The following is a 113,793-nucleotide window of genomic DNA, read 5'->3' on the forward strand; positions in this document are numbered from 1 at the left end:
TCCTGGGACTCAGGTGGCCCGACGAATGCGGCGAACCTGGCCACGTTGTGTCCGCACCATAATGGTGCCAACGAGGACGGGCCGGGCCCGGCGCAGACTCGGGGCCGGATGGCTAGGGTTGGTGGCCGGGTGGTGTGGATACCACCCGAACGCGTGCCGGCTTAAAACGCCGGCGGCCCCCTGCGGCAAGCGCAGCAAGAACACGCGAAGAGGCGTCCACGGAACAGACCGTGAACGCCCATTCAGCGTGCCTACTCGGCGTATCTAGCTTGCGCGCCTGGGTGCCGTGCCTTAAAGGCTGGTGAGGCCGCGGATTACGGCGCTGGCGGCGCCGACCGAGGCGATAAAGAGTGAGAACTTGTGCGCCGCCCCGCGGGGTACTCGGCGCGCCAGCGCGGTGCCGGTGCTAATGCCCAGCAACATCGCGAGCAGGCCCACCGGCCACAGCCAGCCGCTCACCCCGTCGAAGCCACCGGCGCCCACCAGCAGCTTGGCCGTGACGGAGATAAACCCGCCCACCATAAAGATGGGCTGCAACGTGGCGGTATACATCTGCTGCGGCCAGCGTGCAGCCTGGGCGTAGACGGTGATGACCGGACCCGCGATGCCGGCCAGCGTGTTGGTAAACCCGCCCAGGATGCCGGCGGAGACAGCCGGACCGGTGCCTTGCATCTGCGGCACGAAGCGCTTGCCGAAGGTCACCACGCCCAGCGCAACCAGCAGTGCGCCGCCGACGATCACCAGCAGCGGCGCCGTATCCGTGCGCGCGACCAGCAGCCCGGCCGGGATGGATCCGAGCACCATCACCGCCCCAATCTGCGCGAAGACCTTCCAGTCCACGTCGTGGCGCACGGATATCGTCGTCAGCGCGGCGTTGATACAGGCCAGCACGTTGATGACCAGAATGCCTTCGACCGGCCCCATCAGCAGCATGAGGACGGGCCCGCCGATAAGACCCAGCCCCATGCCGGAGACCCGCTGCATGCAGGAGCCGAAAAGGACGACAGCGAAAACGGCCAGCAGCATCATGCGCGGTACTTGTCCATCACGGCGCAGGCGACGGCCTCGGGGAACATGCCCTGCACGTCCCCGCCGAACTTAGCGACCTGCTTGCACAGGGAAGACGAAATATAGCCGTACTTCTCATCGGTGAGCAAGAACATGGTGTCGATGCCGGTCAGCCGCCGGTTCATCTGCGCCATCGGCAGCTCGTATTCGTAGTCCAGCGAGGAACGCAGGCCCTTGACCAGGCAATCGATGCCGTGCTCGCTGGTGTAGTCAACCAGCAAGCCGCCCCAGCTGTCGACCTTGATGTCGGCGGGCACGCTCTGGCGGATGAGCTCCATGCGCTCGTCGATGCTAAACAACCCCGAGGGCTTGTCCGGGTTGCCGGTCACGAGCACGGTGACCTCGTCGAACAGCTGGTTAGCCCGGGTAAAGATATCGAGGTGTCCCAAGGTCATCGGGTCAAAAGAGCCCGGGCACACGGCCTTCGTCATGGCAGTAGGGGTCCTTCCTGTAGCGGTTCTATCCGGCGCGGTGGTACAGCGCCATGTCCATCCGCGCAATACCAAAGGTACGCTTCTTCAGCTTCTGGCCGGTCGGCTCAAAGCCGGCGGGCCACTCGGTCTGCGGGGAGTCGACGTGGCGCTCGATGACGACGATGGCATCGTCGGCTAGCACCGGCTCGATGGCGGCAACGAGCTCGTCGACGGCATCGAAGGCGTAGGGCGGGTCGGCCAGGACCATGTCGAAGAATCCGCGCGGGGCGCCCGCCAGGTAGGCCGAGGCCTTCTGCTGCCGGATGGTCACCCGCGGGTGCCCGACGACGCCGACGTTGTGTTCCATGGCGCGGCAGGCGACGGCGGCATCGTCGACGAGGACGACCTCCTCGGCGCCGCGGCTGGCGGCCTCTAGTCCTAGGGCGCCGGAGCCGGCGAACAGGTCCAGCACGCGGGAGCCGGCAAAACCCCAGCGGGCATTGAGGGAGGAAAACAGGCCCTCCCGGGCGCGGTCGGCGGTCGGGCGGGTACCCGTGTCCGGCACCACGATGGTGCGTCCCCGGGCTTGTCCAGCAATAATCCGCGTCATGGGCGCTCTCCAATCTCGGCCAGGCGGTCGCCACCGGCCACGGTCGAAAAATCCGGGACCAGCACCCGGCTCACGATGCCCGGCGCCGGGCTCACCACCGGAATCTCCAGCTTGGTAGCCTCCACAGTAGCGACGGGGGCACCGGCGTCCACCGTGTCCCCTTCCGCCACGTGGTAGCGGACGATGCCCGCGAAGGGCGCGCAAATTTCCATGCCCCATACCCTAGCACCGCGGCTGGTTAGTTCTTTTCCAGGTAGCTTAGTTTCTCCGCGTTCATCTCCTGCGTCAGCTCCAGCGCCAGATCCGGGTTGCGCTCGACCAAGGCGAAGGCGTCGGCGTGGCTGCGCTCGATGATGTCGCGGTCGCGCAGAAGGTTGAGCAGCTTGAGGCTGCGCCGGGTGCCGGATTGCTCGGTGCCCAGCACGTCGCCTTCCTGGCGCTGAGCCAGGTCCAGTTCGGCCAGCTCGAAGCCGGAATTCGTGGCCGCGACCGCCTGGACGCGGTTAAAGGCCGGGGTATGCTCCTCGGCGAGCGTGTGCAGCAGGCAGACCGAGGCGTTGCCGCCGCGGCCGACGCGCCCGCGCAGCTGGTGCAGCTGCGAGACGCCGAAGTTCTCCGCGTTGCGGATAAGCATGACGGTGGCGTTCGGCACGTCGACGCCGACCTCCACCACGGTGGTTGCCACGAGCACGTCGATATCGCCGCGGGCGAAGGCGGCCATCCGCTCGTCCTTGTCCGGCATGCGGCCATGCAGCAGACCGACGCGCAAATCCTTCAGCGGCCCGTGGGCCAGCTGCTCGGCCACGGCCTCGACGCCGCCCTCGCCCTCGATCTGCGGGCAGACGATATAGGCCTGGTGGCCGGCCGCGACCTCCTCGCGGATGCGCTCAAGCGCCCGCGAAACCCAGGACGGCATCCACTCCGGCACCACCGAAGTCTGGATCGGCTTACGCCCGCCCGGCAGCTCGGTCAGCGTCGACACAGCCAGATCGGCGAAGACGGTCATCGCCACCGTGCGCGGGATAGGCGTCGCCGTCATCACCAGCAGGTGCGGGCTAAAGCCCGGGTGCGACTTGGTACGCAGGGCCTCGCGCTGCTCGACGCCGAAGCGGTGCTGCTCGTCGACGACGACCAGCCCCAGGTCGAAGAACTCCACCTTGTCCTGGATGATCGCGTGCGTGCCGATGACGATGTCCGCGTCCCCGGAGACGATATCCAGCAGCGCCTGGCGCTTCTCGGCGGCCTTCATCGAGCCCGTCAAGCAGACTACCTTGACATCCGCGGGGACGGTGGCGGTCACGGACTCGAAGTGCTGTGCGGCCAGCACCTCCGTGGGGGCGAGCAGGGCGGCCTGGAAGCCGGCATCGGCGGCCTGCAGCATTGCCAGCACGGAGACCATGGTCTTGCCGGAGCCGACCTCGCCCTGCAGGAGCCGGGCCATCGGCGCGTCCTGGGTCATGTCGTGGGAGATGTCCGCAGTCACGCGCTTTTGCCCGTTGGTCAGCTCGAAGGGCAGGTTATCTAAAAGCTCGGCGCGGAAGCCGTCGTCGAGCGGCGGCAGCGGCTTGGCCCGGTGCGTTTGCGCGTCGCGGTGGCGCAGCGCCATCACCAGCCCGATGCCCAGCGCCTCGTTGTACTTAAGCCGCTGGATGGCGCGCTGCGGGCCGGCCGGGCCCGGCTGGTGGACCTGGCGCAGCGCGGTGTCGAAGCTGACCATCTGCCGCTGATCCAGCGGCTCGGGCACGGGAGGCAGCGTGTCAAGGACGCGCTTGACCGCCATCATGATGAGCCAGGAAGGCGCCTTCTCCGAAGCCGGGTAGACCGGGATCCACTCCCACTGGCTCAGAACCTCCTCGAGCTCGCCGGCGCTGGCCAGCCCCCGCAGGGCGCCGGAGCCGGCCACCGTGCCGTCGTGGCTATCGAGCATCACGAAGTCCGGGTGCTGCAGCTGCGGAGTCCCGCGGAAAAACTGCAGCTTACCGGAAAACATCGCCCGGCGCCCGCGCTGCAGAAACTTGCGCTGGAACGTCGGGTTGAAAAAGCTCACGACCAGGCCATTGTCCAGGAAGACGCGCAGCACCCCGCGGCGGCTGGTGGGCCGGAAATCGGTGCGGGTGATAACGCCCGAGAGGGTGACGTGGTCGCCCTCGTCGGCATCGGCGATGCCCACGTCGTAGCCGTGGCGCATATAGTCGCGCGGGTAGTGCTCCAGCAGCTGCCCGCAGGTGGTGTACCCGAAGGCCGCCTCCAACCGGCGCGCCTGCTTCGGGTCTAGAACCTCCGAGAGCTTTCGTTCATCGCGCCACCCCAGCATGCCCGCTACTCTACCCCAACTTCGGTGGCGATCCCGGGGACCTGGAGGGCCGCGACCTCCGCGCCGAGCCTTGCCCCCAGCTCCGCCGAGTCAATCGGCTGGGCAGACAGGACGGTGACCTGTTCCCCGCCCGCGGCCAACAGCCGGCGGCACGCCGCCTCGACGGCTTCCGGGCTCTCCTCATCTAGGATCTCCACGCGCATGGAGTCGGCGACTTCCTGCATGGCCTGCACCATCGCCGCGGTGTCCGGGTTGCCGGGTTCGTAGACGCTCAGCGCGGCCAGCCCGGCGACGAAGGATCCCGTCGGCACCACCTGGCAGCGGCCGGTCTCGGACTCAGTGCCGTTGGTGAGGAAGATATCGTTGTCCTGCGTCTCGCCCGCGCCCTGACCAGGCGCGACGACATCCACGCCGGCGGCGGCAAAAAGCTGGGCGACCGCGCCGTCGGGGGCGGCCGCGATGACCCGGCGCACCTGCCCGCGCTCCGGCGCGGGCTCGGCGGGGCTCGGCAGGACCTCCAGGCGCAGGTCGCTGACAGCGCCGGCGGCGAAGGCCTCCTCGATGACCGGGCCGGCAACGGTGGTGTGCAGGTGGACGGTGGCGGCATCGTCGGCCGCCGGGGCGACGACCAGGCAGTTGCCCATCGCGTCGAGGCGGGCCTGCAGGGCGTCGAGATCGCCGCGGAAGAAGAACATGACCTCGAGCCAGTCGGCATCCGGGGCCGCCGCGGCCACCGGCGCGGGTTGGGTGTCGGTGGACAGCAGGGACTCGAGCAGGACGACTAGGCCGGCCCCACCCGCGTCGACGACGCCAGCCGCGGCCAGCTCCGGCAGCAGCGAGGGCGTGTTTTGCAAAGCGATGCGCGCGGCTTCCACCGCCGCCTGCGCCACCGGCTGCAGGCGCGGGTCGTCTTCGGCCGCGTCCTCGGCGGCCTCCGCGGCCGCCCGCAGGACCGTGACCACGGTGCCCTCCACCGGCTGCGCGATGGCCCGGCTGACGAGCCGGACCGCGAGCGTCAGGGCATCGGCGAGCACTTGCCCGTCCAGGGGGCCGTCGTGGACGGTCTCCGCCACCCCGCGCAGGACCTGGGAGAGCACGAGCCCGGAGTTACCGCGGGCCCCGCGCACTGATCCGACGGCGAGCGCTTGGGCCACCCCGGCCAGGTCCGCCTCCGGGTGCTGGTCGGCCTCTCGCAGCGCGGCCTCCATGGTGTAGGCCATGTTGGAGCCGGTGTCAGAGTCCGGCACCGGGAAGACGTTCAGGGCGTTGATCTCCGCGCGCCGGCGCGACAGTTCGCCGGTGGCCCGGCCGGCCCACCCGCGCAGACCGGCCGCATCTAAGGACCCTAGAAATGACATGGCCGTTATCTTACAAGCGCCAGTCCACTTCGCGCGCGCCAGCCGCCCGAAGGTACTCGTTCGCCCGAGAAAACGGTCGCGACCCGAAGAAACCGCGGTGCGCCGACAGCGGCGACGGGTGCGGGGCGGCCAGCTTGTGGGCGCGCGGGAGGAACGTCGCGCACTTCTGCGCGTCCCGGCCCCACAGGATGGCCACCAGCTGCTCGCTATCCAGGCTGCGGATGGCGGCCTCCGTGACCGCCTCCCAGCCGTGGCCGCGGTGCGAACCCGCGTTGCCGGGCGCCACGCTCAGCACTCGGTTGAGCAGCATGACCCCCTGGTCGTTCCAGGCCGACAGGTCCCCGTCCGCGGGCGGGGCAATGCCTAAGTCGTCGTGGAGCTCTTTGTAGATATTGACCAGCGACTTCGGCGGCTTGACGCCCGGCTGGGTAGAAAATGCCAGGCCCATCGGATGGCCCGGGGTCGGGTACGGGTCCTGGCCCAGGATGAGGACGCGCACCTGGTCGCGCGGCTGCCAGAAGGCGCGGAAGAGGTTTTCGGCGGCGGGCAGAAACGGCCCGGCGTCCAGCAGGGACTGAATCTGCAGCCAGTGCTCATCGAGGGCCGGGCCCAAGACCTCCTCCCAGGACGGGTGGTAGGTCGGCGTGCACGTGGGGATATCGCTCATGGGTTTAGAAGGCCTCCCAGCCGGCATCGTAGGCGGATTCTTTCCCATCCACCGTAGCCGCCGCGCCCTTGTTAACGCTGCCGATGACCCGGAACCCCGACGGTGCCTCCTTCGCCGTGGTGCCCACCAGGGTGTGGTCCTCGCCGCCGGTAAGCACCCAACGCCACGGATCGACGCCCAGGGCGTTGCCGGCCTCGACCAGCAGCTCGTGCGGGGCGATGGCCGCCGAATCCAAGTCGATGTTGACTCCGGAGCGCGCCGCGATGGTGCCGACGTCGCGGATGAGCGAGTCGGAGATATCCGTCATGGCGGTCGCGCCCGCCGCCCGCGCGATCATGCCCCGGCTGGGCTCTAGCCAGGGGCAGCAATGGGCATCGATAAGCGGGTTGAGGTGGGCCAGCTCGGCGGGCAGATCGCGGCCAAAGCGCTCGAGCAGGGCCAGCCCGGCGGCGGACCAGCCGATCTTGCCGTGCGCGACCAGCTGCTGGCCGGGCCGGGCGCGGTCCAGGGTCATCGCCGGCCTATCCCCGCCCAGGTGTCCGATCGCGGTCACCGTGACGGTCACCTGCCTACCCTGGGTGAGATCGCCGCCCACCAGCTCGGCGTTATAAGGCTCGCAGCGCTGCGCGATGCCCTCCGCAATCCCCCGCACGAACGCCACCGGGGTGTCGGCCGGGGCGCTAATAGCCAGCAGCGCGGCAATCGGCCGCGCGCCCATGGACTCAACGTCGGCGAAGTTTTCTAGGATGGCCTTCTGCCCGATCTCGTTGGGCGTTGACCAGTCGCGCCGGAAGTGGCGGCCTTCGACCATCATGTCCGTCGCCGCGACGGTGCGCGTGTTGGGGGCGGCCGGAAACATCACCGCCGCGTCGTCGCCATTGAGTGCGCTGGGCGCGGCCGCGATGATCTCGCCGATGACCTCGTGCTCGCCCACATCGGCCAGAGTCGGGGTTAATTTCACCGAATACCTTTCGATAAGATTGCAGTTTATGGACTCTCAGGGTAACCAATTTAACCGCACCGCAGTCTACGCGCTGCTGGCTATCTCCTTAATTCTTATCGTGGCGGTCCTGTTCGGGGCCAAGTACTACTTTTCCACGGTGGCGCGGGAGCCGGTGGCGATGTCGCCGGTGCCGTCGCAGGAGGCATCGTCGGCCGAGTGCGCGGCGGTGGTGGACAACCTGCCGGGCAAGTTCTACGGGCACGAGCGCTCCGAGATCGTCGAGCCCGTGCCGGACGGGGTGGCCGCCTGGGCGACCATTTCTTCCGAGGCGACCACGCTGCGCTGTGGCGTCGACTTGCCGCTGCAGTACACGCCTTATTCCGAGACCACCGAGGCCAGCGGCGCGCAGTGGCTGCAGGTCCGCGACATGACGCCGGGGTCGACCCTGACCACGTGGTACACCGTTGACCGCGCCCCGGTCGTGGCGGTGACCACCCACGACGACGGCGAGCCCGAAGGCCTGGAGGAGGCCCTGGGCCAGCTCGAGCACAAGGACCAGAAACCGCACGCGGCTCCCCTGTCCCAGCTCCAGGCCGCAGACGGTGAGACCCGCACCCCCTGCCGCGCCCTCGATGCCGCCCTGCCGGACACGCTGGCCGAGGACTACCGGCGCCTGCGCGAGCTGCCGGAGGGCACCGCTGCAGGCACGGCCGTGTGGACCGCGCCCGGCCGCGAGGCCGTCGTCCTGCGCTGCGGGGTGGAGCCGGCGCCGGGCTATGCGGCCGGCGAGCAGGTCCAGCAGGTCAACGACGTGCCCTGGTTCGAGGACACGACCCTGGCGCCGGGTACTACGGCCAGCACCTGGTTCGCGCTGGGCCAGGACACCGACATCGCCGCGCACCTGCCCCAGGACGTCGCCGACAGCGTGCTGGTAGAGCTCGGCGATGCCCTCGCAGCCGCCGACTAGGGCTCCGGCGTCGAGGCGCCTGCCAGCGCGGTTTCGATGAGCGTGTCGAGCAGGGTCTCGTAGTCGACGCCGCTGGCGGCGAGCACCTGCGGGTACATCGAGATCGGGGTAAAGCCCGGCATGGTGTTGATCTCGTTGAGGACCGGGCCTTGGTCGGTGACGAAGAAGTCCACACGGGACAGGCCTTTGCAGTCCAGCGCCTGGAAGGTCTCCAGGGCCAGCTGTTTGAGCTCGTCGATGACTTCTGTCTCGAACGGGGCCGGGATGGTGGCGGAGACGACGTTGTCCAGGTACTTGGTCTCGAAGCCGTAGAAGCCTTCCTCCGAGTCGCCGGTGCCGTTGAGCAGCGCCGGCACCGAGGCCAGCAGCTTTCCGTCCGGGTACTGCAGGACGCCGACCTCGACCTCGGAGCCGACGATCTCCTTTTCCACGATGACCTTCTCGTCGGATTCGCGGGCCAGGCGGATGGCCTCGGGCAGCTGCTCCCAGTCGGTGACCTTGGAGATACCGATCGAGGAACCGCCGCGCGCCGGCTTCACGAAGACCGGCAGGCCCAGCACGGACTTTTCCTCTTCGGTGAGCTCGGAGCGGTCGCGGAGAATGACCTCCGGGGTGACCGGCAGGCCTTCGGCGACCATGAGCTTCTTGGTGAACTCCTTGTCCATGCCGGTGGCCGAGGACAGCACCCCGGTGCCCACGTACGGCACCGAGGACATCTCAAACAGGCCCTGAATGGTCCCGTCCTCGCCGAAAGGCCCGTGCAGGACGGGGAAGATGACGTCCACGTCGGCGTAGACCTCGCCGCGGGTGACGTTGACAAAGCGCCCGCGGGAGCTGGGGGTCAGCGACAGCGAAAGCTCGTCGCCGGCGGTGACCTCGGGCAGGACGCCATCGTTGAGCTGCAGGCCCTCGGTGGTTCCCGGGGTCCACAGGCCCTCGCGGGTAATACCGACGGGCACGACCTCGTATTTGTCGTGCGGGAGGTGGCTCATCACCGCCCCGGCGGAGATACAGGACACGGAGTGTTCAGTGCTGCGGCCACCGTAGACGACCGCCACGCGGATCTTTCGGGAACTCATAGGCAGCTAGCATACCGGTTGCCTACTCCGACTTCTTGGACCGACCCATCAATGCGACGATCATTTCCTCCACCGCGACCCCGCGGTGGCATACCCCGTAGACCGAATGGGTAATGGGCATGTCGATGTTGTGCTGCTGCGCTAGGCGGAAGACCGAGTCCGAGGAAATTACGCCCTCCGCGACCTGGCCGTTGGTAGCAGCCTTGGCTTCCTCCAGGGTCCCGCCCTGGCCCAGGCGGTAGCCGAAGGTGCGGTTACGCGACAGCTCGGAGCTGCAGGTCGCGACCAGGTCGCCCAGGCCGGTCAGCCCCGCGAAGGTCCGCGGATCGGCGCCCAATTCCACGCCCAGGCGGCTGATTTCGGCCAGGCCGCGGGTAATCAAGGAGGCCAGCGTGTTGTTGCCCAGCCCCTTGCCGGAGGCGATGCCGCAGGCCAGGGCGATGACGTTCTTACAGGCGCCGCCGATCTCGCAGCCGATGACGTCGGTGTTGGTGTACGGACGCAGGTAGTTAGTGGCCACGGCAGCCTGGACCAGCTGGCCGCGGGACTCGTCCTCGCAGGCGATGACGGTGGCCGCCGGCTGCTCCAGCGCGATCTCCTTGGCCAGATTGGGGCCCGAGAGCACCGCGATCCGCTCGGCGTCCACGCCGGAAGCCGCAATCACCTGGCTCATCCGCCGCAGCGAGGTCGACTCCACGCCCTTGGAGATGGAGACGACGGTGGCATCGTTAGGCAGGTGCTGCGACCAGGCATCCAGGTTTTCGCCCAACGTCTGGGAGGGCACGGCGAGGACGACGATGTCGGCATCGGCAAGCGCGTTTTCCGGCTCGGTCGTCGGGGCGATGGTGGCGGGCAGCTCGATATCCGGCAGGTAATCAGCGTTGCGGTGGGTCTCCCGGATGGTGGCGGACAGCTCCGGCCGGCGGACCCAGAGCCGGACGCTGTTGCCGGCATCGGCGAAGACCTTGGCCAGCGTGGTGCCCCACGAACCAGCCCCCATCACTGCAACTCGGACCATTAAGCGCTCCTCCTTAGACATCACGAACAATAGTAGTGTAGCCGGGCCCACCGCGGGACTATGATGGACGGCGAGAAATATCCGTTTGAGACCAGTTGCAAGGAGTAGGCGCGCGCCCATGCCCAAGCCCAAGAACATGCACGAAAACGACAAAGACAGCCAGTCCGAGGTCTTCATTTCTGGGCGTCACCAGGAAATTAGCCCCGATCCGGCCAAGGAATTTTCCCGGACCACCCTGGCGGCGGGCGCGGTGCTCTGGCGCGGCAACCCCCACGATCCGGAGGTGGCCGTCATCCACCGCCCGCATTACGACGACTGGTCGCTAGCCAAGGGCAAGGTCGACCCGGGCGAGTCCCTACCGACTACCGCCGTGCGCGAAGTCGCCGAGGAAACCGGCTACCGCATCAAACTGGGCAAGCTCATCGGCAAGGTCACCTACCCGGTCCAGGGCCGGACCAAGGTGGTCTACTACTGGCTGGGCAAGGTCGAGGACGGCGAGTTCACGCCCAACGACGAGGTCGACCAGATCCACTGGATGACCGTGGACGCGGCCATCAACCTGCTGTCCTACCAGGTGGACGCCGACGTGCTCCGGAAGGCAAAAAAGCGCCTGCGGCTGGCCCCGACCACCCGCGTGCTCTATGTCCGCCACGCCCGCGCCCTGCCGCGCAAGGGCTTTAGCGGCGACGACAACCTGCGCCCGCTGGACAAGAAGGGCCTGCGCCAGGCGGAGATGCTCGTGCCGATGCTCGCGCCCTACCAACCGACCGCCATCTATTCCGCGCTGCCGGACCGCTGCCAGCAGACCGCCGCTCCCCTGGCGGCCGAGCTCGGCTTCGACGTCACGGTAGACGAGCGCTTGGGCGACGACGGCTGGTTGCGCGACAAGGAGGCGGCGCGGGAGGCCTTCGATGGCATCGTTGAGCAGGGCGGCACGCCCGTCATCGTCAGCCAGGGCCTGGCCATCCCCGAGATGATCGCCAGCATGGACCCGGTGTTTTTGAAGTACGACGTCGACGACCTGAAGGTCAAAAAGTCCTCAGTGTGGGTGCTGTCCTTTAACGGCGGCGAGCTGACCGGCGCGGATTACCTGGCCAGCCCGCTGCCCGTGCGCTAACGCCTACCAGCGCGCGGCCGGGCGCTGGGTCAGCGAGCGGTAGGTCAGGACCCAGGCGAAGAAGAGCACCGGCAGCACCACGAGGCTGCCGACAATCGGAATGAGGCTCGCGGCCATCTGCAGCAACACCAGCAGGACGACCAGCAGCAGCGTGGTGCCAATATTCTGGGTGGACTGGCGGTAGGACTCCCACATCGCCGCGCCGATGCCCTTGGACGGGTCCTCGGCCTTAATCACGGGGACCCAGCACAGCAGGAAAGCGATGAAAAGGCCCGGGATGATAAAGAAGAAGCAGCCCAGCCAGACCAGGATCCCGTAGACGGCGACCGTGACCATGGTGCCGACGCGGCCTCCGTCAAAGCGGAACAGCCCGCGGAAGCTCACGCGCTGCCCGTTAGCCTCCTCGACGGCCCCGTGGTAGAAGTTCACGTACATCCACAGGCCCACCAGAAAAACGCAGGCGCCCAGCAGCAGCAAAACGATAAAAGCCGCACCCATGGTGGCCGACCCTGTGCTCGCGGTGCCTTCGGTTTCGAGGATGCCGGTAAGCGCGACGACCAACGCAAACGGGATCATCGGGAGGAACTGCAGCACCAGGTAGACCACCGCCGCGCCGAACCAGGGGCCGAAGTTCTGGAAGTAGCCCTTGAAGCCCTGGCCGACGGCCCCGGGCGCGTCCGGCGGGGTGGGCGCGTAGACCGTGCCGGATTGAAAGCCAGCCTGCGGGCCGGCACCGGCGTAGCCCGGCTGGCCGTAGGACGTGCCCTGGTTCGGGTTCTGGTTTTGGTAGCCGTAGCCTTGTCCGTAGTTGCGGGATTCGGAGTTGTTCCACTCAGGTGTTGTCATGACACCTGAGCTTATGCGAATTATTAGCGCACCGCTGGCTTAAACGACGGGCGGGTACCCTCGTACGCTGCGATGGCGTCCTCGTCGCGCAGCGTCAGCCCGATGTCATCGAGGCCCTCCATGAGGCGCCAGCGGGTGTAGTCGTCGACGTCAAAGCTGTAGACGTTGCTGCCGACGGTGACGGTGCGGGCCCCCAGGTCGACGCGGACGGCGGTCTCCCCACCCTCCAGCTGCTTCCAGATGAGCTCGATATCTTCTTGGGCCATGATTCCTGCCAGCAGGCCCGCCTTGCCCGCGTTGCCGCGGAAGATGTCGGCGAAGCGGGAGGAAAAGACGGCTTTGAAGCCGTAGTCGTTGAGCGCCCAGACGGCGTGCTCGCGCGACGAGCCGGTCCCGAAGTCGGCGCCGGCGAACAGGACGGAGCCGTCGCGGAAGGTCTCCTGGTTCAGGACGAAGGCGGGGTCTTTGCGCCAGTTGGCGAACAGGGCATCGGCAAAGCCGGTGCGCTTGACCGATTTCAGGTAGACGGCCGGGATGATCTGGTCCGTGTCCACGTTGGAATACGGCAGGGGCACCCCGGTGCCGGTGTGGGTGGTGAATTTCTCCATCGGAATCTTCTCCTTCTAGGGTTTTCGGCTCGGGCGCTATTCGGCGGACGGGGCGGCGGGCAGGTCGGCCGGGGAGGCCAGGTGGCCGGTCACGGCGGTGGCGGCGGCCACCAGCGGCGAAACGAGGTGGGTGCGCCCGCCGGGGCCCTGGCGGCCTTCGAAGTTGCGGTTGGAGGTGGACGCGGAGCGCTCGCCCGGCCGCAGCTGATCGGGGTTCATGCCCAGGCACATCGAGCAGCCCGCGGTGCGCCACTCCGCGCCGAAGTCGGCGAAGACGCGGTCGAGGCCCTCAGCCTCGGCCTGTTGCTTGACGACGGTCGAGGACGGCACGACCAGCATGCGGGTTCCGTCCGCAATGCGGCGGCCGCGCACGACGTCGGCGGCGGCGCGCAGGTCCTCGATGCGCGCGTTGGTGCACGAGCCCAGGAAGACGGTATCGATGGCGAGTTCGCGCAGCGGGGTGCCCGGTGTAAGGTCCATGTAGTCTAGGGCCTTCTCGGCGGCGGCGCGGGAGTTGTCGTCGCCGAAGTCCTCCGGGCTCGGCACATTTGCCCCCAGCGGCAGGCCCTGGCCCGGGTTGGTCCCCCAGGTCACGAACGGGGTCAGTTCAGAGGCGTCGATTTCGACGACGGTGTCGAACTCGGCGCCCTCGTCGGTCGGCAGGGTCTTCCAGTACTCGACGGCCGCGTCCCAGTCCGCGCCCTGCGGGGCAAACTCGCGCCCGCGGACGTACTCGAAGGTGGTCTCGTCGGGGGCGACCAGGCCCGCACGGGCGCCGGCCTCGATCGACATGTTGCAGATGGTCATGCGGGCTTCCATCGACATCGCGCGGATGGCCTCGCCGCGGTATTCGATGATGTGTCCCTGGCCGCCGCCGGTCCCGATCTTGGCGATGATCGCCAGGATGAGGTCCTTCGCGCTGACGCCTTCGGCCAGCTGGCCCTTGACCTCGATGGCCATGGTCTTGAACGGTTTCAGCGACAGCGTCTGGGTGGCCATGACGTGCTCGACCTCGGAAGTCCCGATGCCCATGGCAATGGAGCCGAAAGCGCCGTGGGTCGAGGTGTGCGAGTCGCCGCAGACGATGGTCATGCCCGGCTGGGTAATGCCCAGCTGCGGGCCGACCGTGTGGACGATGCCCTGTTGCTCGTCGCCCATCGAGTGCAGGCGGACGCCGAACTCCTCGCAGTTTTTCCGCAGAGTGGACACCTGGGTGCGCGAGGTCGTGTCGGCGATTTCGTTCAAGCCCCCGATCTTGATGCCCGTGGTGGGCACGTTGTGATCCTCGGTCGCCAGGTGCAGCTCTGGGTGGCGCAGGCTGCGGCCGTTGAGGCGCAGCCCCTCGAAGGCCTGCGGGCTGGTAACTTCGTGGAGGAGCTGGAAGTCAATGTAGATGAGGTCCGGTGCCCCATTCTCACCGCGGGTGACGACGTGGTCGCGCCAGATCTTTTCTGCCAAGGTCAGTTTTTGACTCATACTCTTCCTCCACACTTGAAATCTCAGAATTTGAGACGTAAATTTCAAAGTATGGGAGATTATAGCGCAGTTTCCGGGATCAAGGTACTGGACCGGGCCGTCGCCATCATGATGGCGGCCGCCAACCGGCCCTCGAGCCTCAACGACCTGTGCGAGACCACTGGTTTGCCGCGGGCTACGGCGCATCGTTTGGCAACGGCACTGGAAGCACACCGAATTTTAACCCGCACGGATGAGGGTAAATGGACGGCCGGCCCCGCCCTGCCGGGCAACCGCGACCGGCTACTCACCGCGGCCGGGCCGATCATGGATAAATTGCTCGAGCAAACCGGCGAATCGGTCCAGCTTTACGAGCTGACGGGAGCCACCCGCACCTGCATTGCCACCCGGGAGCCGGAGGCCGGCCTCCACAACGTCGTCCCAGTGGGACGCCAGCTGCCGCTTACCTCGGGGTCGGCGGCGCGCATCATCGCGGCGTTTACCCCCACCAGCGTTAGCGGCGCCTCCTTCAGCGAGGACGATATCGAGGCCGCCCGCCGCGACGGCATCTCCGAGTCCGTCGAGGAGCGCGAGGCCGGACTCTCGTCGGTTTCTGTGCCGGTCCTCGACCCGTCCGGCACGTTTATCGCCGCGCTGTCCGTCTCTGGATCGGCGCAGCGCTTCCGCCCGGACCCCACCGCTAAATTCGGCGAGCCCCTAAAAGACGCTGCCCGGAAGCTGGGCGCGCTGCTGTAGGCTACCGGGCGGGTTCGGCATCGTTAGCCGGGGCGTCCGGCTTGTGGCGCCAGCTGCGCGCGCCGGAGATGACCACCGGCAGGACCGAAACGCCCACGATGACCAGGACGATGGCGTCGATGCGGTCAGCAATCCCCGGGATGCCGCCCAGGAGGACGCCCACCATGGTCATGGTGACGATCCAAGCGACCGCGCCGAGGACGTTCCAACCCACGAATTTCTTATACGGCATGGCGGCCGTGCCTGCCGAGACCGGCACGTAGGTGCGCACGATGGGCACGAAGCGACCCAGCACCAACGCCAACGGCCCGTGCTTGCGGAAGAAGGCCTCGGCGCGCTCGAGGTACTCCGTCTTCAGGATCTTCGCATCCGGCTTGAACAGCCGGCGGCCGAAGGTATGCCCCAGCCAGAAGCCCACCTGGTCGCCCAGGAAGGCCGCCACCGTACCGACGAGCAGGATGAGCGGGACGCTCAGGCCCAAATCGTCACGGAGGATGGCGGCGGTGACCAAGAGGGAATCGCCGGGCAGGAACGGGAAGAGAACGCCCGATTCGATGAAGATGACCAGGCCCAGGCCCGCGAGCGCCTAGCCCCCAAAGTTCTGGAGCAAAACGCCCGCGTCCATAAGATCGCTAAGATGCACGGCGCATCCCTTCTGTGGCAGGAATAGATAGAACGTTTTAGTTTTACTCCCCTGCACCCCGCTCGACCAAGGCAGAGACGCCGTTGCGGGCAAGTCCCCAGAACATTCACAGCCAGCTGGCGGCAAAAGAAAAAGCCCAACCCGGGCTGGGTTGGGCTTTTAGGTTGTACCCCGTACGGGATTTGAACCCGTGTTACCGCCGTGAGAGGGCGGCGTCCTAGGCCGCTAGACGAACGGGGCCTAGCTTGTCCACAGCAGCGCACGCTGTGCGTTGCGGACTTGAATTACTCTAAACTATGCGCGAAACATCAACAAATCCGCAGCTAAAGACATAAAAATCCCAGTGCGGTAGTGACAGTTCCTTCTGTCCGGCCGGATGCGAATCGAATCAGTGGTTATTTCGCTTGCAGTCTGTCTGACTGTCAGTGGCCCGAAGGATCCTCGACTACGCTGCACTGGGATTTCGTTTCTGCGTCGAGATTCATCCTCGTTTAGCTCCTGTACTTCGTGCAATAGTCGCGGTGGGAAGTTATGAATTATGGCAATGCCGCATCTTCACGAGCTACAAATCTTCGTTGCGCTTAAGACGGAAAGAAGCTTTCATCCAATCTCCTTTTCTTTCGGTGAACGTCTTGAGGCCTAGTATACGACCAGCTCAGAGGGGATGGAAGCGATTGGAGGAAAGTCCCGAAAATGGCGGGTGGTCCTACCCCACCGGGCCCGGCAACTTGAGCTTTCCCGGCGGTGGTCTGGGGTAGGTTAATACCACCCTGGAAACGAAGAAAAGGCAGCCAGTAGAAACTGACTGCCTTCATGATTTGTACCCCGTACGGGATTTGAACCCGTGTTACCGCCGTGAGAGGGCGGCGTCCTAGGCCGCTAGACGAACGGGGCATAGAACTGTGACTCCGGATTTTTAACCCTTTATCACTGCTGGCCTACCAGGACTCGAACCTAGAACGACGGTACCAGAAACCGCTGTGTTGCCAATTACACCATAGGCCAATTGTTGCCGTGCTTTTCGACTGGAAGATTATTTAATCTCTCGCAACCGCTCGCTGCAACGGTTAATAACTATAACCACCCTGGCGGCACACTAGCAAATCGCCTGGGTAGAGGCGGTTTTTAGCGCTATTTTAAGTGTGCCTACCGCGGATGAATTACAGCGTGTGGATTTAGGCTTACGCGCTCTCCCACGGGGTCTTGGCAAGGGCGGCCCGCAGACGGTTCAGCGTGGACTCCTTGCCGAGCAGCTCCATGGACTCGAACAGCGGCGGGGACACAGCAGCGCCGGAGACGGCCACGCGGAGAGCGCCGTAGGCCTTGCGCGGCTTGAGCCCCAGATCGTCGATGAGGGCCTTCGACAGGGCCGCCTCGATGGGCTCGGTGGTCCAGTCCTCGATGGGCTCCAGCGTCGCGATGGCGACCTCGAGCGGCTGGACGGCCTCCTCCTTGAGGTTCTTGCGGGCGGACTTCTCGTCGAGCTCTAGGTCCTCGTCGGCGGTGACGAGGAACTTGAGCAGGCCGTAGGCATCGGACAGCGTCTTGATGCGGGTCTGGACGAGGTCGGCAGCGAAGGCGAACTTCTCCGGGTCGTAGTCGGCCGGGAAGTCGGTGTACTCCGTCAGGTAGTTGCGCAGGCGGAAGGCGAATTCCTCCGGCTCCAGCAGGCGGATGTGGTCGGCGTTGATGGCCTCGAGCTTCTTCTGGTCAAAACGGGCTGGATTACCCAGCACGTCGGTCACGTCGAAGTTTTTGACCAGCTCGTACATGCCGAAGATGTCCTGGTCGGCGGACAGGGACCAGCCCAGCAAGGACAGGTAGTTGAGCATGCCCTCCGGGATGATGCCATTGTCGCGGTGGTTGAACAGGTTGGACTGCGGGTCGCGCTTGGACAGCTTCTTGTTGCCCTCCCCCATGACGAACGGCAGGTGGCCGAACTGCGGGGTGAACTCGGCAATGCCGATCTGCTTCAGGGCCTCGTAAAGGGCCAGCTGGCGCGGGGTCGAGGACAGAAGATCCTCGCCGCGAAGGACGTGGGTGATGCCCATCAGGGCATCGTCGACCGGGTTAACCAGCGTGTAGAGCGGCTCACCGTTGGAGCGGGCCACCACGTAGTCCGGCTGGGTCTCGGCCTTAAAGGTCATCTCGCCGCGGACCAGGTCGGTCCAGGACCAGTCCTGCTCCGGCATGCGCAGGCGCCAGACGGGCTTGCGGCCCTCGGCCTCGAAGGCATCGATCTGCTCCTGGGGGAGCTCGCGGTCGTAGTTGTCGTAGCCGAGCTTCGGGTCGCGGCCGGCGGCCTTGTGGCGCTCCTCGACCTCCTCGGCGGTGGAATAGGCCGGGTAGACCAGGCCGGCGTCCTTGAGCTTCTGCAGAACGTCGGCGTAGATGTCCTTACGCTGGGACTGGCGGTACGGCTCGTGCGGGCCGCCCACGTCGATGCCTTCGTCCCAGCCGAGCCCCAGCCAGGTCAGGGAGTCAATAATCGCCTGGTAGGACTCTTCGGAGTCGCGGGAGGCGTCCGTATCCTCAATACGGAAAATCAGTTTGCCACCGGTGTGGCGCGCATAGGCCCAGTTAAACAGGGCCGTGCGCACCATCCCCACGTGTGGGGTGCCGGTCGGCGACGGGCAGAATCGTACACGTACATCACTCATGCCCACCATCGTAGACGAGGCGCCGCCCGCCTTTTCGCTAAGCCTGCACGCCGAATCCGCTCACGTCCTATTCGCTTACCGGCGCGGGACCGATGAGCTGATTCCGCGGTCGCGCAGCCGGATGACTAAAATATTTTTTCATGCATGAAAACCGGCCATCGACCGCGCCCGACTTCCTCCTCTCGCGCGCCACGGGGTCCGTGCGCACCCAGGGCTGCGCGCAGTCCTACACGGACCCGTGGGAGGCGGCGCAGGCTCTGCGCGAGTCCCGCCACGAGATGGTGGTCGGGGCTATCCCCTTCAACGCGGATGAACCCGCCGCTCTGACGGTGCCGCGGTCCATCATCCGCGAGGACGGGCCCCTCGAGCCGCACGCCTACTACCGGCGCGGCCACCTCAACGCGGAGATCTCCGGGGTGGACCCGGAGCCGCAGGAGCACCTGCGCCGGGTCGAGGCCGCCGTATCCACCATCCAGAACTCCCGCCTGGAGAAGGTCGTTTTGGCCCGCGCCGTCGATATCGCGTTCGCGGAACCGGTCGACCCGCGGCTGGTCGCCGCGCGGCTTATCGATAATTCTTCCCACCGCGACGGCTTCATCGCGGATCTGACCCCGGCGGGCCGCACCGGCGCCATGCTGGTCGGTTCTTCCCCGGAGGTCCTCATCAAGAAGCAGGGCTCGACGGTTTCCGCCTTCCCCCTGGCCGGCTCCGCGGCCCGGCACGCCGATGCCGCCGCCGATGCCCGCGCCGCCGAGACCCTGCGCGGTTCTGCCAAGGACCAGGCCGAGCACGCCTTCGTGGTCGACCACCTGCGGCGCATCCTGGAGCCGCTGTGCTCGCACCTGGATTGCCCGGAGACCCCGCAGCTGCTGAGCACGACCGAGATGTGGCACCTGGGCACCCCGATTACCGGCACGCTGGCGGATTCTTCCACCAACGCGCTGGAACTGGCCCTGCGGGTGCACCCCACCCCGGCCATCTGCGGGACCCCGACGGCCGCGGCCGAAGCCCTCATCCACACCGCGGAGACTGACCGCGGCTTCTACGCCGGTGCGGTCGGCTGGTGCGACTCGTCCGGCGACGGCGAATACATGGTGGCTATTCGCTGCGCCGAGGTCGCCGGCGACGGCTTGAGCGCGCGGGCCTGGGCCGGCGGGGGCATCGTCGCGGACTCGGACCCCGAGACAGAGCTGGAAGAAACCACGGCTAAGCTGCGCACCATCCTGGCCACGCTGGGCCTCTAGAAGGACTCCTCCGCGGGCCGCTGGGCGATGAGCACCACGTCCTCGTGGTGGTGCGCGCCCGCGCCGTGGCTGACGTTGCGCGGGCGGGACTCGAAGCTTAAGACCTCGAGCGCGGACAGACGGTCACGGACCCACGCCGGCATGGCCACGCCTTCGCCCTCGGCATAGTGGTGGACAAAGAGCAGGTAGCCGCCCGGGGCGACCGCGTCTTCGAGCGCGTGGAGGGTCTCCGCTTCGGCGGGCAGGGTGCTGTAGTGGCAGCTGACCAAGTCGAAGGTCTCCCCGCGCGCGGAAAAATCGCGGAAATCGATGGCCTCTAGCTGGACGCGGGCGGCGACGTCGGGGACCTGTTCGGCTAGGAGTTGCTGGCTGCGTTCGATGGCCACGTCGACTAAGTCGATGCCCACCACGTGCCAGCCGCGGCTGGCCAGGTAGACGACGTCGGCGCCCTCCCCGCAGCCGATATCGAGGGCGGTGCCCGCCGGCGGCGCGGGGGCATCGCTAACAAAGCTCACCAACGCCGCATTCGGGTTACCCGACCAGACCCGATCGGATTCCTGGTAGACCGCGGCGAAATGCTCGCGGCTGTGCGGACCATGGGGTCGGGCGGGGCTGTCGTCGTGCTGCATGCCCCCAGCCTACCGACGGCGGAACGACGCGGTTTTAAGCGCGCGCGATGGGGTTGGACAGCGAGCCGATGCCCGGGATCTCGATCTCGATGTGATCGCCCGGCGTCATCGGGGCGGTGCCGGCCGGCGAGCCGGTGGTGATGACGTCGCCCGGCAGCAGGGTCATCGAGGCGGAGATCTCTTCCAGGATGCCGCCCATCTTGACGATCATCTGGTTGGTGTTCGAGTCCTGCTTCTGCTCCCGCTGGCCCTCGTGGGTCAGGTAGGCGTTGATCTTGGTGTTGTCCAGATCCAGCGTGTCCAGGTCGGTCTCGATCCACGGCCCCAGCGGGCAGAAGGTGTCAATACCCTTGGCGCGGGCCCACTGGCCGTCGGAGAACTGCAGGTCGCGGGAGGAGACGTCGTTGCAGATGGTGTAGCCCAGCACGTGGTCGCGCCAGTTCTCGGCCTTAATATTCTTCGACGGCTTGGAGATGACCACGGCCAGCTCGCCCTCGAATTCCACGCGGGTGGCGAAATCCGGGATCTTGATGGGGTTGTCCGGGCCGATGACGGCGGTCGACGGCTTAACGAAGATCGTCGGCGGCAGGTGCTCCGCGGACTCCTTGAAGACCTCGGCCACGTGGTCCGCGTAGTTGCGGCCCAAGGCGACCACCTTGGTCGGCAGCGTCGGGGCCAACAGGCGCACCTCGTCGAGCTTCCACTCCCGGCCGGTCGGCTTCGGGGTGGTAAACGGGGTGTCCGCGATTTCCTTCGCGACGAGTTCGTCCTCGCCCTCGATGATGGCGAAACAGATTCCTTCTGGGTGTGCAATTCGTCCTAAACGCATGACGCATAGTGTACTCATGGACGCCTTTGCAACTTTGTTAATCCCCCCTGTTAGGTTCCTTTGATCTGCACGCCGCGCTGGATCTCTTTGAGTGTGTCCGCCCGCATGCCGCTGACAATCGCCAGGTAGAGCTCGGCGCAGGCGAGGGCATCGCCCAGCGCGTTGTGGCTGCCGTAGGCCGGCAAACCGTAGCGCGCACGCACGTTTGCTAAGCGCAAGTCCTCCCCACGCGGGTAGGTGCCCATGCGCTCCATGTGGCGGCGCTCGAGCCCGAAGGTGTCTACTACCTCCAGGTGCGGCACGCGGCCGCGGTGACGCCGTGCCGCCGCGTTTAAGAAACCGACCTCGAGTCCGGCGAAGTGCGCGAGCATCGCCCGCCCTCGCAGGGCAGCAAAGAGGCTCTCCAGGACGTCGTCTTCGGCCTCGCCGGCGGCCAGGGCGTCGTCGGTAAGCAGGTGGATGGTGGCCGACTGCCCCACCGATGCCCCGCGCACGACGTGGTAGCCGGCGCCGGCCAAGTCGATGACCTGACCGCGCACCGGCACCCAGCCGACCGAGACGATCCGGTCGCGGCGCGGATCCAGCCCGGTGGTCTCCATGTCCACGGCCAGCAACTCCAGCTCATCCAGCGGCGTGGACCGGGCGGGCGCCTCCAAATCCAGGCGGGAACGGCGAAAGAGCGCCATGCTGGGATACCTCCTTGTCTTCTCGCGCGCGGGCTAGATATTGCGGACGGGAAACTTGGTGGCCAGCGCGTTTTGCTGGCTCTTGATGATCTGGAAGGCATCGCGCAGGTGCTCGCGCTGGTTGCGGCTGAGCTCCTTCGGCGACAGGTAGTAGTCCGTGGCCTCCCCACGGGCGTGCTGGGCGGCCTGGTGCGCCAGGGTGATGCTGGTCAGGTAGTCGAAGGCGTCGCGCAGATCGGCCGCGCCCTGCTGGCTGACGCTCTGGCCGGCGGCATCGGCCAGCCGGCTGCGGGTATCCACGGCCCGGCTGCCGGAGACCAGCGCGTACAGCCGGGCCATCTGGACCACGGCGGCGAGCCCACCTTTCTTCACGTCGAGGGTGTGCGCGTAGTCGCCGGAGCGATCCACCACGAAGCCTTTGAAAAAGGTCAGCGGTGGCTCACGGCGGGCGGCCAGGCTGGCCAGGTGCGCGTGCGTGCGGCGGGAGGCCTGCCCGGCGGCCACGGCCCCGCGGTGCACCCCGGCGGCTAGCTCGGTACTGCCCGCCACCGCCCGCAGGTCGAAAAAGACCTGGGCGTGCAGGAGGGCCTCCGGCTGCGGGGCCTGGACCCAGCGGCGGAACGTCGCCTCCCAGGAGCTCACCGACATTCGCCACTCGGGATTGCTCGCCATCATGTCACCCGGGCACAGCAGCTGCCCGGCCGCGGCGAGACCCTGGCAGACGAGCTCGGAGAACTGCGCGAAGTACTGGCCGTGGCGGGACTCGTCGTAGTCGTCGGCCACAACCAGCGCGTTGTCCTGGTCGGAGGCGAAGCCGACCTCGCGGCGGCCCTGGGAGCCGACGGCGACGAACGCGTACTCCACCGGCGGGGCCCCGAGCTCGCGCTCGGCTAGGGTGCACAGGCGCCTAGCCAGCGCGTCCGCGCCCAGGGTCAGCACCCCGGCGGTCTCCTCCGGGGAGGCGTTGCGCCGCACGTAGCGGGCGGCTAGCTGGCGCGAGTGTGCGAAGGCGTCGGCCAGCTCTTCGCCCGTCTCGCAGCGGTGGAAATCCGCGGCGACGTAGAGCGGGTCCTCCTGCAGCGTGCGCGCGATATCCGCCTGCAGCAGGACCGCCACCACCTTCCGACCGTCGACCACGGGCACGTGGTGGATGGACTTTTCTGCCATGACCAGCAGGGCCTCCATGACGAGGCTGTCGGGGCGCACCGTGGCCACCGGCGCGGTCATCACCGCCGAAAGCGGCTGGGCCGGGTCCACGCCGGCCGCCACCACGCGGGCGCGCAGGTCGCAGTCGGTGACGATCCCGTGCGCGCTGCCGTCGGCGGGATCGGTGACCACCAGGCAGGAGACGTTGTGCTCGGTCATGCGGCGGGCGGCAGCGGCGATGCCCTCCTCGGCCGCGGCGGTCACCGGCTCCTGCAGCGGCAGGTCGGTCACGCGCTGGCGCAGGATCTCGGCGTGCTCGGTGTCGGTGAGCTTCTCGGCCTCCGCCCGGATGCGGCGCGACTGGGAGGAAAAATAGCGGTCCACGTCGGGGTGGCGCTGCGCCAGTTCGCTAAAGTCCGCGCGTGGCAGGGCCAGCACCAGGCTGTCTTCGACCGCCTCCATGCGGTAGCGCGGGGAGTTTTCTCCCACCAGCGTAGAATAGCCGAAGCACTGGCCGGCGTCGCGTCGGTCCAAAAGCACCCCGTCGGCGTCCATGATGTCGACGGCGCCGGAGCGGATGACGTAGAGAAAATCGTTGGGCCCGCCCGGCTCCACGAAGACCTCGCCGCGGCGGGCGTAGCGCATGGTCAGGCTGGTGGGCAGGGCGTCGAGCTCCCCGCCCGGCAGGCGGGCGAAGGGCTCGTGGGCGGCTAGGAAGGTGCGGACCTCAGTAATCTCCACGCTCATGTGAGCTAGGTTACTGGTATGAGACGAACCAGGGGCGCGGTTCTATGTCATAAGTCTGCTCGGGGGTGAAAGTGGGTGTGTCCTCGTCGATGAAGTTCTTCCACGCCATGAAGTAATCGTCGCTCAAGCCCTGCTGCATGGTGTTCCAGGTATCGAACTTCTGGTCCGGGCCGCCGTGGCCGTCGGCGTGCAGGATGAAGGACAACTCCGGGTGATCCGTGTTGATGGTCTCGCGGTCGCGGATCATCTGCAGCTGGAACTGGTGGACGATAAGGCCCTTCTGCGGCAGCTCGTTGTCGCGGACCAGCTCGGCCAGCCAGTCGCCGACCTCGGTGATTTCGTGGGCCTCAACGTGGCCGACGCGCCCCATGGGCTGCTCGTCCGGGCCGATCTTCCACTCCGGATCCAGGGCCAGCCCGACGTTCGGGCGCTTGAGCAGGTCCTCGTAGAGCTTCGCCTGGTCCAGCAGGTTCGCCCGTCCCGGCTGCAGGTCCAGGAAGGCATACCCGCCGGCCTCGGTGATGGCGTCGATATACGGGATGAGCTCTTCCGGGTCCGCCTCGTTGGAAAAATCGCCGTCCGGGCCCGGTTCCGAGGAGGCCACCGTCGCGATGATCTCGAAGGCGGGCATGACCGGGTAGTCGGTGTGCGGCTGGTATTCGTGGACCAGCTTTTGCACGCGGTCGACGGCCTCTGCCGGGGGCTGCTCCCCCATCAGCCCCAGCGCCCCACCGGACGGGTGACCGTAGAGGGCCACCATGCGGCGGCCCGGGAAGAGCAGCCCGCCGCCGCCCGGCAGCTCGCCGGCGGCCGCCAGCTCGGCGCTGGCATCGAATTCGTCCTGGGAGTCGAAGTCCTTGCCCAGGCCGACGACGGCGCCGTCCTCGAGTGCCTGCATGGATTCGCTGGTCGCGCGCGGGTCGGCCACCGGCACGCCCAGCACGTCGGCCCCGGCCGAGCGGGCCGTCGCCGCCAGCGCGGAGGCCCCGGCGTCCTCGGCGGTCTGGGCCGAGATTAGCGCGGCGGCCGGCACGTCGTAGTCGCTATCCAGGCCCGCGATGCGCTTTAACTCACCGAAGGGGTCCTGCGCGTCCGCCGCCTGGGTCTCAAAGTCCTCGGTGACCTCGATCGAGACTCCCTCGCCCAGGTCCTCTTCCGACAACCCGGCACCGTAGTCGTGGACGGTCTCCGCCCCGAGGCGCTGGATCTCCTCGGCGACAGCGGCCGCGTCCGAGCCCTCGCCACGCACGACGAGCATGGGGGCGCCGGCGGCCACGGCGGCATCGGCGGCGCTGGCCTGGGCGTTGCGGTCTTCGCCGGCGACGAAGACCTCGGCGGCCGAGTCGAAGAAGGCCTGCGTGGTGGCCACGCCGTTACCGGTCTCGTCCGCGACGAGCTCGCGGGAATCGGCCGCCAGTTCCTTCGCGCCCTCGGGCCCGTGCGTGCCGCCTTCCGAGCCGGAGGATCCGTCGCCGCCGGCGCAGGAGGCCAGCCCCAGCGCGGTCGCGGCGACGATGAGCGCTTCCGCCGCCCGCGGGGTGCGGCGGGAGCGTGGGGACAAAGAATTCAGTGCCTTGGTAGCCATCGTGATCATCTTACAAGCCGGCCGGGCTTGGTATGCAGTTTCCTGCATTCTTAATTCCTCGCCCAGCCTGCGGTTCGGTTAACCCGCGGGTTTAGCCAGCGCACACGGCTCGGGCCAGGCGGTCACCGACCTCGGTGGTCACGATGGGGGCACCCGTGCGCGCAGCGACATCGGCGGCCACGGCCTTCTCGATGCGCTCGGCGTTGGCCTCGTCGCCCAGGTGGCGCAGCAGGAGCGCAGCCGAGAGGATGGCCGCGGTCGGGTCGGCCACGCCCTGACCGGCGATATCCGGCGCGGAGCCGTGGACCGGCTCGAACATCGAGGGGTTTACCCGGGAGGCGTCGATGTTGCCGGAGGCCGCCAGGCCGATGCCGCCGGTAACCGCGCCGGCCAAGTCCGTCAGGATGTCGCCAAAGAGGTTGTCGGTGACGATAACGTCGTAGCGGCCCGGATCGGTGACCAGGTAGATGGTGGCCGCGTCGACGTGGTTGTAGTCGACCGTGACGTCCGGGTATTCGCGAGCCACCTCGTCGACGGTGCGCTGCCAGAGGCCGCCGGCGTTGACCAAGACGTTGGTCTTGTGAACCAGGGTCAGGTGCCCGCGGCGAGCCTGGGCGCGGGCGAAGGCGTCGCGCACCACCCGCTCAACGCCGAAGCGGGTGTTCTGGGAGACCTCGGAGGCCACCTCGTGCGGGGTGTTCTCGCGCAGGGTGCCGCCGTTGCCGCAGTAGAGGCCCTCGGTACCCTCGCGCACGACCACCAGGTCGATGTCGCCCGGGTTAGCCAGCGGGCTGCTGGCCGCGTCGGCACGAGCCGTAAACGGGCGCAGGTTGACGTGGTGATCGAGGGCGAAGCGCAGCTTGAGCAGCAATCCCCGCTCCAGCACGCCGGGCGCCACCCGGGCCGGGTCGCCGATAGCACCCAGCAGGATGGCATCGTGCTCGCGCAGGGCCGCCAGGTCGTCCTCGGTCAACAGCTCGCCGGAGCGCACATAACGGGAGGCACCCAGGTCGAAGTCGGTGGCCTCGATGTCCGAGCGCACAGCCTTCAGCACCTTGAGGGCCTCCGCCGTAACCTCGGGGCCGATTCCGTCGCCGCCAATAACCGCAAGTTTCATATACTGAGACTCCTATTCCGCATAATGGACTTTGACTCAGTGTAGCAAACCCCGGCGGCTAGGCGGCCATTTTTGTGCGCCGGCCGGATTCGGCCCTTCTTGCGGAGGCCTCCTTTTGGCCCGTAGGCCTCCTCTTGGCGCTTAGGCCTCCTTCTCTCGCCTAGGCGTCCTTTGACGCCTAGGCGTCGAAGTTCAGCTGCAGGCAGGTGGCACCCAGCTTGTTGCAGATCTCCTCGGTCAGCTCGCTGGAGACCGGGTTGTCCACGCGCAGGATGAGTACGGCGTCGTCGGCCACCTTGCCCTGGGTCAGCGCGGCGGCCTCGATGTTGATGCGGGCCCCGCCCAGCACCGTGCCGACCGTGCCGAGCGCGCCCGGAGCATCCGCGTAGCGGAAGAACAGGTTCCGGCCCTGGGCCCGCATGTCGACGCCGCGGCCATCGATGCGCACGATCTTCTCTACGCCGTCGATGCCGGTGCGCGCGCCCTCCAGCACGGAGACCTCACCGTTGGAGCCGATGACCTTGACGCGCAGCACGGAGCTGTGGCCCTGGGCGACCTCGCCGGTGCCGACCTGCACGTCGACGCCGCGGCTCTCGGCAATCTGCATAGCGTTGACGAAGGTGACCGGCTCGTCCACCACGCCGCTAAACAGGCCGCGCACGGCGGACAGCCCCAGCACATCCGGGCCTTCGTTGGCCAGCTCGCCGCAGGCCTGGACCTCGATGGCCACCGCCGGGGAATCCAGCAGCTTGCCGGCCGCCAGGCCAACCTTGCGGGCCAGCTCCAGCCACAGGGCGACCTCCTCGCCCACGCGCCCGCCCGAGACGTTGACCGCGTCCGGGACGAATTCGCCGGCCAGCGCCTTGAGGACCGACGCCGCCACGTCCGTGCCCGCGCGGTCCTGGGCTTCCACCGTGGAAGCGCCCAGGTGCGGGGAGACGGTGACCGCGTCCAGTTCGAACAGCGGCGAATCGGTGCACGGCTCGGAGGCATAGACGTCGAAGCCGGCGCCGCGGTGGCGGCCCGAGCGGATGGATTCGGCCAGCGCGGCCTCGTCGACCAGCCCGCCGCGAGCGGCGTTGATCAGGATCTGGCCGGGCTTCGCCTTGGCCAGCAGCTCGGCGTCGAACATCCCGGCGGTCTCCGGGGTCTTCGGCAGGTGGATGGTCACGAAATCGGAACGCTCCATCAGCTCGTCGAGCTCCACCAGCTCGACCCCGAGGGAACCGGCGCGAGCCGGGTTGGCGTACGGGTCGTAGGCCAACAGGGTGGTCTCGAAGGCCTTCAGGCGCTGGGCGAAGAGCTGGCCGATGTGGCCGAAGCCGACGATGCCGACGGTCTTGCCGTAGACCTCCACGCCCTTGAACTCGGAGCGCGCCCAGCGCCCCTCGCGCAGACTGCGGTCGGCGGCAGGCACCTGGCGGGCGGTGGCCAGCAGCAGGGCGATGGCCTGCTCGCAGGCGGAGTGGATGTTCGAGGTCGGCGCGTTGACCACCATGACGCCACGCTCGGTGGCCGCGTCGATGTCGACGTTGTCGAGGCCGACGCCGGCGCGGCCGACGATCTTCAGGTTGGTCGCGGCGGCGAGCACCTCCGCGTCAACGGTGGTCGCGGAGCGCACCAAGAGGGCATCGGCAGCCGGGACGGCCGCCAGCAGCTCGGCCCGGTTCGGGCCGTCAACCCACTTGACCTCCACGGACTCACCAAGCGCGTCGACGGTGGACTGGGCAAGCTTGTCGGCTATCACTACAAGGGGCTTGGTCATTGAAGGCTCCTGGGGTTGTTGTCTTTTAGAAAGAGGGATCCGGCTGGCCTTCTGTAGTACCCTGGCTATGCAGCGGGAACGCCACTGGCAGGGCGCGGTTCCGACCAGCCTTCCCTAATTCTATCGGCTAACAGTTTTTCATCCCCGAATTCGGGGCCAAGAGCCACCAACGGGCCGTCTTCCATCCCCTCGACCATGGCCTGCGAAACCTTGGACTCCCGCGGGTCGGCCGTGGGCATCATCCGCACGCCCGCGCCATAGGATCGGGCGTTAGCTACCGATGCCACCGAGGCCGCCTCCGTGGCCACCACAATGGGCGCCATGTCCGCGTCGCGCCGCGACTGGGCCGGCAGCGGCACAGCCTCCTCGTCCTCGAGCCGCTCGAGCGGCTCCCAGGCCGCCTTCAGCTCCGTGCGGGTCCGCCCGTCCAGGTGCGCCACCGCGCGCGCCATGTTCTCCCGGTTGGCCACCACCTTGCTCTCAAACTGGAAGGCGGTGATCTGCCCCAGCGCCCAGGTGGTGCCCGGGTCCTGGATGAGGCGCACGGAGCCGGCCGAGGCCGTCATCGGCACCTGGCCGACCATCAGCGCCCGGTCCACGCCGAGCCGGGCCATCTCGGTATAGATATCGTTGCGGATGGACTCGTCGTAGACCAGCATGGGCGCGCGCTGGGACACCGCGATGGACGCCGCGCGCAGCTTAGAAGAATCCCGTTGATCGCTGATGACCAGGGTCGGCGACTCCGGGAAGAAATACCGGAGCGTTTCCAACCCGTACGGGTCCTCGAAGACGTGGAAGTGCCCCTTGAACTCCTCCTTGACCATACGGTTGCGGTTTTCGGCCGCCGCGTCGTCTAAGTTGATGTCGGATTCGGCCGGGGTCACCGAATCCGTGAGCACCGCCGTCGGCTGGTGGAGCACGTCGTGGCAGCCAGAAAGCGTCAGGCACAGCGCCACCGACGCGACATGGGCGGCGACGACTGCAGTGCGGGTGCGAACACCTTTAACGAACAAAGGCTTGCGGTCCTTCTTCTCCGGCAGTCAGATCGGCCTCATCCACGTCCCGACGCACCGGCTTGCCCATGGCGTATTCGATCATCGCCACCAGGCGCTGGCGGCGATCCCGCAGGAAACCGTCGAAATCGGCGGCCCACAGGTACTCCGGGTCGAGCTCGTGGCTGGCCAAAACGGCTGCGAACTCGTGGTCTTCCATTAAAGACTTGGATTGTACTCGGGGCAGGTAGCGCGCGGGCGAATAGCCGTCCAGAACCACCTCGGTGCGCTTGCCCATGGGCGCACGGTTGAGCACGGAGGCCGCCAGGGAGGCCGGCACCGCGTGCTTTTTCGCCCAGGCCAGGGGGAAGACCGGCTCGAAGCCCGGCTGCAGGTCCCCGATGGTCCCCCGGTTGAAAGGCTGGGCGGTGCGCCAGTCCCGCGCTCCCCTGCCCATGAGCAGAGCGTAGATGGCATGGAAGACCCCATCGTCCGGGCCGGCGGACAGCAGGCGGGACTCGCTAAACTGCGCGTCGCGCACCGTCTTCGGCGCCCGGTCGGTCTTACCCTCGACCCAGGCGGTGACCTCGTCGACGTCCCGGGCCGAGCGCAGCTTGACCGCCGAGGAGCCGTAGAGCTCCCCGAACACCCCGCACCAGAACCACTGGTTGAGCTTGTCCCAGGCCGCCTGGGCGCTCAAGACCCGGCCGTGCTCGCCGCGGGCCTCGGAAAGCTGGGCCAGAATCACCGCCAGGGGAACGATCTGGGCGCTATAGGGCACCTGCGCCAGCTCGAAGATGCACCGCTGCGATAGGAACTCGGCGACCTCCCGGAAGGTAATCCGCAGCGTCTCCGTGGCCTTTCGGTAGTCGGCCAGGCGCAGGTTCAGAATGTCCTCGCGCTGCCCGCGCGCGGGACCGCGGGAGCCGGTCACCAGCAAGGAGACCGCCGACAGGAACTGCGTACGGCCGATGCCGTCCAGCGCCGGGTAGTCCCGCAGCACCCGCTCAGTTTCCTCCCAGTCGCGGGCCAGCTGGAAGTCCGGGTCCTCGGCGGCGAAAACCGCGGTGAGCAGGTCGAAGACGTCCATCTGCAGGCCCGCGGCGTTGGCCTGGGCGAAAATTGAGCCCACGCCCGCCCGCGCCGTGTGGCGGGCCAGCCGGATAATCGGCGTGTTGTACCCGGTCAGCGGGGCCATCACCCGATGCTGGAAGGCTGCCAGCAGCGCCCGGTCGCCGTCGCCGGCCTGAGCGGCCATGTCGAAAAGCAGCGCGGGGCCCTCCTCCCCCAGCAACGCGGCGACCGGCAGGCAAAGGTTCGCCACCTGCTGGCTGCGCTCGTGCAGGTTGCTCTCGATGTCGGGACCGAAATGGGAGCGCACTGCCCCGGCCTGGTTGACGGCGAAAACCGCCTCGTCGGGCAGGAGGTCCCCGCGCACGGCGCTGCGCACGTCAACGAAGAAGCTGCGGGTAATCTTCTTGGAGCGAAAATCGGTGGTCTCCACCTCCCCCGAGCCCCGGAAGCAGTGGTAGAGGCTGGTCAGGCGCTGCTGGCCGTCCAGCAGCAACATGCCGGGGGCGTTGTCGGTGGCCGGCGCGCCGCTAATCCGGCGCGGGCGGAAGCGCTGCGGCTCGTTGCGCGTATCCAGGGCCATCATCGCCCCCATGGGATAGCCGCGCAGGACGGTCACGATGAGCGAGCGGATGCGGTCTTCGTCCCAGGCATAGGATCGCTGAAAATCGGGCAGCTGGATATCCCCGCGATCGATGCGGGCGAACAGGTCGGGCAGGTCATAGCTTGGCGTGGTGAAACCCATGCCGCCTAGCTTAACCCCGCCCTAATCGCCGTGCGAGTGCTCAGTACAGGTCGTCTCGTGCGCCTGGTGCCCGGGGTGCTCGAGCTGGATGGTCGAATGCTCGATGCCCATCTCGTGCAGGATCTCCTGCGCCCTATCCAGCACCGGCCCGGTGGAGAAATCGTCGTTGACCACCAGGTGGCAGGTCGCCAGCGCCTCGGTGCCGCTGACCGACCAGACGTGCAGGTCGTGGACGGCGCGCACCCGCGGGATTTCCTCCAACGCCGCGGCGATGTCCGCGACGTCGTAGCCGGCCGGCACTCGGGCCAGCAGCACGGACAAGGAAGCGCCCAGCAGCTTGATGGCGCGCGGGGCGACGATGGCGGCGATCACCAACGAGGCGATCGTGTCGGCGGCGCGCCAGCCGGTGAAGTAGATGATGACGGCGCCCGCGATCACGGCCACCGAGCCCAAGAGATCGGTTAGCACGTGCAGGAACGCGCCCTCGACGTTGAGGGAGGCGCTGCGCTGGCGGTGCAGCACCCAGGCGCTGGCCGCGTTAGCTAGCAGGCCGACGATGGCCACCCCGCCCATCACGTGCGGGTCCACCGCCTGGTCGTTGCCCAGGCGCAGCAGCGCGGAGACCACGATCCACACGGAGACGGCAACAACTGCCACGGCGTTGACCGCGGCGGCAAGGGCCTCCACTCCCCGATAGCCGTACGTCGCCCGAGCCGAGGCCGCCTTGCGGCCAATCACCACGGCAATAACGGCCAGGATGAGGCCGGTGGCATCGGAGAGCATGTGCATGGCGTCGGCCAGCAGCGCCAGCGAGCCGGAAACCACCCCGCCGACAATCTCCGCGAAGAACACCGTGCCCGTGATGGCGAGCGCTGTGACCAGCGCCCGCAGCGGGGTGTTCTGCGCGTCGATGCCGTGCGAGTGGTCGTGGCTGTGCCCACGACTGTGACCGTGGCCGTGCTTTGTCATACTCAATGAGTATAGCCGAAAAACCGGCTATTGAAAATAGATTGAAAATCTAGCGAGCGGTGTCGGTCAGCTCGACCTTAACCCAGCTCATCAGGTCGCGCAGCTGCGCGCCGGTCTTTTCAATCTGGTGGTCGGCGAACTCCTGGCGCAGGCCCTCCAGCTCCTTGTTGCCGCCCTCGACGTTGGCGATCAGGCGCTTGGTAAAGGTTCCATCCTGGATATCGGACAGGATGTCGCGCATGCGCTGCTTGGTGCCTTCGTCGATGACGCGCGGGCCGGACAGGTAGCCGCCGAACTCCGCGGTGTCGGAGACCGAGTAGTTCATGTTGGCGATGCCGCCCTCGAACATCAGGTCCACGATGAGCTTCATCTCGTGCAGGACCTCGAAGTAGGCCATCTCCGGCTCGTAGCCGGCCTCCACCAGGACCTCGAAGCCGGTCTTGATGAGGAACTCCGCGCCACCGCACAGGACGGCCTGCTCACCGAAGAGGTCGGTGACGGTCTCGGCCTCGAAGGTGGTCGGGATGACGCCGGCGCGGGCACCACCGATGGCGGCGGCGTAGGACAGAGCCAGGTCCTGGCCGTTGCCCTTCGGATCCTGCTCGACGGCGATCAGGCAGGGAACGCCCTTGCCGTCCAGGAACTGGCGGCGCACCAGGTGGCCCGGGCCCTTCGGGGCGACCATGCCGACGGTGATGTTCTCGGCCGGCTCAATCAGCTTGAAGTGGATGTTCAGGCCGTGGCCGAAGAAGAGGGCGTCGCCGTCGTGCAGGTGCGGGGCGATCTGGTTGTCGTAGATCTCCTTCTGGGAGGTATCCGGCGCCAGCAGCATGACCAGGTCGGCCCACTCGGCGGCCTCGGCGACGGAGGTCACCCGGAAGCCGGCCTCCTCCGCCTTGACGGCGGACTTGCTGCCGTCGCGCAGGCCGATGGTGACCTCGACGCCGGACTCGCGCAGGTTCTGCGCGTGGGCATGTCCCTGGGAGCCGTAGCCGATGATGGCTACCTTGCGGCCCTGGATGATGGACAGATCGGCGTCGTCGTCGTAGAAGGTCTGGATTGCCATGAGGTATTTACCTACTTTCCAAAAATGATGATGATGGGTGGAAAACTGTGGCCTAAACGGCCAGGGTGATTATTCGTTTATTTGGGTGGGGCCATCGCCTTGGGGCCGCGCGAGAGCGCCACATGTCCAGATTGCACTAGCTCGCGCACTCCGAACGGTTCCAACACGTCCAGCAGCGCTTGCAGCTTGCCGGGGGTGCCGGTGGCCTCCACAACCACGGACTCAGGCGCCACATCGACCACGCGGGCGCGGAAGATGTTGACCGCGTCGACCACCTGGGGCCGGTTTGCGTTGTTCGCTGCGACCTTGACCAACATGATCGCCCGCGCGACCGAGGAATCCTCTTCCAGCTCGACGACCTTGATGACCGGGATGAGTTTGTTGAGCTGCTTGGTAATCTGCTCGATAACAATCTCGTTGGCATCCGCCACGATAGTCAGGCGGTTAATGCCTTCGGTCTCCGTGCGCGCCGAGACGAAGGAGATTATGGAATAGCCGCGGCGGGTAAACATTCCCGCCACGCGGGAGATGATCCCCTCCCCGTCTTGGACGAGCACCGACAGCGTGTGCCGGGTGACATCGGTTGCTGCCATGGTTAACTCTCCTTTCCGGTCGCGTCCAAGTCCTTACTGGACTCTTCCGCGAACAGGGGCCGCAGCCCCTGGACGTATTGGATTTCCTCGTTCGATGCCCCGCCGCCGACCATCGGCCAGACCTGGGCGTCCTCGCCGACGATGAAGTCGATGACGACCGGGCGGTCGTTGATAGCGCGGGCCCGCTCGATAGCCGGGGCGACCTCCTCCTCGCAGGTGACCCGGATGGCTTCGCAACCCAGCGCCTGGGACAGCTGCACGAAGTCCGGCAGGAAGGTGCCGCCCTCGCGCAGCTTGGTGTGCGAGTAGTTGCCGTCGAAAAACAGCGTCTGCCACTGGCGCACCATGCCCAGGTTGCCGTTGTTGATGACCGCCACCTTGATGGGAAAGCCCTCGATGGCCGCGGTCGTCAGCTCTTGGTTGGTCATCTGGAAGCAGCCGTCGCCGTCGATGGCCCAAACCTCGCGGTCCGGGCTGGCGGCCTTGGCGCCCAGGGCGGCGGGCACCGCGTAGCCCATCGTCCCGGCGCCGCCGGAGTTAATCCAGCTGCGCGGGCGCTCGAAGTCGATGAACTGCGCGGCCCACATCTGGTGCTGGCCCACGCCGGAGCAATAGATTGCCTCCGGGCCGGCCAGTTTGCTCAGCTGCTCGAGCACGAACTGCGGGTTGAGCAGGCCGTCCTCGGTCGGCTCCCACCCGCGCGGGTAGCGCTCGCACAGGTCATCCAGGTAAGTACGCCAGCGGTCCAGCTCCGGCAGTTCGGGCTGGCGCGGGCCCTGGAACCCCCGCAGCAGCTGGTGGAGGACCTCGCGGGCATCGCCCACGATGGGGATATCCACCTCGCGGTTCTTCCCAATCTCGGCCGGGTCGACGTCCGCATGGATGACGCGGGCCCCCGGCGCAAACGATGCCGTATCGCCCGTCACCCGGTCATCAAACCGGGCGCCAATGGCGATCAGCAGGTCGGAGCGCTGCATGGCCGCGACCGCCGGCACCGTTCCGTGCATGCCGGGCATGCCCAGGTGCTGCGGGTGCGACTCGGGGAACGCGCCCAGCGCCATCAGCGTGGTGACCACGGGGATGCCGGTGAACTCGGCGAATTCCCGCAGTTCCTTTTCAGCGTTGGCCTTAATAACGCCGCCGCCGACGTAAAGCACCGGCTTGCGGGACTCCGAAATCAGCTGGACCGCCTGGTTGATCTGGCGCGCGTGTGGGCGGGTGACCGGCTTGTAGCCGGGCAGCTCGAGGCGCGTCGGGGCCGTGTAGTCCAACGTGCCGTTTTGCACGTCCTTCGGGATATCGACCAGCACGGGGCCCGGGCGGCCCGTCGACGCCAGGTGGAAGGCGGCGGCGATAGCCCCGGGGATTTCCTCGGGCGTGGCGACGATGAAGTTGTGCTTGGTAATCGGCATCGTGATGCCCCGGATGTCCGCCTCCTGGAAGGCGTCGGTGCCCAACAGGTTGGACCCGACCTGGCCGGTGATGGCGACCACGGGGACGGAATCCAGCATGGCGTCGGCCAGCGGCGTGACCAGGTTGGTCGCGCCCGGGCCGGAGGTAGCGATACACACCCCCACCTGCCCGGAGGCCTGGGCGTAGCCCTCGGCCGCGTGGCCGGCGCCCTGCTCGTGCCGGGTCAGCACGTGGCGCAGGCGGCTCGAATGGGCCAGCGCGTCGTACAACGGGAGCACAGCGCCACCCGGGATGCCGAATACCAGCTCGGTTCCGAGATCCTCTAGCGTGCGGACGATTGCCTCGGCTCCGGTGAGCCTTTCACGAACAGGGGTGCCGGTTCGAGCGGCCACGGAAGCGGGCGTGGGAGTGGGTGAAGCTGCCACGGTAGATTCGCTCCTTTTTGCATTTAAGTGTTGACTGGGTTGACTAGGTTGTCTGGGTTGTTGGTCGTTGTGGTTGGTGATTGTCGGCTACTACCTCCTGGGTGCGAGGCGATGATCATTGCCGGCCGGGGTCTGCCGATACGACAAAGCCCCCGGCGGGAACCTGCCTCTGGTGGTTCCGCGTCGAGGGCGCTTGGCGTATACGACAACAGTTAGCCGCTACGGCGAGCGCCGCTCGGGTACGAGTACTAGCTGAAGTCGAATAATGATCATGTCCTGCATCATACACAGCCGAAAATTTGCGACAACCCCCTTACCCCTAGCCGGGGTTATCTCACGCTTTGAAATTAATTCCGTCACGATTGACCATACAATGAAACGCGTCGCGGGTTTTCCCACGCTAACCCCCGTCCACTAGCATGGATAGCCATGAGCACACCCCAGCGCCGACCTTCCCGTAACAACCGCCCGGCCCGCCCGGAGGAAGCGAATAAAAATCGCACCAACCAGGCACCCGCCGGGACGGCCGAGCAAACCACGGTCTTTCGACCGGAGCGCACCAATCTGCTCGCCATCGTCTTGCTCACCGCCATCGCAATCCTCATCATCTCCTGGAAGCCGCTGGTCTTGGGCTGGCTGCTGATCATCCCCGCGCTGGCCTTCTGGTGGGTGCTGCGGGCGCGCACCACGGTGGGCGAGGCCGGCATCGCCATCCGCTACGCCTTCCGCGGGGATGCCCGGCTGTCCTGGGACGAGTTCGCAGGCATCGGCTTCAAGCGCGCGCACGCCTTCGCCGCGACCCACGCGGGCCGGAAATTCAACCTTCCGGGGGTAACCTTTAATTCACTCCCCGACCTGGCGCGGGCCTCCCGCGGGCGCATCCCGGACGCGCTCAGCGCAGGTAAGAAGGCCGCCGACGACAAGGTCGTGGTCATCCACCGCGACGGGCAGCAGGTTCTCATGTCCAAGGAGGAGTATGCTGCCTACCAAGCCACCGAGGGCGACTCGGCCACCCACACTGAGTCCAACCCCAACTAGGCGCGCGGCCACCCCATCCGCGCACGCGGTACGGCTTTGCCTCTTCTTTCCTGATATCCCCGTGTGCCTGTAGAAAGGTCAAGGCTTTAGACCCCCATGTACCCGCTGCGCTCAAAAACCACCACTGTAGGCCGTCAAGCCGCCGGCGCCCGCGCCCTCTGGCGCGCGACCGGTACCGCCGAGAACGACTTCGGCAAGCCCATCGTGGCCATCGCCAACTCCTTTACCCAGTTCGTGCCCGGCCACGTGCACCTGAAAAACGTCGGTGACATCGTCGCCGAGGCCGTCCGCGCCGCCGGCGGGGTGCCCAAGGAGTTCAACACCATCGCTGTCGACGACGGCATCGCCATGGGCCATTCCGGCATGCTCTACTCGCTGCCCAGCCGCGAGATCATCTCCGACTCCATCGAGTACATGGTCAACGCCCACACCGCCGACGCCCTGGTCTGCATCTCCAACTGCGACAAAATCACCCCGGGCATGCTGAATGCCGCCCTGCGCCTGAACATCCCCACCATCTTCGTCTCCGGCGGGCCGATGGAGGCTGGCAAGGCCGTCGTCGTCGACGGCGTGGCCCACCAGCCCACCGATCTCATCACCGCGATCACGGCCTCGGCCTCCGACGCGGTTTCCGATGCCGCCCTAACCACCGTCGAAGAATCCGCCTGCCCCACCTGCGGCTCCTGCTCCGGCATGTTCACCGCCAACTCCATGAACTGCCTGACCGAGGCCTTGGGCCTGGCCCTGCCCGGCAACGGCACGACCCTGGCCACCCACGCCCAGCGCCGGCGCCTGTTCGAGCAGGCCGGCGAAAAGATCGTCGAGCTGTGCCAGCGCTACTACGGCGAGGAAGACGACCGGATGCTGCCGCGGAGCATCGCCAGCAAGGCCGCGTTCACCAACGCCATGGCGCTGGACATGGCCATGGGCGGCTCCACCAACACGATCCTCCACACGCTGGCCGCCGCCCAGGAAGGCGACGTCGACTTCACCCTGCGCGACATCGAGGCCATCTCCGACCGCGTGCCCTGCCTGTCGAAGGTCGCGCCGAATGGCGTGTGGCACATCGAAGACGTCCACCGCGCCGGCGGCATCCCCGCCATCCTGGGCGAGCTGCGCCGCGCCGGCCACCTCGACACCACCGTCCACACGGTCTGCTACGACGACGCCAACCAGTGGCTCGACGACTGGGACATCCGCGGCGGGAACCACATCCCGGACGCCGAGGAACTCTTCTACGCCGCGCCCGGCGGGGTGCGCACCACCGAGCCCTTCTCGACGTCGAACCGCTGGTCCTCGCTGGATACCGACCAGCAGGACGGCTGCATTCACTCGGCCGAGCACGCCTACTCCGCCGACGGCGGCCTCGTGGTCCTGCGCGGCAACCTGGCCCCCGACGGAGCCGTCATCAAGGCCGCCGGCGTCGAGGAGGAGCTGTGGGGGTTCAGCGGCCCGGCCCGCGTGGTCGAGTCTCAGGAGCAGGCCGTCTCCGCCATCCTCAACAAGGAGGTACAGGCAGGCGAGGTGCTGGTCATCCGCTACGAAGGCCCCTCCGGCGGCCCCGGCATGCAGGAGATGCTCCACCCGACCTCCTTCCTCAAGGGCGCCGGGCTGGGCAAGAAGTGCGCGCTGATCACCGACGGGCGCTTCTCCGGCGGCACCTCGGGGCTGTCCATTGGGCACATCTCGCCCGAGGCCGCCCACGGCGGGCTCATCGGGCTGATCGAAAACGGCGACACCATCCACATCGACGTGCGCTCCCGCCGCCTGGAGCTGGCCGTCGCCGACGATGAGCTGGCCCGCCGCCGCGCCGCCCAGATGGAGCGGGAGCACCCGTTCACCCCGGTGGACCGCAACCGCCCGGTGACCAAGGCGCTGCGCGCCTACGCCGCCCTGGCGACCTCCGCCGACCGCGGCGCCGTCCGCGTGGTCGACGGCCACGTCCACTAGGCCACGTCGATCGCCCCGGGGCGCGGGCGTCTCGCCTAAACTCTCCGGGGTGAATACCCAACGCCGCGTACCGCCACTACTGGCCTATCTCCTCATCGCCGCCGGGCTCCTCGGCGGCATCGGGAAGACCATCGCCCACACCCTGATCACCGACTTCCCCGTCGACATGATCATCTACCGGGAAGGGGTCAAGGCCTTCCTGTCGGGCGGCGAGGTCTACTCGCAGCCGATGTATGCCGGCGACATCGCCCTGCCGTTCATCTACCCTCCCTTCGGCGCCCTAGTGATGGTGCCGCTGGCCGCCTTCGAGTGGATGAGCGACGACCTGGCCGGCGACATCATGATCGTGCTGTCCGACCTGCTGCTGCTCGCGTGCATCTACTTCGTCGCCCGCGCCATCCTGCCGGCGATGGCGCGCCGCAACTTCCTCGCGGTCGTCTTCGTGGTCTGGGCCGTGGTGCTGGGCTTCGAGCCGGTGGAGCTGAACAACGGTTTCGCGCAGATCAACATCGCCGTCATGGCCTTGGTGGTCTTCGACCTCGTGCCGCGCAAGCGCTACCTGCCGCAGGGCTGGCTCATCGGCGTCGCGGCCGCCATCAAGCTGACCCCTGCGGCCATGCTGCTGTATTTCCTGGTCCGCAAGGAAGTCAAGCCGATTGTCACCGCTGCCGTCTCCGGCGTCGTCGCCACGGCCCTGGCGGCGGCCGTGCGCTGGGATGTCTTCGTCGAGTTCTTCTTCGGCAAGATGCTCGCCATGGGTTCCGGCGACGATTTCGGCGTCGGCACCGCCTACCAGTCCAACAGCTCGTGGAAGGGCGTGCTCGAGCGCGCGTTCACCTCCGCCGAGGCCGCCAAGGCCCACGGCACCTTGCTCAACGTCGCCTGGCTGGTGGGCGCCCTAATCATCATCGGCGTCGGCGCCTGGCTCATGCGCAGCCTCCTTAGCCGCGGCCTGGCTATCGATGCCGCCCTCACCGCCTCCGTCGTCATGCTGCTCATCTCTCCGGTGTCTTGGTCGCACCACTGGGTCTGGCTGGCACTCATCCTGCCGGTTCTCGCCTACCGCGCGTGGTCGTGGCGGCACCAGACCTGGGTCGCCGGCAGTCTTATCGCCGTCGTGGCCGCCTGGGCCTTCTGCTTGCTCACGATGCCACCCAAGTGGTGGTTCGGCGACGACATCAACGTCTACGGGCTTAACACCATGCAGAAGTTCCTGGTGAGCGACTTCGTGTGGATGATCATCATCGCCGGCGCCCTCTACGCCTACTGCGCACTGAAACAGCCGCGGCAGGAGTTATCCACAGGCACGCGCACCGAAGTGTGACGGACTCAACTCCCTTCGCGCCAAAGTCGGGGTTATCCACAGGCAGGCGCGTTGACGCGTCATCAAAAATGGCGTTTTTGGGCGAGTTATCCACAGGTTCAGGTTTTTACTTGTCGGGGTTGACGGGCGGGCTTAGCGTGTGAGGCATGACGACGACAGCCATAGACACTTTGAAAGCAGCGCACTCTATCTTCGCGGACGGGATTTCCTACTTGGGCCTGTGCCGCGAGCTGAGACTGCCCGCCCTGAAGGCTGTCATGTCGGACGTTGCCGCGGCCGCCCACTACCGCGCCTGCCAGACCTTCTTCGGACACACCACGTATACGCGCAAGCAAGCCGATGCGAGGAAAGGCGCCGCGGAATCCGGACACCACTTAGATACTTTGCTGGTGTTAGACAACGCCTTCCGCCGGGTGCGACACAAAGGCCACGCCTGGGCCATGCTCATAGAACTCTGCAACACCCCCGGCACCACCAAACAACTCCGCCGCCTTGCCAACCAAAAGGTCCTAGAGCTTAACCGCCCGGCCCCACCGGCCGAAGGCGTGCGCGTGACCCGCTGCAAAGACGGACCGAGTACTTTTTCTATCACCGGCGACCCTGAGCTGGTGGAAAACCTCTGGGCGTCGATTAAGACCATCCCCGACGTGGAAGCCTTGTTCAGCGGCGGGCTGAACAAGCAACCGAAAGCCACCCACGTGGTGATCTCGCTTCCTGATTGGGTGCAAATCCTGTCCGGTGATGGGGATGAGATCACCCTGCAGCTAACCAACGGCACCACCATGACCGGTGCCGAGTACGTCCGCCAATGCTTGCTGGACGCGGGCCTGGCCACCCTGGTGGACCCTAGGCGCGGCCCGGTCAACCACTACCGCTTCCAGCGCCACGCTTCACCGAAGCAGAAGGACATGGCCAAGGCCGAGACCACCACCTGTGCGTGGCCGAACTGCCGCAAGCCGGCCGATGAGTGCCAGGTCCACCACATCCACCCCTGGGCCGATGGCGGCGAGACCAACCAGGAGAATCTCACCTTGTTGTGTGAGTTCCATAATTCGTGGAACGACGACGACCCCGCCTACCCCAGACACGGGCGGGTCAATCGAAGACACGGCAAGGTGACCTGGGACCCGCCCTGGGGCGGCTGACACTGGGGCGGCGGGCATAAATCCCGCCGCGGGGCTGGCATAAAGCCAGCCGAGCCACAAGGAACGGCCAGCCAAATACACTGAAAGGCGCCACGGACCACGTCCGTAGCGCCTACTCGGCGTGCCTTAAGGCCTAGTGCAGCGGATTGACCCCTGCGCCGAACCACCAGATAGCCCCCAGGGCGACCAAGCCCAGGATGATGAAGACCCACGAGGACGCCAGCGGGCGACGCACCCACGAGCGACCAAAGTCCAGCGACATAACACCCGGGCCGGTGAACTGAACGCCCAGAGCGATAACGAACAACACGACCGACAGCCATACCGACTCCGGCCAGTTAAAGACGTTGAGCCCGGCCCCAGAGACAGCGAGGGCGTACAGGGCGGTGAACCCGGTGACGAGCGTCGCGAGCATCGCCGCGACCGGCGTCAACAGACCCAAGACGAGGAAGGCGCCAGCGACCAACTGGACGACCGGCACACCGATGCCCAGAATGTTGGCCCACGGATAACCCGCGAACTGCTCGGTGACCTCGCTAAGGCCGGCAGAATCGCCGAGCTGCAGTAGCGGGCGCAGCCCCGCCAGGATGAGGTACACGCCCAAGCCGAGGCGGACCAGCAAAAGGCCGAAATCGATGGTGCCACGCTTAGCGGAGGCCGTGGTTTCGGGGGCCTCGGTCGGGTCGGTGGCATCGGCAGCGCCGGCGTAGAGGGGCTGCCCGTCGGCGTCGTACTGCTCGCCGGCCGGGACCTGGGAGGTCGCGGCGTAGTCCGGCTCGTTCGGATCCAGCGCCATGGTCTCCTGCGGCGCGGCGGCCGGCTGGTAGCGAGTGGCAGGCTCGTCGGCGCGGCGCTCGGCGAAGTCGCGATCGGCAAAGGCCTCGGACTCGCGCGGCTCGCGGTCCAGCTGGACGGTCGGATCCGCGGCGGCGGCCGGCGCACCCGTGGCACTGAAGGCGGTGGTCTCAGCCCCCTGGCCTGCCGACCTCACCTCGGGAGCCTCCTCCACACCCGGCTCGGGCGTGGTAGCGCGGGGCTCGATGTTCTGCGGCTGGGCGCGGCCGGCGCGCTCGAAGAGGGAGCTGCGCTTCGGCGCGGGCTTGCTCGGGGCACCTGCCTGGGCGGACTCGCTGGTCTCGCCAGGCTTGGCGGCCTGGCCGAACTCGGTGGTCTCCGGGGCATCGTCGCGCTTTAGGGGACGCGCGGTGCCGCGGCCGGAAGACTGGGAGGGCCCAGTGTAGGTGGGAACGTCGTCAAAGTCATCGCCTAAGGCTCGGGCGTTATCTGGCTTGTTGTTCTGGGTCATAACTGCCAACTTAGGCCAGCTAAGCGTCAGTCTGGACCACCGTTATCGGCGCGCCGCGACATCGTCTGCAAATCGAGCCCCTTTCACCTTTGTTGACACGTCACGCTTTTGGGTACACTAGAGTTATTAGCCAACACCAAGGAGGAACCATGACCGACAAGAACCAGGACTGGGCCGGCGACCCGCACAACGCTTCCCCGGACGGCGAATTCGTCCGCGACACCAACTACATCACCGACCGTTTTGTCGCCGGTATCACCGAGCGCCAGAACAACGACGACGGCACCGTCAGCTGGCCAATGGCCGCCGACCGCTACCGGCTTATCGCCGCCCGCGCCTGCCCGTGGGCGCACCGCTCCGTCATCACGCGCCGCCTGATGGGCCTCGAGGACACCCTCTCGCTAGGCCTGGCCGGCCCGACCCACGACGTGCGCTCCTGGACCTTCGACCTGGATCCCGATGGCGTCGACCCAGTGCTTCGCATCCCCCGCCTGCAGGACGCCTACTTCGCCCGCTTCCCCGACTACCCGCGCGGGATCACGGTACCTGCCATCGTGGAGGTCGCCAGCGGGAAGGTCGTGACGAACGACTACGACAGCATCGTGCGCGATTTCATCACCGGGTGGACCGACTTCCACCGCGCCGGCGCCCCGAACCTCTACCCCGCCGAGCACGCGGCCGAAATCGACGAGCTCAACGAGTACATCTTCCGCAACATCAACAACGGCGTCTACCGCTGCGGCTTCGCCGGCAGCCAGGAGGCCTACGAAAAGGCCTACGCGGACCTCTGGGAGGCCCTCGACTGGGTCGAAGAGCGCCTGGGCCAGCAGCGCTACATGGTCGGCGAGCACCTCACCGAGACCGATATCCGCCTCTTCGTCACGCTGGTGCGCTTCGATCCGGTCTACTACTCGCACTTCAAGTGCTCCCGCCACAAGACTTCCGAGCTGCCGAACATCCGCGGCTACCTGCAGGAGCTTTTCCAGATCCCGGGCTTCGGTGACACCACCGACTTCACCGAGATCAAGCAGCACTATTTCATCGTGCACAAGGAAGTAAACCCCACCCAGGTTGTCCCGGTCGGCCCGGAGATGTCCTGGCTGGCCCAGCCGCACGACCGCGACCGCTTCGGCGGCGCCCCCTTCGCCGAGGGCACCACGCTGCCCGGCGCCCTGCCGAAGGGCGAGGAGCTCAAGAACCCGGAGCCCTTCCAGGAAGAGCTCTTCGGCTAAGCCGCGCTAGGCAACGGGCTAAGCAACTAGCCCCTCCCCGGCGGCGCGCACGACGGAGTCCGTGAGCTCCTCGAGCACCTCGGATTCTAGCCGCCAGCGCTGCCAGTACAGATCGACGTCCAGCGGATCACCGTCGAGCAGCACCACCTGCCCGCTGTCGAGCAGCGGCCGCGCCTGGGCCTCGGCCACCAACCCCCAGCCCAGGCCCGCGCGGACGGCCTCGACGTAGCCCTCGGCCGAGGGAATCTCCGAGATATTAGCCCGGATGACGTGCGAGTCGATGAAGCGTTCCTGCATGGCATCGTCGAGCACTTGGTCGTGCGGGCCGTACATCACCACCGGCATCTGCGTCCACGAAATACCCTCCACCGTCCGATGCCGCCGCGCCAGCCCCGGTGCCGCCACGGCGACCAGCCGCTGCTTGCCCAGGTACGTCGACTCGCAGCCGCTCACCGGCAGCTCCTCGCGGGTTACCGCGCCGAGGACGTCGCCGCGGCGGAGCATCGCCAGCGTGCGAGCCTCGTCCTCAATCAGCAAGCGCAACGATGCCTTGCCCCCGTCGGCCACGTCCTCCAGCACCGGGCGAAACCAGGTCGCCAGCGAGTCGGCGTTCACGGCCACCGACAAGGGGACGCGCGCCAGGCGTTTCTGCAGGCGGGCATTGGTCTCGGCCTGGACCAAGGCCATGCGGCGGGCGGCTTGGACGAGGACTTCGCCGGCATCGGTAGCCATCACCGGCGTGGAGCGCCGCAGCAGGACGCGGCCCGTGCTGGTTTCCAGGGCTTTGACGCGCTGGCTAACCGCGGAGGGTGATACCCCTAACACTCGGGCGGCGCCGTCGAAGCTGCCTTCGTCCACAATTGCCAGCATAGTTTCCAGATGAAGCGGGTTCATGAAGCATAGCTTAACTATATTTAGTCTGATTAACTAGACTTCACTTTCGCGCGGCGGCACACTAGAGATATGTCGATCATCGTTGCTGGCTTCGCCCTGGGTATCTCCCTTATCGTCGCTATCGGGCCCCAGAATGCCCTCCTGCTCAAACAGGGCATTCGCCGCCATGCGATTGGCGTGGTGATTGCTATCTGCGCGGCCAGCGACATCATCATGATTCTCGGCGGCACCGCCGGCGTCGGCTTCTTGGTCGACCGCTTCCCTTGGGCGCTGACCATCCTCAAATACGCGGGCGCGGCCTACCTGGCCTATTTCACCTTCCTGTGCTTCCGCGACGCCCTCACCCCCGACGGCAAGGCCCTCGACGCGGACACGCCGCCCAACAAGACCGAGGAGATCGAATCCTTCGGCACCTCCCCCGACGCCCGCGGCGGCGTGGCCGCCGTGGCCACGAAGACCCGCCGGGTCATCCGCCGCCAGATGCAGGAAAAGACCTGGCTCAAGCCAGCCCTGGCCGCCGTGGCCATCTGCTGGCTCAACCCGGCCGCTTACGTCGACGTGCTCGTCATGTTGGGCGGCGTGGCCAACCAGTACGGCCCCGACGACCGCTGGCTCTTTGCCGGCGGCGCCATCTGCGCCAGCCTCGTCTGGTTCCCTACCATCGGCTACGGCGCGGCCAAGTTCTCCGACGTTCTGGCGCAGCCGAAGGTCTGGCGGGTCATCAACTTCGCCATCGGCTGCATCATGATTGGCCTGACCATCAAGCTGCTGATGCACTAAACGCCCCGCCGGAGAGCTCGTCTCCGCGGGGCGCCGGTCCGGCTTTTAGTTAGTTCTTCTGCTCGCTAGTGGAAGCGTCGGTGCCGGTGGTCTCGGCATCGTCGGCCTCGGGGTCACCGGAGGCGCCGGTTTCCTCGATCCACTGCTTGATTTCTTCCTCGGAGCGGCCTTCCTCAACGTTGTCGCGCTCGGTGTAGTAGCTGACGTCGTTGCGCTTCTCGTCGTACTCCTCGAGGTCGAAATCGACTTCCTCGTCGTTGTCGAGGTCGTCGGTGACCTCGTCGACGATGTCGTTGTAGAGCTCCTCGCGTTCCAGGTTGGAGTCGACCAGCTGCTGGCCGATCTCGTCGTCGTAGCGCGCGGCGTCGTACTCCTTGTCCGGGTGCAGCTTCAGGTGCAGCAGGGCGCGGATGCGCTCGCGGCGCACGCCCTCGTCCTTAATCTGGGACTGGCTGCGGAACCAGGCGAAGACCAGGATGGCCACCATGACAATGCCCATGTAGCCGATGACCGGGTAGACGTAGTTCATCAGGGTCTTGAAGCCGGCGAAGGAGACCCCGAAGCCAGCCAGGCAGCCCGCGACGAAGATGACGCGGTAACGGCCCTCGTGGCCGGCGGACAGGCGCTTACCCAGCGCGTAGAACATGCCGATGGCGGTGTTGAAAATCATCAGGTAGATGATGACGGCCATGATGCCGCCCAGCACGGAGCCCATCTCGTCGACGAGCATCAGCATCGGGATGTCGGAGTCGCCGATCTTGTCGGCGTTCATCAGCAGGGAGAAGCCCGCCATGCCTATCATGATGAAGTAGATGACGCCGCCAATGATGCCGCCCAGGCCGGCCTCGCGCGGGCTGATGTTGTCGCCGCCGATGACCAGGGACATGGACACGGCCAGCATCAGGGCCAGGCCGTTGTAGTTCAGGGCAGAAACCAGCCAGTTGCCGATAGGCGAATCAATCTGGCCGGAGTGCTCCATGGCCAGGGTGACGTCCTCGGGCATGCTGAACAGCGTGTAGATGAAGACCAGGATGACCGCGATGATGATGGTCGGGGTCAGCGCGCCGATGACCTTGGAAACCTTGTCGACGTCCAGCATGCCGCACACCAGCACGAGGATGAGCATCAGCAGGGAGCCGACCCAGGCCGGCCAGCCGAACTGCTGCTCCATGTTGGAGCCGGCGCCGGCGAGCATCACGAAGCCGATTGCGAACAGGGTGATGACCACCGCGATATCCAGCAGCTTGGAAACAATCGGGTGGGTCACGCGGCGGAAGACGGTGTTGTGCTCCGAGGCGTGGAAGTAGCTACCCAGCTGCAGGAAGACGGTGCCAGCCAGCGTCATGATGATGCCGGCGACGATGATGCCCCACACGCCGTTGGCGCCGAAGGAGGTGAAGTATTGCACGATCTCCTGGCCCGTCGCGAAGCCGGCGCCAACCAGCAGGCCGACGAAGGCCAAGGCGATGCTCATTGATTTGGTAATAGACACAACTTTCCTAGTTCTGCTAGACAATGATCAAGTCTCAAGCGCGCACCCGACGGCCAGGGGCCCTGCCAGAAAGCGGCGGGCCCAGCCAGCCTCAGCCCGCCGCGGCCCGAGGGAGCAAGCATACAACTCAACCTCCGGCGCAGCGGATTGGCGCGCGCTGTCGTCCCAAAGCATAACGCACCTGTCCGCGCCGCCTGGTGTGCACTGTAGCTAGTCCACCCCTACCTGTGAGACACCTAACGCTTGGCTGGGACTTTCGGCAGGAAAGGCCCCGGAATACGCCAAAGAACCGCGGATATCATTTTGATAACATCCGCGGGTCCTGGCTGATAACTGTGCGGTCTAGTTGAGCTTCTCCGCGATCAACTTGTTGACCTGGCCCGGGTCAGCCTTGCCCTGGGTGGCCTTCATGACTGCGCCCACGATGGCGCCGGTGACCTTCTTGTTGCCGGCCCGGTACTTCTCCACGATGTCCGGGTTGGCGGCCAAGGCGTCGTCGACGGCCTTCTCGATGGCGCCGTCGTCGCGGACGACCTCCAGGCCGCGCGCGGCGACGACCTCGTCGACGTCGCCCTCGCCAGCCAGCACGCCGTCGACGGCCTGGCGAGCCAGCTTGGTGGTCAGCTTGCCCTCGGCCACCAGGGCGCACACGCGGGCGACCTGCTGCGGGCTAATCGACAGATCGGCCAGGGCCACTCCCTGTTCGTTGGCCTTGCCGGAGAGGTAGGCCACCCACCAGGAGCGGGCATCGGAGGCCGGGGCGCCAGCCTCGACGGTGTCGACGATGAGGTCGAGGGCGCCGGCGTTGACCAGGTCGCGCATCTCCTCATCCGTCAGGCCCCACTCCTTCTGGATGCGGGCGCGGCGGACCCACGGCAGCTCCGGCAGCGTGGCGCGGATTTCCTCGACCCACTCGCGCGGGGCGATGACCGGCGGCAGGTCCGGGTCGTTGAAGTAACGGTAGTCCTCGGCGGTCTCCTTGGGGCGCCCCTTGGAGGTGGTGCCGTCGGCCTCCTGGTAGTGGCGGGTCTCCTGGACGATCTCGCCGCCGTCCTCGATGACCTGGGCCTGGCGCTGCATCTCAAAGCGCACGGCCTGCTCGACGGACTTCAGCGAGTTGATGTTCTTGGTCTCTGTGCGTGTACCAAACTCCTCCTGGCCGATGGGGCGCAGGGACAGGTTGGAGTCCACGCGCATGGAGCCCTGGTCCATGCGGGCATCGGACACGCCCAGGGCGGCGACCAGGTCGCGCAGGGCGGAGACGTAGGCCTTGGCGACCTCGGGGGCGCGCTCGCCGGCGCCGATGATCGGCTTGGTAACGATCTCGATCAGCGGGATGCCGGCACGGTTGCAGTCCACCAGGGACTTCGTCGCGCCGTGGATGCGGCCGTCGGCGCCGCCCAGGTGGGTCAGCTTGCCGGTGTCTTCCTCCATGTGGGCGCGCTCGATCTCGACGCGCCACTCAGTGCCGTCCTCGAGCTGGACGTCCAGGTAGCCGTCGTACGCGATGGGCTCGTCGTACTGGGAGATCTGGTAGTTCTTCGGCTGGTCCGGGTAGAAGTAGTTCTTCCGGGCGAACCGGGAGGACTCCGCGATGGAGCAGTTCAGCGCCAGCCCAATCTTGATGGCCCATTCCACGCCCTTGGCGTTAACGACCGGCAGCGCGCCCGGCAGCCCCAGGGACACCGGGTCCACGTTGCTGTTCGGAGCGGCGCTGAAATTGGTGGCCGAGGTGGAAAACATCTTGGTTTCGGTATCCAACTCGACATGCACTTCCATGCCCATGACGGGTTCAAACTTTTCCAAGACCTCATCGAAGTCCATCAGGTCATACATCGCAGCAGTCATGCGTGCCATCTTAGTACGTTATTTTTCTTCGCCGGCAACTGGTCTTTTTTGCCTATGCTGGGGCGCATGGATACCCCGAATAGCGTCGGCTCGGACCTCGTCAATGCCCCCTTGGTCAACGTCGTCTATTGCCGCAACTTACCCACCGCGAAAGACTTAGCCGCCGCCGTCCGCGACACCTTCGGCGACCAGCTCAGCCCGCTGGAGCCCGGCCCGAACCCGCAGCTGCAGGTGGCCCAGGCCCGCGACTGCACCATCACCTTCAAGCTTATCGATGCCGCCCCCGACCTTTCCGAGGTCGAGCCCCACCCGGAGCTCAACGACGGCTCGGTCGACGTGTCCAGCGCCACCAGCTACGTACTCGTCACGGTCTTCCCCGACAACGCGCACCTCGAGCGCGGCAAGAAATACCGGGAGGACCGCCTGCGCCAGCTCAACATGCTGTCGGTGGCCACCCTCGCCGCGCTTAAAACCCCGGGCGCGCTCGCGGCCTTGGTGCCGCGGGCCGGGGTGACCATTAGCGCGCCGCGCTTTATCCAGCTGGCCGATAGCGGCGAGCTGGCGATGACGGCCGCGGGCGTGTGGGTACGCCCCTCCGAGGACGCCGATCGCTGGTACGCCTACTCCGTCGGGCTCATCCAGGCCGGCCACCCGGAGGTGCAGATTCGCAACGCGCCCGGGGATCCCAACGATTTCTACGCGGTACTGCGCGGGCTCGTTTCTTATGTGCTGGACGGCAACACCGCCCGCGCGGGCGACTCCCTGACCATCGCCGAGGACCGGCCGGCCATCACCGTGGCCGAGGACAGCTGGGTCGTGGACCCGCAGCTGCCGGCGCTGCGCCTCGACGTCGCGTAGGCGCTTACCCTACCGCGGGCCCGCGCTAGCCGAAGAGCGCCTTGGCGGTGGCGTAGCGGGCGGGCGGGACGACCTTGAGCTCGCCGACGGCATCGGCAAGCGGGACCAGCTCAATCTTTTCCCCGTGCAGGGCCACGCACTGGCCGGACTTGCCGGCGTGGGCGGCGCGGGCCGCGTGGACGCCGTAGCGCGTGGCCAGCACGCGGTCGTAGGCGGTCGGGGTGCCGCCGCGCTGGATGTGACCGAGCACCGTGGTGCGCACGTCGTAGCCGGTGCGGCGCTTGATTTCGTCGCCGATAACCTGGCCGATGCCGTTGAAGGTCTGGTGCCCGAACTGGTCGGTATCACCCTCGGTAAATTCCATGGTCCCCTCCTTCGGGAGGGCGCCTTCGGCCACGCAGATGATCCCGTACTTCTCCCCCATCTGGAAGCGGCGCTCCATGGCCTTGGTGATTTCGGCGATGTCGAAGGGTTCTTCCGGGATGACGGTGTAGTGCGCGCCGCCAGCCATGCCCGCGTGCAGCGCGATCCAACCAACGTGGCGTCCCATGACCTCCACGATGAGGATGCGGTTGTGGGACTCGGCGGTGGTGTGCAGGCGGTCGATGGCGTCGGTGGCCACGGAAACGGCCGTGTCGAAGCCGAAAGTAAAGTCGGTGGCGTTGACGTCGTTGTCGATAGTCTTCGGCACGCCGATGACAGGGATACCGTTGTCCGCCAGCCACTGCGCGCCTTTTAGGGTGCCCTCGCCGCCGATGGCGATGAGCGCGTCGACGCCGGCGTCGGCGAGGTTTTCCTTAATTTGGCCCAGGCCGGCCTTGAACTTGTCCGGGTGCAGGCGGCCGGTGCCCAGGATGGTGCCGCCGCGCAGGAGGATGCGGTCAATCTCGGCGTCGTCGTAGAGGTCGCGCCGGCGGTCTTCCATAAGCCCTACCCAGCCGTCTTCGTATCCGACCACCGTGTCGCCGAATTCGCTAGAGGCGGTGCGCACCACGGCGCGGATTACTGCATTCAGCCCGGGGCAGTCGCCGCCGGAGGTCAAGGTGGCAAGTCGCATGCTAACCAGCTTAACGCCTCTTGGCCTCCGCTGCCCCGCCGTGCAACGTATCCCGGAAGAAGCTGACCGTCACCAGGCCCGCGGCCAGCGCCGCGATGATCGCCCAGAGGGAGTGCGCCAGACCGGCGCCCAGGCCGAAGGCGGCCTGCCCGGCCTGCATGGCCGCCGAGACCACCGCCACGCCGATCACCGAACCGACCTGCCGGGCGGTGTTGTAGGCGCCGGAGGCGGCCCCCATGAGCGTGGGCGGCAGGTCGCGCATGGCGGTCGCGGAGTTGGTCCCCCAGATAAACGACTGACCCAGGCCCAGTAGCCCCAGCGGCAGGGCCAGCCACGCGGCCGCGTGCCCGCCAAGCATCACCCACCACGCAAGGACGAAGGATCCGAGCGAGACCGCGAATCCGAACTGCGACAGCGCCCGCGGGTGCAGCTTGTCCACCAGGATGCCGGCGAACGGGGTCACCAGCATGGAGACCACCGCCATGGGCACCACGATGAGCCCGGCCTGGTTGGCCGGCAGGTCCTGCACGTCCTGCATCCACATCATCATCGGCAGCATCATGGCCGCGGCCATAAAGCCCATGGTGGAGATGGAGGCCACGCCCAGGCTGTAGTTGCGGTCGGCAAAGAGCGCGGGCGGGATGAGCGGCTCGGTGCCGCGCTGGCCGGCCGTGGCCTGCAGGCGGGCGAAGACGATAATCCCGGCGATGCCGGCCGCCAGTAGGGCCCAGACCCACCAGCGCCAGCCGAGCTCGGGGCCCTGCTGGACGGCGAAGACGATGGCGGCCATGGCGACGAGGGAGACGGCGGCGGAGGTGGCATCGATAGCCCGGGCGACCGTCGGCAGCTTCGGCACCCAGCGGGTGGCCAGGATGATGGCGGCCGCCGCAAAGGGCAGGTGGAGCCAGAAAACGCCGTGCCAGCCGACCAGGCTGACCACCAGCCCGCCGGCCACGGGGCCGGTCAGCGAGGCCAGCGAGCCGACGATGCCCCACACGCCGAGTGCGCGGCCGCGGCGCTCGCGGGCGAAAACGCGGTTGATAACGGACATCGTCTGCGGCATCTGGATCGCGGCGCCCAAGCCTTGGACGGCGCGGGCGGCGATGAGCCATTCGATGCTGGGCGAGAGCGCGCACAGCAGCGCGCCGACGGCGAAGAGCCCCACGCCGAGGCGGAACATCAGCCGCTGGCCGTAGATATCGCCCAGGCGGCCGGTAAACAGCAGGGGGACCACGACGGCCAGCAGGTAGATGGACGAGACCCACATCGTCTGGTTGATGGTTGCTCCCATGTCTGCGGCGATGGCCGGCAGCGCCACGGCCACCATGGTCTGGTCCAGCAGGGAGATGAAAAACCCGAGGCTCAGCGCGATCATCGCGCGCCACGCCTGCGGTTCGGGCAACACCGTCGATGCCGCGGGCTGCTGCGGGGTTCTATCACGCGTCATGGACAACGAGTCTAGCCCTCCGGGCAGGCCGGCTTCCGAAACTGTTTACCGCGGGTCGCCGGGCGGACTAGGGTGGTGGCATGGGAATGATTGATATCAAGAAGCCAGAAAACGTCAGCACCGCCACGACGGTCACCCTGGGCCTTATCGGCGGTTGGGTCACGGCCAAGGAGACGGGCGTGCGCCCGCTGGGCGGCGTCATCCTGGGCGCCGCTGGCCTGTGGGCGGGCCGCTCCTGGGCGGCCAAGACGAATGCCGCCACCACCGCCGGCCTGTCGGCGCTCTACCTGGGCGCATTCGGCGCCTCGCACCCGCTGGCCAAGAAGATCGGCGCCTGGCCGTCCGTCTTGGCCGTGACCGCCGCGACCGCCGGCGCCGCCTACGCTCTCTCGGACGCCAAGTAGCCGAGAGGAACGCTTCTGCGCGGTCGGATTAGCTAATCCGCCGCGCCTTTTTCTTCGGCTTCCATCGCCGCGACGAATTCGCCCTTGGTGGACTGCCACAGGTCCTCGGTCATGCCGAGGCGCCAGTAGCCGGAGATGGACACGTCGGCCTTATCGACGCCGTTTTCCTTGAACAGGAAGCGGCGCAGGTCCTTAATCATCTCGGCCACGCCGTGGATGAACCAGCTGGTGCGGCCAGCCGGGATGCCGTGGTTGCGGACCGCGGCGGCCAGCGGCGCGCCCGGGGTCGCGCCGTTGCGGTAGACCCACTGGACGGTCGCCCCCGGGCGCTCGGGCATCTCGATCTCGTGGCCGGGGGCCTCGACCTCGACGAAGGCGGTCGCCTGCGCGCCCGCCGGCAGCTTCTCTAGGGCGGCGGCGACGGCCGGGGCGGCCGACTCGTCGCCGGCCAGGACGAAGGTGTCGTAGCCGGGCTCGGGCTTCCACTTGCCACCGGGGCCGGCGAACCCGAACTCGTGGCCCACCTCGACGTCGCGGGCCCAGGGGCCGGCGAGGCCGGCATCGCCGTGCAGGACGAAGTCGACCTCGCACTCCCCCGTCTGCGTGTCGACGCTGCGCAGGGTATAGGTGCGCGTGACCGGGCGCAGGTGCCGCGGCTGGTTGGCGCGGGCCTCGGCTAGGTCGAAGGGCCAGGCGTAGTCCGCGCCCTCGGGCACGAAGAGGATCTTGATGTAGTGATCCGTCTTGTCGAGGTCCTGGCCCACCAGGTCCGGCGCGGAGATAGTCAGGCGCACCATGTCGGGGGAAATCTGGCGCTTAGCGGTGACGGTGGCGCCGTGCGCCTTGCGCTTCGGCTTGCGCGGCGCCGGCGCCTGGCCCGCGGCCGCGGCGGCCTTTTCCTCGCGTCGGCGCAGCTTGGCCGCCCGCTTTTCTTCCTTGCGGGCACGGCGGGAATCGTAGTGGGCGTGGTCCTGCCCGGCCTGGAAACCGCGCTCGAAGCCGCTGTCAAAGCCGGCCCCGAAGCCTTGGGTAAAGCCGGCCTGAAAACCGGCACGGTACGGGTCGTCAGGGATGTATGCAGAATTCTCGCTCATTTGGGTAAGGCTACCCTACAGAAATTTTTCTCGCTAGGGCCCAATAGTCACCAGCTGCGCAGTCTGGTCAGCGAGATCACCACCGGCCGCGAGACACGACTGTGCCGCGAGTCACACTATAGGCTGGGGCGCGCACCACCCATTCAACCCCAAGGAGTGATTTCCATGTCCAGCACCGGTAGCGTCAGCGCCTCCCCCAACGGCCTGTTGATGGCCCTCATCCAGTACCCCGTCCCCGTGGTCAACCACCCCGACGACGTGCAGCGCAACGTCGACGAGATTTGCCGCATGGTAGCCAGCACCAAGGCCGGCTACCCGGAGCTCGACCTCATTGTCTTCCCCGAGTACTCCTCGTCCGGACTCAACACCAAGATCTGGTCCTACGACGAGTTCCTCATCGGCCTCGACGACCCCAAGGTCGAGCAGTACAAGGCCGCCTGCCGCGACAACGACGTCTGGGGCGTGTTCTCTATCATGGAGCCCAATCACGAGGAGGGCAAGCCGCCGTTTAACACCGCCATCATGATCGACAACACCGGCGAGATTGCCCTGCACTACCGCAAGCTGCAGCCCTGGACCCCGATCGAGCCCTGGTACCCGGGCGACCTCGGCATGCCAGTGGCCGACGGCCCGAAGGGCTCCAAGATTGCCCTGAACATCTGCCACGACGGCATGTTCCCGGAGCTGGCCCGCGAGGCCGCCTACAAGGGCGCGAACGTCTACATCCGCATCTCCGGCTACTCCACCCAGACCCAGGACTCCTGGATCATGACCAACCGTTCCAACGCCTACCAGAACCTCATGTTCACCGCGTCGGTGAACCTGGCCGGCTACGACGGCACCTTCTACTACTTCGGCGAGGGCAACGTCTGCAACTACGACGGCGGCATGATTTCCGAGGGCCACCGCAACCCGGGCGAAATCGTTACCGCGGAGATCTACCCCGCGCTCGCCGACCAGGCCCGCCAGAACTGGGCGCTGGAGAACAACATCTACAACCTAGGCAACCGCGGCTACGTCGGCTACCCCGGCGGCAAGACTGAAAACTACCTGACCTGGGTCCGCGACCTAGCCAACGGCGAATACAAGCTGCCGTGGGACGACAAGGTCCGCATCAAGGACGGCTGGAAGTACTACCCGGATGGCCCTCAGCTAGGCCCGCTGCCGGACGAGTACAAATAAGGTGACGAACCCTAGTAAGGGCTAGCCTTCCCCGGACAAACACTTGACCCCTCCCGCAAGCGCGGGAGGGGTCAAATTGAGGAATTACGCGGCGGGACTGTCAATATCCGCGTCTGAAGAACGCCTTAGGCCGTGGCACCTGCCGGACCAGTCTGGTCGGCGGTGGTGTCCGGCTGGACGACGCCTTCGTCGTCTACGTTAGCAGTCTCGGCACCGGTGTTCCCAGCCTGGGATGCATCCTGGTTCACTTCTGCCCCCGGGACAGGGGTCTGGTCACTTGCCGCGCCCTCAGCTTCCGGAGCGGTCGCCGGGGCGCTTGCCTCCGGCTGGGTGGAAGCGTCCGGGCCCACCGGCTGGGTAGCCGGGGCGGCGTTGCCACCCTCCTCGGTCTGGGCGGGCTTGAACTCGATGGCGTCGTCTCCGGCGGCCAGGGCCAGAGTGGAGTTATCGAGCTGGTAGATGGCCGGCTTGGACTCGAGAATCTTGGTGATGGCGGCGGCATCGGCCATCGCGGCCGGCTCGCAGGCCATCTGGGTCGAGGTGATGGTGCCGACCTCGAGGGCACCCTCGGAGTCGAAGCTGTACTCGGCGTTGCCGCCGTTGCAGCCGTCCTCGAAGCTCAAGGTGCCGTCGTCCTGCAGCGTGATGCTGACGGCATCCGGCTTGACGGTGGAGACCAGCTTGCCGGAGATGGTCTCGTTGCCGCCCTTCGGCTGCAGCTTGGTGGCCCCCTCCGGCAGGGTGGTCACCAGCTCGGACTTTGCTTCCTCGCCGCCCTCGGACGGGGTGGCGGTGGCGGCATCGCCGGAAGTAGCGGCCGCTGCGGACTCAGTGGACTCGGTCGTCTCGCTGCCGGCGGCAGTCGAGGCGGCCTCACTGTTGGAGCTCAAGCCCAGCAGCTGCTCGAGCAGCTCCGGGGTCACGACGCTGGACAGCTGGTCCACGCCGGAAGTTTCTTGGTCAGGTTCTGGAGAATCGGTGGGCGCGGCCAGTGCTGCCGGGGCCGACAGGGCAAGGCCGGCGGCCACGGCGGTCGAAGCGGTCAGGGTCTTGATTTTCTTGGAAACCATGGTCCATAACCTACCGTCACAATCGTCACACGCAACCCATCCGATACAAAAAGAAGGTTCCCCGTATAGAAAAAACAGGGAACCTTCAGGAAACGGCGGCGGCTAGTTCGCCGAGTCGCGGCCGGCCTCGTAGGCGGCGCCGACCTTGTACAGGCGGTCGTCGGCAAAGGCCGGGGCCATGATCTGCAGGCCGGTCGGCAGTCCGGAGTCGCTGGCCATGCCGGACGGCACGGACATGCCGCACAGGCCCGCCAGGTTCAGCGGCAGGGTGCACAGGTCGAAGTTGTACATGGCCATCGGGTCTTCGACCTTCTCCCCCAGCTTGAACGCCGTGGTCGGGGTGGTCGGTGAGACCAGCACGTCGACCTGCTCGAAGGCCTTGGCGAAGTCCTGGGCGATCAGGGTGCGCACGCGCTGGGCCTGCAGGTAGTAGGCGTCGTAGTAGCCCACGGACAGCGCGTAGGTACCCAGCATGATGCGGCGCTTGACCTCGGGCCCGAAGCCCTCGGCGCGGGACATGCTCATGACCTGCTCGGCGGAGTGGGTGCCGTCGTCGCCGACGCGCAGGCCGTAACGCATGCCGTCGAAACGGGCCAGGTTAGACGAGACCTCGCAGGGCATGATCAGGTAGTAAGCGGCCAGGGCGTCGTCGAAGTGCGGGCAGTCGATCTCGACGGTCTCGGCGCCCTGGGCGACCAGCTGGTCCACGGCCTGGTGGTAGGCCTCCATTACGCCGGGCTGCCAGCCGTCGCGCTCGAACTGCTTGATGAGACCGACCTTGACGCCGCTGAGATCGCCCTGCGCGCCCTCGCGGGCGGCGGCGACTACGTCAGCGACCGGCTTGTCCACGCTGGTGGCATCGAAGGCGTCGTGGCCGGCAATGACCTCGTGCAGCAGCGCAGTGTCCAGGACGGTGCGTGCGCACGGGCCCGCCTGGTCCAGGGAGGAGGCCGCGGCGATGAGACCGTAGCGGGAGACGGTGCCGTAGGTCGGCTTCACGCCGACGGTGTTGGTCAGGGCGGCCGGCTGGCGGATGGAACCGCCGGTATCGGTGCCGATGCCCAGCGGGGCCTGGCCGGCGGCCAGCGCCGCGCTGGTGCCGCCGCCGGAACCGCCCGGGGTGCGCTCGGTGTCGTAGGGGTTATGCACCGGGCCGTAGGCGGAGTTCTCGCTGGACGAGCCCATGGCGAATTCATCCAGGTTGGTCTTGCCCAGGATCGGGATGCCGGCCTCGCGCAGCTTGGTGACCACGGTGGCATCGTAGGGCGAGATCCAGCCCTCGAGCATCTTGGAGGCCGCGGTGGTCGGGGCATCGGTAGTAGTCAGCAGGTCCTTCAGCGCCAGCGGGACGCCGGCCAGGGCCGAGGCCGGCTGCTCACCGGCGTCGAGGGCCTTATCGACGGCATCGGCGGCCGCCAGCGCTTCCTCCGCGCCGACGTGGAGGAAGGCGTTGAGCTCGTCGTTGGTCTCGGCGATGCGATCAAGGAAGGCCTGCGTGACCTCGCGGGAGGAAAGCTCCCGGGAGTGGATCTTGTCCGCCAGCTCGGCGGCGCTCAGAGAGGTAATCCCCTCGTTCGGGGCAATAAAGGTGCTCATTTACTCTCCTCCCAGAATCTGCGGAACCGCGAAACGATCGTCCTCTGCGGCCGGGGCCTGATCCAGCGCCTGCTCGGCGTTCAGGGTCCGCACCACCTTGTCCTCGCGCATGGTGGCGTTCAGCGAGTGCGGGTGGCTCATCGGCTCGACGCCGTCGGTGTCCACCTTGCCCACCGCGGAGACCGAGTCCACGATTTCATCAATCTGGCTAGCAAACTGTTCGAGCTCTTCCTCGCTCAAGGCCAAGCGGGAAAGCTTAGCCAGGTGCGCGACCTCGTCACGCGAAATCTCAGACACGCGAACTCCATCCCTTCTTCTTGCGCGCCGCCCACACTGGCCTGGCCTACCCAGCAGGCAGGCGACCAGGCTCCCGGACCGGCGCACGGTAGTGTTTAGCTTTTGCTCCTCACCATGCTACTGCACCGCCCGCCGCAGGCGCGTAGGTGGTCTCCGACTAGAGGAACTGCCGCACCAGCGCCACGAGCGCCACGACGACGATGACGGCCCGCAAGACCTGGTTCGGCAGGCGCTTGGCCACCTGCGCGCCGACCAGGCCGCCGACGAGTCCCCCGGCCGCGACGACCGCCACCCCGATCCAGAGGATCTCGGCGCCGAAGAAGGCCCAGGCGATGAGGTAGACCAGCGCGGCGGTGACGTTGACGAACAGGGACAAGAAATTCTTCACCGGGTTGATGGCCTTGAGGCTGCGCCCGGTCATCACCGACAGGATGGCCATATACAAAATGCCCTGGGCCGCGGTGAAATAGCCGCCGTAAACCGCGGCCAACCCCATGGGGGCTACCACCCGGGGCCGGCGGTAGGCCCCGCCCACCTCAGCGCCGGAGGCGGCATCGTTAGCCGTGCCTTGCCCGGACTGGGAGCGCCCGGAAAGCCACCGGGTCAACCGCGGCTGGAAGGTCACCATTACCAGTGCCACGACGATGAGGATGGGGATGACGAAGTCGAGGGCATCCGACGGCGAGGCTAGCAACAGCAGGGAGCCGGCGGCCGAGGCCACAATGGTCACCACCACCAGCGGGCCCAGGTAGGGCAACTCGCGCCGGATTTCTTTACGGAAACCCCACGCTGAGCCCACCGACGCGAACATCATGCCGGTGGTGTTGGTGCGCACCGCCACCCCCGGCGGCACGCCCAGGGCCAGCAAGACCGGCAGGGTGAGCAAGGAGCCCGAGCCCACCGCGGAGTTGATAATCCCGGCCAGCACGGCCATAGCGAAAAGCAAAGCACCGCTAACAATGGACATGTTGGGCTCCTCTCCTTGGGGGATACTTACGCGGGCGGTTTAACGTGTCTCACATAGTAGTGCGCGCACGCTGCGTTTTCGCTATTAGTTTCCCCGGAAAGAAATTTATAGGCGGGGCGTCTATTGAGACTTGCGACACCCGGCGGGTAGTATTTACGGGAAAACAAACCGTATTAACCGCGCTAGCCACAGAAAGAATTGTCTACTATCATGTCCTTCCTCATCCGCGTTCTTCTTCCCGACACCCCGGGCAGTTTAGGCCAACTGGCCGACGCGATCGGCATGGTAGACGGCAATATTCAGTCGGTCGATATTGTTGAAAACTTCCCCGATGGCACCGTCATGGACGACATCGTGGTGGAGCTCGCCGCCGGCGGCATGGCCGATTCGCTCATTACGGCCGCCAGCACCGTCGACGGCGTCGAGGTGGATTCCATCCGCCCGTTCTCGGGCCGGGTGGATCGCCGCGGCCAGATTGCGCTGCTGGCCCGCGTGGCCTCCCACCTGCACGACGTGCGCGCGGCGATGACCGAGGTGGTCGCCGCCATCCCGAAGGCGCTGACCTCGACATGGGCCATCGTCATCGATAACAACGAGCCGATCCACCGCATCGCCAGCTCGGACGCCGCCCCGGAGGACGACGGGACGACCCCGCACGACATCGACGTCACCCAGGCCCGCGCTCTTAACCCAGAGGCCGATTCCTGGATCCCGGCCTCCTGGTCCCTGTTGGACTCGGCGCTGGCCGCCGCCCCCATCGGCGATACCGGCCTGGTCATGGCCATCGGCCGCACCGGCGGGCCCGATTATCTGGCCTCCGAGGTCGAGCACCTCGGCAACCTGGGCACCATCCTGGGCGCTTTCTTGAGCGACGGCCACGCGGGCACCGCGGACTAGTCCAGCAGCCGGCGCAGTCCTTCCGCCGCGCTATCCACTACGGTCCCGGCGGCGGCCTGTACGTCCCGCGGGGCCCAGGGGAAGGAGAAGGCCTGGCGGGAGAGCTGGAACATGGACAGATCGTTCCAGGAATCCCCGAAGCTGTAGATTTCCATCTCCTCCCGGTCCCAGCCGGCGTGCCGGGCCAACCATTCCACGCCGGCCCCCTTGGTGGTCCCGGCCGGCAGGATGTCCACGAAACCCTGGTTCTTAGTGGACTCGACCTCGTAATTGTCCAGCACCCAGCGGTGAATCTCGTCCTGGACCTGCGGGTTATCCGGCGTCCAGGTCGCCACGGCCACGAAGTCCTGGTCCGGGATGGTCTCCGGCGTCGCGTAGGCGACCTGGGTGATAACCCCGGTGCCTTCCGTGCTCACGCACTCGCGGAAGCAATAGTCCAGCCCGGTATGGGAAATCCCGTAGACGTTAGTGCCGGGGCGCTCGGCCAGGCTGCGGACCAGCTGGGTCACCGTCTCCTTGTCCAGGCCGGCGCGGTGGACGACCTGCCGGTTCTTGTCCGCGATGATCGCCCCGGTAACCAGGATGGAGTAGTCGAATTCCACCCCGGAGCCGGCCAGCGCCCGGTAGGCCTCGTTGTAAGACTTACCGGTCGCCGCGACCGCGATATTGCCGGCCGCCTGCCACTCGGCGATGGCCTCGGCAATATCCGGGGCGAGCCCGTCCGGGAAGTAGATGGTCCCGTCGAAATCGAAAGCGGCAATCTTCATGCAGTTGGTCCTTCCTCCAGGCTTCGGCGGTAACGCTTGCGGCGTCTTAAGCCTCCAGCCTATCCGTCGGCGTCTTCGCCGGCCGGCGCGCCATGAGCTAGCAGGTCCTCGAAGCCGGCCTCATCCAGGATGGGCACGCCCAGGTCCTGGGCCTTTTGTTCCTTAGAACCGGCGTTCTCCCCGGCGACCAAAAAGTCCGTCTTCTTCGACACGGAGCCGGTGGCCTTCCCGCCGCGGCTGACGATGGCCTCCTTGGCCTCGTCGCGGCTGTAGCCTTCCAGGGTGCCGGTGACCACGATGGTCAGCCCCTCCAGGGTCTGGGGGCGGCGGGATTCGGCGGCGATCTCCATGCGCACGCCCGCGGCGGCCCAGCGCTCGACGATGTTGACGTGCCAGTCGACCTCGAACCAGGACTTGAAGGACTCGGCGATGATAGTGCCCACGCCCTCGGTCTCCGCCAGTTCCTCGACGTCGGCGGCGCGCAGTGCTTCCATCGAGCCGTAGCGGGTGGCCAGCGCCCGCGCCGCGATGGGCCCGACGTGACGGATGGACAGGGCCACGAGCACGCGCCAGAAGTCGCGCTCCTTGGCCTCGCCGAGGTTGTCCAGTAGCGCACGGCCGACCGTGTTGACCGCGATGTTGTCCGCGGACTTCGGCCCCTTGGCCTTCTTGTCCGCCTTGGAGGTGTAGACGTCGGAGGCCAACAGCTTTTCCTCGGTCAGCTCGAACAGCTCGGCCTCGTCTTCCAGGATGCCCTGTTCGATGAGATCCCAGGCGCCCTTCTCCCCCAGCGCCTCGATATCGAGCGCCTTGCGGGAGGCCAAGTATTCTAGCCGCGCCGACAGCTGCGCCGGGCACGAGCGGGTGTTCGGGCAGCGCCAGTCGGCGTCGCCCTCTTTTTGCGGCGCGAGCGGCGTCCCGCAGGAGGGGCAGTTGTCCGGGAAGGTCCACTCGACCTCGCTGCCGTCGCGGGCCTCGACGACCGGCCCCAAGACCTCGGGGATAATTTCGCCCGCCTTGCGGATGACCACGGTGTCGCCCACCAGCACGCCCTTGCGCTTGACCTCGGACTGGTTGTGCAAGGTGGCCATGGAGACCGTCGAGCCGGAGACGAAGACGGGATCCATCACCGCGAACGGGGTCACGCGCCCGGTGCGGCCCACGCCGACCTGGATATCCCGCAGGACGGTGGTGACCTCCTCGGGCGGGTACTTGTAGGCAATCGCCCAGCGCGGTGCCCGGGAGGTCGCGCCCAGCTGGCGCTGGGAGGCCAAGTCGTCGACCTTGACCACCAGCCCGTCCATCTCGAAGATGGCGTCGTGGCGGTGATCGGCCCAGTAGTTCACGCGCTCGATTACTTCTTCCGCCGAGTGCACCTGCTCGGTGTACGGCGAGACCGGCAGCCCCCAGGCCGCCAGGGCTTGGTAGGCGTGGTACTGCGAATCCGGGCTGAAGCCCTCCCGGGCGCCGATGCCGTGGCAGACCATCTTCAGACGCCGCTTTTTCACCTCCGCCGGGTCCTTCATCCGCAGCCCGCCGGTCGCGGAGTTGCGCGGGTTGGCGAAGGCCGGCTTGCCGTCCTCGACGCGCTCGGCGTTGATCTCGGCGAAGTCTTCCGGCCGCATGTAGACCTCGCCGCGGACCTCGACCAGCTCCGGCACGGGGAAGTCCGCGGTGTCCTGCAGCTGCTGCGGGATATCCTCGATGACCCGGGCGTTGGCCGTAATGTCCTCGCCGACCTGGCCGTCGCCGCGGGTGGCCGCGGAGACGAGGCGCCCGGAACGGTAGACCAAGTCGATGGAGAGCCCATCGATCTTCAGCTCGGTCAGGTAGGTCTTCGCCGGGGTGCGGGTCAGCCAGTCGCGCATCTCCGCCTCGCTGAAGACGTTGTCCAGGCTCATCATGCGCTCGAGGTGTTCGACGTCAGCGAACGGCGAGGCCGCGCCCACCTCCCGCGTCGGCGAGTCCGGGACCGCCAGCTCCGGGTGCTTTTCCTCCAGTTCCTGCAGGCGGCGGAAAAGCTGGTCGAAGTCGGCGTCCGGGATGACCGGCTGCTCGTTGTAATAGAGCTGACGATGCCGCCGTACTTCCTGGGCGAGCTCGTTCCATTCGCGTTGCACATCTGCTGGATTAGTCACGGTGCCCCAGTCTAGTCGCCGCGCCGACGCTTCCCGCCCGGCGGGTAAATTCGCAGCGTTTGGCCAGCCAGCCGCGTGTGTCCGGGGTGGCGACTAAGGTTAAGCCCATGAACTTCGACGCGACCCGCATGCTCTCCTTTGACCTGGAAACCACCTCGACCGATCCCCGCTCCGCCCGCATCGTTACCTCCGCGCTGGTCACCATTGACGGCCGCCACGTGGAAAAGAAGGAGATGCTGGCCGATCCCGGCGTCGAGATCCCCGAGGCCGCCGCCCAGGTCCACGGGATTACCACCGAAAAGGCCCGCGCCGAGGGCCGGCCGCACGACGAGGTCCTAGAAGAAACCGTAAGCGCCATCAAGCAGGCCTGGGACAACGGCCTGACCCTGGTGGTCTATAACGCGGCTTATGATCTCTCGGTCCTGCGGGCCCTGACCGGCGACTTCACCGTCACCGGCCCGGTCTACGACCCCTTCGTCATCGACCGGGTCATGGACAAGTGGCGCAAGGGCAAGCGCACCCTGGGCACGGTCTGCGAACACTACGGGGTCAGCCTGGACAACGCGCACGAGGCCACCGCGGACGCCCTGGCCGCCGCACGGGTGGCCTGGAAGCAGGTGCGCCAGGTTTTCCCGGAGCTCGCCCAGAAGGACGTGGACGAGCTGATGGAGTTCCAAGCCGTGCGCTGGTACCACGATCGGATGGACTTCAAGAAGTACCTGGAGGGCAAGGGCCGGGATGCCGACAGCGTCTCCACCGCGTGGCCGATGATCAGCTAGAGCTCGAAGCACCGCGCCGAAAACCTAGTGACTCACCGAAGTCTCCAGAGTCTCCAGAGTCTCCAGCGACTCCTCAAGTCTCCAAAATCTCCGTTTTCTCCAAAGTCTCCAGCTGATAGGATCCGGGTCATGTCTGCTCCTTCCCTCCCGCGGGACAACCCGTTCCGCCCGACCTTCGGCGCCGCTCCCCTGTATTGGGTCGGCCGCGAGGTCATCCTCCGTTCCTTCGAGCGCGCGCTCGTCGGCGCCGCCGGCACGCCCGGGCGCTCGCTGGTCATTAGCGGATCCCGCGGCATTGGCAAGACGGTCCTGCTCAACGAACTCGAAGACCGCGCCCGCACGCAGGGCTGGATCGTGCTGCGCGCCTCCGGCCGCAGCCCCATCGTGGAAGATTTCGTGGAGACCACCATCCCCGCGGCCATTGAGGGCATCAGCCCGCGGCCGACCACGCGGGTGAAGCAGGTCGGCCTCGGCAAGGTGGCCAGCATCGGCTTCGACACCGATGACCAGGCGCCTTACAAGCACAACCTCAACACCCGGCTGCGCGAGTTGTCCGGCCACCTCACCGGCACCGGGATCCTTATCAGCATCGACGAGGCCCAGGACGCCTCCCTGGAGGATCTCACGACCATCGCCGTCGCCTACCAGGACCTAATCCGCGACGATCTTAACGTCGCGCTCGTGGTGGCGGGACTGCCCCAGGGCATCGACAAGCTGCTGAGCCTGCCGGGAGCTACCTTCCTGCGGCGGGCGGAAAAATACCTGCTGGGCCCCTTGAACCAGTCTCTGACGGCGGAGGCCTTCGAGTTGACCGCCCGCGACAGCGGAATCAGTTTCAGCCCGGCCGGCATCCAGGCCGCGGTGGCGCTCTCCCACGGCTACCCCTACCTCGTGCAACTGGTCGGCTCCCTGGCCTGGCAGCAGGCGGACCTGCGCGCGGGCGGCGAGGACGGTGCCGTCATTACGGAGGAGGATGTCGCCGAGATAGCGCCCCAGGCCATTTCCCTGATGGGCACGCAGGTCCACCAGCCGGCGGTCAAGGAGCTCTCGCCGGCGCTGCGGGAATTCCTGGAGGCCATGGCCCAGGCCGCACCCACCGACCCGGTGGCGGTGCACGATATCGCCGCGTCGTTGGGCCGGACCCTGCGTTCCCTGTCGGGCACGCGCCAGCGGCTCATCGACGCCGATATCATCGAGGCACCCCGCTACGGCGAGCTCAACTTCACTCTGCCCTACCTGCGCGACTTCCTGTTGGCGCGGGATTCCGGCGGGCGGGTCAGCTAAAGATCCCCCGCGTCCCGCTCGAGCATCGCCGCCACTCGATAAGCCAGCCGGTAGTCCCTGGCGGGTGACTCCGGCCGGGCCGGGTAGACGTCCACCGCGTGGGTCAACAGCGTGCGCGGCAGGCCCAGCCGGTCCAGCAGGCGCGCGATAGCGATCGCTACGCCCCGGGCGGTATCCGGCTGGCCGGGCACTGCGTCAGCGGCCGTAATGCCGAGGCCGACGCGCGAGCCAGCATCCAGGTGCTGGCCCAGCCCGTCCAAGTCCCGGGGGTTAACCAGCTGCGGCAGGTCCAACAGCACCGTTTGCGCGGTGCGTGCCAGCTCCCACTGGGGCCTGTCAAGGTGCAGGTACTGGGAATCGAAGCGCGCCAGGGTATCCGCGGCGACTTCCGCGGGCACGGCCGCGATGTCGTCGAAGTCCGTCACCCCCGGCAGCGTGCCGGCCAGGATCTGGCCCAGGTAGGGCTCGTCGAGTTGCAGCACGACCTGCGCGCCGAAGCGGCGGGCCACGTCGGCGGAATGGCGGGCAAGGCCTTCTTGCAGACCGAGGAAGAGGTCGCGGCGCGCCCCACTATCAGTGATGACACGGTGCCCGTTGGCCAGCTCAATGGCGGCGGACAGGCTCCACGGCCCGACGGCCTGGATCTTGACTTCGGGCACGCTTTCGCCCCAGACGTCCTGGATTTCGTCCAGGTCGCGTTCCATCCGGTCCCAAGCCCGGCGGGTCAGCAGCTGCGGCCGGTCGGTCATCTGCCAGGCGCGCGGGCCGCGGTCGACCGCCACGAATTCCACCAGCCCGGCGGTGCGGCCGATAGCGTCCGAGCCCAGCCCGCGGTCGGGCAGCTGCGGCAGGTGCGGCAGGTCGCCGGTCTCCCCCAGCACGATGTCGGCGGCCTCCGGCATGGAGGTGCCGGGCATAGGGCCGAGCCCAAATCCAGTCACGCTGTCACCTTCTCCTTCGTGGGGCGCAGCCGCCTAGGCCGTCTCGCAAATGGTGCCGGAGCCCAAGACGATGTCGCCGAGCTCGTCCTCTGTCGGCAGGTAAAGCACGGCGGCCTGCCCCCGGGCCACGCCGGAGAGCTCGCCGTGCAGCTCCAGCCGCATGTAGTCGGCCGCGCGATCGATGTGCGCGGTGCACGGGACGACCGAGCCGTGGGCGCGCACCTGGACCTCGCACTCCAGCGTGCCGTCCATGGCCGGGTGCAGGTACTTGAGCCGGTCCGCGCCAATGGCGGTCACGGCCAAGTCCTCTCGCGCGCCGACGGTGACGGTGCCGGTGGCGGCGTCGATATCCGTGACGTAACGCGGCCGGCCGTCAGCGGCGGGCTGCTTGATGTCCAGGCCCTTGCGCTGGCCGATGGTGTAGTTCCAGGCGCCGTCGTGCGTTTTAAGCTCCTGGCCCTCCTGGTCCACAATCATGCCCGGGCGCAGGCCGATGCGCGCGCCCAGGAAGGCCTGGGTGTTGCCGTCGGGGATAAAGCAGATGTCGTAGGAATCCGGCTTCTTAGCGGTGGAAAAGCCGTGCGCGGCCGCCTCCTCGCGGATCTGCGGCTTCGGGGTGTCCCCGATGGGGAAATAGCAGTGCTCCAGCTCATCGGCGGAAATCACGCCCAGCACGTAGGACTGATCCTTGTTCTCGTCCTTGGAGCGGCGCATATAACCGTCCCGGTCCAGCGTCGCGTAGTGGCCGGTGGCCACCGCGTCGAAGCCCAAAGCCATGCCCTTTTGTAGCAGGGCCCGGAACTTGATCTTTTCGTTGCAGCGCAGGCAGGGGTTGGGGGTCTCGCCGCGTGCATAAGAGTCCACGAAGTCCCCGATGACCTCTTCCTTGAACTGCTCGGAGAAATCCCAGACATAGAACGGGATTCCCAGCTTGTCGCAGATGCGGCGGGCGTCGGCGGAGTCCTCCAGCGAGCAGCACCCGCGGGCCTTCTCACGCGTCTGCTGCGCGTCCTTGTGCAGCGCCAGGTGCACACCGACGACGTCGTGGCCCGCCTCGACCGCGCGGGCAGCCGCCACGGAGGAATCCACTCCGCCACTCATCGCCACCAGTACTCGCACGCCGCGCCACCTTTCTTCCTATCACTGCCGCCTGCCGGATTATCCAAAGCGGCTCAAAAGTCTACTCCCTCGGCCCAACGCAGGGATAATCCTCGCCATTCCCGGCCAGCGTCGGGCCGGAACCTCGGCCCGCTGGCCCCGGTGTCTACAGTAAGGGGTCATGGGTAGGAAACGGAACCGGAGCAGCCAGCCCGGCGAGGGCATCGTTGGCGTCTACGACATCGACACGGGCCAGGCCGAGGTCGTGGCGGATGAGTTCCGCCGGGACGGCTATATCCTCAACGTCAACGGCGTGCCCAGCAGCCACATCGTGCTCGGCTCCCCGGGCGAGCTGGAGTTTGAGTACATGCGCTGGATCGCCGCCGCGGTCGAGGTGCTCAACCCCGTCGACCCGGCCGCGCTGCGCGTTACCCACCTGGGCGGGGCGGGCTGCTCGCTCCCCCGCTATTTCGCGGACCTGTGGCCGCGCTCGCGGCATACGGTCGTGGAGTTAGATGCCAAGCTCGCGGAGCTGACCCGCACGCTTTTCGATGTGCCCCGCGCGCCCACGGTCAAGATTCGAGCCGGTGAGGCCCGCGCGGAGACGATGGCCTTCCAGCCGGCCAGCCGGGATATCATCATCCGCGACGTCTTCGCCGGGGCCACCACCCCGCGCCCGCTGACCACGGTGGAGTTCTTCGCCGCGTGCCGAAACGCCCTGTCGGCCGCGGGCCTATACGTATCCAACTGCGGCGATCACTCAGATTTGCAGGGCGCCAAGGCGGAGCTGGCCGGCATGGCCGAGGTCTTCGACCACCTAGCCGTCATCGCCGATCCACCGATGCTCAAGGGCCGCCGCTACGGCAACATCATCCTGATTGGTTCCGCGACACCCCTGCCCGCGGCCGGATCACAAGAAGCCGCGGCGCTAGCCAAGCGGCTTCTAGGCGGGGCGGTCCCCGCCCACTACAAAGACGAGTCTTTCACCCGCAAGTTTATCGGCGGGGCTAGCCCACGACGCGACTAACGATGCCGGCCAGCTGCTGCACGTCCAGCTGCCCGCCGTTGGCCCCCGCGGCCGCAGCAGCCTGGGTAGCATCCGCGACCGTCTGGTCGTCGACTTCGATGCCGGCGGTGTGCCCGGCGTTTTCCAGCAGCAGCGCCAGGTCACCGACGGAGTAGTCGCCCGCGGCCATGGCTTCGAGCTGCTCGACCGGCAGGGCGCCCTCGGCGTTGAGCTTTTCCACGTAGCCGATAAGGCCCTCGGCGGCATCACGGTCGATGCCTGCCTCACCCGCGGCCTCGGCCAGCTGCGGCGCGGCGGCCACGCCGGCGGCGATGGCCAGGATGGCGGCGACCAGGGCGGTCGAGTCCTTGCCCAGGTCCGGGGCGCCGGTTACCACGAGGTCCTCGAGGACCCCGCCGAAGTCGACGTAGTTGCCGGCGCTGAAGGAATCCAGCTGGGCGTGGGTGCCGTTGAACAGGTTCATGTCCACCTGGGTGGGGATGCCAGCAACCTTGCCGGAGCCGGAGCGCTGCCAGAAGGACAGCTTGTCCCAGCCGCCGACCGGCTGCGGGGCCGCGTCCTGGTAGGCGGCCAGCCACAGCGGGTACTCCGCGAACTGGGTGGTATTACCCATCTCCACTTCCCAGAAGTACTTGTAGGTGTAGATCATCGGGGTCCGGCCGGTCAGCCGCTTGAGCTCATCGGTGAATTCGCGGACCCAGGCCTGCATCTGCTGCGGGTTCTTGCCGTCGGTGACCTCGATGTCGAGCACCGGCGGCAGCGACTGGTCCGCCACCAGGGCCAGCTGGGAGGCGAAGTGCGCGGCCTGCGTCTTCGCGTCCGTGTTTGGGCGCCCGTAGTGGTAGGCGCCGACCTTTAGCCCGCTGGCGGCCGCGGCGTTGGCGTCGACGGCGAAGTGCGGGTTGCTAAAGCCCTCGCCCTCGGAGGCCTTGACGAAAGCGAAGGACTGCCCGTCGGATTTCACCTGTCCCCAGTCGATGGGGGCTCCACCCGGGTGCTGGTGGGCGGCGACATCCACGCCGGCGGGCGCAGACGTGCTCATCGGCGCGGCGTTCGCGGGAGCGGCGGCGGTAGCGACGAGAGCGCTGGCGACAACGGCGGTCAGGGCGGACTTGAGCGACTTAGTGACGGTCATGCCGGCGAGTGTACCGACTAAACCACAATAGTCACACAAGTAACACGCGTTTCATTCTATTTTTCTTTCGCCGACCGCCGGGCTCGCTTCCACGTCTGCACCGCGGCCCAGGCCTGCCCGACGTTGAGCTCGGGCAGGTAGGCACTCGTCGCCGCCAGGCCGATGGCCGGCAGTTTCAGCTCGTCGTCGTAGCAGAGGAACCAGGGGCGCTCAGCCGGCAGAAATTTGCGCTTGCTGGCCGCCAGGGTCCGGAAGCCGTAGAGCGGCTCCAGCTCCTGGCCCACCCGGGACAACGCCTGATCCAGCCAGCTGGGATCCTCCGCCGCGCCGGCCAGCGGGGCGCCCGACAGGGAAATCCATTCGCAGCCGCGATCTGCGGCGATGATGAGCGCCTCGGAAATCAAAAGCTCCATCACGCCTTTAAAGCCGTCCGCGGCCCGGCGCATCACGTCCAGGGTGTAGCCGATTACCTGGCCGTCGCGACGGACCGGCAGCCAGCTGGTGACCCCGTGCAGCCTGCCTTCCTCATCGAGGGCGTAGAGCAGCTGGGTACCCGGAACCTGCATCTCCTTAAGGCCGCCCAAGGTAAATCCCATCTCCGGCAGGGCCTTGTCCGAAACCCACTCTTCGCTCAGCGCCGTGATTTTCGCCGCCACCGCGAGGTCGAGGTCGTGCCAGGTGGTCCAGACGGTATGCACCCCTTGCTTTGCCGCTTTGTTGCGCGCGGTGCGGATGTTCTGGAATTTCTTGCCCTTAAACTCGGTATTGGCGCAGCTGAGCACGGCCTCCTCCGCGACTTTGACGCGCTTGAGCTCGGGGTGGGCGTCGGCGAAATCTGCGTCGACGGAATACCAGGCAACGCTGAGTCCTTGGTGGTGGGCGAAGTCCTCGAACTTGCCGGCGATATCCGTCCCCGCCGGGCCTACGGGGGCGCCGACGGTCAGGGCAATCCCGCGCGCCGGACGGTAGGCCACGTAAGAATCGCCGTCGAAAAAGTAGCGGTTGCCTTCCCAAAGCGTCATAAACGACAAGTGGTCGCCGCAGGTAGCAGAGAGGATCTCCCGGGCGCGGGCGCGGTCGGCTGCATTTTCCGGATCCGCCGGGCGCGCGAAGCAGGTATACAGCTGCCAGGCTAGAACCGCCCAGGCGATGATGCCGACCCATTCATAGACCAGCCATCCCAGCCAGGTGGCCGGGACCACGAAGTGCGGCCCGATAAGCGCCACAACCGTCGGCAGGAAGCGCAGGGGCAGCTCTGCCAGTACGTCGCCCGCCGTATTGATGGTGATAAAGCCCTCTGGGTACAGCAGTGCCACGGCCACCCAGGTTCCCGCCCCGGCGAGCACGACGCCGGCCACTGACATCCCGGCCCGCCGCAGCAGCGCCGGGTTGGTCGCAACGTGGAAAAGCCGGCGGGTGGCGACCAGCACGGCCGTGGCCATAATCCACGGCAGCAGCACCAGCGCGAGGTTGATGACCAACAGGTCGACCTCGCCTGGGGCCCATAGCTGGGCCACCAGCACGCCCATCACGCAGACCTGGAAGGCCAGCGACAGCCACCAGGCCAGGCGGCGCCCGCGGACGAGCCCGAAGGCCAGCACCAGCTGCACGACAAACGGCATCAGGTTGGCCACCACCGGGCCTAGCCCGTGGGCCCGGGCGATATCGAGGGCGTTCAAGCACTCGTCGCTCAAGGGGCTGGCCGCGCACAGCTCGGCCACCTCAATCCGGGACAGATCCGCCGACCACAACAGCTGGGTGACCATACTAAAGGGCCCTTCGGCCAGCGGATCCAGGGCCACGAAGAAGGGGCCGACTGCCACTGAGAGCACCACGACCGCCACCAGCACGCGCCGCTCGGCCACCGAGGCCTCCACCCGGTGGGGCCGGTACAACGCCTGCCCGGCCGCCAGTCCCAGCGCCATGGCCACGACCGCCTGCACGTCCGCCAGGGTCCCGGAGTACAACACGAACGTCAGCGTCAGGGCGATGATGCTCAGGCGCAACCGGCGGCGCCACAGACGCGGCATCTGGGCGGAGGAAAACGCCGCCGCCCCCGCGATGAAGCCCACCGGGGTCAGGAAGCTGGCGTGCAGCAGGTCGTCGCCCCACTGGTTCAGCCCGGCCAGCTCCACCCCACGGGCGGCGTAGACGGCCAGCGGGGTGGAAACTACTTGCGCGACCACCCCGACGGCGGCGTAGCGCAGCGAGCCCAGCTGCCCTTCCGCCGGCACACCCCAGGCCAGGGCCAAGATTGTCAGCACCACGGCCCCGCCAGCGTGGCCGGCAGTCAAGCCGATGGTCTGGATTCCCTCGACCGGCCAAATCTGCAGGCCCCACATCACCGCCAGCACCGCCAGCGTCACCGGGAAGCGGGACAGGGTTTTGAAAACCCCCACCAGTGCGTTTTTAAGCACGGACATCCTTATCCTCAATTCCGTCGAAGGGGTCCTTGTCGATCCTCATCCCGCCGCGTTGCGCGGCCCAGGCGAGCACTTCCCGCAAGGCCGGGCGCCAGACCTGGAAGCTGTGCCCGCCGGGGCGGGTGCCGTTATAGGTGCGCATCCCCGCCGCGCGGGCCTGCTGGGACAAGGTGCTGAGTGCCTCGACCGCAGCGTGGTCGTCCTCCCCGGCGATGAAGACGGCGGCCAGCCCCGGGTAGCGGTTCTGCTTGAGCAGGTAGGCGGGGCCCTGGGCCTGGAAGGCCTTCTCGTCGCCGCCGAAGAACTTGTCGACGGTGGCCTGATGACTGCCGATAGTCGGCTCGGCCTCTCCGGAGATATCCACGATGGAGCCGTACGCGGTGGGCTGGTTGGTGGCGATCTGCAGCGCGCAGGTGCCTCCGTAGCTTAAGCCGGCAACGGTCCAGTGGGATTGATCCGCGTCCACGCGGAAGGCCTGCTTGATCCCGGCGGGCACGTCTTGGGACAGGTAGGTCATGACGTGGGCCTGGCGGGAATCCGCGCAGATGGGGTTGGCGGTCTCCGAGCCGGTGGCATCGACGGCCACGATGATCGGGCTGCGCCCATCGTTGGCGGCTTGGAACTGGTCGGCGGTCTGGGCCGCCTCGCCGGAGCCGAACCACTGGTCGGGCCCGCCCGGGTTGCCGTGGAGCAGCACCACGACCGGGAGGTTCTCGCCGCGCCAGTAGGCCGGCGGGACATAGGCGATGGCTTCGCGCGCCGCGAACTGCGAGCGCGTGCCCGGCAGGTCCAGGTGGACGAGCGCAGCGTCCTGGAAGTCGCGGGCGGACTGGAATTCGGCCAGGCTCATTTCCCGGGCCACCGGCGTCGGGTCAAGCGAGCCGACGTCCGGGTAGGTCTGGTATTCGATGTTGACCAGGCCGACGGTGGCCAGCAGGGAGAAAACGCCGGCGAGCACGGTGGGCACCGTCGGCTTGCGGAGCAGGGCGGCCAGCGGGACGGCGGCGGCCGCCATGAGATAGAAAGGCACGTCCCAGCGCTGCAGGAAGAAGCCGGCGGCTATGCAGATGACCGCGGCTACGGCCACCGGCCACCAGCGGCGCTGCCACGCCACGACGCCGGCCGCGATAACCAGGATGCCGATGAAGATGGCGGCATCGACCGGTTCGGCCAGGGGCAGATCAGAAAGAAAGTTCACCCTCTAAACATAGAACTACCCCGCCCCGGAATCACTGGGGCTTAGCTGGGAATATACTAGCTAAACGCTCCGCGCGCGGCGGATGACCTCCGGCAGGTGCGCCAGGACGTAGTCCACGTCCTCGTCGCTGGTATTGCGGCCCAGCGTGAAGCGCAGGGAACCAATCCCCTCGCTTTCGGTCACACCCATGGCCTCGAGGACGTGGGACATGCGGTTGACCCCGGCCGAGCAGGCCGAGCCCGTCGAGGCCTCAATACCCAGCTGGTCGAGCAGCATGATGAGGCTGTCGCCGTCCGTGCCGGGGAAGGACACGTGCAGGTGCGACGGCAGCGCGGGCTCGCTGGAGTTGACCACGACGTCGTCGATCTCGCGCAGGATGCCCTCGCGCAGGCGGTCCCGCAGGGCACCCACGCGCGCGGACTCGGTGGGGATTTCGGCCACGGACTCTGCCAGCGCCGCGGCCAGGCCGGCCGCGCTCGCCACGTCGACGGTGCCGGGGCGGATACCGCGCTCCTGGCCGCCGCCGTAGGCGATGGGCTGCGGCGCCGGGCTGCGGCGGGCCAGCAGCAGGCCGATGCCGCGGGGGCCGCCGAACTTGTGCGCGCTGGCCGCCAGGGTCGTCGCGCCCAGTTCCGCGAAGTTGATGGGCAGCTTGCCGACCACCTGCACCGCGTCGATGTGGACCGGCGTGCCCTGGGCGCTGGCGCGCGCCACGATTTCCTCGACCGGCTGGAGGGCGCCGATCTCGTTGTTGGCCCACATGCAGGTCGCCAGGTCCGCCGGCGTATCCAGGGGCCTAAGGTCGCTGACCCGCGAGTGCCGGTCGACCGGCAGCAGATCCACGCTCGCGCCCTGCTGTTCCAGGGTGGCCACCGTATCGCGCACCGCCGGGTGCTCGATCGGGGTGGATACGATTCGCCGGGTGCGCTTGTCCTGCGGGCCGCGCTCGGCGGCCCGGTAGAGGCCCTGGATGGCGATGTTGTCGGCTTCGGTGCCGGAGGCGGTGAAGACTACCTCGATGGGCTCGCAGCCCAGCAGCTCGGCGACCTTCTCGCGGGCGTCGTCGAGCACCGAACGGGACTTGCGCCCGGAGGCGTACTGGGCGCCCGAGTTGACGCTGCCGGCGGCTGCCACCCAGGCATCGATGGCTGCCTGGCGCATGGGCTGGGTCGCCGCGTAATCGAAATAGTGGGACATTTTAGGCGCGATTCTTCAGCTGTTCGGTCAGCGCCGGGGCGATCTCGTGCAGGTCCCCGACCACGCCCAGATCGGCGATCTGGAAGAAGGGCTCGTCCTGGTCCTGGTTGACCACGACGATGTTCTTGGCCGTCTGCATGCCCGAGGTGTGCTGGATGGCGCCGGAGATACCCAGGCCGATGTAGAGGTCCGGGGTCACGGTCACGCCGGTCTGCCCGATCTGGTAGGCCGCGTCGTAGAAGCCCTCGTCGACGGCGTCGCGGGTAGCGCCCACGGCCGCGCCCAGGGCATCGGCAAGCGGCTCGACGACGGCGGCGAACTCGTCGCCCACGCCGCGGCCGCCGGCGACCACGGTGGCGGCCGACGGCAGGTCCGGGCGGGCGGACTTCTCGGCCGGGGTAAAGGACTCGACCTTGACGTCACGGTCGGTGGCGGCCGGCAGCTGCATGGCGGCGACCTCGCCGACGCTGGCCTCGGCCTCGGCGGTCACGCTGCCCGGCAGCAGGGTGTAGATCGGGCAGGCACCAGCCGCGGTGGCGTAAGCGTCGTAGGAGCCACCGAAGATGGCGTGCTGGGCCGCGCCGTCCGGGCGGATGCCGGAGACGTTCGACAGCACGCCGGAGGCCAGGCGCGCGGCCACGCGGCCGGCGATCTCGTTGCCGGTCGCGGACGCGGCGATCAGGATGGGAGCCGGGTTGGCCGCGCCCAGCCCGTGCAGGGCGTCGACCTCGGGGGTCAGCAGGCGGGAATCGTAATCAGCGGCCTGGGCGTCGACCACCTGGGCCGCACCCCAGCGGGCCAGCTCCGGGGCCAGCTTGTCGCCGGTGCCGGCGGGGCCGACCACCACGGCGGAGACGGTGCCGAGCTGGCGGGCAGCGGTGATGAGCTCCCCGGTAACCGGGCTCAGCTGGCCTTCGGTGTGCTCGACCAAAACATAAACGTGAGACATGAAAAGAAAACTCCTTATAAGCGTGCGCGGAGAGCGGTGTTACAGCAGGTTCTTGGACTCGAGGAACTCAACAATCTTGGCGGCCTTCTCCTCGGCGGAGCCGGTCTCTACCAGCTCGCCGGCGGTCCGCGGCGGGCGCGGGGCGGCCTCGGTGACCTGGGTGGTCGCCGAGTTCAGGCCCACCTGCGCCGGGTCGACGCCGATGGCGGCCAGGTCCAGGGTGGTAATCGGGTGCTTCTTGGCCGCCATGAGGCCCTTGAAGTTCGGGAAGCGCGGCTTGTCGGCCTTGTCGCCCACGGCGATAAGCGCCGGCAGCGGGGCGGACAGCTCCCAGGTGCCGCGGTGATCCTCGCGGGTGCCACGCACGGTGCCGTCGGCCAGGCTCACCGCGTGCAGCTCCGTGAGCGCCGGAATCTGGCGGTACTCAGCCAGCAGGCCAGCCAGCAGGCCCGTCTGCGAGTCGGAGGCGTCCGTACCCATGGTGATAAGGGCAACGTCGTCCAGGGTGTTGATGGCGTTGCTCAGCGCCCAGGCGGTACCGATGGCATCCGAGCCGGCCAGCGCCTCGTCGCTGACCAGGACCGCGTCGTCGGCGCCCATGGCCAGGGCCTTGCGCAGGGCCTCTTCCGCGCCGGCCGGCCCCATCGTCAGGGCCACCACGCGGTAACCGGCGTCCGGGTTCGCGTCGCGCAGCCGCAGCGCCTGTTCGACCGAATACTCGTTGACCTCATCAATGATGTTGTCCACCGCGTCGCGGTTTAGCGTGTTGTCGTCTTCCAACGTCTTAGTGGACCACGTATCGGGTACGTACTTGACCAGAGCCACGATAGTGGGCATGGGCATTCGACCTTTCCGTCAATTTGGTTTAAGCGTTCTAGAAACTTATTCTCCGCGCCATAGTAGTAGCGAAGGCGGGACTAATTCCATTGGCGTGGCTCACAGACCAGCGCCACGGCGCCGCGGCCGAGCCGCGTGACGACCACCGCCAGGGGGCGCGAGCCCCGCAGCTTCAGCTTCTTGCGCAGCTGGTCTGGGTCGATGTTGACGCCGCGGACGAGGATCTCCAGGCTGCCGACGTCCAGGGCTTTCAGACTAGAGCTCAGGCGCTTGAGACTCACCTGCTCAATGAATGGAAATCCCGACCGGCCCGGCGGGATTGACTCCCCCGTCAGGTAGGCGATCTTCTCGTCCAGCTGCCACAGCCCGTGCCGCGCCGCGTAGTGCTTGACGAGTCCGGCGCGCACCACCGCGCCGTCCGGGTCCACGATGTAGCGGCCCACCTCCCCGGCCGCCGGCAGCTCGTCCGGGGAGAAATCGGCGCTGCTGATGGTCTCCTCCCCGGCACCCGACTCGCCCGCGGCGCCGCTGCGCAGCAGCCAGGCCGCGCGCACCGGCTGGCCGTCTGCGGCCGGGTGCTCTGCCAGGCCCGGGGTATACAGGCAGGCCTCCTTGACCGCGCCGTCGACGCTGGCGACGACCACCGGCCCGGCCCACTCGCTGTAGTCCAGGCCGGGCGCGCACTTGACGGCCATCTCGCGGCCCGGGTAGGCGGCCAGCAAGTCCGGCAGGGCCGGCAGCAACTGCTCCGGCTTGGTGATGCGCTGTCCGCCGGCCCGCCGGGCCGGGTCCGCCACGACCACGCCCCGCGCGCTCACCGGCGCCAAGGCGTCGGCGACCACGAAGGGCAGATCGGGCACGTTGTGCCGGGCCATGGCCACGCGCGTTTTGTCCAGGTCGCTGCCCAGGTAGCCGATGCCGGCCGCCCGCAGCGCCGGGGCCTCCGTGCCCACCGAGCAGGTGACGTCGTGAACGAAGTCCGCTCCCAGCCGCGACAGGTGCCGGGCCCGGGCGCGGGCCACCGGGGCCGGGGTGGCCTGCTGGGCGGCGTCGACGTCGCTGAGCCAGGTGGCCGGAAATTTTCCGGTGCGCACGGCGCGGCGGCGGGCATCGGCCAGCTCCCCCACCGCGCGCCCGTGCTCGCCGAAGCGCTCGCGCAACAACTGGGCCTCGGCCAGCGCCTTAGCCCGGGTTCCCTCCAGTTGCTCACTGACCTGCCGGATTTCGGCGGCATGATCCTGGAAGAACCGGATGTCGGCTAGTTCGAATGCCACGGTGCAGTTCGGCCTTTCTCAACGGGTCGGGACGGGAGGTAGGAGGGCAATCAAAGGGGCGGCGAGGTTTTACCGGCCTAGATCCGGTCGACGGGCCGGGTGGTGAAAAACTCGCGGTAGCGGGGATCGTCGACGGGGTCGCCTATCACGGGGCGCATGTCGGAATAGTCGACGTCGTCGAGGACCTCCTGCACGCTGCTCAACCGGCACAGACGCTGCAGGTTCGCCCAGGTCGGCGCCACCAGGCGCACCAGCCCGGCGCGCCAGCCGTCGATGAGCAGCTGCGGTGGGAACCAGCCGGCATCGGCGGCCTCGCCGGTGTTGCCGTCGGGTTCCTGGCCGGGCGGCAGGGTGGCGACGAAGAAGAAGGTGTCGAACCAGTTGCCGGCCGGAGAATGGCCGACCCACCGCCCCCAGGGCAGCAGGCGGTCGGAGTCCATGCGCAGCGACTCCTGGCTCAGGAAATCGGAGAAGGATAGTTCGTGGCCTTCCAACTGGAGGCGCTCGGCGTGGAAGCGGGCGGCGTTGGACTCGACGCGGCCCTTCTCGTCAACGACCAAAAGCGTGCCGGCTTCCTCGAACAGTTCTCGGGCGGCCGCGAAGACGAGGGCGTGGGCCTTGTACTTGGTCACCCCCAGCCGGCGGGCCTTGGAGACCAGGGAGGCGCCGGCCCACAGCTTGCCGGAGTCCCAGCTGCGCGGCGGGAAATCGCGCGGATCTACCCCACCGCCTGGGAAGACGGCGTGACCCGGATAGTTGCGCATGGTGGCCACGCGCTCTTGGACCCAGACCTTCAGCCCGTCGGGTTCGTCGCGAATGAGCAGGACAGACGCCGACAGCCGGCCACCGTTGAAGCCGGTCGTGTCGGTCGCGTCAATGACATCTAAGGGGTTTATCTTGCTCATCTTCTCCACCGGGACTTAGGCGCGGCGAACTCTTGGGCACCAGGTAGGGAGGTTGTAACCTCCTAGCGTACCCGGCGCGCGAAGTAGCGCTCGCCGATCCGGTCGACCTGGATGGGCTGGCCGAAGGCGCGGGTGAGGTTATCGGAGGTGAGCACGCTGTTGATGAGCCCCTTGGCGACGACCTCGCCCTCGTCCAGGATCATGGCGTGGGTGAAGCCGTACGGGATTTCCTCGACGTGGTGGGTGATCATGACGATGGCCGGGGCGTCGGCGTCCAGGGCGAGGTCCCCCAGGTAGCCCACGAGGTCCTCGCGGCCGCCCAGGTCCATGCCGGCGGTGGGCTCGTCCAGGATGAGCAGTTCGGGGTTGGGCATGAGCGCACGCGCCAGGATGACCCGCTTCTTCTCGCCTTCCGACAGGGTGCCCCAGGTGCGTTCGGCCAGGTGGGTGCAGCCGGTCTGTTCCATGATCCGGTTCGCGCGGCTAAAATCCATGTCGCCGTAGTCCTCGCGCCAGCGCCCCAGGACCGCGTAGCCGGCGGAGACCACCAGGTCGTCGACGCGCTCGGTGTCCGGGATGCGGTGCTGCACGGCGGCCGAGGAGATACCGATCATCGCGCGCAGATCACGCATGTCGGTCTTGCCGAGCTGCTCGCCCATCACGAAGGCCGTGCCCTTGGACGGGAATTCTTCGGCCGCGGCCATGCGCACCAGCGAGGTCTTGCCGGCGCCGTTGGGCCCGATGATGACCCAGCGCTCGTCGAGCTCGACCTGCCAGTCGACAGGGCCGACGAGGGTCTTGCCCCCGCGGCGTAGCTCGACCCCGCGGAAGTCGATCAGCCAATCCTGATCGGTTTCGGCGGCGGCCGGGTCTGCCGCCCCCGTCGCGGCGGAGGAAGCGGGGCCGCGGGCGGACTGGGCGGCGGCGCGGGCGGCGGCGATTTGTTCTTGGCTAAACATCGAGGAACTCACGTGTCCCATTGTGTCTGATTTTCCAGTTGGCGGGCGACACTGAAACACCTCGGCTACGCTAATTTCCATGACGACCCGCCTTGGTATTGACGACGTCCGGCCCGTAATCGACCACGGAAACCTACCCGCCAAAGGAGCAGTCGGTGAGGTCATTCCCGTCACCGCTTTAGTCTGGCGCGAAGGCCACGACGCGGTGGCCGCCAACCTCGTGGTGTACTCGCCTGACGATGCCGCCTTGTCCACCCCCGTGTCCAACACCCGTCTGACCGCCGACCCGGAAGACCAGGACCGCGTCCACGGCGTCTTCGTGCCCGATAGGCCGGGCACCTGGCGCTTCCAGATCCAGGCCTGGTCCGATCCGGTAGCCACCTGGACGAATGCCGTCACCAAGAAACTGGCCGCGGGCCAGTCCGCAGCGGAGCTGGACAACGATCTGCGCCACGGCGCCGACCTCTTCGACCGCGCCGCCATGACCCGTAAGGATTCCGCCTCCCTGTACAAGGAAGCCGCCGAGGCTCTGCGGGATAGCACCCAGGACCTGACCGAGCGGGTGGCACCCGCCCTGTCCGAGGCGGTCTCCCAGGCCTTGGCCGAACAGCCCCTGCGCGACCTGGTGGTCGAAGACACCGTGCGCGAGGTCTACGTGGAGCGCCAGGCCGCGCTCTACAACTCCTGGTACGAGCTCTTCCCGCGCTCGACCGGCGGCCGCGACGCACACGGCGAGCCCGTCCACGGCACTTTCGCCACGACCGCTCAGGCCCTGGAGCGCGTGGCGGCGATGGGCTTTGACACCGTCTACTTCCCTCCCATCCACCCCATCGGCCAGGTCCACCGCAAGGGCAAGAACAACACCCTGCATGCCGAGCCCGACGACGTCGGCTCGCCCTGGGCGATTGCCGACCACCGGGCCACCCACCCGGAGCTGGGCACCCTGGACGACTTCCGCGCCCTGGTACGCCGCGCCGAGCAGCTAGGCCTCGAGGTCGCCCTGGACTTGGCCCTGCAGTGCTCCCCCGACCACGTCTGGGCCAAAAAGCACCCGGAATACTTCACCGTGCTGGCCGACGGCACCATCGCGTACGCGGAAAACCCGCCCAAGAAGTACCAGGACATCTACCCGCTCAACTTCGACAACGCCCCTGCGGCGCTCTACGCAGAAATCCTGGACGTGGTCTTGTACTGGGTCGCGGCGGGCGTGAAAACCTTCCGCGTGGATAACCCGCACACCAAGCCAGCCAACTTCTGGGCCTGGATCATCCGCGAGGTCCACCGCGATCACCCAGAGGTCATCTTCCTGGCGGAGGCGTTTACCCGCCCGGCGCGCCTGTTCGGCCTGGCCAAGCTGGGCTTTAGCCAGTCCTATTCCTATTTCACGTGGAAGACCACCAAGGAAGAGCTCACCGAGTTCGCCCAGATGCACGTGGAGCAGGCCGATATCTGCCGCCCCAATTTCTTCGTCAACACCCCGGACATCCTGCACGCCTCCCTGCAGACCGGCGGGCGGGCCATGTTCGCCATCCGCGCGAGCCTGGCGGCCACCCTGTCGCCTCTGTGGGGTGTCTACTCTGGCTACGAGCTCTACGAGCACCTGCCGGTCGCCCCGGGCAGCGAGGAATACCTGGACTCAGAGAAATACGAACTGCGCCCGCGCGACTTCCAGGCCGCCGTCAACTCCGGGGACTCTCTGGAGGGCTACCTGCGGCTGCTCAACCAGATCCGGCGGGAAAACCCGGCGCTGCAGCAGCTGCGCGCGCTGCACTTCCACGCCGCCGATAACCCCAGCATCCTGGCCTACTCCAAGGCGGACGCGGTCACCGGCAACGTGGTGCTGGTTATCATCAACCTGGATCCGCGCAACCCGCAGGAGGCCACCGTCGATCTGGACCTGGGCCGCCTGGGGCGCAACCCGGGCGATGTCTTCGCCGTCCAGGACATGGTCACCGGCGCGGCCTACAACTGGTCCGAGCGCAACTTCGTGCGGCTCGAGCCCATGCGGGACGTCGCACATATCTTCCTACTCCCGCCCGCCGAGCCGGACCTGCGCGAGCAGCTGGCCTGGCGAGAAGTCACCGACTACCGCGCCTAAGCCCCAGGTTCTGCTCCCCTGCCACCGGGGCGCATTCACCCTCCAAAACCGAAGGAACTGACGTACAGTCATAGCCATGGATACCAGCCCAGATTTCGAGCCCACCATCGCCGCCGAAGACCTTAGCCGGCTGGACCACTGCCAGCACCACGACCCGCACGGCTTCTACGGCTGGCACGACGGGACGGTGCGCACCCGCCAGCCCGGCGCCGAGACGGTCGAGCTGCTCACCGCGGCCGGGGCCACGCCCATGCGCGCGGTCGGCCACGATATCTTCGAGGCCGAACTGCCCGAGCAACAGGACTACCGCCTGCGGGTGAACTACCCCGGCGGCGCTAACCGCACCGTGGCCGATGGCTATACCTTCCTGCCCACGCTGGGCACGCTGGATCAGCACCTGGTGGCCGAAGGCCGCCACGAGCGCCTCTGGGAGGTCCTGGGCGCCAACCTGAAGGAATACGACACGCCGCTCGGCACCGTCACCGGCACGGCCTTCGCCGTGTGGGCGCCGAATGCGCTGGGCGTGGCCGTGGTGGGCGATTTCTGCGGCTGGAACCCCACCCAGTACCCCATGCGCAGCCTGGGCGCGACCGGCGTGTGGGAGGTCTTCATCCCCGGCGTGGGCGCGGGCGAGCGCTACAAGTTCGCCATCCAGTCCCGGGAGCACGGGCGCATCGACAAGGCCGATCCGCTGGCCAAGGCCACGCTCGCCCCGCCGGAGACCGCCAGCGTCGTCGCCAGCACCAGCTTCAACTGGACCGATGCCGAATGGCTCGCCGCGCGCGACGGCAACCTCGACCAGCCGATGAATATCTACGAGGTCCACGTCGGCTCCTGGAAGATCGGTTCCAACTACGCGACCCTGCGGGCCGAGCTCATCGACTACCTGCTGGAGCACAACTACACCCACGTCGAGTTCCTGCCCGTGGCCGAGCACCCCTTCGGCGGCTCCTGGGGCTACCAGGTCTCCGGCTACTACGCCCCGTCGGCGCGCTGGGGCAGCCCCGACGAGCTGCGCGCGCTTATCGATGCCTGCCACCGCGCCGGCATCGGCGTCATCATCGACTGGGTGCCCGCCCACTTCCCCAAGGACGAATTCTCCCTCGGGCGCTTCGACGGCCGCCCCTGCTACGAGCACCCCGACCCGCGCCGCGGGGAGCAGGCGGACTGGGGCACCTACGTCTTCGACTTCGGCCGCAACGAGGTCCGCAACTTCCTGGTGGCCAACGCCCTCTACTGGGCCGAGGAATTCCACGTCGATGGCCTGCGCGTCGACGCGGTGGCCTCCATGCTCTACCTGGACTACTCCCGCGACGACTGGCTGCCGAACGTGCACGGCGGCCGGGAGAACCTCGAGGCCGTTCGCCTCCTGCAGGAAACCAACGCCACCGTCCACCGGGTCAGCCCCGGCATCCTGACCATCGCGGAGGAATCCACCTCCTGGCCGGGCGTGACCGCCCCCACCGAACACGGCGGCCTGGGCTTCGACCTGAAGTGGAACATGGGCTGGATGAACGACACCCTGGAATACTTCGGCCGCGATCCCATCTACCGCAGCCATCACCATCACGAGATCACCTTCTCGATGGTCTACGCCTACTCCGAGCGCTACGTCCTGCCGTTTAGCCACGACGAGGTCGTCCACGGCAAGGGCACGCTGTGGACGCGGATGCCCGGCGACGACTGGAACAAGGCCGCCGGGGTGCGCACGCTCTTTGGCTACATGTACTCGCACCCGGGCAAGAACCTTTTGTTCATGGGCGACGAATTCGGCCAGGTCACCGAGTGGTCGGAGGGCTCCTCCGTGGACTGGGCCAACCTGGAAGGCTGGGGGCACGAATACCACCAGGGCATTAAGCGCCTAGCCCGCGATATCGGCGCGATCTACCGTGACACCCCGGCGCTGTGGGACCAGGACTTCGATCCGGCCGGCTTCCAGTGGGTCGCCGGCGACGACGCCGCCCACAATGTGCTCGGCTACCTGCGGTACTCGCGCGAGGGCCAGACCCTGCTCGCGGTGGTCAACCTCGCGGGCAGCTCCCACCCGGACTACGAGCTGTGGGTGCCGCACGCCGGCGCCTGGGAGATGGTGCTCAACACCGACGACGGCGTCTACTCCGGGGCCGCCAACGACCTGCCACGCCACGTGGAGACGCTTCGCCGCGACGGCAACGACTTCCTGCGGGTCCTGCTGCCGGCCAATTCGGTGCAGTGGTACCTCTACCGCGGCACTGAGTCTTAAACCCGGGCCCTCACCCCGGGGCCCGGGTGCAGGCCGCGCTAGTACAGGGCGCTGGCCAGCTGGGTGCGGGCGGACAGCACGCGCGGATCGGCGGCGTCGAAGAGCCCGAAAAGCTCCAGGAGGCGCTCCTTGAGGCGATCCTTGTCCTCGCCGGCGGTTCGCCGCATCCCCTCGATAAGCCGCTCGAAGGCGGCCTCCGGGCGGCCCGCGACGACGTCCGCGTCGGCGGCGTTGAGCTGGGCGTCGATATCATCCGGGTGCGCGTCGGCCTGGCTGATGTGGTCGACACCCTGGCCGGCCGCCGACAGGCGCTTGAGCAGCAGCGTGGTATCCCGCGCCTGCTTGATCTCCTGGTTGCCCGGCTCCTCGGCCAGGATGGACTCGTAGGTGGCAATCGCGCCGTCGAAGTCGCCGTTGTTGAGCTGCTCTTCCGCTGCGGTCAGGCGGGAATCCTCGGCCGGGGCGGCTTCCTCTTCCCCCGCCGGCGCCTGGCCGGCCTGGCCGACCTGGGCGGCCTGCAGCTCGGGGCCCGGGCCCTGCAGCTGCGGGGAGACCTGCTGGACCAGGGCGTCCACCCACTGCTCGAGGGCCGCCATCGGCTGGGAGCCCTCGAAGTTAGTCAGTGGCTGGCCCGCGCCGAGTGCGATGGTCGTCGGCAGGTTGCGCACGCCAAAGACCTGCGCGATCTGCGGGTGTTGGTCGGCGTCGATATAGCCCACCAGGAACTTGAACCCGCCGCGCTCGGCGAGCTGGCGCAGGTGGGACTTGAGTTCTTCCGACTGCGTGGAGCGCGCGGTGCCGATAAGCGCCACGACCGGCACCTCCAGGGAGCGGCGCACCAGCTCGGCCTCGAAGTTGGCCTCAGTCACCTCGAAGAAAGCGCGCAGGCCGGCGCCCGCACCGGCTGGCGTTGCGCCCTGGCCGGGCGTCTGCGCAGCTTGCTTTTCGGCCTGGGCGCGCGCCTCGGCGCGGGCCTTGACCTCGCCCAGGTCCAGGGCGCCGGCCACCTGCGGGCCACGGGGGTTCGTCATACTAGTCCTTTCTTGGCTGTTTTCGGCTGCTTCGCAACCGGCTACTAGTTCTGGTTCAGGCGGCGGTTGACGGACTCGACCTTCTGGGTCAGCTGCCCGGTGTGCCCTTCGCGGATATCCGCCTTAATAACCAGCGAAGTGCGCGGGGAGACGGCGCGAACGGCATCGGTAGCGCGCTTGATGACGTCGAAGACCTCGTCCCACTCGCCCTCGATGAGTGTGAACATCGCGTTGGTCTCGTTCGGCAGGCCGGATTCGCGGACCACGCGGACCGCCTCCGTGACGGCGTCGGCCATCTCGGCGTCCGGGGTATCAACAACTGCGGGGGCTACGGAAAAGGCAACAATCATGCCCGCCATCCTACTCGTCGCGAGCTGGGCAGTGGGCCGTTAACGGCGGTCCCAGCACCCGCGGTGCCAGTGCCGTCTGTCATCGGCCTGGCCGCCGGCGTCCTTCGGCCACGCCACCACGTGGGCGACCCCGGGGAAGATGCTCTGGTTGCAGCCCGGGCACACGTAGGTCTTGACCGCCCGCGCCGCGCCAATCTGGCGCACGACGTAGGGCTGGCCGAAGCTCCAGCGCGGGCCCTCCTGGACCTGGGCGCCGTAGAAGCCAGCGCCGTCGGCGGGCAGCTTGCGCGGGGCCGAGCGCTGGCGGCGGTTGCGTCGCGGCACGTCTTACCTCCTTCGAGACTTATCGCTTCGCCTGGTTAACGCGCGTTAAAACAGCCGCAGCTCGTTCGACTCGATGCCACGTAGGTCCTGGTAGTCCAGGATGACGCAGCGGATGCCGCGGTCCTCGGCCAGGGTGCGGGCCTGGGGCTTGATCTCCTGGGCCGCGAAAACGCCGTGGACCGGGGCCAGCAGGTCGTCGCGGTTGAGCAGGTCCAGGTAGCGGGTCAGCTGCTCCACGCCATCGATGCCGCCGCGGCGCTTGACCTCGACTGCCACGTGCTCCCGGTTGTTATCGAGCGCCATGATGTCGACCGGTCCGATGGCGGTCGGATACTCGCGGCGGATGAGGCTGTAGCCCTCCCCCAACGTCGTGATGTGCTCGGCGAGCAGCTCCTGCAGGTGGGCCTCCACGCCGTCTTTGACCAGGCCCGGATCCTCGCCCAGCTCGACCTCGATGTCCTGGTGCACCTTCGCGATGGTGATGCGCAGCTGCTCTCCCTTCGGGTTTTCCACCAGCCAGAGGGTGTCGCCGGTCGGCTCGCCGTCGATGTCCTCGATGGCCGATTCCGTCACCGTGCACGGCGGGGTCATCCAGTTCAGGGGCTTGTAGGCGCGGTCGTCGGCGTGGATTGAGACCGAGCCGTCCGCCTTGAGCAACAACAGGCGGTCTGCCAGCGGGAGGTGGGCATCAACGCGGCCGACGTAGTCGACGCTGCAGGAGGCGATTACTAAACGCATGGCTACCACCCTATCGCCTCGGCGCCGCACCACCCCACACCAGGCAGGGCGGAAGCCGCCGAGATACGCAAAAACCGCCCGGAACAGCGGGCGGGGCCGAGAAAATCCCGGCGCCTATTCGTAGTAGGACTGCCAGCTAGCGATGTCGTGCGGCAGGTTCGTGCGCAGCGGGCGTTCCATCTTCTTGCGCATCTGGTGAAAATCGCGGCTTTCCTGCCGCTGGGAGGGCGCGGCCTCGACCCAGGCGGAAAACGCCATGTGCGCGTGCGGGGCAAGAGCCAATTCGTACTGCTGGTTGCGCACGATGATGTGGACGGCCTTCATGCCGGAAGAAATAAAAACCGCCTCTTCATCGTCCAAGGCGCGGGTGCCCAAGATTTCGATGTCGCGGCGGTTAAAACGGCGGTCACAGCTGGGAGAGACAGAGCGCAGCTCGTAGTACTCCACAAACTCCCCGGCGTAGGAAATGACACCATGGCGCCAACCTCGGGTGTCTTTAGCAGGGACAGAACGCATCAACATCGGCGTTCCCTTGGAGCGCAACGTGAAAAAGCGGACCGCGGCCAGGAGAACGACGCAGACCACGAGGGCGACCACGACCCAGAGGACAACAGTAACCACGGTCGAGCTCATAACCTCTCACCTTCCCTGCAAAACGTGTTTGGCGTGGGTGCCACAAGTGATGATCCGAGTCTAGTCGGTATCCCGCAGAAAGTGCTAATACAAAAGGCCGCATAAAAACGACAAAGCGCCTGTAAGCAGTTCCTTTTGTAGAGGAACACTTACAGGCGCTTAGCCTTAAATGACGAGAGTAGAAAGGCGGCAGTTGCTGCCCCTTTACGTGCGTTTGCGCACGCTACTTTTCCTGCGAGCGGCGCAGGGCGCGAAGCCCGGCCTCGCCGCGGGACTGTACGATCTGGTCGTCGGACTTGGCATCTTCCTGAGCCTGCGAGCTATCGACCTCGTCAGCCCAGACGGCCCAGTCGGCCAAGACGGTCACCTTTTCATCAGTCACCGACAGGAAGCCACCCTGGACGGCGGCGAAGCGACGCTCGCCGTCCACCGGGCGGAAGGTCACGACGCCGTTCTCGACCAGCTGGCCGATCATAGCCTCGTGGCCCGGAAGCACGCCGATCTCACCCTCGGTCGTTTCCGCGGTCAGGATGCTTGCCTTACCGGTCCACAGCAACCGCTCCGGGGAAACGAGTTCTACGGTGATGTCAGCCATGTGCCTCTCCCTACTTCTCGGTCATCTTCTTGTACGCAGCCTCGACGTCGTCCAAGCCACCCAGGCCGTTGAAGGCCTGCTCCGGGTAGTGGTCGAATTCGCCGTTGCAGATGCGCTCGAAGGCGTCGATGGTCTCCGACAGCGGGACGTAGGAGCCCGGCAGGCCGGTGAACTTCTCTGCGACGAAGAAGTTCTGGCCCAGGAAGCGCTCCAGACGACGGGCACGCTGCACCGTCAGCTTGTCCTCCTCGGACAGCTCGTCCATACCCAGGATGGCGATGATGTCCTGCAGCTCCTTGTTCTTCTGCAGAATACCGATAACGCGCTGGGCGATGGCGTAGTGGCGCTCGCCGACGATACCCGGCTCAAGGATACGAGAGGTAGAGGTCAGCGGGTTCACTGCCGGGTAGATACCCTTCGAGGCGATGGAGCGGTCCAGCTCGGTGGTCGCATCCAGGTGGGCGAAGGTGGTCGCCGGTGCCGGGTCGGTGTAGTCATCCGCCGGCACGTAGACGGCCTGCAGCGAGGTAATCGACTTACCCTTGGTGGAGGTAATGCGCTCCTGCAGCACGCCCATCTCGTCCGCCAGGGTGGGCTGGTAGCCCACGGCCGAAGGCATACGACCCAGCAGGGTCGAAACCTCGGAACCAGCCTGGGTGAAACGGAAGATGTTGTCGATGAACAGCAGCACGTCCTGGTTCTGCACATCGCGGAAGTACTCCGCCATGGTCAGGCCGGACAGAGCCACGCGCATACGGACTCCCGGCGGCTCATCCATCTGGCCGAAGACCAGGGCGGTGTCTTGCAGCACGCCCATCTCTTCCATTTCCAGGAACAGGTCGGTGCCCTCACGGGTACGCTCGCCGACGCCGGCGAACACGGAGGTACCGGAGAACTCGCGAGCAATACGAGTAATCATTTCCTGGATCAGAACGGTCTTGCCCACGCCGGCGCCGCCGAACAGGCCGATCTTGCCGCCCTTAACGTACGGGGTCAGCAGGTCGATGACCTTAATGCCGGTCTCGAGGATCTCAGTCTTGCCCTCGAGCTGGTCGAATGCCGGCGGCTCGCGGTGGATGCCCCACTGCTCACCGTCGCGGCCCAGGCCCGGCTCGTCCAGGCAGTCGCCCAGAGCGTTGAAGACGTGGCCCTTGACGACGTCACCAACCGGCACCGAAATCGGGTTGCCGGAGTCGGTCACGGTCGCGCCGCGGACGAGGCCGTCCGTCGGAGCCATGGACACGGTACGGACAAGGTTGTCACCGAGGTGCTGAGCGACCTCCAGGGTGACGGTCTTAGCAACAGCCTCGAGCTCAATCTCGACGGTCAGTGCGTTATACAGTGCCGGCATTGCGCCGCGCGGGAATTCCACGTCGACGACCGGACCGATGACACGCACCACACGGCCGGCGGAAGCCGACGACTGTGTGTTCTGCTCTTGCAGAGCTGTAGTCATAATCTAGTCACTTTCTGCGCTTTCGGCGAGCGCGCCAGCGCCACCGACGATCTCTGTAATTTCCTGGGTAATCTGCGCCTGACGGGCCTGGTTGGCCACGCGGGACAGGTCCTTGACCAAGTCCGTCGCGTTGTCAGTTGCAGACTTCATGGCGGTACGACGAGCCGCGGACTCGGAAGCGGAAGCCTCCAAGAACATCGCGAACAGGGTGCGTGAGACGTACTGCGGAAGCAGGGCTTCCAGCAGGCTGTCCGCGTCCGGTTCGAAATCAAAGTCCGAGCTCAGTTCCTCAGTGTTCCCGCTATCGGAGAGCGCCGACTCACCCTGGTTCAGTTCCACCGTATCAATGACCGGCTCGATGGGCAGCAGCTGCTGCGCGCGAGCGGTCTGAGTCAGCATGGACTCGAACTCGGTGTAGACGACGTGCACCTGGTCGAAGCCGCGGACCGGCTGGCCCTCGCCCTCGGCGTGCAGGCCCTCGCGAGCCTTGGTGGTGCCTTCGGAACCAGCGATGAACCCTTCCACGATGTGGTGGCGGACGTCGTGCGTCTCGTTCCACGTCGGGTCCTGGGAAAAGCCGGACCAGCTGCCGGCCACTTCTTCCTCACGGAACTGGTAGTAGCCCACGCCCTTGTTACCAGTGACGTAGCGAGCTACCACGTAGCCCTCCTGCTTGAGGAGAGCTTCCAGTTCGGCGGCCTTCTTAAACACGTTGTTGTTGTAGCCACCGCACATACCGCGGTCGGAAGAAACAACCAGCACGGCCGCGACCTTGGCGTTGTCGCGCTGTCGCAGCATCGGGTGATCCAGCGAGCTGGCGGCCGCCAGGCGGTTCATCACTGCGTTGAGCTCCTGAGCGTAGGGCACGGATGCCTCCACTCGGGCCTGCGCCTTGGTAATGCGCGAGGTAGCGATGAGCTCCTGAGCCTTGGTGATCTTCTTAGTGGAGTTGACGGACCGGATACGGTCGCGCAATTCACGAAGAGTTGCCATGGTTTACTTTCCTCCCTTCTTAATCAATCGACTTTGTGTCCTCGTAAGCGCGAGCCTACTTGGAAGCCTTTCGGGAGACGTTGAGCTCGGTCTTCTTAACCTCGTCGGCATCGAGCGGCTCAACCGGAGCCTCGGAGCCCAGGTTGTGGCCCTCGGTGGTGCGGAAGGTCGGGGTGAAGTCCTTAGCCGCGGAGACCAAGGCGTCCTTGGACTCGTCGGTGAACGGAACGCCGCCGGCGATCTGCTCGTAGACCTGCGGGGTGTTGGCCTGCAGGTACTCGTGGACCTCGGTCTCGAAGCGACGCACATCTTCGACGGGAACGACGTCGAAGATGCCCTGGTCCGCCAGGAAGATGGACACCATCTGGTATTCCACCGGCTGCGGAGAGGACTCGCTCTGCTTGAGCAGCTCAACCAGGCGCTGGCCGCGCTCCAGCTGGGCCTTGGAGGCGGAGTCCAGATCGGAAGCGAACGCAGCGAACGCCTCCAGGTCACGGTACGCAGCCAGGTCCAGACGGAGGTTACCGGCAACCTTCTTCATACCCTTGGTCTGCGCAGCGCCACCGACACGGGAGACGGAGACACCGACGTTAATAGCCGGGCGCACACCTTGGTTGAACAGGTCAGACTCCAGGAAGACCTGGCCGTCGGTAATGGAGATGACGTTGGTCGGAATGAACGCGCCCACGTCGTTTGCCTTGGTCTCGATGATCGGCAGTGCGGTCATCGAGCCTGCGCCCATGTCGTCGGACAGCTTGGCGGCACGCTCCAGCAGGCGGGAGTGCAGGTAGAACACATCGCCCGGGTATGCCTCGCGTCCCGGCGGACGGCGCAGCAGCAGGGAGATGGCACGGTAGGCCTCGGCCTGCTTGGTCAGGTCATCGTAGATAACCAGGACGTGGTTGCCCTGGTACATCCAGTGCTGGCCCAGAGCGGCACCGGAGAACGGTGCCAGCCACTTGAAGCCGGCGGAATCCGAAGCAGGGGCGGCCACGATGGTGGTGTAGTCCAGCGCACCGTGATCGGCCAGGGTCTGGCGCACACCAGCGATGGTGGAGCCCTTCTGACCGATGGCCACGTAGATACAACGGACCTGCTTGTTCTTGTCGCCAGATTCCCAGTTGGCCTTCTGGTTCAGGATGGTGTCGATGCAGACCGCGGTCTTACCGGTCTTACGGTCACCAATGATCAGCTGACGCTGACCGCGACCGATCGGGGTCATGGCGTCGATAGCCTTGATACCCGTCTGCATCGGCTCTTCGACCGGCTGGCGCTGCAGCACGGACGGTGCCTGCAGCTCGAGGGCGCGGTCTTCTTCGCTATCGATCGGGCCCATGCCGTCAATCGGCTGGCCCAGCGGGTTGATAACGCGGCCGAGGAATTCCTCGCCCACGGGAATGGAGAGGACCTCTCCAGTTCGCTTAACCTCGTCGCCCTCCTTGAGGGACTCAAAATTACCCAGCACCACAACACCGATGGAATTGGTGTCCAGGTTCTGTGCAACGCCGATTACGCCGCCAGGGAACTCGAGCAGCTCATTCGCCATAACAGACGGCAGGCCAGAAACCTGTGCAATACCGTCAGCTGCCGAAATGACCACGCCGACCTCCTCACGGGAGGCCTCCGCGGAGTAGCTCGAGGTGTAGTTCGCAATCGCGCTACGGATCTCATCGGAGGAGATCGTCAGCTCCGCCATGTTCTTCCTACTCTCGGTAGTATCGTCCAGCAATTACTTAAAGTTTGTGTCGTAGTCTTCACGTAGAGACCGTCAACGACTCTACTTGGCCATCGAGGCCCGCAGGCGGGAAATCTTGCCCGCCGTGGAACCGTCGATAACCTCGTCGCCGACGCGAATAGTCATGCCACCGAGGAGGCTGGTGTCAACCTCAGAGTGAATGGACATCGCACGACCATAAATCTTGCCCAGCTTCTCAGCGAGTACTGCCTGCTGGCCTTCGTTCAACTCACCCGCGCTGACCACGTGTGCGACCTCGCGCCCCTGCAGCTTGGCTGCCAGCGACGCCAGATTGGCAACGTCGTCGATCGGATTCTGCTCCGGGCGTCCGATGGCCTGCAGCGCGAGCGCCTCAGTGAACATCGTGACCTTGCCGTAGAGCACGTTAGCCAACAGCCCGCGCTTCTTGGCGGACTTGGCAGTGCGGTCGGAAAGCAGCTGGGTCAGTTCGCCCTCGCGGTCCAGGATGCGCGACAGGCGGAAGAGCTCGTCTTCCACCTGGCCGAGCTTCCCCTCGGACTCTGCGCCCCGCAGAAGGGAACGGCGGCCCAGGGCCACCAGGCCCCGAACCAGGTCCCGGCCGGAAGACCACTTGGCGGAGGCAGCCGCCTCCAGCACCTGCTGGGTGCTGGGGGCAACCTTGCCGCCGAAGAGGTCAGCGACCAGCTTCTTGCGGGTCTCTTCCGAAGCCGCGGCGTCGGACAGGTCGGCGCGCAGTTTGCGCTCACCATCTAGGACGTCGACAACTTCGAAGAGTTCGAGGCCGGTTTGAGCGGCAACCGCTACGGCGGTGGACTCGCCCAGGATGTTATCCAGGGTCGACTCCACGCCGGCGAGTGCTTCGCGGCTAGCTGCCTTCATAGCCTCCTACTTTCCGGCCGGTGCCACAGTGTCGAGCTCGGACAAGAAGTTATCAATGGTGGAAGACTGCTTGGCGGAGTCAGAAAGCTCGCCGCCCAACAGCTTCTCAGCCAGGTTGATGGAGTTTTGTCCGATGTCGGAACGCAGATCGGAGATGACCTGGGTGCGGGAAGCCTGCAGCTGCTTTTCGCCATTGGCGATAATGCGGCGGGACTCCTCCTCGGCCTTCTCCTTGGCTTCGGCCTCGATCTGCTTGCCGCGCTCGCGCGCCTGCTCACGGATCTCAGCTGCCTCTGCACGGGCATCTGCCAACTGCGCGTTGTACTTCTCGAGGGCTGCCTTGGCCTCGGCCTGCTGGGCCTCGGCGCGCTTCAGGCCACCCTCAATCCGGTCCTCACGCTCTTGCAACAGCTCCTGGAACTTCGGAAGCACGAACTTCCAGAAGACCAAGAGGATGATGATGAACGGGATCAGAGACCAGACGATGTCATAGAGCTTGGGCAGGAGGATGGAGTTGCCGCCCTCCATAGGCAGCTCCTCGCCCTCCGCCGCAAGGTAGTAAAAGACGTTGTTCATAAGTCTCCAGTCTTAAAAGGGGTTTGTGTGTGAAACGCGCGCTTTTAGAACAGGAAGCCAGCGACGAGGCCGATCAGGGCCAGGGCCTCAACGAAGGCGATACCCAGGAACATGGTGGTACGCAGCTGGCCAGCCATCTCCGGCTGACGTGCCATGCCCTCGACGGTCTTGCCGACGAGGATGCCGATGCCCAGGCCCGGGCCGATGGTGGCGATGCCGTAGCCGATGGCGCCAAGACCGGTGATCGAGGACTCTGCTGCCTGAGCCAAGATGATGTCGTTCATGTGAAAGTCGTTCCCTTTCGAATGTTTCCCCGCCAGCGCTTTGCCGGCGAAGGCGGTGGTGGTTTGATGTGGGGTTATTCAGTTGGCCGCGTCGTTCGCGCGTGTTTAATGCGAATCTGCGTGCAGTGATAGTTCGATGTATACGGCGGTCAGCAGGGCGAAGATGTACGCCTGCAGGAAGATGATGATGATCTCGTATACGGTGAACAAAACCGCTGCGATCAGAGTCACACCAGACATCGCGGTCCAGCCATTCAGCTGCCAGAAGAAGAAGTTGGTAGCCGAGTACAGCAGGACCAAGATGATGTGGCCGGCCAGGAAGTTCGCCATAAGACGCAAGGCCAGCGTGACAGGACGCAAGATGAACGTCGAGAAGAACTCGATCGGCACAACCAGCAAGTGCAGAGCCGGCGGCAGGTTAGGAATAACCACCGACGACTTCAGGAACTTGCCGAAGCCATAGCGCTTTGCACCGGCGTAAATCATCGCGATATACGCCACGATGGCCAGCACGATGGGCATGCCGATACGGGCATTCGCCGAAATATTCAGGCCTGGGATGATTGTCGAGACGTTCCAAAACAGAATGCCGAAGAAGATGGACGCCAAGATCGGCAGGAACCGACGGCCTTCCTTCTTCCCCAAGATGTCTTCTGCGATGTGAACGCGGACGAAATCCAGCCCGTATTCCGCAACGTTCTGCAAACCCTTCGGAACCAGCTTCGGGTTCCGGAAGGCGACTACAAACAGGATCACCAAGATGGCCGCCATGAGCAGGCGGGCCAGCATCAAGCGATCCAGCGCGAACGGTGTATCCGCAAAAAGGATATGGCCGTAATATTGCCCCGGGAAAAATTCTGGATCCAGTTCGGGTGCGTGAAAGCTTCCCTTCATGGCCAATGTCGTAACGCTCAGCGTTCTCTCCCGTGTTCGGGCCGTATGAGTGTCGAATTCATACGGTGCGATGGACGTCTCAAACTCTCTGCCGCAACAACGGACTCCGTCGCACATCAGCGATGCTGCAGCAGGGATTCACCGCAACGGACTATAAGGCGTTGCAGTCCGTCACTTACAGACTGCGGACCCTAGATCCGCGGTAACCCGCAGGAAATTCTAGCAGCTTGTTATCGAAATTTCGCACGCGGGGGCCCAGTTTGTGCAAGTAGCCGGCCGGAAACGCGAACAAATGGTCCACTCTCGGCCCAAAACTGCCCGTTCCCACCGAAAACCCAGGCGGGTAAGGTTAATCACAGCCTTATGCTTTAGTCCCCCGCGGGGGTGACCAGCACCGCCCAAATACACCCCCGACCACCCAATTAACCGACCTTGTCGGCCTTTGCCGCGCCTTCTTCCCTACCGACTTAGCCCCCGTATACCCCACGCGATCCGGCCCGCCCGGGCCCTACACGACGAAGCGCCCAGGACAGCTTGTTCTTGGGCGCAACGCGAGCGGGAGTGACAAGGTCCTGGCTTAGGACACGTAGGTCACCCGCGAGGTGATAATCCCCCACACCTCGGTCCCCAGCACGATAATCAGCGCCAGGATGACGGTCACGAAGAGGGCGACGTTGTCGTAGAAGTCCATGCCGCGGATGGCCAGCAAGACAATAATCAAGAAAACAACCTTGACCAACCAGCCTCCGAGGACGACCGCCATGGTGGTCGACGGGCTGGAGTTGGCGGTCACGAGCACGGACAGCGCGGTCAGCAGGACGAAGCCGCCGCCGATGGCCGCTCCGAGCAGCACGCCCCAGATGCCGGGCAGGTCTTTGGCCCAGCCCCAGCCGACCAGCGACAGCACGGTCACGACAGCCAGCGCCATGGAGCCGAAGCGCACCGCGCGCACCATCGGCCGGCGGTGGTCGTCGAACTCGGAGCGCAGGGCCCCGCCGTTCGGGTTAGTTTGCGTGGAATCAAAGCTTTCAGACACGAATACGAATCCTACAGGTTTAACGGGTGGACCTACTAGCGCGGCTTATTCGCCGCGGCTGGCACGCGGCCAATCTTGCCGGCGCGCAGCGGGATGAGCGTGGCGACGGCGGCGGTCACGATGGCAACGGCCGTGGCCCCGGCCGCCACGGGCACGGGCACGACCGAGAAGCTCACCGCCCCGAAGGCGACGGCCGAAACCCACAGGTAGAGCACCAGCACGGTACGGCGGTGCGTGTGCCCCAGCGACAGCAGGCGGTGGTGGATGTGGGCCTTGTCGGCCGAGAACGGGGATCGTCCCTGGGACAGGCGGCGGATGACCGCCCAGACCAGGTCGAGCACGGGAATGAAGACCGCGGCGACGACCACGATGAGCGGCGAGAGCACCGCCACCATGTCGGCACCTCCATAGAGCGACATGTTGATCTTGCCGGACACCGACGTCGAGGCGGCCGCAAGCAAAAGGCCGATGAGCATCGAGCCGCTATCGCCCATGAAGATGCGGGAGGGCTCGAAATTGTGCGGCAGAAAGCCCGCGCACATGCCCACGAGGCCGGCCGCGATGATCGCCGGCGGGTAGGCCGAGACCGCCCCGCCCTGGTCGTGCAGCACCGTCAGCGAGAAGATCAGGATGGCCCCGCCCGCGATGAGTCCCAGGCCGGCGGCCAGGCCGTCCAGCCCGTCGACGAAGTTGATCGCGTTGACCAACAGCACGGTGATGAAGATGGTCACCAGCGAGGACTGGAACTGATCCAGCAGCAGCGTGGTGCCGCCGCCAAAGGGCACGAACAACAGCGACCAGGTCAACCCCAGGGCCGAGAGCAGGGTCGCGGCGACCAGCTGCCCGGCCAGCTTCACCAGGGCGGAGAGCTCGACCAAGTCGTCGACGATGCCGACGAGCACGATAGCCGTCGCCGCCCAGATCACCGCGGTCATCTCCGGGGTGACCGGCATGAAACCGCGGGTCAGCGCCGGCAGCTGGGCCGCGAAAAAGACCGCGGAGATAAACCCGGTGTACATGGCCAGCCCGCCCAGCTGGGGCGTGGGCTGGGAGTGGCTGTCGCGTTGGCGCACCTCGGCGACTTGGCCGCTGCGCACCAGCAGCGAGCGCACGATGCCCGTGGTCAGGTAGGTGATAATCGCCGCCACGAGGATCACGAGTCCGATCTCGCGCAGCGGCACCCCGGCTCCGCCTAGCATTAGGCTCCCGGGCGGGTCCGCAGAGCCTCGGCGGAGACCCCGATAACTTCGGAGATCTGTTCGGCCGAGATGGCGCCCTCCCGCAGCAGGTAGGGCTGCGGCGCGGCCAGGTCGATGATGGTCGACGGCTTGCCGATGGCGGTTTCCCCACCGTCCAGGTAGACCGACACCGACTTGCCCAGCTGTTGCTTAGCGGCGATCGCCGTGGTCGGCGGCTGGTGGCCGGAGATATTGGCGCTGGACACCGCCATCGGGCCGACCTCCCGGAGCAGCTCGATGGCGATAGGGTGCAGCGGCATGCGCAGCATGACCGTGCCCCGGGTATCCCCCAGGTTCCACGGCAGGCTGGGCGCCTGCGGCACGACGATGGAAAGCCCGCCCGGCCAGAAGGCCTCGACCAAGAGCTTGGCCTGGTCGGAGTACGTGGCAACGAGGCCCTGGATGGTGTCCCAAGAGCCGATGAGCACCGGCACCGGCATGTCCGGGCCGCGGTGCTTGGCGGCCAGCAGGTTGGCTACCGCGTCGTTGTCGAAGGCGTCGCAGCCGATGCCGTAGAGGGTATCCGTCGGCAGCACCACCAGGCGCCCAGACTTCGCCGCCCGAGTCGCCGCAGCGATTCCTTCCGCGCGCCCGGCCTCGTCAGCGCAACTATAGATTTTGCCTTGCATCAACTTCTCCCACGAAAAACTTAAGTTCTCTGGTTTTTGATCTCGGTGTCTTTTGGCACCGCTCCCCTGGTTGCGGAAGCTTTAACCCTACTCTGTGCACTGCGCGCGCACGAAGCGGGCGGTGCCGGTGAGATCGAGCATTGGTTCTACTGTACTAAAGGCACCGGTGTCCCGAAGGACGCTCTGCACGGCCGCGGAGGTGGCATCGTCGTGCTCGACGCCAAGCCACCCGCCCGGGGCCAGCCAGCGCGTCAGGTTGCCTGCCATGGCCCGGATGACGTCCATGCCATCCGATCCGGCGAAGACCGCCTCGGCCGGGTCGTGGTAGACCTCCGGGGCCAGGTCCGGCGACTCCGGCACGTAGGGCGGGTTGGTCACCAGCACGTCGACGCGCCCGTCTAGCTCCGGCAGCAGGGCCCGATCGCACACGTCGCCTTCGACGAGCTCCACCTCCAGCCCCAGTTCGGCGAAGTTGCGCGCGGCATACTCCGCGGCCTGGGGGGACTTCTCGACCGCCACCACGCGGGCGGCGGGCACGAGGTAATAGGCCAGATAGGCAGCCAGGGCGCCCGAGCCGGTGCAGAGGTCGAGGATCGTCAAGCGGGAGCTATCCCCCCGCTTAATCAAGCCCTCAGCCTTGCCTTTAGCCCAGTCGGCCAGGACCTCGGTCTCCGGGCGTGGGATGAAAACCCCGGGCCCCACCGCGAGATCGAGCGGGCCAAACGGCGCGGTGCCCACGATGTGCTGCAGGGGTTCGCGCTGCTCCCGTCGCCGAACGAGCGGCTCGAGGGCGAGCTCGAAGCCGGGCATCGTCGGCTCATGCAGCGGGATATCCAAGTGCCCGCAGCCGATGAGGTGGCTCATCAAGAGGCGGGCGTCGAACTCCGGGGAGGCCACCCCGGCCGCGGACAGCCGCCGGGTGGTCTCCTGGAGCAGGCCCGCGTAGGTGCCGGGGGCCACTGCTAGCCTTCGGCCTCGAGGCGCTCGGCGCGCTCCTGGTTCTGCAGGGCAGTGATGAGATCGCCCATGTCGCCGTCCAGCACGGAATCCAGGTTGTTGGCCTTGTAGCCGATCCGGTGATCCGTGATGCGGTTTTCCGGCCAGTTGTAGGTGCGGATGCGCTCGGAGCGGTCCATGGTGCGGACCTGGGAGGCGCGCTGCTCGGCGTCCTCGGCCTCGCGGGCCTCGCGCTCCATCTGATCCAGGCGGGCCTGCAGCACCTGCAGGGCGCGCGCCTTGTTCTGGATCTGGGAGCGTTCCTTCTGGCAGGTGACGATGAGCCCGGTGGGCAGGTGCGTGATGCGCACGGCGGAGTCCGTCGTGTTCACGCCCTGGCCGCCCTTACCGGAGGAACGGTAGACGTCGACGCGGATGTCCTTTTCGTCGATATTGACCGACTCGACCTCGTCCGGCTCCGGGTAGACCAGCACGCCGGCCGCCGAGGTCTGGATGCGGCCCTGGGACTCGGTCACCGGCACACGCTGCACGCGGTGGACGCCGCCCTCGAACTTGAAGACGGACCACGCGCCGTCGCGGGACGGGTTCTTCGACTTGAAGGAGATGGTCATGTCCTTCACGCCGCCCAGGTCGGACTCGTTGAGGCCGAGCACCTCCCAGCTAAAGCCCGTCTTGTCGGCGTAGCGCTCGTACATGCGGGCCAAGTCGCCGGCAAAAAGCGCGGCCTCTTCCCCGCCGGCGCCGGCCTTAATCTCCATGATGATGTCCTCGGCGTCGTGCTCGTCGCGCGGGGCCAACAGGTCAGCGAGCTTTTCTTCCAGCTCGACGACCTCGCCCTCCAGGCGGTCCGCCTCGGCCTGGAAGTCATGGTCCTCGTAGGCCATCTCCTTCGCGTCCTCGAGGTCGGCGCGAGCCTGGTTGAGCTCGTCGTTGACCTGGATGATGGGCCGCAGCTCGGCGTAGCGCTTGGACAGCTTCCGGAATTGGTTCTGGTCGCCGGCGACCTCCGGGTCGGCCATCTGCATTTCCAGACCCTGGTATTCGGAGACGATGTCGTCGACCAGCGAAACCTGGCTAGCCATTACTTGTAATCCTCCTCGTCCTTGTCAGCGACCATCGGCGCGGACTGCGCCACGCCCATGAGAAATTCGCCGTTGGACTTGGTCTTCTTTAGCTGCTTGATGAGCAGGTCGATGGCCTGGTGGGAGTCCAGGGCCGCGAGGATGCGCCGCAGCTTAGTCATGATGCGCAGCTCCTCCGGCACGAGCAACAGCTCGTCCTTACGGGTGCCCGAAGGGTTCACGTCGACGGCCGGGAAGACACGGCGCTCGGAGATGGAGCGGTCCAGCTTCAGCTCGGCGTTGCCGGTACCCTTGAACTCCTCGAAGATGACGTTGTCGCCGGTGGAACCGGTTTCCACCATGGCCGTGGCGATGATGGTCAGCGAGCCGCCGTTTTCGATGTTGCGGGCCGCGCCCAAGAAGCGCTTCGGCGGGTAGAGGGCATTGGAGTCGACACCACCGGACAGGATACGCCCGGAGGCCGGGGACGAGTTGTTGTACGCGCGGCCCAGGCGGGTGATGGAGTCCAGCAGAACGACGACGTCCTTGCCCTGCTCCACCAGGCGCTTGGCGCGCTCGATGGCCAGCTCGGCGACCGAGGTGTGCTCTGACGGCGGGCGGTCGAAGGTGGAGGCAATGACCTCGCCGTTGACCGAGCGCTGCATGTCGGTGACCTCTTCGGGGCGCTCGTCGACGAGCACCACCATGAGGTAGCACTCCGGGTTGTTGATGGAGATCGCGTTGGCGATGTTCTGCAGGATGGTGGTCTTACCGGCCTTCGGCGGGGAGACGATGAGGGCGCGCTGGCCCTTACCAATCGGCATGATGAGGTCGATAACACGCGTGGTCAGGACCTTCGGGTCCGTTTCCAGGCGCAGCCGCTGGTTCGGGTACAGCGGGGTCAGCTTGGCAAAGTCCGGGCGCTGCTTCGCTTCTTCCGGATCCATACCGTTGACGGTATCGACGCGCACCAGCTGGTTGTACTTGCGGCGGTTGCGGCCGTTGCCGTGGGTGTGCGTGGCGCCGGCGACCTTGACCTGGCCGGTCACCGCGTCGCCGGAGCGCAGCCCCAGTCGGCGGACCAGGTTCTGGTTGACGAAGACGTCCGAGTTCGCCGCGCGGTAGCCGGTGGTGCGCAGGAAGGCGACGTTGTTGTCGACTACCTCGAGGATTCCGCCGACGGCCTGCAGCTCATCGCCTTCGCGGATCTGCAGGTCGTTGCCACCCCCACGGTTGTCGTTGCCGCCGCCACGGTTGCGGCGGTTGCGGCGGTTGCGACGCCCGCGGCGGCCGCCGCGCTCGTCATCGTCGCCGTTGTTGCGGCGGTTGTTGTTGCCGCCGTTGTTGTTGCCATGGTTGCCGTTATTACCGCCGTTGCCGTTGTTGTTCCCGCCGTTGTTGCCGTTGCGGGAATCATCCTGGTTGTCGCGGTTGTCGCGGCCCTGGTCCTGGTTGTTGCCATTACCGTTGTTGCCGTCGTGATCGTCGCGCCCACCCCGGCGCGCGCGGTTACGGCGGGCCCGGCGAGCCTGGGCGCGGGATTCATAGCGCGGCTCGTCATTGCCGTTGTTCTTGTCGGCGTTCTTCTCGCCCTTCTTGTCGCTGTCGCCCTGATTGTCATCGCGGCGCGAGCTACGGTGATCGTCGCGTGGTGCGGCATCAGCGGCATCGTCAGCCTGGTTGGCCGGGGCCTCAGCCTTCGCCGGTTTAGCGGCCTTGGCGGCGGCCGGCTTCTTGCCGGTGGTAATTGCCTCGATGAGAGCGCCCTTGCGGAGAGCGCTGACGCCGCGCAGCCCCTTCTGGGCGGCAATTTCGCGCAGCTGTGGCAGCTTCAGGGATGCCAGTTCTTGAGGCGAGATATTCTCCGTATCGCTCACGGAAGTCCTTTCGTCGCTTTTCCCAGCGGATGATTCTGGGTGCCCAGCGTGCCCGGTCGGGCGGTCGTGCCGCGTGTCACCGGGCCGGTGTTCCCACTCAGCTGGGTCTGCCGGCTAGGCACTCTGGAAATGACTGTGTAGTTAAAAGATAAAACTCTGGCTAGCCTGCCTGTACACCCCGCGGCACACTGTCTTGGACCTCGAGCTAACTCGAGGGCGCGCAGTGCCGGTGGGGACTGGAAGGGGCCCAATAGTCCGCGAGGGACCAGGTTGCCCTTCTTTTCCTCGGCAGGAACCACGTCGTCCCCTGCGGGCCGGCCTTAAACCTTGCGCGATGTGCACGGCGTTGGCAGAACTAACCCATAAAAGCGCGCGGGCTGTGGTTCGACCCATTCTGCAGGGCCAAAGCCCAGGGACAACGCATCTCGACTGCACGAGCAGGCCCGAGCACATGATGCTTTACTGTTCAACTTAGGGCAGCTCACGTAGCTCAAACGCTCAAGCAGCTCAGCCAGTCTCAGACAGTATAGCGCAAGAATTTGCCTTCTTCGGTACCGACCCCACCCCGGGGCCGAAGGAGGTGGCTATCATAGTGACCATGCACTCCACCATGCAGGAAGTCCCGCTCAACATCTCCCGTATCTTGGAGCAGGGGGCGACCGTCCACAGCCAGACCAAGGTCACCACGTGGCACGGCGAGCACGCCCCCGACGGCGCCGGGGCGGCCGAGGAATGCACCTTCGCGGACATCGGCGCGCGGGCGGCGGCCTTTGCCCACGTGCTCCACGACGAGCTGGGCATCACCGGCGACGAGCGCGTCGGCTCTTTTCTGTGGAACTGCGCGGAGCACCTAGAGGTGATGTTCGCCGTTTCCTGCAAGGGCGCGGTCTTTACCCCGCTGAACAAACAGCTGATGAACGACCAGATCCGGCATATCGTCAACCACGCCGAGATAGAGGTCATCGTCGCCGATCCGCGCCTGGCCCAGCAGCTGGGCGCGGTGCTGGCCGGCACCGAGACCGTCCGCGCGGTCGTCTTCACCGGCCCGGGCCGGGTGGAACACCTAAGCCCCTACTTCCCCCGCGGCGTGGAGGTCTACTCCTACGAAGCCCTGCTGGACGGGCAATCGACCCGCTACGACTGGCCGGTCCTGGACGAGTCCGCGGCCGCGGCCCTGTGCTATTCCACCGGCACGACCGGCGCGCCCAAGGGCGTGGTCTACTCCCACCGCTCCATTTATCTGGCCTCCATGTTGCTGCGCACCACAGACAGCCTGGCCATTACGCACGGCGAATCCTTCCTGTGCTGCATCCCCATCTACCACGTGTTGTCCTGGGGCGTGCCTTTTGCCGCCTTCATGACGGGCACCCCGCTCATCCTGCCGGACTCGGACGTCTCCGCGCCCACCCTGGCCAAGCTCATCGCCTCTACCCACCCACGTGTGGCGCACGGCGTGCCGACGATTTGGATCCAGCTCTTCGTCCACTACCTCCACCACCCGCCGGAGCGCATGTCGCTGACCGAGATTTACGCCGGCGGCTCCCCCGTCCCGCCGCAGGTGATCAAGGTCTGGGAGGAGCGCTTCGGCGTCGACGTCGTGCACGTGTGGGGCATGGTGGAAACGACCACCGTGGGCACCGTGGCGCGCCCGCCGCAGGGCGCCAGCGGCAACGCCCGCTGGGGCTACCGCATCTCCCAGGGCCGCTTCCCCACTAGCTTGGAATACCGCGTGGTCAACGACGGGCAGGTGGTCTCCAAGACCGACCGCAACGCCGGCGAGATCCAGGTCCGCGGCAACCTGGTCACGGAGTCGTACTACCACTCGCCGGCCGCGGAGTCCGGCGGGGCGGCTTCCCAGTTCCGCGGCAAGCGCACCGAGGACGCGGCCAGCAAGTTCACCGCCGACGGCTGGCTGCGCACCGGCGACGTCGGCTCGGTGACCAAGGACGGCTTCTTAACCATCGAGGACCGCGCCCGCGACGTCATCCGCTCCGGCGGCGAGTGGATCTACTCGGTCCAGCTGGAAAACCTCATCATGGCCGACGACCGGGTCATCGAGGCCGCCGTCATCGGCTACCCCGACAAGCAGTGGGGCGAGCGCCCGCTGGCGGTGACCGTCCTCCAGCACGACATCGACCCGACCATCGAGACCGCGGAGAGCCTGCGCGAGAACCTGCGTTCCGAGCTACCCGGCTGGATGCTGCCGGAGTACTGGACGTTCATCAAGTCCATCGACAAGACCTCGGTGGGCAAGTTCGACAAGAAGGATCTGCGCTCCCACCTGGCCGAGGGCGAGTACAACATCATCCGCCTGGCCGGCCCGGGCGAGGCCAACCAGATTGATGACAACGCCACCCTCGATCCGGACCAGCGGCTGACCTAAAACCCGACGGGAAGGAATAGCTGACCTGCGCGTGCCGTTGTGGTTGGTAGTCCTGTCCGCACAACGCATAGAGTTGGGAGAATATGACTGACCGTTCTTCCGCCCCGAAGGTGCTGCTGCCCACCCCGCGCGTAGCCGGCCGCCCGCAGGCCGCCGCGGACCTGCCTCCCGCCGACGCGAACGGCAACCGGGCTTTGGTGGACAAATACGGTCGCGTCGCCCGGGATCTGCGCGTATCCCTGACCGACCGCTGCAACCTGCGGTGCACCTACTGCATGCCCGCCGAGGGCCTGGATTGGATGCCTAACCAGCACAAGCTCGACGACGCCGAGACCATCCGGCTCATCCGCCTGGCCGTTGAGCGCCTGGGCATCCGGCAGGTCCGCTTCACCGGCGGCGAGCCGCTCCTGCGCAAGTCGCTGGCCGAGATCATCGCGGCCACCAAGAAGCTGCGCACCGACGAAGGCCGCGCCCCCAGCACGGCGCTGACGACGAACGGGCTGGGCATGGACAAGCGCATCGACGAGCTCAAGGCCGCCGGCCTGGACCGGGTCAATATTTCGCTGGACACCATCAACCACGCGGCCTACGCCGAGCTCACCCGCCGCGACCGGCTCGATTCCGTCTTCGCGGCTATCGATGCCACCCTCGCCGCCGGCCTCCACCCCGTCAAGATCAACGCCGTGGTCATGCCCGGTATCAACGACGGCGACATCGTCGAGCTGGCCGATTTCGCCCTGCACAAGGGCGCGCAGCTGCGTTTTATCGAGCAGATGCCGCTGGGCCCGCGCGAGCAGTGGGATCGCTCGACCATGGTCACCGCGGACGACATCCTCGACCAGTTGAAATCCGCCTTCGATCTGCGCCCGGCCCGCGCCCCGCGCGGATCGGCGCCCGCCGCGCTCTGGGAGGCGACCTGCCCCGACGGCACGCGCGGCAAGCTGGGCATCATCGCCTCGGTCAGCCACCCCTTCTGCGGCGACTGCGACCGCACCCGCCTGACCACCGACGGCGCCGTGCGCAACTGCCTCTTCGGCAACTCGGAGACCTCCCTGCGCGATCTTATGCGCCAGGGCGCTTCCGACGAGGCGCTCATGGCCGCCTGGGCCGGAGAGATGTGGGCCAAGCTGCCCGGCCACGGCGTCAACGACGAGGGCTTCCTGCAGCCGGACCGGCCGATGTCCGCCATCGGCGGGTAGCCACCTTAAGCTAGTACCCGTTATGCACCATCCTTCTTCGTGCTCCGTCGCCGAGCATCTCTCCCGCATCCTCGGCCTCGTCGGGCCCCTCCCGGCCGTGGAGGTAGCCGCCGACGAGCTGACCAGCGGCCTGTTTTGCGCCGCCGATGCCACCTGCCGCATCCCCGTGCCCGCCTTCCACAACTCGGCCATGGACGGCTTCCTGGTCCACCGCGCCGACCTGGGTTCCGGCTCGGCCACGCTGCCGGTGCTCGGCGACGTGCCGGCCGGCAGCGCACCGCAAGAGGTGCCCGCGGGTGCGGCGGTGCGGATCATGACCGGCGCCCCCATCGCCGACCCGCTCGATCCGGAGCTCGTGGTCGTGCCCGTAGAACTGACCAATATCCCCGCCGGGCCCACCCCGCTGCCGGAGACGGTCACCATCACCGGCGCGGATCCCGCCCGTCCCCACATCCGCCGGGCCGGCGATAACCTCGCCGTCGGGGACATCGCGGTTCGCGCCGGGTCCCGCGTGGACCCCGGCGTCATCGCCGCCTGCCACTCCGCGGGCCTTAACACACTGCCCGTGCACCGCACCCCGCGGGTGGCGGTGATTTCCACCGGCGACGAGCTCGTCAGCCTGGGCGACGGCCCCTGGTCGCTGGGGCCTGGCCAGATCCCGGATTCCAACCGGCCTATGCTGGCCCAGCTCGTGCGGGACTCCGGGCCCGTCGAGCTCACACACCTACACGCCGGGGATAGCGACGGCGCCGCAGGCCGGAGCGATTCCTTCGTCGCCCTGACCAAGGAGGCGGCCCAGACCCACGATCTCATCATCACCAGCGGCGGGGTCTCGGCCGGGGCCTTCGACATCGTGCACACCAGCGCCCAGGCACATGCCAGCAATGCCTGGTTCGGCGACGTCGACCAGAAGCCCGGCGCCCCGCAGGGAGTAAGCATCTGGGGCTCGACCCCAATGATCTCGCTGCCGGGCAACCCGGTGGCCACCTTCGTCTCCTTCCACCTCTACGTCGCCCCCGCGTTGCGCGCCCTCCGCGGCGACCCGCACCCGGCCCTGCGCCGCCGCGGGATAGTCCGGGCGGGCGAGAATTTCCCGGACACCCGCGACCGCCCCGCCTGGCTGCCGGTCCGGGTGGACTACGCGGACAACCCGCCTGCCGCCTTCCCCTTCAACGGGCGGCGGCTGGGCTCCCACATGGTGGCTAACCTGGCGGGCACCGCGGGGATGGTGGGCCTTGACGCCCACGCCGCCGGGCCGCGGGCGGGCGATACTGTCGAGATCACCTGGTTCTAGACGAGTCTTAGTTAAAGGAGAAAGGACGAGCAATGGAGTTTACGCATCTCAACCAGGCCGGCGAGGCCTACATGGTCGACGTGACCGAGAAGAAGCCGACCGTGCGCACCGCCACCGCCGAGGGCGAGGTGGCCTGCTCCCGGGAGGTCATGGACGCGCTGCGCGACGGCACCGTGCCCAAGGGCGACGTGCTGGCTGTGGCACGAGTGGCCGGCATCGCGGCGGCCAAGAAGGTCCCGGAGCTGCTGCCGCTCGCCCACACCATCGGCGTGCACGGCTGCCGCGTCGACCTGGAGCTTAAGGATGATTGCGTGGCGATTTCGGCCACCGTGCGCACCGCGGACCGCACCGGCGTGGAGATGGAGGCCCTGACCGCGGTGAACGTCGCTGCGCTGGCGGTAATCGACATGGTCAAGGGCGTGGACCGTTCCGCCTTCATCCGGCGGACGGGAATCGTCGCCAAGTCCGGCGGGCGCTCCGGCGACTGGTCCCGTACCCTGCCGGAGGCCTAAGCCATGGCTCTGCCTGCTTGTCCCCTTACCGGCCAGCTCGGCGTCCTCGTCTTGGCCGGCGGCCGGGGCCGCCGCATGGGCGGGGTCGACAAGGCCAGCCTGCGCGTTTCCGGACAGCGACTCGTCGACCGCGTGCTGGGCCAGCTGCCCTACCACTGCAAGCGCATCGTGGTCTCGCCCTATCCCCTGGGCCTGCCGCAGGTCTGCGAGAACCCGCTCTTCGGCGGCCCCGTCGCCGGCATCGCGCGCGGTGCACAGGCCCTGCACAGCGACTACATCGCCGTCCTGAGCGTCGATGCCCCGGATTCCGCCCAGCTCCTCCCCGCCCTCTGGCAAGGGCTTATGGCCGATGATGCCGACGCCGCCATCGTCCGCAGCGCCGACGGCTTCCTGCAGCCGCTGTGCTCGCTGTGGAAGGCCGACCACCTGCGCCGCGCGCTCGCCGGGCTGCCGGGCGTGCACAACACCTCCGCCCGCCGGCTGCTGCGCCAGGCGCGCCACAGCTCCCGGGTTATCGAAGTCCCCGGCACCGGCGCCGAGCGCGACTACGACACTCCCCAGGAGCTAGCGGCATTCGCGGAAGATGTCCTTCAGCAGGGGCAGGACAACCGCTAGCGTGTCCTCGACCGCCCCGACCGAAGACGCGGAATTGACCAGCAAGGTCCCCGGCGGGCACGCGGTAACGCCGATGATGCCCCGGCACAAGCCCGCCCGGGGCGAGTTTTTCAGGCCCTCCAGCAGGACCTGAGTCTCCAGCCCCCACATACGCGCCGCGATGAATTCTTCCGTGACCTCCGGGGTGTCGTTATCGCGAGAAATCCCCGTCGCGCCGATAACGAGCACCACGTCGGTGCCTGCCTCAATTGCCTGACTCAGCGCTGGCCTTAAGTTCGCGGCTCCCTCGTTGAGGCACTGCTTCAGCGTGACCTCCACGCCGTGGTTGGTCAATAGCTCCACCGCGCGTTGACCTGCCTTGTTGGGCTTTGAGCCCTCCTTGATGCGGTTCGACGCGACGATGACTGCGGCCTGCAACTCAGGCATTGGTGCCTCCTGGCGTCCCATTCGGCCACCTCCTCTACTACACCCGTGAGAAAAATCACTGTGGGAATTATTTTCCCAGCTAAGGGAACCCTCAGCGGCTTACGCAGCACGAACCGGAAGGCAAGGAAATGTGCAACATTAACGTTTCCTAAATAAACCCAGATTCTTCCGTACAAATTCCTCTTCTGAGTCTAATACTCGATAGATTGATATTCAGCTATTCCTTCGAGATGTTTTGAGGACACCCCATGACTCAGCTAGACACCTCAGGCAAAGTCATCCAGGGCTGGGATCCAGAGGATTCCGAGCACTGGGACTCCAAGATTGCCTGGCGCACGCTCATTATTTCGACGACCACCCTGTTCATCGGCTTTGCCGCATGGTATCTGGTCTCCGCCATCGCGCCCATCCTCAACGAGATCGGCTTCGTTCTCAGCTCCGGCCAGCTCTACGCGCTCACCGCGGTCTCGGGACTCGCCTGCGGGCTTTTCCGCCTGGTCTTCATGTTCCTGCCGCCGGTGCTCGGCACCCGCAAGCTGGTGACCTTCTCCGCGCTGCTGTTCCTGCTGCCGATGTTCGGCTGGTTCTCGGTCGTGCAGCGCCCCGATGCCTCCTTCGCTGAGCTGCTCGCCATCTCTTTTGCCTCCGGCATTGGCGGCGGCGTCTTCTCCGGCCTCATGCCGTCGACCGGCTACTTCTTCCCGAAGCGGATGTCCGGCACCGCGCTCGGCCTGCAGGCCGGCCTGGGCAACTTCGGCATCTCCTTCATCCAACTGGTCGCCCCGTGGCTGATGGGCTTCAGCCTCATCGGCATCGGCTTCGTCGCCCCACAGCGCCTGCCCGACCAGACCGCGATCTTCGTCCACTCCCCGGCCATCTTCTTCGTGCCCTGGACCATCGTTATGGCCGTGCTGGCCTGGACGCTGCTCAAGGACGTGCCGGTCAAGGCGAACTTCCGCCAGCAGATCGACATTTTCGGCAACATCAACACCTGGGTACTCACCGTCGTCTACCTGATGAGCTTCGGCGCCTTCTCCGGCTTCGCCGCCCAGTTCGCCCTGATGATCAACGACCTCTACGGCCAGACCTCCAAGTTCGCCGAGGTCATGAACCCCGACGACCTGCCCCGCGGCGCCGCCTTCGCCTTCATTGGCCCGCTGCTCGGCGCCCTCGTGCGCGCACTCTGGGGCCCGCTCTGCGACAAGTTCGGCGGCGCCATCTGGACCTTCATCGGCTGCCTAGGCATGACCATCTTCACCGCGTTCTCCGCGCTGTTTTTGAACCCGGATTCCCCGGACCAGTTCTGGTGGTTCCTGGCGGGCATGCTCATCATGTTCTTCTTCACCGGCCTGGCTAACGCCGGCACCTTCAAGCAGATGCCGATGATCCTCCCGCCCCGCCAGGCAGGCGGCGTGGTCGGCTGGACCGGCGCCATCGGCGCCTTCGGCCCGTTCGTCGTCGGCATGCTCCTGTCGGTTATGCCCATGGCCGCCTTCTTCTGGGGCTGCGTGGTCTACTTCGCCATCACCACGGTCCTGGTCTGGGTCTTCTACGCCCGCCCGAACGCCCCGTACCCTGGCTAAACCCCGCACCCAACAGAGAGTTTTACCCCCATGACTACTCACGTCCCCGCTCCCGAAAACGGCAAGCTCAACCCGCTATTTAAACTGGGCGCTTACCTGCGCCGCGGCGAGGCCTCGGCTTCCGGCCAACAGGTCTTTTTGCAGGGCGGCCGGCAGGCCGACGTCTTCTACCGCAACCGCTGGGCCTTCGACAAGATGGTCCGCTCCACCCACGGCGTGAACTGCACCGGCTCCTGTTCCTGGAAGGTCTACGTCAAGGACGGCGTCATCACCTGGGAGTCCCAGGCCGTCGACTACCCCACCACGGGCCCGGACACCCCGGAATACGAGCCCCGCGGCTGCCCCCGCGGCGCCTCCTTTTCCTGGTACACCTACTCCCCGACCCGCGTGCGCTACCCGTATGCCCGCGGCGTTCTGGTGGACATGTTCCGCGAGGAAAAGCAGAAGCACGGCGACTCGGTGCTCGCTTGGAAGGCCATCCAGGAAGACCCCGACAAGCGCCGGGCGTATATCTCCCAGCGCGGCAAAGGCGGACTTATCCGCATCTCCTACGAGGAGGCCATCGACATGGCCTCGGCCGCGCACGTCTACACCATCCGCAAGTACGGCCCCGACCGCATTAACGGCTTCACGGTTATCCCGGCGATGAGCCAGGTCTCTTACGGCGCCGGCAGCCGCTTCCTGCAGATGATCGGCGGCGTCGCCCTGTCCTTCTACGACTGGTACGCGGACCTGCCGCCGGCCTCCCCGCAGACTTTCGGCGACCAGACCGACGTCCCCGAATCCGGCGACTGGTACAACTCCTCCTACCTGATGATGTGGGGCTCCAACATCCCGGTCACGCGCACCCCGGACGCCCACTTCATGGTCGAGGCCCGCTACAAGGGCACCAAGGTCGTGGTGGTCTCCCCCGACTTCGCCGACAACACCAAATTCGCCGACGAATGGGCCCGTATCGAGCCGGGTACCGACGCCGCCTTGGCCTTTGCCATGGGCCACGTCATCCTCAAGACCTTCCACGTCGACCGCCAAGAGCCGTACTTCCTGAACTACATGCGCAAGTACACCGACGCACCGTTCTTGGTCTCCCTCGACCAGCGCGAAGACGGGACCTATACCCCCGGCAAGTTCTTCACGGCCTCCCAGACTAACGATGCCGCCCTGGCCGACAGCCCCAACGCCACGCACCGTGGCCTGGTCATGGAAGAAGACGGCCGCGTGGTCGATCCGGGCGGCACCGTCGCCGATCGCTGGGACATGGATTCTGCCAAGTGGAACCTCTCCCTCGACGGCGTCGACCCCGTCATGTCCGTGGCGGAGACGGATTCTTTCTCCACCGCCGAGGTCCTCTTCCCGCGCTTCGACCTGGATACCGACCCGGCCGATATCGGCACCGGCAAGCCGGTTGGCGCCGGGGTGGTCCACCGCGGCGTGCCCGTGCGCGAGGTCAACGGCAAGCTGGTCACCACCGTCTACGACATCATGCTCGCCCACTACGGCGTCCCGCGCGAGGACCTGAACCTGCCGGGTAGCTGGCCGACCGGCTTCGACGACGCCAGCGAGGTCGGCACCCCGGCCTGGCAGGAAGAGCTCACCGGCGTCCCCGCCGCCGCGGCCATCCGCATCGGCCGGGAATTCGCGCAGAACGCCGCGGATTCGCAGGGGCGTTCCCAGATCATCATGGGCGCGGGCGTGAACCACTACTTCCACGCCGACAACATCTACCGCACCTTCCTAGCGCTGACCTCGATGTGCGGCACCCAGGGCGTCAACGGCGGCGGCTGGGCGCACTACGTCGGCCAAGAGAAGCTGCGCCCAGTCAACGGCTGGACCCAGTGGGCCATGGCCACCGACTGGCAGCGTCCCCCGCGCCACATGATTTCCACCGGCTTCTACTACTTCGCCACCGAACAGTACCGCTACGACAACTCGCGCGCTTCCCAGCTGGGCTCCCCGCTGGCCAGCCGCGGGGCGATCGGCGACAAGATGGTCTCCGACACTATGTCCGAGGCCATGCGCCGCGGCTGGATGCCCGCATACCCGCAGTTCAACCGCAACTGCCTGCTGCTGGCCGACGAGGCGGACGCCGCCGGCTTAGACATCAACGACTACGTGGTCCAGCAGTTGGAAAAGGGCGACCTGGAGTTCGCCCACGACAACCCCTCGGCGGAAGAAAACTGGCCGCGCATCCTGCTCAACTGGCGCACCAACCTGCTGGGCTCCTCGGCCAAGGGCACGGAGTTCTTCCTCCGTCACCTGTTGGGCATCGACTCGGACGCTACCGCCGAAGAGCTTTCCCCGGAGCAGCGCCCGCGCACCATCAAGTGGGTCGACGAGGCCCCCGAGGGCAAGCTCGACCTGATGCTGACCACGGACTTCCGCAACACCTCGACCACGCTGGTCTCCGACATCGTGCTGCCGGCTGCCACCTGGTACGAAAAGCACGACATGTCCTCGACCGACATGCACCCCTACCTGCACTCCTTCAACGCGGCCATCAACCCGCCGTGGGAGGCGCGCACCGACTTCGAGGTCTTCCAGGACCTGGCCGCCGCGCTCTCCGACAAGGCCGTCAAGTGGCTGGGCACCCAGCGCGACGTCATCACCCAGCCGAGCCACCACGACACCCCGGACGAGCTGGGCATGCCCAACGGCATTGTCCCGGACATCGACGAGGTCGGGCTGGTCCCCGGCGTAACGATGCCGAAGCTACACGTCGTCGAGCGCGACTACACGCGCATCTACGAAAAGTGGGCGCACCTCGGCCCGCTGCCCGCGAAGGCCGGCACCGGCGTCCACGGCACCAAGTTCAACGTGGATAAGCAGGTCAAGGAGCTCGAGCTCATCTGCGGCACCTCGCAGACCTCCCAGGGCGAGCTCATCGATCTGACCAAGGACACCAAGGTCATCGACGCCATCCTGCACCTGTCCGGCGTCTCCAACGGTGAGCTGGCGCAGCAGGGCTTCGAGTTCCTGTCCTCGCGCACCGGCAAGGACCTCACCCCGCTGGGTGCTTCCGATGCCGACGTCCACATCACCTGGGATTCCATCAAGGAACGGCCCACCGAGGTCATCACCTCGCCGGAATGGACTGCCGACAAGCGCAACAAGCGCCGTTACACCGCTTTTTCCATCAACGTCGAGTTCGACAAGCCCTGGCACACGCTGACCGGCCGCATGCACTACTACCTCGACCACGACTGGTTCATGGACTACGGCGAATCTCTGCCCGTGTTCCGCCCGCCGCTGGACCACGTCCACCTGCACGGCGAGCACGCCCCCGGCCAGACGTTGAACAACGAGCGCGGCGAGGCCGAAGTCACCCTGCGCTACCTGACCACCCACAACAAGTGGTCTATCCACTCGCAGTACTTCGACAACCTGCACGTTTTGTCCATCTCTCGCGGCGGCCAAGTGGTGTGGATGTCCAACAAGGACGCCGAAAAGATCGGCGTCAAAGACAACGAGTGGGTCGAGGTCTACAACCGCAACGGCGTCGTCAGCGCCCGCGCCATCGTCTCCCACCGCATCCCGGAAGGCACCATGCTGTGCAACCACGCCCAGGAGCGCACCGTCGGCACCCCGCTCAACGAGCACACCGGCCGCCGCGGCGGCACCCACAACTCGCTGACGCGCATTTCCATCAAACCGGTACACATCGCGGGCGGCTACGGCCAACTTACCTACCACTTCAACTACATCGGGCCCACCGGCAATAACCGCGACGAGGTCACCCGCGTCCGCCGCCGTTCCCAGGAGGTGTCTTACTAATGAAGGTCATGGCTCAGATCTCAATGATCATGAACCTCGACAAGTGCATCGGCTGCCACACCTGCTCCGTGACCTGTAAGCAGGCATGGACCAACCGCGAAGGCACCGAGTACATCTGGTTCAACAACGTCGAAACCAAGCCCGGCGTCGGATACCCGCGCGGCTGGGAGGACCAGGAGAAATGGAAGGGCGGCTGGGAGCGCACCAGCTCCGGCAAGCTCAAGCCCAAGGCCGGCGGCCGGCTCAAGAAGCTGGCCACCCTGTTCCACAACCCCAACCTGCCGACCATCCAGGACTACTACGAGCCGTGGAGCTACCAGTACGAGGACCTGATGGGCGCCAAGGCCGGGCAGAAGACCCAGCCGACGGCCAAGCCGGTCTCCCAGATCGACGGCCACCCCATCGAAAAGGTCGAATGGTCCTCCAACTGGGACGACAACCTGGGCGGGTCCACCGCCACCATGGACAACGACCCTGTCCTGCACGAGATGAACCTGGACGTGAAGAAGGAGATCGAAGACACGTTCATGTTCTACCTGCCGCGCATCTGCGAGCACTGCATGAACCCGACCTGCGTGTCCTCCTGCCCGTCCGGGGCGATGTACAAGCGCACCGAAGACGGCATCGTCCTGGTTGACCAAGACGCCTGCCGCGGCTGGCGCATGTGCGTTTCCGGTTGCCCGTACAAGAAGGTCTACTTCAACCACAAGACGGGCAAGGCCGAAAAGTGCACGCTGTGCTACCCGCGCATCGAGGTCGGCCAACCCACGGTGTGCTCCGAGACCTGCGTGGGCCGCCTGCGCTACCTGGGCGTCATCCTCTACGATGCCGACCGCGTCGCGGAAGCCGCCGCCACCGAGGACCCACAGGACCTCCTGGAGGCCCAGAAGTCGGTCATGCTCGACCCCCACGACCCCGAGGTAGTCAAGGCCGCCCAGCGCGAGGGCATCCCGCACTCCTGGATCGACGCAGCACAGAACTCCCCCATCTACGACCTCATCTTCAAGTACGGGGTCGCGCTGCCGCTGCACCCGGAGTACCGCACGCTGCCCATGGTCTGGTACATCCCGCCGCTCTCACCCATCGTCGATCAGGTGACCGCCTCCGGCAACGACGGCGAGGACCACAAGATCCTGTTTACCGCCCTGTCGCGCATGCGCATCCCGCTGGACTACCTGGCGGGCCTGTTCACCGCCGGCGACCCGGTCCCGGTGGAAAAGGCGCTGCGCCGGCTGGTGGCCATGCGCTCGTATATGCGCGACATCAACTTAGGTAACGAGCCGCAGGAAGAAATCGCGCAGGCGGTCGGCATGGACGGGCGCACGATGCAGGAGATGTACCGCCTGCTTTCCATCGCCAAGTACGACGACCGCTACGTCATCCCCACCGCCTCGCCGGAGACCCCGCGTGGCATCAGCTCGCTGGATCCCTTCGGCGGCGTCGACCCGGCCCGCAACCTGAACGACACGTTCCAGGACCTAGGCATGGGCGCGCCGGAGGCCTGCACCCACGGCAGCGCGCCCAGCGGCAAGGTCTCCCTCCTGTCCTGGACCGGCGACCGCCCCGATTCCATGTTCCCGCCGAAGGACTAAGCGAGGCCAGCCATGAATATCTTTGACAAACTCGCCCGCCGCGCCCCCAGCCGCCCACCGGCTGTTGATGCCGTGGCCGGCTTCGGGACGCCAGCCGGCATCGGTAGCGGCGGGGGTGCCAAGGACGTCGAGCGTGCCATCCGCACCCACACCGGCAAGCTTCCCGACGAGTTCATCGCCCCGGTAAAGGTCTCGGTAGACCAGCGCCGTATTATCGCCATGGCGGTCTCGGTGCTGCTCAATTACCCGCAGCCGGATTTCCTGCAGCGGCTCGAGACCGTCGAGGAGCAGCTGGATCAGCTGCCGCTGGCCATCGCCAGCGATTTCGTGGACTTCGCCACCTGGGCCCGCTCCGCCGGGGTGCGCGGGATGGAGGAGCACTACGTCGAGACCTTCGACCAGCGACGTCGCTGCTCGCTTTTCCTGTCCTACTACGCGGTCGGCGACACCCGGCAGCGCGGCATGGCTATCTTGTCC

Annotated in this window: 99 protein-coding genes, 3 tRNA genes and 1 pseudogene (1 of these 103 only partly in view); 28 read left to right on the top strand and 75 right to left on the bottom strand. The window is 66.7% G+C overall.

The features are described from left to right. Positions 1–291: 291 nt before the first annotated feature. The 8 genes from ACEE23_RS06360 to ACEE23_RS06395 are packed head-to-tail and all read right to left on the bottom strand — an operon-like array spanning position 292 to position 7,391. On the bottom strand, positions 292–1,029 hold the full coding sequence (locus tag ACEE23_RS06360; RefSeq protein WP_368521089.1) for a TSUP family transporter: 738 nt from the start codon (positions 1,027–1,029) through the stop codon (positions 292–294). Next, the gene (gene coaD / locus ACEE23_RS06365) at positions 1,026–1,499 is read right to left on the bottom strand and encodes a pantetheine-phosphate adenylyltransferase (RefSeq protein ID WP_368519749.1); all 474 of its coding nucleotides are present in this window, start codon (positions 1,497–1,499) and stop codon (positions 1,026–1,028) included. Before coaD ends, ACEE23_RS06360 begins: the two co-directional genes overlap by 4 nt. A gap of 28 nt (positions 1,500–1,527) precedes the next feature. Further along, positions 1,528–2,091 (bottom strand): 16S rRNA (guanine(966)-N(2))-methyltransferase RsmD, encoded by a 564-nt coding sequence (gene rsmD / locus ACEE23_RS06370; RefSeq protein WP_368519748.1) that lies wholly within the window; start codon positions 2,089–2,091, stop codon positions 1,528–1,530. Beyond that, positions 2,088–2,303 carry an acetyl-CoA carboxylase biotin carboxyl carrier protein subunit gene (locus tag ACEE23_RS06375; protein WP_296205180.1) on the bottom strand — a complete coding sequence of 72 codons (216 nt, stop codon included), beginning with the start codon at positions 2,301–2,303 and terminating at the stop codon, positions 2,088–2,090. Before ACEE23_RS06375 ends, rsmD begins: the two co-directional genes overlap by 4 nt. 26 nt (positions 2,304–2,329) lie before the next feature. After that, positions 2,330–4,405 carry an ATP-dependent DNA helicase RecG gene (locus ACEE23_RS06380; RefSeq protein ID WP_368519747.1) on the bottom strand — a complete coding sequence of 692 codons (2,076 nt, stop codon included), beginning with the start codon at positions 4,403–4,405 and terminating at the stop codon, positions 2,330–2,332. A 5-nt stretch (positions 4,406–4,410) separates the two neighbouring features. Next, the gene (locus ACEE23_RS06385; RefSeq protein ID WP_368519746.1) at positions 4,411–5,763 is read right to left on the bottom strand and encodes a DAK2 domain-containing protein; all 1,353 of its coding nucleotides are present in this window, start codon (positions 5,761–5,763) and stop codon (positions 4,411–4,413) included. A gap of 10 nt (positions 5,764–5,773) precedes the next feature. Beyond that, complete coding sequence (locus tag ACEE23_RS06390; RefSeq protein WP_368519745.1) at positions 5,774–6,430, bottom strand: uracil-DNA glycosylase; 657 nt, start codon at positions 6,428–6,430, stop codon at positions 5,774–5,776. 4 nt (positions 6,431–6,434) lie between these two features. Next, positions 6,435–7,391 (bottom strand): thiamine-phosphate kinase, encoded by a 957-nt coding sequence (locus ACEE23_RS06395; RefSeq protein ID WP_448871766.1) that lies wholly within the window; start codon positions 7,389–7,391, stop codon positions 6,435–6,437. 28 nt (positions 7,392–7,419) lie between these two features. On the opposite strand from ACEE23_RS06395, the gene ACEE23_RS06400 reads away from it, so the two are divergent. Beyond that, the gene (locus ACEE23_RS06400; RefSeq protein ID WP_448871764.1) at positions 7,420–8,340 is read left to right on the top strand and encodes a DUF3515 domain-containing protein; all 921 of its coding nucleotides are present in this window, start codon (positions 7,420–7,422) and stop codon (positions 8,338–8,340) included. On the opposite strand, the gene ACEE23_RS06405 is transcribed toward ACEE23_RS06400, so the two are convergent. Both ACEE23_RS06405 and ACEE23_RS06410 read right to left on the bottom strand, forming a co-directional pair. Beyond that, entirely contained in the window at positions 8,337–9,419 is a 1,083-nt protein-coding gene (locus ACEE23_RS06405) for a D-alanine--D-alanine ligase family protein (protein ID WP_368519742.1), read from the bottom strand. The genes ACEE23_RS06400 and ACEE23_RS06405 overlap by 4 nt on opposite strands. Before the next feature lie 22 nt (positions 9,420–9,441). Then, positions 9,442–10,437, bottom strand: coding sequence for an NAD(P)H-dependent glycerol-3-phosphate dehydrogenase (locus tag ACEE23_RS06410; protein ID WP_448871762.1), 996 nt, complete (start codon positions 10,435–10,437; stop codon positions 9,442–9,444). A 118-nt stretch (positions 10,438–10,555) separates the two neighbouring features. On the opposite strand from ACEE23_RS06410, the gene ACEE23_RS06415 reads away from it, so the two are divergent. Next, positions 10,556–11,554 (top strand): bifunctional NUDIX hydrolase/histidine phosphatase family protein, encoded by a 999-nt coding sequence (locus ACEE23_RS06415; protein ID WP_448871760.1) that lies wholly within the window; start codon positions 10,556–10,558, stop codon positions 11,552–11,554. A gap of 3 nt (positions 11,555–11,557) precedes the next feature. Here the strand turns inward: ACEE23_RS06415 and ACEE23_RS06420 are convergent, their stop codons facing one another. Genes ACEE23_RS06420 through leuC form a run of 3 tightly spaced genes read right to left on the bottom strand, consistent with a single transcriptional unit; the run spans position 11,558 to position 14,484 of the window. Beyond that, a complete protein-coding gene (locus ACEE23_RS06420) occupies positions 11,558–12,400 on the bottom strand; it encodes a hypothetical protein (protein ID WP_448871758.1) in 843 nt (280 codons plus the stop codon). Positions 12,401–12,423: 23 nt separating this feature from the next. Further along, on the bottom strand, positions 12,424–13,008 hold the full coding sequence (gene leuD / locus ACEE23_RS06425) for a 3-isopropylmalate dehydratase small subunit (RefSeq protein ID WP_368519738.1): 585 nt from the start codon (positions 13,006–13,008) through the stop codon (positions 12,424–12,426). Between the two features lie 36 nt (positions 13,009–13,044). Then, positions 13,045–14,484, bottom strand: coding sequence for a 3-isopropylmalate dehydratase large subunit (gene leuC / locus ACEE23_RS06430; protein WP_368519737.1), 1,440 nt, complete (start codon positions 14,482–14,484; stop codon positions 13,045–13,047). Positions 14,485–14,535: 51 nt separating this feature from the next. Here leuC and ACEE23_RS06435 point away from each other — a divergent pair, with 51 nt between their 5' ends. Beyond that, positions 14,536–15,219, top strand: a complete 684-nt coding sequence (locus ACEE23_RS06435; RefSeq protein WP_368519736.1) for an IclR family transcriptional regulator — start codon at positions 14,536–14,538, stop codon at positions 15,217–15,219. A gap of 1 nt (position 15,220) precedes the next feature. Here the strand turns inward: ACEE23_RS06435 and ACEE23_RS06440 are convergent. The 5 genes and pseudogenes from ACEE23_RS06440 to gltX form a co-directional block, all read right to left on the bottom strand. Next, positions 15,221–15,862 (bottom strand): annotated as a pseudogene (locus ACEE23_RS06440) (DedA family protein). Between the two features lie 167 nt (positions 15,863–16,029). Next, positions 16,030–16,102, bottom strand: a tRNA-Glu gene (locus ACEE23_RS06445). Positions 16,103–16,683: 581 nt separating this feature from the next. After that, positions 16,684–16,756 (bottom strand) — tRNA-Glu (locus ACEE23_RS06450). A 39-nt stretch (positions 16,757–16,795) separates the two neighbouring features. After that, positions 16,796–16,867: transfer RNA gene (locus ACEE23_RS06455), tRNA-Gln, on the bottom strand. Positions 16,868–17,043: 176 nt separating this feature from the next. Further along, a complete protein-coding gene (gene gltX / locus ACEE23_RS06460) occupies positions 17,044–18,531 on the bottom strand; it encodes a glutamate--tRNA ligase (RefSeq protein ID WP_368519735.1) in 1,488 nt (495 codons plus the stop codon). A gap of 131 nt (positions 18,532–18,662) precedes the next feature. On the opposite strand from gltX, the gene ACEE23_RS06465 reads away from it, so the two are divergent. Next, the gene (locus ACEE23_RS06465; protein WP_368519734.1) at positions 18,663–19,766 is read left to right on the top strand and encodes an isochorismate synthase; all 1,104 of its coding nucleotides are present in this window, start codon (positions 18,663–18,665) and stop codon (positions 19,764–19,766) included. Here the strand turns inward: ACEE23_RS06465 and ACEE23_RS06470 are convergent. The 13 genes from ACEE23_RS06470 to ACEE23_RS06530 form a co-directional block, all read right to left on the bottom strand. Continuing rightward, positions 19,763–20,395: a class I SAM-dependent methyltransferase gene (locus ACEE23_RS06470; protein WP_368519733.1), complete on the bottom strand. Its 633-nt coding sequence runs from the start codon at positions 20,393–20,395 to the stop codon at positions 19,763–19,765. The two genes, ACEE23_RS06465 and ACEE23_RS06470, sit on opposite strands and share 4 nt — an antisense overlap. 34 nt (positions 20,396–20,429) lie before the next feature. Then, positions 20,430–21,224: a fumarylacetoacetate hydrolase family protein gene (locus tag ACEE23_RS06475; RefSeq protein ID WP_368519732.1), complete on the bottom strand. Its 795-nt coding sequence runs from the start codon at positions 21,222–21,224 to the stop codon at positions 20,430–20,432. A gap of 50 nt (positions 21,225–21,274) precedes the next feature. Then, entirely contained in the window at positions 21,275–21,910 is a 636-nt protein-coding gene (locus ACEE23_RS06480; RefSeq protein WP_368519731.1) for an exonuclease domain-containing protein, read from the bottom strand. 33 nt (positions 21,911–21,943) lie between these two features. Beyond that, complete coding sequence (locus ACEE23_RS06485; protein WP_448871754.1) at positions 21,944–23,803, bottom strand: DUF294 nucleotidyltransferase-like domain-containing protein; 1,860 nt, start codon at positions 23,801–23,803, stop codon at positions 21,944–21,946. Positions 23,804–23,813: 10 nt separating this feature from the next. Beyond that, positions 23,814–25,388, bottom strand: coding sequence for a cell wall-binding repeat-containing protein (locus ACEE23_RS06490; RefSeq protein ID WP_368521085.1), 1,575 nt, complete (start codon positions 25,386–25,388; stop codon positions 23,814–23,816). Positions 25,389–25,479: 91 nt separating this feature from the next. Next, the gene (locus ACEE23_RS06495; protein ID WP_368519728.1) at positions 25,480–26,505 is read right to left on the bottom strand and encodes a 3-isopropylmalate dehydrogenase; all 1,026 of its coding nucleotides are present in this window, start codon (positions 26,503–26,505) and stop codon (positions 25,480–25,482) included. 178 nt (positions 26,506–26,683) lie between these two features. Beyond that, positions 26,684–28,270, bottom strand: coding sequence for a phosphoglycerate dehydrogenase (gene serA / locus ACEE23_RS06500; protein WP_448871752.1), 1,587 nt, complete (start codon positions 28,268–28,270; stop codon positions 26,684–26,686). Between the two features lie 65 nt (positions 28,271–28,335). After that, entirely contained in the window at positions 28,336–29,283 is a 948-nt protein-coding gene (locus tag ACEE23_RS06505; RefSeq protein ID WP_368519726.1) for a hypothetical protein, read from the bottom strand. Then, entirely contained in the window at positions 29,273–31,078 is a 1,806-nt protein-coding gene (locus ACEE23_RS06510) for a GmrSD restriction endonuclease domain-containing protein (RefSeq protein ID WP_368519725.1), read from the bottom strand. The genes ACEE23_RS06505 and ACEE23_RS06510 overlap by 11 nt, the downstream gene beginning before the upstream one ends. Before the next feature lie 21 nt (positions 31,079–31,099). Next, positions 31,100–32,047: a cation diffusion facilitator family transporter gene (locus tag ACEE23_RS06515; RefSeq protein ID WP_368519724.1), complete on the bottom strand. Its 948-nt coding sequence runs from the start codon at positions 32,045–32,047 to the stop codon at positions 31,100–31,102. Between the two features lie 49 nt (positions 32,048–32,096). Next, positions 32,097–33,113, bottom strand: a complete 1,017-nt coding sequence (gene ilvC / locus ACEE23_RS06520) for a ketol-acid reductoisomerase (RefSeq protein ID WP_368519723.1) — start codon at positions 33,111–33,113, stop codon at positions 32,097–32,099. Between the two features lie 77 nt (positions 33,114–33,190). Beyond that, positions 33,191–33,706 (bottom strand): acetolactate synthase small subunit, encoded by a 516-nt coding sequence (ilvN, locus tag ACEE23_RS06525; RefSeq protein ID WP_368519722.1) that lies wholly within the window; start codon positions 33,704–33,706, stop codon positions 33,191–33,193. 2 nt (positions 33,707–33,708) lie between these two features. Beyond that, on the bottom strand, positions 33,709–35,544 hold the full coding sequence (locus tag ACEE23_RS06530) for an acetolactate synthase large subunit (protein WP_368521082.1): 1,836 nt from the start codon (positions 35,542–35,544) through the stop codon (positions 33,709–33,711). A gap of 429 nt (positions 35,545–35,973) precedes the next feature. Here ACEE23_RS06530 and ACEE23_RS06535 point away from each other — a divergent pair, with 429 nt between their 5' ends. The 4 genes from ACEE23_RS06535 (at position 35,974) to ACEE23_RS06550 (ending at position 41,001) form a co-directional block, all read left to right on the top strand. Next, the gene (locus ACEE23_RS06535; protein ID WP_368519720.1) at positions 35,974–36,582 is read left to right on the top strand and encodes a PH domain-containing protein; all 609 of its coding nucleotides are present in this window, start codon (positions 35,974–35,976) and stop codon (positions 36,580–36,582) included. A gap of 96 nt (positions 36,583–36,678) precedes the next feature. Further along, positions 36,679–38,532 carry a dihydroxy-acid dehydratase gene (ilvD, locus tag ACEE23_RS06540; protein ID WP_368519719.1) on the top strand — a complete coding sequence of 618 codons (1,854 nt, stop codon included), beginning with the start codon at positions 36,679–36,681 and terminating at the stop codon, positions 38,530–38,532. Between the two features lie 49 nt (positions 38,533–38,581). Next, a complete protein-coding gene (locus ACEE23_RS06545; protein WP_448871747.1) occupies positions 38,582–39,856 on the top strand; it encodes a glycosyltransferase family 87 protein in 1,275 nt (424 codons plus the stop codon). Between the two features lie 146 nt (positions 39,857–40,002). Continuing rightward, positions 40,003–41,001, top strand: coding sequence for an HNH endonuclease signature motif containing protein (locus tag ACEE23_RS06550; RefSeq protein ID WP_368519717.1), 999 nt, complete (start codon positions 40,003–40,005; stop codon positions 40,999–41,001). Between the two features lie 133 nt (positions 41,002–41,134). On the opposite strand, the gene ACEE23_RS06555 is transcribed toward ACEE23_RS06550, so the two are convergent. After that, positions 41,135–42,307 (bottom strand): DoxX family membrane protein, encoded by a 1,173-nt coding sequence (locus ACEE23_RS06555; RefSeq protein ID WP_448871745.1) that lies wholly within the window; start codon positions 42,305–42,307, stop codon positions 41,135–41,137. A 149-nt stretch (positions 42,308–42,456) separates the two neighbouring features. Between ACEE23_RS06555 and ACEE23_RS06560 the strand changes: the two genes are divergently transcribed. Beyond that, a complete protein-coding gene (locus ACEE23_RS06560; RefSeq protein ID WP_368519715.1) occupies positions 42,457–43,539 on the top strand; it encodes a glutathione S-transferase family protein in 1,083 nt (360 codons plus the stop codon). Positions 43,540–43,557: 18 nt separating this feature from the next. Here ACEE23_RS06560 and ACEE23_RS06565 read toward each other — a convergent pair whose 3' ends face one another. Then, the gene (locus tag ACEE23_RS06565; protein WP_368519714.1) at positions 43,558–44,433 is read right to left on the bottom strand and encodes a LysR family transcriptional regulator ArgP; all 876 of its coding nucleotides are present in this window, start codon (positions 44,431–44,433) and stop codon (positions 43,558–43,560) included. 69 nt (positions 44,434–44,502) lie between these two features. Here ACEE23_RS06565 and ACEE23_RS06570 point away from each other — a divergent pair, with 69 nt between their 5' ends. Next, the gene (locus tag ACEE23_RS06570; protein ID WP_368519713.1) at positions 44,503–45,213 is read left to right on the top strand and encodes a LysE/ArgO family amino acid transporter; all 711 of its coding nucleotides are present in this window, start codon (positions 44,503–44,505) and stop codon (positions 45,211–45,213) included. A 49-nt stretch (positions 45,214–45,262) separates the two neighbouring features. Here the strand turns inward: ACEE23_RS06570 and ACEE23_RS06575 are convergent, their stop codons facing one another. Together ACEE23_RS06575 and gatB are read right to left on the bottom strand one after the other, a co-directional pair. After that, complete coding sequence (locus ACEE23_RS06575) at positions 45,263–46,687, bottom strand: YkvI family membrane protein (RefSeq protein ID WP_448871742.1); 1,425 nt, start codon at positions 46,685–46,687, stop codon at positions 45,263–45,265. Positions 46,688–47,047: 360 nt separating this feature from the next. Then, a complete protein-coding gene (gatB, locus tag ACEE23_RS06580; RefSeq protein ID WP_368519711.1) occupies positions 47,048–48,553 on the bottom strand; it encodes an Asp-tRNA(Asn)/Glu-tRNA(Gln) amidotransferase subunit GatB in 1,506 nt (501 codons plus the stop codon). Positions 48,554–48,619: 66 nt separating this feature from the next. Between gatB and ACEE23_RS06585 the strand changes: the two genes are divergently transcribed. Next, a complete protein-coding gene (locus ACEE23_RS06585; protein ID WP_448871740.1) occupies positions 48,620–49,411 on the top strand; it encodes a DUF4261 domain-containing protein in 792 nt (263 codons plus the stop codon). A 25-nt stretch (positions 49,412–49,436) separates the two neighbouring features. Here the strand turns inward: ACEE23_RS06585 and ACEE23_RS06590 are convergent, their stop codons facing one another. Together ACEE23_RS06590 and ACEE23_RS06595 are read right to left on the bottom strand one after the other, a co-directional pair. Beyond that, positions 49,437–50,468: an ATP-dependent 6-phosphofructokinase gene (locus tag ACEE23_RS06590; RefSeq protein ID WP_368519709.1), complete on the bottom strand. Its 1,032-nt coding sequence runs from the start codon at positions 50,466–50,468 to the stop codon at positions 49,437–49,439. Between the two features lie 10 nt (positions 50,469–50,478). Continuing rightward, on the bottom strand, positions 50,479–51,915 hold the full coding sequence (locus tag ACEE23_RS06595) for an MFS transporter (protein WP_448871738.1): 1,437 nt from the start codon (positions 51,913–51,915) through the stop codon (positions 50,479–50,481). Positions 51,916–51,995: 80 nt separating this feature from the next. Between ACEE23_RS06595 and ACEE23_RS06600 the strand changes: the two genes are divergently transcribed. Then, on the top strand, positions 51,996–52,319 hold the full coding sequence (locus ACEE23_RS06600) for a hypothetical protein (protein ID WP_290225952.1): 324 nt from the start codon (positions 51,996–51,998) through the stop codon (positions 52,317–52,319). 32 nt (positions 52,320–52,351) lie between these two features. Here ACEE23_RS06600 and ACEE23_RS06605 read toward each other — a convergent pair whose 3' ends face one another. Then, positions 52,352–53,413, bottom strand: coding sequence for a siderophore-interacting protein (locus ACEE23_RS06605; RefSeq protein WP_368521077.1), 1,062 nt, complete (start codon positions 53,411–53,413; stop codon positions 52,352–52,354). A 165-nt stretch (positions 53,414–53,578) separates the two neighbouring features. On the opposite strand from ACEE23_RS06605, the gene ACEE23_RS06610 reads away from it, so the two are divergent. Further along, positions 53,579–54,595, top strand: coding sequence for a formamidase (locus ACEE23_RS06610; RefSeq protein WP_368519706.1), 1,017 nt, complete (start codon positions 53,579–53,581; stop codon positions 54,593–54,595). Positions 54,596–54,720: 125 nt separating this feature from the next. Here ACEE23_RS06610 and ACEE23_RS06615 read toward each other — a convergent pair whose 3' ends face one another. The 4 genes from ACEE23_RS06615 to ACEE23_RS06630 form a co-directional block, all read right to left on the bottom strand. Beyond that, on the bottom strand, positions 54,721–55,665 hold the full coding sequence (locus ACEE23_RS06615; RefSeq protein WP_368519705.1) for an META domain-containing protein: 945 nt from the start codon (positions 55,663–55,665) through the stop codon (positions 54,721–54,723). Between the two features lie 102 nt (positions 55,666–55,767). Beyond that, complete coding sequence (gene gatA, locus ACEE23_RS06620; RefSeq protein ID WP_368519704.1) at positions 55,768–57,261, bottom strand: Asp-tRNA(Asn)/Glu-tRNA(Gln) amidotransferase subunit GatA; 1,494 nt, start codon at positions 57,259–57,261, stop codon at positions 55,768–55,770. After that, positions 57,262–57,558 (bottom strand): Asp-tRNA(Asn)/Glu-tRNA(Gln) amidotransferase subunit GatC, encoded by a 297-nt coding sequence (gene gatC, locus ACEE23_RS06625; RefSeq protein WP_368519703.1) that lies wholly within the window; start codon positions 57,556–57,558, stop codon positions 57,262–57,264. It abuts the gene before it with no gap. 157 nt (positions 57,559–57,715) lie between these two features. Further along, on the bottom strand, positions 57,716–58,525 hold the full coding sequence (locus ACEE23_RS06630) for a sulfite exporter TauE/SafE family protein (RefSeq protein ID WP_368519702.1): 810 nt from the start codon (positions 58,523–58,525) through the stop codon (positions 57,716–57,718). Positions 58,526–58,735: 210 nt separating this feature from the next. Here ACEE23_RS06630 and ACEE23_RS06635 point away from each other — a divergent pair, with 210 nt between their 5' ends. Further along, complete coding sequence (locus ACEE23_RS06635) at positions 58,736–59,422, top strand: amino acid-binding ACT domain protein (RefSeq protein ID WP_368519701.1); 687 nt, start codon at positions 58,736–58,738, stop codon at positions 59,420–59,422. Here the strand turns inward: ACEE23_RS06635 and ACEE23_RS06640 are convergent. After that, complete coding sequence (locus ACEE23_RS06640) at positions 59,419–60,189, bottom strand: HAD-IIB family hydrolase (RefSeq protein ID WP_368519700.1); 771 nt, start codon at positions 60,187–60,189, stop codon at positions 59,419–59,421. The genes ACEE23_RS06635 and ACEE23_RS06640 overlap by 4 nt on opposite strands. A 59-nt stretch (positions 60,190–60,248) precedes the next feature. After that, positions 60,249–62,327, bottom strand: coding sequence for an NAD-dependent DNA ligase LigA (ligA, locus tag ACEE23_RS06645; RefSeq protein WP_448871734.1), 2,079 nt, complete (start codon positions 62,325–62,327; stop codon positions 60,249–60,251). A gap of 107 nt (positions 62,328–62,434) precedes the next feature. Here ligA and ACEE23_RS06650 point away from each other — a divergent pair, with 107 nt between their 5' ends. Continuing rightward, a complete protein-coding gene (locus ACEE23_RS06650; protein ID WP_448871732.1) occupies positions 62,435–63,106 on the top strand; it encodes an exonuclease domain-containing protein in 672 nt (223 codons plus the stop codon). Positions 63,107–63,235: 129 nt separating this feature from the next. Further along, on the top strand, positions 63,236–64,390 hold the full coding sequence (locus tag ACEE23_RS06655; protein ID WP_448871730.1) for an AAA family ATPase: 1,155 nt from the start codon (positions 63,236–63,238) through the stop codon (positions 64,388–64,390). Here ACEE23_RS06655 and ACEE23_RS06660 read toward each other — a convergent pair. Beyond that, positions 64,387–65,331, bottom strand: coding sequence for a methionine synthase (locus ACEE23_RS06660; RefSeq protein ID WP_368519696.1), 945 nt, complete (start codon positions 65,329–65,331; stop codon positions 64,387–64,389). The genes ACEE23_RS06655 and ACEE23_RS06660 overlap by 4 nt on opposite strands. A 33-nt stretch (positions 65,332–65,364) precedes the next feature. Continuing rightward, complete coding sequence (mnmA, locus tag ACEE23_RS06665) at positions 65,365–66,450, bottom strand: tRNA 2-thiouridine(34) synthase MnmA (protein ID WP_368519695.1); 1,086 nt, start codon at positions 66,448–66,450, stop codon at positions 65,365–65,367. A 160-nt stretch (positions 66,451–66,610) separates the two neighbouring features. On the opposite strand from mnmA, the gene ACEE23_RS06670 reads away from it, so the two are divergent. Then, the gene (locus ACEE23_RS06670) at positions 66,611–67,456 is read left to right on the top strand and encodes a spermidine synthase (RefSeq protein ID WP_368519694.1); all 846 of its coding nucleotides are present in this window, start codon (positions 66,611–66,613) and stop codon (positions 67,454–67,456) included. Here the strand turns inward: ACEE23_RS06670 and ACEE23_RS06675 are convergent. The 9 genes from ACEE23_RS06675 to ACEE23_RS06715 form a co-directional block, all read right to left on the bottom strand. After that, the gene (locus tag ACEE23_RS06675) at positions 67,437–68,591 is read right to left on the bottom strand and encodes a glycoside hydrolase family 25 protein (RefSeq protein WP_368519693.1); all 1,155 of its coding nucleotides are present in this window, start codon (positions 68,589–68,591) and stop codon (positions 67,437–67,439) included. The genes ACEE23_RS06670 and ACEE23_RS06675 overlap by 20 nt on opposite strands. 56 nt (positions 68,592–68,647) lie before the next feature. Further along, entirely contained in the window at positions 68,648–71,008 is a 2,361-nt protein-coding gene (locus ACEE23_RS06680) for a bifunctional lysylphosphatidylglycerol flippase/synthetase MprF (RefSeq protein ID WP_448871727.1), read from the bottom strand. Then, positions 71,001–72,212 carry an alpha/beta hydrolase gene (locus ACEE23_RS06685; protein ID WP_448871725.1) on the bottom strand — a complete coding sequence of 404 codons (1,212 nt, stop codon included), beginning with the start codon at positions 72,210–72,212 and terminating at the stop codon, positions 71,001–71,003. The genes ACEE23_RS06680 and ACEE23_RS06685 overlap by 8 nt, the downstream gene beginning before the upstream one ends. A 60-nt stretch (positions 72,213–72,272) precedes the next feature. Next, the gene (locus ACEE23_RS06690) at positions 72,273–73,409 is read right to left on the bottom strand and encodes a cysteine desulfurase family protein (protein ID WP_368521068.1); all 1,137 of its coding nucleotides are present in this window, start codon (positions 73,407–73,409) and stop codon (positions 72,273–72,275) included. A 1-nt stretch (position 73,410) separates the two neighbouring features. Further along, positions 73,411–74,358 (bottom strand): electron transfer flavoprotein subunit alpha/FixB family protein, encoded by a 948-nt coding sequence (locus ACEE23_RS06695; protein ID WP_368521067.1) that lies wholly within the window; start codon positions 74,356–74,358, stop codon positions 73,411–73,413. A 39-nt stretch (positions 74,359–74,397) separates the two neighbouring features. Beyond that, entirely contained in the window at positions 74,398–75,195 is a 798-nt protein-coding gene (locus ACEE23_RS06700) for an electron transfer flavoprotein subunit beta/FixA family protein (RefSeq protein ID WP_368519688.1), read from the bottom strand. Between the two features lie 80 nt (positions 75,196–75,275). Continuing rightward, complete coding sequence (locus ACEE23_RS06705) at positions 75,276–76,469, bottom strand: THUMP-like domain-containing protein (RefSeq protein ID WP_368519687.1); 1,194 nt, start codon at positions 76,467–76,469, stop codon at positions 75,276–75,278. 77 nt (positions 76,470–76,546) lie between these two features. After that, entirely contained in the window at positions 76,547–77,374 is an 828-nt protein-coding gene (locus tag ACEE23_RS06710; RefSeq protein ID WP_290225914.1) for an NUDIX hydrolase, read from the bottom strand. A 62-nt stretch (positions 77,375–77,436) separates the two neighbouring features. Then, positions 77,437–78,354: an ABC transporter ATP-binding protein gene (locus ACEE23_RS06715; protein WP_368534618.1), complete on the bottom strand. Its 918-nt coding sequence runs from the start codon at positions 78,352–78,354 to the stop codon at positions 77,437–77,439. 58 nt (positions 78,355–78,412) lie between these two features. Between ACEE23_RS06715 and ACEE23_RS06720 the strand changes: the two genes are divergently transcribed. Continuing rightward, the gene (locus tag ACEE23_RS06720) at positions 78,413–80,431 is read left to right on the top strand and encodes a maltotransferase domain-containing protein (protein ID WP_368519685.1); all 2,019 of its coding nucleotides are present in this window, start codon (positions 78,413–78,415) and stop codon (positions 80,429–80,431) included. A gap of 76 nt (positions 80,432–80,507) precedes the next feature. After that, positions 80,508–82,673, top strand: coding sequence for a 1,4-alpha-glucan branching protein GlgB (glgB, locus tag ACEE23_RS06725; RefSeq protein WP_368519684.1), 2,166 nt, complete (start codon positions 80,508–80,510; stop codon positions 82,671–82,673). A 38-nt stretch (positions 82,674–82,711) separates the two neighbouring features. Here glgB and ACEE23_RS06730 read toward each other — a convergent pair whose 3' ends face one another. The 19 genes from ACEE23_RS06730 to rho all read right to left on the bottom strand — a co-directional run bounded on the left by ACEE23_RS06730 (position 82,712) and on the right by rho (position 99,941). Next, positions 82,712–83,704, bottom strand: a complete 993-nt coding sequence (locus ACEE23_RS06730; protein WP_368519683.1) for a co-chaperone YbbN — start codon at positions 83,702–83,704, stop codon at positions 82,712–82,714. A 44-nt stretch (positions 83,705–83,748) separates the two neighbouring features. Beyond that, positions 83,749–84,054, bottom strand: a complete 306-nt coding sequence (locus ACEE23_RS06735) for a thiamine-binding protein (RefSeq protein WP_070768999.1) — start codon at positions 84,052–84,054, stop codon at positions 83,749–83,751. A 39-nt stretch (positions 84,055–84,093) separates the two neighbouring features. Continuing rightward, positions 84,094–84,378, bottom strand: coding sequence for a hypothetical protein (locus tag ACEE23_RS06740; RefSeq protein WP_290225903.1), 285 nt, complete (start codon positions 84,376–84,378; stop codon positions 84,094–84,096). 45 nt (positions 84,379–84,423) lie between these two features. After that, complete coding sequence (nucS, locus tag ACEE23_RS06745) at positions 84,424–85,116, bottom strand: endonuclease NucS (RefSeq protein ID WP_368519682.1); 693 nt, start codon at positions 85,114–85,116, stop codon at positions 84,424–84,426. 114 nt (positions 85,117–85,230) lie between these two features. Next, positions 85,231–85,749, bottom strand: coding sequence for a DUF2550 domain-containing protein (locus ACEE23_RS06750; protein ID WP_368519681.1), 519 nt, complete (start codon positions 85,747–85,749; stop codon positions 85,231–85,233). 223 nt (positions 85,750–85,972) lie between these two features. Continuing rightward, complete coding sequence (locus ACEE23_RS06755; RefSeq protein ID WP_070769003.1) at positions 85,973–86,344, bottom strand: F0F1 ATP synthase subunit epsilon; 372 nt, start codon at positions 86,342–86,344, stop codon at positions 85,973–85,975. A 10-nt stretch (positions 86,345–86,354) separates the two neighbouring features. Next, positions 86,355–87,800, bottom strand: coding sequence for a F0F1 ATP synthase subunit beta (gene atpD / locus ACEE23_RS06760; RefSeq protein WP_290225895.1), 1,446 nt, complete (start codon positions 87,798–87,800; stop codon positions 86,355–86,357). 3 nt (positions 87,801–87,803) lie between these two features. Then, positions 87,804–88,793 carry a F0F1 ATP synthase subunit gamma gene (locus ACEE23_RS06765; protein ID WP_448872123.1) on the bottom strand — a complete coding sequence of 330 codons (990 nt, stop codon included), beginning with the start codon at positions 88,791–88,793 and terminating at the stop codon, positions 87,804–87,806. A 55-nt stretch (positions 88,794–88,848) separates the two neighbouring features. Continuing rightward, a complete protein-coding gene (gene atpA, locus ACEE23_RS06770; protein WP_368521065.1) occupies positions 88,849–90,489 on the bottom strand; it encodes a F0F1 ATP synthase subunit alpha in 1,641 nt (546 codons plus the stop codon). An 81-nt stretch (positions 90,490–90,570) separates the two neighbouring features. After that, complete coding sequence (locus ACEE23_RS06775) at positions 90,571–91,389, bottom strand: F0F1 ATP synthase subunit delta (RefSeq protein WP_368519678.1); 819 nt, start codon at positions 91,387–91,389, stop codon at positions 90,571–90,573. A gap of 6 nt (positions 91,390–91,395) precedes the next feature. Then, entirely contained in the window at positions 91,396–91,965 is a 570-nt protein-coding gene (locus ACEE23_RS06780) for a F0F1 ATP synthase subunit B (protein ID WP_368519677.1), read from the bottom strand. Positions 91,966–92,009: 44 nt separating this feature from the next. After that, positions 92,010–92,249, bottom strand: a complete 240-nt coding sequence (locus tag ACEE23_RS06785; protein WP_368519676.1) for an ATP synthase F0 subunit C — start codon at positions 92,247–92,249, stop codon at positions 92,010–92,012. Positions 92,250–92,354: 105 nt separating this feature from the next. Continuing rightward, the gene (gene atpB / locus ACEE23_RS06790) at positions 92,355–93,143 is read right to left on the bottom strand and encodes a F0F1 ATP synthase subunit A (RefSeq protein ID WP_448872126.1); all 789 of its coding nucleotides are present in this window, start codon (positions 93,141–93,143) and stop codon (positions 92,355–92,357) included. Between the two features lie 577 nt (positions 93,144–93,720). Further along, on the bottom strand, positions 93,721–94,098 hold the full coding sequence (locus ACEE23_RS06795; protein WP_368519801.1) for a hypothetical protein: 378 nt from the start codon (positions 94,096–94,098) through the stop codon (positions 93,721–93,723). Between the two features lie 116 nt (positions 94,099–94,214). Continuing rightward, positions 94,215–95,378: a glycosyltransferase family 4 protein gene (locus ACEE23_RS06800; protein WP_368519675.1), complete on the bottom strand. Its 1,164-nt coding sequence runs from the start codon at positions 95,376–95,378 to the stop codon at positions 94,215–94,217. Beyond that, complete coding sequence (locus ACEE23_RS06805) at positions 95,378–96,046, bottom strand: L-threonylcarbamoyladenylate synthase (protein WP_368519674.1); 669 nt, start codon at positions 96,044–96,046, stop codon at positions 95,378–95,380. The genes ACEE23_RS06800 and ACEE23_RS06805 overlap by 1 nt, the downstream gene beginning before the upstream one ends. A gap of 87 nt (positions 96,047–96,133) precedes the next feature. After that, positions 96,134–97,006 carry a peptide chain release factor N(5)-glutamine methyltransferase gene (gene prmC / locus ACEE23_RS06810; RefSeq protein ID WP_448872129.1) on the bottom strand — a complete coding sequence of 291 codons (873 nt, stop codon included), beginning with the start codon at positions 97,004–97,006 and terminating at the stop codon, positions 96,134–96,136. Positions 97,007–97,008: 2 nt separating this feature from the next. Continuing rightward, complete coding sequence (gene prfA, locus ACEE23_RS06815) at positions 97,009–98,085, bottom strand: peptide chain release factor 1 (RefSeq protein ID WP_368519672.1); 1,077 nt, start codon at positions 98,083–98,085, stop codon at positions 97,009–97,011. Further along, positions 98,085–99,941: a transcription termination factor Rho gene (rho, locus tag ACEE23_RS06820; protein ID WP_368519671.1), complete on the bottom strand. Its 1,857-nt coding sequence runs from the start codon at positions 99,939–99,941 to the stop codon at positions 98,085–98,087. Before rho ends, prfA begins: the two co-directional genes overlap by 1 nt. 598 nt (positions 99,942–100,539) lie before the next feature. Between rho and ACEE23_RS06825 the strand changes: the two genes are divergently transcribed. From ACEE23_RS06825 to mobA, 5 genes are all read left to right on the top strand, one after another. Further along, complete coding sequence (locus ACEE23_RS06825; RefSeq protein WP_368519800.1) at positions 100,540–102,324, top strand: long-chain fatty-acid--CoA ligase; 1,785 nt, start codon at positions 100,540–100,542, stop codon at positions 102,322–102,324. Between the two features lie 83 nt (positions 102,325–102,407). Next, on the top strand, positions 102,408–103,523 hold the full coding sequence (moaA, locus tag ACEE23_RS06830) for a GTP 3',8-cyclase MoaA (RefSeq protein ID WP_368521062.1): 1,116 nt from the start codon (positions 102,408–102,410) through the stop codon (positions 103,521–103,523). Between the two features lie 22 nt (positions 103,524–103,545). Next, a complete protein-coding gene (locus ACEE23_RS06835) occupies positions 103,546–104,817 on the top strand; it encodes a molybdopterin molybdotransferase MoeA (RefSeq protein WP_368521061.1) in 1,272 nt (423 codons plus the stop codon). Positions 104,818–104,849: 32 nt separating this feature from the next. Next, positions 104,850–105,329 (top strand): cyclic pyranopterin monophosphate synthase MoaC, encoded by a 480-nt coding sequence (moaC, locus tag ACEE23_RS06840; protein ID WP_368519668.1) that lies wholly within the window; start codon positions 104,850–104,852, stop codon positions 105,327–105,329. Between the two features lie 3 nt (positions 105,330–105,332). Then, positions 105,333–105,944, top strand: coding sequence for a molybdenum cofactor guanylyltransferase (gene mobA / locus ACEE23_RS06845; RefSeq protein WP_368519667.1), 612 nt, complete (start codon positions 105,333–105,335; stop codon positions 105,942–105,944). Here the strand turns inward: mobA and ACEE23_RS06850 are convergent. Then, positions 105,894–106,370, bottom strand: a complete 477-nt coding sequence (locus ACEE23_RS06850) for a molybdopterin-binding protein (protein ID WP_368519666.1) — start codon at positions 106,368–106,370, stop codon at positions 105,894–105,896. The genes mobA and ACEE23_RS06850 overlap by 51 nt on opposite strands. Positions 106,371–106,618: 248 nt before the next feature. Between ACEE23_RS06850 and ACEE23_RS06855 the strand changes: the two genes are divergently transcribed. The 4 genes in view from ACEE23_RS06855 to narJ are tightly spaced (at most 30 nt apart) and all read left to right on the top strand, a layout consistent with a single transcriptional unit that may run on beyond the window. Next, the gene (locus ACEE23_RS06855; protein WP_368519665.1) at positions 106,619–107,953 is read left to right on the top strand and encodes an MFS transporter; all 1,335 of its coding nucleotides are present in this window, start codon (positions 106,619–106,621) and stop codon (positions 107,951–107,953) included. Positions 107,954–107,983: 30 nt separating this feature from the next. Then, positions 107,984–111,724: a nitrate reductase subunit alpha gene (locus tag ACEE23_RS06860; RefSeq protein ID WP_368519664.1), complete on the top strand. Its 3,741-nt coding sequence runs from the start codon at positions 107,984–107,986 to the stop codon at positions 111,722–111,724. Continuing rightward, complete coding sequence (gene narH / locus ACEE23_RS06865; protein ID WP_368519663.1) at positions 111,724–113,316, top strand: nitrate reductase subunit beta; 1,593 nt, start codon at positions 111,724–111,726, stop codon at positions 113,314–113,316. The genes ACEE23_RS06860 and narH overlap by 1 nt, the downstream gene beginning before the upstream one ends. Before the next feature lie 12 nt (positions 113,317–113,328). Beyond that, on the top strand, positions 113,329–113,793 hold the 5' portion of the coding sequence (narJ, locus tag ACEE23_RS06870) for a nitrate reductase molybdenum cofactor assembly chaperone (RefSeq protein WP_368519662.1). 339 nt of this gene lie beyond the right edge of the window; only the first 465 of its 804 coding nucleotides appear in the window; the start codon lies at positions 113,329–113,331; the stop codon falls past the right edge of the window.

This window comes from Corynebacterium sp. 32222D000AT, assembly GCF_053546955.1.

What these genes read in the sequence shown, in the direction of transcription:
- ACEE23_RS06690 (WP_368521068.1), bottom strand. Translation starts at nt 73,409, where the DNA reads ATGTCCCACTATTTCGATTACGCGGCGACCCAGCCCATGCGCCAGGCA.
- gltX (WP_368519735.1), bottom strand. Translation starts at nt 18,531, where the DNA reads ATGGTGGGCATGAGTGATGTACGTGTACGATTCTGCCCGTCGCCGACC.
- ACEE23_RS06735 (WP_070768999.1), bottom strand. Translation starts at nt 84,054, where the DNA reads ATGATTGTTGCCTTTTCCGTAGCCCCCGCAGTTGTTGATACCCCGGAC.
- ACEE23_RS06495 (WP_368519728.1), bottom strand. Translation starts at nt 26,505, where the DNA reads ATGAAACTTGCGGTTATTGGCGGCGACGGAATCGGCCCCGAGGTTACG.
- prfA (WP_368519672.1), bottom strand. Translation starts at nt 98,085, where the DNA reads ATGGCTAGCCAGGTTTCGCTGGTCGACGACATCGTCTCCGAATACCAG.
- ACEE23_RS06635 (WP_368519701.1), top strand. Translation starts at nt 58,736, where the DNA reads ATGTCCTTCCTCATCCGCGTTCTTCTTCCCGACACCCCGGGCAGTTTA.
- ACEE23_RS06380 (WP_368519747.1), bottom strand. Translation starts at nt 4,405, where the DNA reads ATGCTGGGGTGGCGCGATGAACGAAAGCTCTCGGAGGTTCTAGACCCG.
- ACEE23_RS06750 (WP_368519681.1), bottom strand. Translation starts at nt 85,749, where the DNA reads ATGAGCTCGACCGTGGTTACTGTTGTCCTCTGGGTCGTGGTCGCCCTC.
- narH (WP_368519663.1), top strand. Translation starts at nt 111,724, where the DNA reads ATGAAGGTCATGGCTCAGATCTCAATGATCATGAACCTCGACAAGTGC.
- ACEE23_RS06730 (WP_368519683.1), bottom strand. Translation starts at nt 83,704, where the DNA reads ATGACGAACCCCCGTGGCCCGCAGGTGGCCGGCGCCCTGGACCTGGGC.
- atpD (WP_290225895.1), bottom strand. Translation starts at nt 87,800, where the DNA reads ATGACTACAGCTCTGCAAGAGCAGAACACACAGTCGTCGGCTTCCGCC.
- ACEE23_RS06695 (WP_368521067.1), bottom strand. Translation starts at nt 74,358, where the DNA reads ATGTCTCACGTTTATGTTTTGGTCGAGCACACCGAAGGCCAGCTGAGC.
- ACEE23_RS06485 (WP_448871754.1), bottom strand. Translation starts at nt 23,803, where the DNA reads ATGAGCGTGGAGATTACTGAGGTCCGCACCTTCCTAGCCGCCCACGAG.
- ilvC (WP_368519723.1), bottom strand. Translation starts at nt 33,113, where the DNA reads ATGGCAATCCAGACCTTCTACGACGACGACGCCGATCTGTCCATCATC.
- ACEE23_RS06675 (WP_368519693.1), bottom strand. Translation starts at nt 68,591, where the DNA reads ATGACCGTCACTAAGTCGCTCAAGTCCGCCCTGACCGCCGTTGTCGCC.
- ACEE23_RS06420 (WP_448871758.1), bottom strand. Translation starts at nt 12,400, where the DNA reads ATGACAACACCTGAGTGGAACAACTCCGAATCCCGCAACTACGGACAA.
- ACEE23_RS06860 (WP_368519664.1), top strand. Translation starts at nt 107,984, where the DNA reads ATGACTACTCACGTCCCCGCTCCCGAAAACGGCAAGCTCAACCCGCTA.
- moaA (WP_368521062.1), top strand. Translation starts at nt 102,408, where the DNA reads ATGACTGACCGTTCTTCCGCCCCGAAGGTGCTGCTGCCCACCCCGCGC.
- glgB (WP_368519684.1), top strand. Translation starts at nt 80,508, where the DNA reads ATGGATACCAGCCCAGATTTCGAGCCCACCATCGCCGCCGAAGACCTT.
- ACEE23_RS06670 (WP_368519694.1), top strand. Translation starts at nt 66,611, where the DNA reads ATGGGTAGGAAACGGAACCGGAGCAGCCAGCCCGGCGAGGGCATCGTT.
- ACEE23_RS06710 (WP_290225914.1), bottom strand. Translation starts at nt 77,374, where the DNA reads ATGAGCAAGATAAACCCCTTAGATGTCATTGACGCGACCGACACGACC.
- ACEE23_RS06615 (WP_368519705.1), bottom strand. Translation starts at nt 55,665, where the DNA reads ATGGTTTCCAAGAAAATCAAGACCCTGACCGCTTCGACCGCCGTGGCC.
- ACEE23_RS06800 (WP_368519675.1), bottom strand. Translation starts at nt 95,378, where the DNA reads ATGCTAGGCGGAGCCGGGGTGCCGCTGCGCGAGATCGGACTCGTGATC.
- ACEE23_RS06385 (WP_368519746.1), bottom strand. Translation starts at nt 5,763, where the DNA reads ATGTCATTTCTAGGGTCCTTAGATGCGGCCGGTCTGCGCGGGTGGGCC.
- ACEE23_RS06415 (WP_448871760.1), top strand. Translation starts at nt 10,556, where the DNA reads ATGCCCAAGCCCAAGAACATGCACGAAAACGACAAAGACAGCCAGTCC.
- ACEE23_RS06575 (WP_448871742.1), bottom strand. Translation starts at nt 46,687, where the DNA reads ATGAGCATCGCCTTGGCCTTCGTCGGCCTGCTGGTTGGCGCCGGCTTC.
- ACEE23_RS06605 (WP_368521077.1), bottom strand. Translation starts at nt 53,413, where the DNA reads ATGAGCGAGAATTCTGCATACATCCCTGACGACCCGTACCGTGCCGGT.
- ACEE23_RS06805 (WP_368519674.1), bottom strand. Translation starts at nt 96,046, where the DNA reads ATGCAAGGCAAAATCTATAGTTGCGCTGACGAGGCCGGGCGCGCGGAA.
- ACEE23_RS06795 (WP_368519801.1), bottom strand. Translation starts at nt 94,098, where the DNA reads ATGGTGCGCGCGGTGCGCTTCGGCTCCATGGCGCTGGCTGTCGTGACC.
- ACEE23_RS06360 (WP_368521089.1), bottom strand. Translation starts at nt 1,029, where the DNA reads ATGATGCTGCTGGCCGTTTTCGCTGTCGTCCTTTTCGGCTCCTGCATG.
- ACEE23_RS06720 (WP_368519685.1), top strand. Translation starts at nt 78,413, where the DNA reads ATGACGACCCGCCTTGGTATTGACGACGTCCGGCCCGTAATCGACCAC.
- ACEE23_RS06600 (WP_290225952.1), top strand. Translation starts at nt 51,996, where the DNA reads ATGGGAATGATTGATATCAAGAAGCCAGAAAACGTCAGCACCGCCACG.
- ACEE23_RS06595 (WP_448871738.1), bottom strand. Translation starts at nt 51,915, where the DNA reads ATGACGCGTGATAGAACCCCGCAGCAGCCCGCGGCATCGACGGTGTTG.
- ACEE23_RS06715 (WP_368534618.1), bottom strand. Translation starts at nt 78,354, where the DNA reads ATGGGACACGTGAGTTCCTCGATGTTTAGCCAAGAACAAATCGCCGCC.
- gatB (WP_368519711.1), bottom strand. Translation starts at nt 48,553, where the DNA reads ATGACTGCTGCGATGTATGACCTGATGGACTTCGATGAGGTCTTGGAA.
- ACEE23_RS06650 (WP_448871732.1), top strand. Translation starts at nt 62,435, where the DNA reads ATGAACTTCGACGCGACCCGCATGCTCTCCTTTGACCTGGAAACCACC.
- leuC (WP_368519737.1), bottom strand. Translation starts at nt 14,484, where the DNA reads ATGAGTCAAAAACTGACCTTGGCAGAAAAGATCTGGCGCGACCACGTC.
- ACEE23_RS06490 (WP_368521085.1), bottom strand. Translation starts at nt 25,388, where the DNA reads ATGGCTACCAAGGCACTGAATTCTTTGTCCCCACGCTCCCGCCGCACC.
- ACEE23_RS06570 (WP_368519713.1), top strand. Translation starts at nt 44,503, where the DNA reads ATGTCGATCATCGTTGCTGGCTTCGCCCTGGGTATCTCCCTTATCGTC.
- ACEE23_RS06585 (WP_448871740.1), top strand. Translation starts at nt 48,620, where the DNA reads ATGGATACCCCGAATAGCGTCGGCTCGGACCTCGTCAATGCCCCCTTG.
- ACEE23_RS06375 (WP_296205180.1), bottom strand. Translation starts at nt 2,303, where the DNA reads ATGGAAATTTGCGCGCCCTTCGCGGGCATCGTCCGCTACCACGTGGCG.
- nucS (WP_368519682.1), bottom strand. Translation starts at nt 85,116, where the DNA reads ATGCGTTTAGTAATCGCCTCCTGCAGCGTCGACTACGTCGGCCGCGTT.
- gatA (WP_368519704.1), bottom strand. Translation starts at nt 57,261, where the DNA reads ATGAGCACCTTTATTGCCCCGAACGAGGGGATTACCTCTCTGAGCGCC.
- ACEE23_RS06550 (WP_368519717.1), top strand. Translation starts at nt 40,003, where the DNA reads ATGACGACGACAGCCATAGACACTTTGAAAGCAGCGCACTCTATCTTC.
- ACEE23_RS06480 (WP_368519731.1), bottom strand. Translation starts at nt 21,910, where the DNA reads ATGGCGCTCTTTCGCCGTTCCCGCCTGGATTTGGAGGCGCCCGCCCGG.
- ACEE23_RS06700 (WP_368519688.1), bottom strand. Translation starts at nt 75,195, where the DNA reads ATGCCCACTATCGTGGCTCTGGTCAAGTACGTACCCGATACGTGGTCC.
- leuD (WP_368519738.1), bottom strand. Translation starts at nt 13,008, where the DNA reads ATGGAGAAATTCACCACCCACACCGGCACCGGGGTGCCCCTGCCGTAT.
- ACEE23_RS06850 (WP_368519666.1), bottom strand. Translation starts at nt 106,370, where the DNA reads ATGCCTGAGTTGCAGGCCGCAGTCATCGTCGCGTCGAACCGCATCAAG.
- ACEE23_RS06510 (WP_368519725.1), bottom strand. Translation starts at nt 31,078, where the DNA reads ATGGGTTTCACCACGCCAAGCTATGACCTGCCCGACCTGTTCGCCCGC.
- ACEE23_RS06640 (WP_368519700.1), bottom strand. Translation starts at nt 60,189, where the DNA reads ATGAAGATTGCCGCTTTCGATTTCGACGGGACCATCTACTTCCCGGAC.
- ACEE23_RS06785 (WP_368519676.1), bottom strand. Translation starts at nt 92,249, where the DNA reads ATGAACGACATCATCTTGGCTCAGGCAGCAGAGTCCTCGATCACCGGT.
- ACEE23_RS06855 (WP_368519665.1), top strand. Translation starts at nt 106,619, where the DNA reads ATGACTCAGCTAGACACCTCAGGCAAAGTCATCCAGGGCTGGGATCCA.
- ACEE23_RS06400 (WP_448871764.1), top strand. Translation starts at nt 7,420, where the DNA reads ATGGACTCTCAGGGTAACCAATTTAACCGCACCGCAGTCTACGCGCTG.
- ACEE23_RS06410 (WP_448871762.1), bottom strand. Translation starts at nt 10,437, where the DNA reads ATGGTCCGAGTTGCAGTGATGGGGGCTGGTTCGTGGGGCACCACGCTG.
- ACEE23_RS06560 (WP_368519715.1), top strand. Translation starts at nt 42,457, where the DNA reads ATGACCGACAAGAACCAGGACTGGGCCGGCGACCCGCACAACGCTTCC.
- ACEE23_RS06470 (WP_368519733.1), bottom strand. Translation starts at nt 20,395, where the DNA reads ATGCAGCACGACGACAGCCCCGCCCGACCCCATGGTCCGCACAGCCGC.
- atpA (WP_368521065.1), bottom strand. Translation starts at nt 90,489, where the DNA reads ATGGCGGAGCTGACGATCTCCTCCGATGAGATCCGTAGCGCGATTGCG.
- ACEE23_RS06390 (WP_368519745.1), bottom strand. Translation starts at nt 6,430, where the DNA reads ATGAGCGATATCCCCACGTGCACGCCGACCTACCACCCGTCCTGGGAG.
- rsmD (WP_368519748.1), bottom strand. Translation starts at nt 2,091, where the DNA reads ATGACGCGGATTATTGCTGGACAAGCCCGGGGACGCACCATCGTGGTG.
- mobA (WP_368519667.1), top strand. Translation starts at nt 105,333, where the DNA reads ATGGCTCTGCCTGCTTGTCCCCTTACCGGCCAGCTCGGCGTCCTCGTC.
- coaD (WP_368519749.1), bottom strand. Translation starts at nt 1,499, where the DNA reads ATGACGAAGGCCGTGTGCCCGGGCTCTTTTGACCCGATGACCTTGGGA.
- ACEE23_RS06765 (WP_448872123.1), bottom strand. Translation starts at nt 88,793, where the DNA reads ATGGCAACTCTTCGTGAATTGCGCGACCGTATCCGGTCCGTCAACTCC.
- ilvD (WP_368519719.1), top strand. Translation starts at nt 36,679, where the DNA reads ATGTACCCGCTGCGCTCAAAAACCACCACTGTAGGCCGTCAAGCCGCC.
- ACEE23_RS06630 (WP_368519702.1), bottom strand. Translation starts at nt 58,525, where the DNA reads ATGTCCATTGTTAGCGGTGCTTTGCTTTTCGCTATGGCCGTGCTGGCC.
- ACEE23_RS06755 (WP_070769003.1), bottom strand. Translation starts at nt 86,344, where the DNA reads ATGGCTGACATCACCGTAGAACTCGTTTCCCCGGAGCGGTTGCTGTGG.
- ACEE23_RS06565 (WP_368519714.1), bottom strand. Translation starts at nt 44,433, where the DNA reads ATGAACCCGCTTCATCTGGAAACTATGCTGGCAATTGTGGACGAAGGC.
- atpB (WP_448872126.1), bottom strand. Translation starts at nt 93,143, where the DNA reads ATGAAGGGAAGCTTTCACGCACCCGAACTGGATCCAGAATTTTTCCCG.
- ACEE23_RS06835 (WP_368521061.1), top strand. Translation starts at nt 103,546, where the DNA reads ATGCACCATCCTTCTTCGTGCTCCGTCGCCGAGCATCTCTCCCGCATC.
- ACEE23_RS06780 (WP_368519677.1), bottom strand. Translation starts at nt 91,965, where the DNA reads ATGAACAACGTCTTTTACTACCTTGCGGCGGAGGGCGAGGAGCTGCCT.
- ACEE23_RS06475 (WP_368519732.1), bottom strand. Translation starts at nt 21,224, where the DNA reads ATGCGTTTAGGACGAATTGCACACCCAGAAGGAATCTGTTTCGCCATC.
- ACEE23_RS06555 (WP_448871745.1), bottom strand. Translation starts at nt 42,307, where the DNA reads ATGACCCAGAACAACAAGCCAGATAACGCCCGAGCCTTAGGCGATGAC.
- ACEE23_RS06435 (WP_368519736.1), top strand. Translation starts at nt 14,536, where the DNA reads ATGGGAGATTATAGCGCAGTTTCCGGGATCAAGGTACTGGACCGGGCC.
- ACEE23_RS06610 (WP_368519706.1), top strand. Translation starts at nt 53,579, where the DNA reads ATGTCCAGCACCGGTAGCGTCAGCGCCTCCCCCAACGGCCTGTTGATG.
- ACEE23_RS06405 (WP_368519742.1), bottom strand. Translation starts at nt 9,419, where the DNA reads ATGAGTTCCCGAAAGATCCGCGTGGCGGTCGTCTACGGTGGCCGCAGC.
- ACEE23_RS06775 (WP_368519678.1), bottom strand. Translation starts at nt 91,389, where the DNA reads ATGAAGGCAGCTAGCCGCGAAGCACTCGCCGGCGTGGAGTCGACCCTG.
- ilvN (WP_368519722.1), bottom strand. Translation starts at nt 33,706, where the DNA reads ATGGCAGCAACCGATGTCACCCGGCACACGCTGTCGGTGCTCGTCCAA.
- ACEE23_RS06655 (WP_448871730.1), top strand. Translation starts at nt 63,236, where the DNA reads ATGTCTGCTCCTTCCCTCCCGCGGGACAACCCGTTCCGCCCGACCTTC.
- ACEE23_RS06465 (WP_368519734.1), top strand. Translation starts at nt 18,663, where the DNA reads ATGCATGAAAACCGGCCATCGACCGCGCCCGACTTCCTCCTCTCGCGC.
- ACEE23_RS06825 (WP_368519800.1), top strand. Translation starts at nt 100,540, where the DNA reads ATGCACTCCACCATGCAGGAAGTCCCGCTCAACATCTCCCGTATCTTG.
- ACEE23_RS06590 (WP_368519709.1), bottom strand. Translation starts at nt 50,468, where the DNA reads ATGCGACTTGCCACCTTGACCTCCGGCGGCGACTGCCCCGGGCTGAAT.
- ACEE23_RS06515 (WP_368519724.1), bottom strand. Translation starts at nt 32,047, where the DNA reads ATGACAAAGCACGGCCACGGTCACAGTCGTGGGCACAGCCACGACCAC.
- serA (WP_448871752.1), bottom strand. Translation starts at nt 28,270, where the DNA reads ATGACCAAGCCCCTTGTAGTGATAGCCGACAAGCTTGCCCAGTCCACC.
- moaC (WP_368519668.1), top strand. Translation starts at nt 104,850, where the DNA reads ATGGAGTTTACGCATCTCAACCAGGCCGGCGAGGCCTACATGGTCGAC.
- ACEE23_RS06535 (WP_368519720.1), top strand. Translation starts at nt 35,974, where the DNA reads ATGAGCACACCCCAGCGCCGACCTTCCCGTAACAACCGCCCGGCCCGC.